Here is a 115,343-nt window from a genome sequence, read left to right as displayed (position 1 = left end):
TCCGTGTCGAAGAACTTGATCACTGAGGTGACCAGCATGAGGGCGTACACCGTGTTGATACGCGAGTACTGGGTCCGAGAGACGCCGTGTGCGCTGGGATGGCGACCGAAGGTACGCGGGATGGGGTCGCCGTTCTTGGCGTGGTACTTGGCGTGCGCGTACCAGACCGGGGCGAAGGTACAGGCGACCTTGAACTTGTGGTCCTCAAACTTGAACTTGACGCCCGTGGTCTTGAAGTCGTTCTTCGTGAGCTCGATGCGGAAGTCTTTGTCGAAATGGCGCTGGAGAAGGGAGTCGAGCAGGTTGGCGGCCAATGCCTGAGCCGCGCTGGTGTGGCCGGCTCGTAGGGCATGGACGACATCGAGGGCGAAGTCGCGGGCATCCTGCACGTCCGGGTGCGTGACCTCTTCGAGCACCGCCTCGCAGTCGTTGACGATGCCCGTCCAGCGTCGGCCGATGATTCGGCGCCGGGCGGCCGCATCCGGCGCATCCAGCAGGGCACGCACCGTCTGAGGCCTGGGCACCCACATAAGGGGGATGCCCTCTTCAACCAGGAGCTCTTCCAGGTCATCCAGATCGGGCCTGACCTCGCGCAAGTTCTCCGGGTAGAGCCTGTCGATGACGTCACCGAGGGAGGCGAAGACACTGTGCCACTGGGGTGGCCGGTAGGTCGCGGCCAGCGGCTCCAACGCCTTCCGGACCATGTCGTTGAAGCCCGTCAGGTCCGCCATCTGCCTGCCGAGGTTCTCCGTGAAGGCGGTCATCCGGATCAGCGAAGAATCAACCACGATCCGAGGAAGAACCGGGCGCATCCTCAGCGCAGGGGAATCAGCGATCATCTTGCTGATCCACGCGTTTTGGCTCTGAAAATAGCCGTGCAACGGCTTGAGCGCCGACGCATAAAAGCGCGAAAGATCAACCAGCTCCGCCTGGCCCGCGTCCTCGGGCTCGTCAGGCTCCTGGTCCTCCGCCTGATCCATGTCCTCGGGCTCGTCAGGCTCCTTATTTTCAGCCATGGCTACATGATCCCACGCTTCCATGCGCGCTCATCAGGCATTTTTGCCGTCCCCGGCTATGTCAGCCCCGCGTGGAGCGGTCGGTGACTACCGCCGACGCGGGATGGTGACCCGGACCTCCGCCAGGACGACGCCGGTCACCAGGTCGCGGTGCACGGGGACATACAAGCCCCAGTCCGCGTCACCGGCCGTGAGCCAGCCTCCGGCCCACGGGTCCGGGGTGGTCGACAACTCACGGCCACCGAGCGGGCCGCCCACGAGTCGGACGATCACAGCGGTACTCCCATCCGGCGGGATCCTCCCGCCTTCACCCCTTAGCGGGACTCGGCAGCAAAAGGACAGCACCGGAGCGCACGGTGGAAAGGATCGGCTGTGACCTGGACGCCGCCGGAACCCATGCTGACCATTCCCGTGTCCGTGCCCGAGCTGCGGCCTGGCTGGGCGGCAGAGCCCAAGTTATGGACAGGGTTTGGAGTTGTCCGTTGTCCACGCTCCCCGGTCACGTCCTACCGGTCGGCCACGGAGTGGTCGGTTGTGGTTGCGGTCCAGGAGGCGAGGAGGCGCAGGGCGTCGTGGGAGAGGGTGTCGGGTTCGGCGGTCCAGACGACGAGTTGCTGTTCGGGGTCGCCGGCGCAGGTCAGGGCATCCCAGTCGAGGGTGAGGTCGCCCGCGATCGGGTGGCGCAGCGATTTGCTTCCCCTGGTGCGGCTGGCGATGTGGTGGTCGCCCCACCAGCGGCGGAAGTCGTCGTCCGCCAGGGACAGTTCACCGACGAGATGCGCCATGCGCTGGTCCTGGGGATTGCGTCCGGCTTCCCTGCGGAGCATGGCCACGCAGGCAGGGCTTGATCAAGTTCCGGGAGTGTCGGGGTTGTTGGTGATGCCCAGGATGGCGAGTGCTCGTTCGGGTTCGTGGCGGATGGCGCGGGTGGTCTTGGCGATGTTGTCGGCTCCGAGGAGCTTCAGGGTGCCGATGGCGAGGTTGCGGAAGGTAGCCATGGCGCGGGGCGCGTTGCCGGCGTGGACGGTCGAGGCGTCCTCGGCGAAGGTGACATCTCGGATGTAGTGGGAGGAATTTTCGATTCCCCAGTGTTCGCGAATGGCGGCGGCGAGGTCGGCGGGGCTGGTCTGGTGGATGTCCAGGCTGGTGACGGCGTAGACGCTCTCGCGGCTCTCGGGCTTGCCGGTGGGCTTGCGGCGACGGTGGACGCGAATGGCGAGGCGGACGTGCGGGAAGCGATCCCGCCGAGGCTGTCGGCGATGGAACAGGTCTTGATCGACCGGGACTCGCGCCGTCCGTGGGCGGTGCGGGAGGCCGTGTGCTGGACGGTGATCGATGTCCAGGGCAGGGCGGCGAGCTGGGCGTACGCGGTGGGCTGGTTGGTCTTGATGACCGCGATGTAGTGGGCCTTCTTCGTCTCGACCAGCCAGGTGATGTTGGCCTTCACCGAGTGCAGGGCATCGAAGGTGACCACAGCGTCAGCGAGGTGGAGCGGTGCCAGCAGGGGCTTGAAGTGCCGCGTCTCGTTGGTCTTCGCGCCGACCTCGACCTGTGCGAGTGTGGCGACGGGGTGGTGCGTGACCGCCGCGAGCAGGTGCCGGCGCGGCGCATCGAGGCGGGCCGAGCCCTTCAGCGCCTTGCCGTCCACGGCGATGACCCGCCGCCGTCGGGCCGTCGGCGTATCCGCGCACGCGGACTTGCGGTGCTGGTCAGCGAGGTAGGCGCCCACGGCCTAGTCCAAGGCGTCACCGTCGAGCGCCATGAGGACGCGTCCGATGGTGACCGGCTTCGGGCTGCGCCGCCAGCCGAGCAGGTGACGGCGGATCCCGAGGGTTGCCAGCAGGGTGTTCGTGGCCCGCTCGGCGAACTCGGCGATCTCGTCAAGACTCTTCGCGCCGGACACGGCCGCGCAGGCACACACCAGCAGGACCGACACCAGTGAGTACCAGCGGCCCGGCGTGAACGCGGATCGGGCACCGATGCGAGGTAGGGGCGCAGGTCCGCATCCAGCGGACCCAGCACGGCAGGGACAGGGGAAGATGCAACGGCAGGCACGGGGCGTCCTCGTGATCATCTGGCTTAGAGGTCCTAACAAAGGCGTTGGACGTGGCGGTGGGTGATCAGGCAGGTGGCGAGGCCGAGGAACGCTTCGTGGATGTCGTCGCGTCGCTCCCATCGGATGCGCAGGCGGCGGAAGCCGTGCAGCCAGGCGATGGTGCGCTCGACCACGTAACGGAATACCCCGAGGCCGGAGCCGTGTGGCTGGCCTCGTTCGGCGATGACCGGGCGGATGCCGCGAGCCCAGAGCAGGCGGCGGTACTTGTCGTGGTCGTAGCCGCGGTCCGCGAGGAGCGCGTCAGGCCGGCGTCTGGGCCTGCCGACGAGTCCGGCCACGGCCGGAACCTTGTCCAGCAGGGGCAGGAGTTGGGTGACGTCGTTGCGGTTGCCGCCGGTCAGCGACACCGCGAGCGGGATGCCCTGGCCGTCGGTGAGGACGTGGTGCTTGCTGCCCGGCCGTGCGCGGTCGACCGGGCTGGGCCCGCTTTTGGGCCGCGCCGAGCGGCCCGTACGTGGGAGGAGTCGATCACCGCCCGCGACCAGTCCAGCTTCCCCGCGGTCCGCAGCTTCTTTAGCAGCACCAGGTGCAGTTCGTCCCACACTCCGGCCTCGTTCCACGCGGCCAGGCGCCGCCAGCACGTCATGCCGGAACCGAAGCCCAGCTCCTGGGGCAGGTACTCCCACTGGATGCCGGTATGCAGCACGAACAGGATCCCGCACATCGCCTGCCGGTCCGGGACCCGCGGGCGGCCCTCCACCAGCTTCGGACCCGGCCCGGGCAGTAACGGCTCGATGAGCGACCACAGTTCATCCGACACGATCCAAGGCCGCGACTGTCGTTTCCCCACGACCAGACCAACGAGCACCCAGACCGAAAGTCACATGATCAACAACTTCTGTTAGGACCTCTTAGTCACCACAATGATCACGAACCCCCGTGCCTGCACTGCTACCCGCCTCTACCGGCCCTGATCGTCAACCATCAGTGCATCCGGGGAACTTGACGGAGCCCTGGGCGCGGCGTCGCTGTTCCTACAGGGCATCTGCCCGGCGAGGACGTCACGGTTGCTGTTCCGGCCAGCAGGTCTGGCACGGGTGCTGCTGATGAACCAGGCCAAGCGGTTCGGGCATCGCGAGAGGATCAACACCCGCCAGGGCGGCAACCGCCCCAGCAGCCACGTCACCACCAGTGTGGCCGTCTTGAGGCGTCGGCAATCCCCGGGTCTCGGGAGAGCCGTGACGCCGCGCAACCCCAGCAGTCGGCGGCCCTGCAGTCCGGGCCGCCTCGCAGTCAGGAGCGCCCCACCCGGGACGCGTCCTCGAAGGCGAGTCGAATGGTGTCGGAGGAGATGGCCGGTGAGGCCTCGCCCGGCGGCAGCGCGGGCGCCAGCGCGCGGAAGACCGCGTCGACCGCGGCGGGCCCGTACTCCCAGATGTGCTCCGTCGCCCGCAGCAGCGCGCCGCCGCGGGCCAGCGGTTCCACGGCGAAGAAGGCGTCGGCGTCCCGGAGGCGGTCGATGCCGCCCAGCACCTCCACGACGCCCGGGGAGCAGACCGTGATCCACGCGTATCCGCGCAGCACCGAGTCCAGTTCCGCGAAGGTGTCGTCCTGGAAGAGACCGAGTGTGGCTTCCAGGGCGGTGCGGCCGGTGGTGAGTTCCGCGTCGTCCGCGACTCCGCCGAAGAGCACCGTCTCGTGGGCGTGCGCCTGTGACCTGAGGAACGCGATCCAGCGGGACTGAGCCTCGGCTCTGGTACCGGGATCGCCGAACTCCTCGGTGGTGCGGTCCGCGACGAGCGCGATCCAGTCCGGGGCGTCCCTCTCCCGTACGACGGAGACGTCCAGCCAGGGTTCACCCGGAAATCCGTCGGGTCCCACCACGGCCAGCTGCACCTTGGCCTCGGGCGGCATTTTCTCGACGTCCCGGAGGAAGGTCCGCCAATTCTTCGGCGACCAATAGGTCTCGACCTGACGCCCGGAGGCCCGGGTGACGAGCAGTGAGGCCCAGAAACTCCCGGGAGGTCCGTACGTGCTGTTTCCCCCGATAATGGTCGAGGCGCGGGCGGAGAGGTCCAGGTCGTACCCGAACTCCTCGCCCAGCGCCCCGGCGAGTTCGGCCAGGGCCGCGGTGAACCATGCCTCGGCCACCTCGCGATAGGCGGAGCCGTCCTCGGGGCAGGGCAGATCGATCTCAGCACGCAGACTCGAGTTCAGCCCGATCTCGCGCTCCACCGCCATGTCCCGCCCCTTCGCTCCTCCGGACGCACACCGGACCCCACTGACGTCAACCGCAGGCTACTGCACCACGATCGGCGGCCTGAGCAGCCGATCGTGGTGCGGGGCCGTCAAGCCGGGCTCAGGAACAGCGCGGTCAGGAAGGCCACCGTCGCGAGCGCCCCGCTGGTGCTGGTGTCCGGCGTCGTCACCGTCCCCCAGTCCCAGCCCCACTCGTTGTTGGTCTCCGCTCCCGGCAGCGGGGCGAGCTGCGTCGCGCCTGGTGCCGGCTGGTACGGATTCGCGGGCTGGGGCACCCTTTCCGGGACGGTCGTCGGATTCGGCTGCGGGAACGGCGACGGCGAGGGTTTGTCGATCTTCTTCACCTTCGTGTACGTGTACACCTCGATTCCCGCGGCTTTCGACGACGAGCGGACGGTGATGAGTTCATCGCCCTTGATGCTGGGAGCCGACTGCGCCAGCGGGAATGCGAAACCGGCGACGACCTGCCTCTTGTCCCCCTTCGCCCGCAGCTGTTTGGTCAGATACTTGATGTAGTTCTTGAGCTGCGCGGGCCCGGTGGATTCCGCCGACGGTCTCGACGACTTGTAGTTGGCCGATTGCTGGTGCTTGATCTCCCAGACGTAGACCTTCTTGTCCGTCCAGTAGATGAGGTCCGCGTACCCGGTCTTCTTCAGGGATTCTTTCTTGATGTTGATGCTGTTGTACGAGCCGTGCTTGATGGCATTCGCCTTGCGGCTCGTGGTCACGGCCCCGTGGCCGTTGCCGTGGGAGAGGTCGTAGAAGCGAACCGCCATGGCTCTCAGCATCACCGCCGCGTTGTGGCGGGAATTCCACAGCGTGCGCCAGAAGCTGCCGCCGAACAGGAGGTCGAAGAACAGTCCGGACGGGTCGCTGTACGCGATGGGGTTGTTGACGCTGTAGCTGTAGCCGTTGAGGCTCTGCGGCAGATACGGCGTCGCCAGTGGGTCGGGGGACAGGAAGCGGCCCAGACCCGGGTCGTAGAGCCTCGCCCCGAGGAGGGAGAGGCCGGTGGAGTCGTCCTCGGACTTGCCGAGGAAGCCCCGGTCGGTGGCCGAGGGCAGTGCGGTGGCGCCGCGCTGTTCGCCGAACGGCAGGTAACGCCGCCTGGTGACCGCGCCCGTCGCCTGCGCCACCATCAGCTGGGTGGAGCTCTGTGTGTCGGACATCAGCCAGATGAGCGTGCCGTTGGCGGTGCCGTCCGCCACGCGCACGGCCACCGCCGTCTTCTCCAGCGCGTAGTAGCGGCTGGCCTTGGTTCCGGCGGTGGTGGAATGCAGTTCCTGGCCGTCCAGGTACAGCACCTTCTCGTTCTTGGCGGTGCGCATGACGACGTTACCCTCGACGTCGTAGACGTACGTCGACACCTCGTCGCCGGTCTGCTTCTTCTGCGTGACCTTGGTCAGCCGTTGCTGCGGGTCCCAGTCCAGGGTGGAGCTCACTCCGCCGACGGTGCGCGTGGTCAGCTGGCCCTTGTCGTTGTAGCCGTAGATGTCCGTGCCCGACGGCGTGGTGACGGACGTGACCGCGTGCGGGTGCGCCTGGTCGGCCGTGTAGGTCGTCTCGTCGGCGCTGTAGCCCGGGTACTTGTAGTCCCTGACCGTCGTCTCCGTCGCCGTGGCCTTGGTGACGGACTGGATGTTGCCGAGCCGGTCGTAGGTGTACTGGTGCTGGTAGGCGTCGGGACCGGCGAAGTCCGACTGCGGTGTGGTGCCGCAGTTCGTGGCTGCCGTGGTCCAGGCCCCCTTCAGCCGCTGGAGGCCGTCGTAGGTGTAGCACTGCTGCTGGTTCGCGACGATCTCGCGCAGCGCGGTGACGGTTCCCGCGCTGTTGCGGGCGTAGGTGTCCTCCTGAACCTTGGTGGTGGTGCCCGAGGTGAGCGCGTTGGTGGTGACGTTCTTCAGCCAGCCGGTGCCGTTGGCGTCGTCGTAGGCGAAGGTGCGGGTCGCACTGGTGCCGGTGCCCGCTGTGCCGTACGAGCGGGAGATCGTACGGCCGAGGTCGTCGTACCCGACCCCGGACACATAGGTGGCCAGTGCGCTGGACAGCTTGGTCGGGTCGCCGTAGGCCGAGCGCTGGGTGGTGACGGACTCCGCGGGCAGTCCGCCGACCGCCGGGTAGTCGACCGAGGTCGTCTGGTCGTTGGCGTCGTAGTGGTAGCCGAAGGTGTAGCTGCCCTGGAAACCGCTGCCGTCGTTGGGGACGACCGTCGTCTTGGACGTGGCCCGGCCGCGCGCGTCATAGGCGCCCACCGTCGACACATAGCCGTAGCCGCCCGCGTACGAGGTGGTCGAGGCCAGCATTCCCTTGCCGTTGGTGGCGGTGTCCCACTTCCACTCGCTCAGCAACGTGGAACCCGAGGAGACCGACTTCTGGCGGTTCAACTGGTCATACGTGTGCGTGAGGACGGTGGTGCCGTCCGTGACGGTCTCGACGCTGCCGTTGGCGTCGTACGTGTTCGTGCTGACGCCACTGTCGAGATCCTCGGTCCTGAGACGATCTCCCGCCCAGTTGTAGGTGTAGTGGGTGGTGTTGCCCAACGCGTCGTGGACATACTTCAGACCACCGCTGCGCGTGTACTCGTACTCCGTGGTGTAGGACTCCGAGCCGTTGTGCTCGACCACCTTGACGGTCTGGCCGTCGACATCGGTATAGGTGTCCTTGGGCTCCCCCACCGGCGGGAAGACGGTAGTGAGGTCCGCGCCGCCGTAGCTGGTCACGGTCCTGTTCGCCGCCTGCGCGACGTTACCGACCAGGATCTGCGACAGCGTGGTGCGCCCGGCCCAGTCCACCTGCAGGTCGTTGTAGGCCGGGATGTCGGAGACGGCCGGATTGACCATGCCGGAGCCGGCCGCCTGGCTGTTGTAGAACTCCGCCGACGTGCCGGCGACATTGCCCGACGAGTCGTAGCGGGTCACGGTGACCGTGCGGCCCGTGCCCGACGGCGCGGGCATCTGTGTCTCCCGCGCCCGGCCGAGGCCGTCGACGTAGCCGACCGATTTCAGGAAGGTGGTGCCGGACTGGAGGATCTCGGTGGTCACCTTCGCCGGCGCGCCGGTCGCCACGTCGGGCACACCCGTGGAGGACGTGGCGACCGGGACCGCGTAGGAGAACTTCATCGACGGGGTGCCGTCGGGGTAGTTGGCGGACTCGGTCGGCTTGAAGACCTGGATGGTGCGGCCGAGCGCGTCGTAGACGACCCGGCTGATGTTGCCGTTGGCGTCGACGGTCTTCCACGGTTCCCCGAAGAACCGGGAGATGTACGTGGTCGAGGTGAGTGCCGTTCCCCCGCTCGGGGTCGGGGTCGTGGTGGTGATGCCGTTGATCGGCCAGGACGTGTTCGGGTTGTAGGTGGTGGTTGTCAGGTTCTGCTTGCCGTCCCAGGTCTTGGTCCGGCGCCCGGCGTCGTCGAAGTTGCCCTTGGTGGTGCGGTAGGTGGTGGCGTCGGTGTAGGTGCGGACCTCGGTGGCGTTGCCGTCGGTCAGCTTGGTGTCGTTCTCGGACTGGGTCGTGGCGCCGTCGAGGAGCGTGACGGTCCTCTGGTCCTGGTGCAGGGTGTCCTGCCCGGCCGCCTGGTCCTGGGCCTGGGTGGTGCAGGAGACGGAGTAGTGGCGTTCGTCGTCCTGGTACACCATCCACCGCTTGGTGCCGGTCGCGTCGAGCTGGTCGGTGTTGTAGGCCCGCCCGAACTCGGTGCACGTGTTGTCGGAGACGCCGGTCTCGCCCCAGTCGTCCACGCGCATCGGCAGGCCGAAGGTGGTGGAGGCCGTCTCACTGTCGTCGTACTCGTTCTCGACGATGTGCTCGCGCCAGGTCGACAGGTCCGTGTCGGTGGAGTCGTAGACCTTCTCCAGCGTGCGCGTCTTGCTCTCCCGCACCAAGCGGGCGTCCGGGAGGCCCGTGTACTGGGCGGTGTTGTGCATCCAGTACTCGTGCCACTCCCTCGCCTGCGACTTGTCCGCGCTGTCGCGCGTGGAGGTCTCCAGCGGCTTGCCCGCCAGCCACGCGGAGTCGGTCCACTGGGTGCCCTCGGAGTCGGTGACCTTCACCGTCCGGGTCTGCGAGGGGTCCGTCTTGGAGGTGCGGTCGCCGTCCAGGCCCCGGTACAGCCAGTTGTAGGTGGAGTGCCTGTTGGAGTTGGCGCCGGTGGTGACGAGCACCTTGCCGTAGCCGCGCCACTCCGACCAGGACTCGTCCTCGTCCTTGGCGATCGGGTCGGCCGTGAACCGCCAGCCCGGGGCGCCGTCGTACTCGTACGTCGTGGTCATCGCGGGATCGCCGTCCCCGAGATCGCCGGGGTCCACCACGATCTGCGTCACGACGAACTTCTTGAACCAGCCGGTCTGCTCGGTCGTCGTGCCCTCCGGCGTCCACTTCTGCCAGAAGCACTCGGAGTCGTTGGTCGACTGGGAGGGCAGGTCGGCGGCGTCGCACTGCCGGGAGACGTCACCGTCGGAGGCGTGCCCGTAGGTGACGGCCACACTGGAGCCCAGGTCGGTGAAGACCTTGTTGACCCGGCGGAAGTTCAGCAACGAGCCGCCGACCTGGTTGTCCAGGTACACACCGTTGAAGTTGATGGTCGGCAGGGTGACGTCGTCCCCCGCGTAGCCGCGACGCTGGATGTAGTCGAGCCAGAGCGTGCCGTCGATGGCCCCCTCGGGATTCATCAGCGCGTACTTCATCTGGTACTGCATGACCAGGTCCCAGCTCGCCGCGTCGTTGTCGCGGACGTACGTCTTGATGTCCCAGAGCATTCCGCGCTGGAAGAACGTGGGGTAGTAGGTCTTTCCCGCGCAGGACTCGCCGTCCTCCGGGCCGTCGCAGATGAGGTCGACCGGCACGTCCGGGTACGACGAGGGGGACCCGTCGATGGTCGGGCAGTCCGGTGGGGTGCTGTCCAGCGGGTCCTTTTCGTTCATCCGCTCGACACAGCGGTTGACGTGCTGGAACTCCACCTTGGCAGGAAGCTGGGCGCCCGCGGTCTGCGAGGACCAGCCGTACTCGATCCGGCTCAGGTACGCGCCCGCGTCGTAGGAGCGGGCCTTGTCGGCCGCGGCCACCGAACGGTAGTAGTTCTGCTCCTTGTCGTAGAAGTAGGAGTTCTCGACCTCGTTCGGTGTCACCACCCGGTCCAGGCTCCAACGCCAGGCCTGCTTGCAGGGGTTGGGGTACGAGCTGTTGCAGGGCTCGCCCGCGTCGTCACCGACGACGGGGACGGTCAGTACCGAGCTCGTCCTGGCGAGCGAGCGCTCGGAGCGGCCCCAGCCGAAGTAGTAGCGGGTGCCGTCCTGCTGGGTGATCACCCAGAACTCGTCGGTGTTGTCCGAGCCGTAGCCGCCGTTGAGCTTCTGCACCTTCCAGCCGGGATCGTCCTCCATGTGGAAGGAGCCGGTGCCGGTGTTGTCCTGGATGAGCTGCGTCGTCATCCCGTTGATGTTGATGACGTACACGGCGCCGTTCGGGTCCGCCGACGAGTTCGGCGAATCCCAGCACAGGTCGCCGAAGGCCGGGTGCCCGTCCTGGGTGCAGTTCTTGTAGCGGCGCTCGATGTAGCCGAGGTTCAGGTCCCAGCCCATCCCCACCCAAGAGGCCTGGTTGTTGGAGGCCGACGTACGGCCGTCCACCGACTGGGAGTTGTAGGTCAGCGCAAGGTCCGGGGCCTCACCCACCGGGGGTTCGGGCACCTCGATCGGCACCTGGTAGGTGAACGCGCCCGAGCCCATCGACACGTCCCACTTGCCCGTGGGCGACAGCGTGCTCGCCCGGTAGTCGCCCTTGTCGGACGATGAACCCGTGGTCAGCGCGTAGACGGAGGGCCCCGCGAGGGCCGCCATGCCGGAGTACGTCTCGGTCTGCGGCGTGGCCTCGACCGTCGCCGTCAGCTTCTGACCGTCCGTGTCGTTCTTCGCGGGTACGTAGCTGCCGCTTCGGCAGGCCTTCGCCTTCGGGTTGGTTGCCGCGCAGGCCGGCAGCCTGATCAGACGCAGCCGGGAGGCGAAGTCGCCGCCGTAGGCGTGGGCGAAGCCCGAGTAGTCGATGGAGAGTTCCACCGCCCCGGCCCCCCGCCCGCCGTCCCGGCGCGCGAGCCGCACCGCGAGTCCCAGACCGCCGGCGGCCTCGGCCTTCGCGCGCCCCAGCACCTCGACGTCGACCTTGGAGGGCGCGGGGCGCGCTGCCGCGCCCTTGGCCTTCGCGGAGTGCCGGGCCGTACGGACCGACACAACCGATCCCTTGGCCGCCTTGACCGGCGCGGATCCCAGCGCCACGGTGCCACGGCCCGCCTTGGGCCAGGTCACCTTCGCCGGTTTCGTCTGGGACGGCTCGGCCACCTGCGGCACCGGGCTGTCCATTTTTCCGCTCGGCACGCTCGGCTGGTCGCCACTCGGCAACGCCACCGCCGCCGTGGGCGCGAACGCCACGACCGACAAAAGCCCGGCCAGCAATGCCTTGCTGACCAGGGCAGCCACGCTTCGAGAACTCAGACGTCTCACGAAGCTCCCACCCCCCCCACGCGAAAGGAAGATCAATAAATGTTCGCCGAGGGTAGGAACTTCTCATCTGTCATGTCTAGTTCATCAAAAGGGACAAGTGTCATCTTATGGTCATCTCACGGCCAACTCACGCCCAACTCCCAGGCATTCTGCGGGTGTAACTGGTAGTCACACCCGCCTCTCTGTCAACATCCGTTCGACAGATATATGCTCGATCGGCCTCAGGGGGGTCTGGTGCGCTCAGCATCACGCCATGGTTCAAGCCGTCTCGCCGCGGCTCTCTTCTCGGTCTCGCTCGTCGCGGGCCTGCAACTCGGCCTGGCGGACAGCGCGTCCGCGGCCGTCACGGCGGGCCCGGTCTTCAACAAGCCGACCGGCACCGTGGCCGAGCAGCAGGCGATACGTACACAACTGCTCGACTACATCAACCAGTCACCGTCGGGCTCGTCCATCAAGGCCTCGGTCTACCACTTCTGGGACACGGAGCTGGCCCAGGCCATCGCGGACGCCCGCGCCCGCGGCGTCGACATCCAGCTGATGCTGGACGAGAGCGACGTCAGCGACAACGTCGACGACCCGACGTACCCGATCCTGACGGCCGCGCTCGGCACCGACCTCACGAAGAGCTCGTTCGTCGGACTGTGCCCCGTCAACAAGTCATGTCTGGGTGAGCCTTCACAGGGCGCCTCCATCAACCACAACAAGTTCTGGCTGTTCTCACAGCTCGACGGAGCGTACGACGTCGTGGTGCAGACCTCGTCGAACCTGACGCCGTCCAGCTACAGCCGGTTCTGGAACGACGCCTACGTCCTGCCGAACAACGTGACGATCTACACGGCGTACAGCAACTACTTCGGCAAACTCGTGGGCCAGGACTGGGCCAACTGGCAGTACAGCTCGACCACCAGCAGCCCCTACAAGGCCTACTTCTTCCCGCGTCCGGCGGACGATCCGTCACCGGGCGACACCATCACCGGCGTCCTCGACAACGTGACCTGCACCTACACCGAAAACGGCACCACCAAGCACACCAAGGTGCGGGTCGGGATGTTCAAGCTCACCCGGCTCCCGGTGGCGCAGAAGCTGGTCGCGCTCAAGACCGCCGGCTGCACGGTCGACATCGTCTATTCACAGACCGACAGCGGTTCCTCCAGCGGCACTTGGGAGACCCTGCACGCCTCGGGCGGCCCCACGCTGCGCTGCTACAACTGGGACGACGACAACGACCCGGCCACCGCCTCGCGCATCATCCACTCCAAGTACCTGCTGATCGAGGGCAAGTACGACGGCGCGACGGGGCAGAAGGTCCTGTGGACCGGCAGCCACAACTACACCGGCCCTGCCCTCACCAAGAACGACGAGGCGCTCCTCAAGGTCGACGTCGACGCCGACCACGACGCCTACGTCACGGACTTCAACGCGGTGAAGGCCGCCGCCGTGCCCGGCACCGCCGACAACACGAACGCCTGCAAGGGGATCATCAGCACGCCCGAGACCTGATCACAGGGTGGCCCGGTCAGGCCGCGATCAAAGTGCCGGACTGGGTGGCGCCGTCATCGGTGACTACGCTGAGCACGGGGGGCGTGCCTTCCCGACCCGCGCTGTGAACGCGGGCCTACTCGGAGACCTTCAAAGGATCATTCGGGAAGGTACGCCTTCACGTCCCCTCCCGGAACCGATCCACAAGTGCTGAGCATTCCGGCAGTTCTTCGTCGACTGGGAGGCCGCCGCCGTCGCCACCACCGCACTGCTGCGCGCGGAAGCCGGACGCGAACCCCAGGACCGGGCCCTGCGCGAACTCATCGGCGAGCTGTCCACGATCAGTCCCGAGTTCCGCGGCCAGTGGGCCGCGCACGACGTCCGCATCCGCCACGACGGCGCCAAGCGGCTGTGGCACTCCGAGGTCGGCGAGCTGGAGCTGACCTACCATTCCCTGGACTTGCCCGTGTCCCACCGGGCCATGCACGACCTGACCCTCTACACCGCCGAACCCGGCACCACATCCGAAGACCGGCTCAAACTCCTGGCCAGCCTGGCAGCAACCCGGCCTCAGGCAGCAGAGCCCGCTGACCAGCCGCGCCAAGCTGCGCCGTCCTCGCTCGCACCCCGATCCGGCACCGGCGAAAACCGCCCACCCACGCCCTGAAGCTCCCCCAGACCTGTCCACGAAAAAGCGATCACCAGAGGTCCAGGTCAGCGTCATCCACTCCGGCGATCGCCCACAGATCTATCAGCGCCTGCCAACGGCCTGCGGATCAGGGTCTGTCAAACGAGCGGTGTAACTGGGGTTGTTGGAGTTACTGACGGGCTGCCGAGAGGCGGCCGTCGAAGGTGATGTCGAAGGCGTTGAGTGCGGTCTTCCAGCGCATGGTCCAGCGGGCTTGTCCCTTGCCGGTGGGGTCCAGGGACATGATGGCCATGTAGACGCACTTCAATGCGGCCTGCTCGGTGGCGAAATGTCCGCGGGCTTTGACCGCCCGCCGGATCCTGGCGTTGACGGACTCGATCGCGTTGGTGGTGCAGACGATGCGCCGGATCTCGGTGTCGAAGCGGAGGAACGGGGTGAACTCCTCCCACGCGTTCTCCCAGAGCCGCACGATCGCCGGATACTTCCGGCCCCAGGCATCGGCGAACTCGGCGAACCGCTCGAGTGCGGCCTCCTCGGTCGCCGCGGTGTAGACGGGCTTGAGGACGCGGGCGATCTTGTCCCAGTCCTGGCGGGCGGCATAACGGAAGGAGTTCCGCAGCAGGTGCACCACGCAGGTCTGGACCGTGGTGCGGGGCCAGACGGCCTCGACCGCGTCAGGCAGGCCCTTGAGCCCGTCGCAGACCAGCATGAGGACGTCGTTCACACCGCGATTCTTGATCTCGGTGAGGATGTGCATCCAGTGCTTGGCGCCCTCGCCGCCGTCGCCCGCCCACAGCCCGAGGATGTCCCGCCGACCCTCGACAGTGACCGCCAGGGCCACGTAAATGGGCCTGTTGGCAACCGCCCCGTCACGGATCTTCACGTGGATGGCGTCAATGAAGATCACGGGATAGACGGCGTCGAGGGGCCGGTTCTGCCATTCGGCCATCCCGTCGAGAACCTTGTCGGTGATCGTTGAGATCGTCTGCCGGGACACCTCGGCCCCATAGACTTCGGCCAGGTGGGCCTGGACCTCACCGGTCGTCAGGCCCTTCGCCGCGAGCGAGATGACCATCTCGTCCACGCCGGACAGACGCTTCTGCCGCTTCTTGACGATCTTCGGCTCGAAGCTGCCTTCCCGGTCGCGGGGCACGGCTATCTCCACCGGGCCGACATCGGTCAACACGGTCTTGGCCCGGGTGCCGTTCCGTGAGTTGCCGCCGTTCTTCCCGGCCGGATCGTGTTTGTCATAGCCGAGATGGTCGGTGATCTCACCCTCGAGAGCGGACTCCAGGAGCCGCTTGGTCAGCTGCTGGAGCAGCCCGCCCTCGCCGGTCAGCTGAAGGCCCTCGGCCTGAGCCCGGCCCACCAGCTCGTCAATCAGTCGGTTGTCCACAGACTTCGCCGGCGCCTCAGACGGCTCGACGGCCTCGGGCTCAGTCACGTTGTTGCTGGTCATCGATGCATCTTCCATGATCGGGAGTTACACCGAACGTTTTACAGTCCCGCGGATCAGGATGGGGTTCGCGGGGTGGTCCGGCTCCGGGAGGGCAAGGGCAAGGGCACAACAGTAGCGCCGCTGCGAAGGGCGTCGTTTTCGGTTGCAAGCTGACGGATGACCTCCTCGTACAGAGCGAGAGTGCGGCGCAGGTCGGTGTTCTCCTTCCGTAGCCGGCTCAGGTTGGCTTCCGTATGTGCGTCGGATCCGGAGGGTTCCGTCGGCGTCGCAGGCCGGGCCGGCGCCGGGATACGGAGCCGGAAGTGCACGTCGGCCTTCGGGTTCAGGCGAACACGCGGGGTGAGTACCGAGCGGACCGCCCCTTCGGCAACCCTCCTTGGGACGGTGCTGGCATCGTATGAGTCATGAGAACAGCAGGAACGACACCGGAATCGGAGCCCTCAACGCGGAGCGGCCTCACGTCTCTGGGTGAGGTGGCGTGCCGATATCAGGCTGATGAGATCCGCCCGGAGGACCTGCCGATGATTGCTGCCGAGGCGCTCGCGGCCGGGCTGGACACCCCGACGTTGCGCGAGCTCGCCGGATTGCCCCGCAACGCGGATGCCCGCGATATCCGCGACGCGTTTGAGCAAGCACTCTCCGAGGCCGGACTCGAGTTGCCTGATCCGGGCCTGGCACGGCGCCACGCGCTGCGTCGGCTGGCGGCGAGGCTGATCAACGGGGAAATCACTCCCGCCGACCTGGCGACGGACGACTGGTGGGAGACGGAGGTCGAAACCGTTGAGGAACGATCATTCGTATCGCTGATCCCGCAATGCGGGTGCTGCATCGAGTACACGTTGGGGCTTGACCAGCGGACGTGGGCGGCCGAGCTGCGGATCGCCGCGCTCGCCTTGACATCGTCTCCACCGATCGGCCCCGGTTGCTGACTCTGCCCTGACGGCATGTTCCCCCCATCAAAGGCGTGTACCGGTCGAGCAGACTTCACCGAAATGGCTGTTCAGCGGCCTGATCCAGCAAGGCCCGTGCGGAGTCCGCGTAGCGGATGGCGGTCTTCTCGTCGATGCCGAAAACGAGGGCGAGGTGAAGGGGGTCGGCGCCGTGGGTCAGGGCTTCTTCGAGCTGGCGGTCGACACGGAGTCGCTCCAGGGTCGCGGTGAGGTTGCGGGTGGCCCGGGTGGTCCAGAGCTTGCCCGCCGGCCCGAGTTCGACGGCCGTCTTCTGGGTGATCAGCAGGTGTGGGTTGGCGGTGTTCGGCCAGCGGGTTCGGCGGTGGTCGAGCCAGTCCAGGACGGCCTGGCGGGTGAGGTCGTCGAGCGGGCGGACGTGACCGGCGACGGTGATTCGCCCGTTGCCGAGATCCACGTCGTACAACTGCATCGTTCGGATCATCTTCGGCCGTGCCGCGTGGACGGCGGCCAGGGCAGTGATCAGCTTGATGTCCGGGGTGGTCGCGCTGGCGACCGCCTGGTCGATGTCCGCTTGCCCCAGGGGCTGGGCGACGCCGCCAGCCTGCCGGTGGACACGGATCCGTTGGGTGGGGTTGCGGAAGATTTGGCCGTTCCTCTTCGCGTGACGGAACAACGACCGCAGTGCGACGACGCGGCTTTCCCGCTGCTTGCCGCTGGCGGCGTCCCGGGCGGCGACGATGTCCTCCCGGGTGACCTCCCGCAGATGGTCGTAGTGGCTGGACCACTCCAACAGAACCGATTGGATCTCGTTGAGGTAGGTCCAGGCGGTCTGCCGTGCGCGGGGCTCGGACCGCGGGCCGCCGTCGAGTAGGGTCCGGGCCCAGGAATCGACCTCGCCGCGGATGCCCGGGGCGACGGCGTCGAGCTTGCGGTCCAACCATCGGTCGATCGCTGGCGTGCGGTCGTCGGTGAACAGGCCCAGTTGATCGAGAACTTCGGCGGTCCGACCGACCGGGAGTCCCCGGCCTCGCAGGGCCGGGAAGATCTCGGTGTAGCGGATCGACTCGCCCTCGGCATGGCCGGACAGCACGATTACCAGGGCCCGGTCGACGTCGCTGGCGACCCAGCGGGTCCACCCGCGCGCCTCACCCAGAGCGCGCGCTGCCCGCCGGGCCCGGACCAGCCACGGGTTGGCCAGGTCGGCGTGCCGTTCCCGTTCGAAGGTGCGGTAGTCCCGGGTGGTGGTGACCAGAGGCGGCTGGATCCAGCCCGTCATCACGAGCTCAGGGGCTGGCCCTGGTGCCCGTTTTAGAAGCCATCTCATTTGGCTGGCTTGTTAGGCTCTTGGCTGTGGTGGGGATCGTTGAGCGGCTGGTGCCGGACGAGTTGTGGGCGCTGTTTCAGCGGGTGGTTCCGGAGGCGCCCTCACGGCCTCAGGGCGGTGGTCGGCGGCGGCACGGTGACCGTGAAGTGCTGGCTGCCATCGTGTTCGTGGCAACGTCCGGTTGCACCTGGCAGCAGTTGCCGGCCGCGTCCTTCGGGCCGTCCGGCGCGACGGCTCACCGCCGCTTCACCGAGTGGACGAAGGCCAGGGTCTGGGCGAAGCTCCACCGCCTTGTCCTTGACGAACTCGGCTCCCGCGGTGACCTGGACTGGTCTCGGTGTGCGATCGACTCAGTGAACATGCGCGCCCTGAAAAGGGGGACCTGACAGGTCCGAATCCTGTCGACCGGGGCAAGTACGGCTCAAAGATCCACTTGATCACGGAGCGGACCGGTCTGCCCCTGTCCGTGGGAATATCGGGTGCCAACGTCCATGACAGCCAGGCCCTGATCCCGCTCGTGAAGGGCATACCGCCGGTCCGCTCCCGCCGGGGACCCCGACGTCGCAAGCCCGACAAGCTTCATGCCGACAAGGGCTACGACTATGCCCACCTGCGGCGATGGTTAAGCAGCCGAGGCATCCGGCACCGTATCGCCCGCAAGGGAGTTGAGAGCTCCCAGCGGTTGGGACGTCACCGTTGGACGATCGAACGCACCATGTCCTGGCTCGCCGGCTGCCGCCGTCTCCACCGTCGTTATGAGCGCAAGGCCGAGCATTTCCTCGCTTTCACGAGCATCGCCTGCACCCTCATCTGTTACCGGCGGCTCGGCCGCTGATGTGGGTCCGCAGCAGTTTCACCGCCAGGTCGTGGCCGTAGTGCTTGGCGATGTCCATGGGGGTGCGACCGTCTGGATCGGCGAGCTCCGGGTCAGCCCCGAAGGCCAGCAGCACGGCAGTGGTGTGCACGGTCAACGGTTGGCCGCTCTGCAGGGAGCCGTCGCCCTCGGCGTCGATCGCGTGCGTCAGCAGCGTCATGTTGCTGAAGGCCTCATCAGGATCGGTACCGTGGGCCAGCAACCGGGCCAGGGTCTCGGCATCCTCGTGCTCGACCGCGTGATGCGCGGGTGTCCAGTAGTCGCTCACCAAGGCATTCAACCGCCACCACAGCACGTCTGCCAGCGACTATCTACACAGTCATCCACCAATTGAGATGACGTCTAAGGACGCGACGCCCCTGCTTGCCGACGGGCGGTCCGCCATTGCGAGGCCGCTGCAGGCCCGCGAAGAAGAGCTGTTGGTGCTTCACCCGCCGTAGGAAGATCGCCAGTGCGGCGGCCTCGCCGTTGACGCCCGCAGCCTTGACGGCCCAGCTGGCCTGGGCCCGGCAGAGCCGGCAGCGGCCGTCGTGGACGGGAACCTCGCGACGGCAGACAGTACATGTGCCAGGCGGGTTGAGCTGGCCGTAGGTGTAGCAGGCCCGGCAGAACCGGCCGGGCAGCTGCCCCCAGGCGAAGCAGCCCACGCAGGAGGCCGCAGGCTTGTTGTCGCGGATCTTGCTCACCGTGGCGGCGTCAGGCCGGCGGGAGGGATCGGCCATCCCGGCGCTTGGGGATCACTGCCGGTGTGGCAGTCCCCGCGCCGACTGCCGCTCGTTCCGTCTCCGCCTGCTCCGGGCGGCCGACCTTTTCCGGCTCGGGGATCAGCAGGTCGCTGATCTCGCAGCCGAGGACGACGCAGATGACGTCCAGGTCCTCCAGCTTGAGCGAGACGGGCTGCCCGGACCACAGGCCCGACATCTTCCCCGCCGAGATCACCAAGCCGTGCTCGGCCAGGTTCCGCTGGAGCTCGGAAGCCTTCCAGACCCCTTTGTTCGCGGCGGTCAGCCGCAGGTTCCACCTCATCAGACCAGTCCTTCCAACCGCTTCGCGGCCCGTTCCATCCCGGCGACCCAGGCGTCCTCGACCCGGGTCTGCTGGACGTGGATGTATCGCATCGTGGTGGCGATCCACGAGTGTCCCAAAACCTCCTGGATTGCGAGCAAGTCCAGTCCGCTTCCGTAGAGTTGGGACGCGCAGAAATGTCGCAGGACGTGCGGTGTCAGCTTCTCGCCCCACCCGGGCAGGTGCACTTTGGCCGCGTCCTTGAGCCCATTGCGCAGGGCATCGTCGCCCACCCGACGTGAGGAACCGTCGGCGTTCTTGCGCTCGGAGGGAAACAGCGGGGTGCCGGGGCGGGTGTGGTCGTCGTCGAACTGGCCCCAGACATCCTCGATGAACCACCGAAGGGTTCGGTCGGCGCCGTTGATCAGCGGGACCATCCGTTCGCGTGGGCCCGATCCGCGGGCGCCCTTGCCATGGCGGACGTGGAGTTTGCCGAAGCGGCCCAGGTCCCACTTGATGTCATCCAGGTCGAGCCCGCATGCCTCGCTCACTCGCAGGCCGACCTGGGACAGCAGCTTCGAGGCGGTGTAGTTCCTGGCGGTAGGGGCGAACTTGCGGCAGGTGGCCAGCTCACCGCCCCAGCCGGTGAAGAGCGCCCCGACCTCCGGCTCGCTCGGTGGAATCCGCAGTTGGGCGTCCTTCGCGCCGCGCGGCTTGTTCATCTCGTCGATCGGGCACTCGATGACCCGGCCGGTCATCCGGTGCAGTTCGACCTTGTGCCGCAGCTCCAGGAACATGAAGTACGTGCTCAGCGCCTGGGACCGGGCCAGCCGGGTGCCGCTCGGCGAGCCACGCAGCACCTTCCCGAAGTACGCGTCAGCGTCGGCCGGCTCCATATCCCACAGCGGTCGGCCGAACCAGGTTCTGATCTGGTCCAGGTGTCCGACATCCCCGCGGATCGTGCCGTCCGCCAGTCCTGCCGAGGCGCGTGCGAGGACAAACCCGGACAGCGCGTCGGTCTCGAATCTCTCTAGTTCCTCCGCCGACGCGGGCGCCCAGTGCTCGCGCAGGTCCCGTACAACTGCCAGCGCCCCCAACCCGAGCCCCCTCACCTTCGGCCCGACTGCGGATCGGTCGGACACGGTGAGAACGCTTCAAGAATCCCGAAGTTACGTCACGCGACCACAGAGCACTCGAAGGAGGAAGAACCCCCTGGCCACGGGGGCGGGGACTCAACGAGGCTCAGAGGAACTCACGGGATGTCGCACAGGAGGTCGTGGATGCCGTCGGTCGTGGGGTTGTTGGAACAGCGCGAGGTCGCCGCCCGCCGTCGCGTGGACGGGCTGAGGGAAGAGGCCGATCGCGTCCAGGCCGAGTTGGCCGTGGCCGAGCGGGAATGGCGGGAGTGGGCCATCGCCTGCTCGCGGGTCGGCGAGGTGCTGGCTCCCGTGGACGCCTCAAGCGTCACTGGGGGAGGTGACCAGTTACACGTCAGGGCCCGTACCGGCTACGTCCGATACGGGCACCAGTCAGTTCCCGGAGTCTGTAACTGCCGGACTCTGGGAGTCTGTCCTTTTGAAGTTCGGCCAGGGGCTGTCAGCGCCCATGACCTGCTGCAGGTTGCGCGGAACCTCCCTGCCCCCCGGCGGATTACGGGGGTAAAGGAACGAGCGTCAGCTGCAGGTCCGGTATCCGTAGCCGGCGATGCGCCAGATGTCGTCCCCGTCCCTGAAGGAGTACTTCCCCTCGCTGTTGCGCACCACGGAGAAGCTGTGAAGGTCTCCGTAGTACGTCATGTTGAGCTGCTCGCCCCTGGCCTCGCTGCCGCCCGTCACCTTGAGCTCGTCGTCGGCGCGGCCGAAGGTTCCGCCACCCACGACCCCGTCGACGCCTAGGTTCCAGTGATCCTGCAGATTCTCCGTTGCCCCACGGGTGTTCGGGCCGAACTGGCCGTCGACGTCAGAAGCATCGAAGTTCGAGCCGTCCGTTTCGTCCGCGCCCTCAGCCCAGAGGATCTTCTGCCACAGGCAGACGGCGTTGTTGTCGTCGTACCACGCGCCGGCGTCAAATTGCAGCTCTCCCTCGTCGCTCCAGTCGCCCTTGTAGGAATCGTAGCCGCGGACGTAGCCATCGGACTTGGCTGCCGAGGCTGGGGACGCGCTCAGGGCGAGGGCGCCGACGGCCAGGGTGGCGCCGAGGGCTGTGGCGATGCGCTTCCGTGTTGCGGTGATGGTCATGTGGGTTCCCCGTAGTCATCGTGGTTGAGTGTGGTGGCGCTGCCCCGGGATCAACCGGGTGCTGTGCATGCTCTTATTGCGAGGAGGACATGGTGCTGGTGGCCTCGGACCACCAGCACCACCGCTTCCCCCCTGCTCCAGATTGAGCTGTCGGTGGCCGGAGCCGCGACCTGATTCGGCCTAGACCGAACAACGCCACAGCGGAAAGATCATCAGGCCTGTGCCTCACAGCTTTGGGGGAGACCGTGGTCTTTCGTATTCACTTCACGGCTGAGGACTTGGCGCGCACGAAGGTGGCTGATTCGCCGATGCCGCTTGCGGAGCTGAAGGCGGCTGCACGAGCCTTGCAAGATCGCAATCAGCTGGCTCGACTGAGCGGCTGGCGTCGACACTCGCTCGCGCAACTGTCCCCTACGGCACGCCTGGCCCTGGACTTCATTCCCCGTGTGGGTTGGTCACCAACTTTCATTGGTGCGCCCAGGGCCGGCGCCCCGGAGGAACTCGTCGAGCAGGTACGTGCGACACCGGTCAGTCAGATTCGCACGGCGCTGACTACGATCCTCCCTCGACACAGTCCGTCCGCAGTCCCGCCTCTGACGCCCCGCCTCACCGACTCAGCCTTCCTTGGGGAGGTTTGTGATGGCCTCAGCGCCCTCTACGAGGTACTCCTCGCTCCTTACTGGTCAGAGATAGTTGACGCCTTCGTCGCCGATAGGTCGGTGCGAATGCGGCAGATGCTGCACGGGGGCGTGGAGTCATTACTCCGCCAGGTCAATCCGCAATATATGCGCTGGAAGGCTCCGATACTGGAGATACCCACGCCGAGGGACGACAACGAATACGACCTGCACCTGGGAGGCCGAGGTCTGCTGCTCATGCCCTCGGTGCTGCTGACAAGCCCTGTTATCCACTACGACGCTGAGCCCCAGCCCGCCGTCACCTACCCAGCCAGTTACGACCAGCCCTTGCGCCGGTTGACCTCCTTCACGCCCAAGGCCGCCCCCAGGCGAGTCACCGCCCCAGTCGCAGCGCTGCTCGGACACACACGAGCTGCTGTGCTTGCCGCCGTTGCCGAGCACCCAGGCTGCTCAACCAAGGAACTAGCTGCCTTCACGGGGCTGGCCGCATCCAGCGCCAGCGAACACGCCACCACCCTCCGCGAGGCTGGGCTAATCACCACCATCAGGCATCGGAACACGCGGCTGCACAGTCCAAGCCAGCTAGGACTCGGCCTTTTGAACCACACGTCAGACTGAGCGGGCACCGGCCTCCAGTCGGCCTGCTCGATCCCGGTCGCCCGTGGCCCGCTATGACGCCGTGCCACTCTCTCCGTGGCGACGGGCCTTGGGTTTCTCAGCCGGCCATCGCACCCGTTCACGCGCCATGCGGTACATGTACCCCTCGCCGCCGTCCGGTGCCTGGGCCTCCCCGATCCGGGTTTATCCACAGGCCGGAACGCGGTCGGCGGTTCCTCCGTACGCTGCTGCCCGAATCGACCACGGGGGTGTGCGGGATGCGGTACGGCGTGGTGGTGGAGGAACTCGCGGTGGAGGTCATGGCGCAGTTGCCGGACGACCCGGCCCGACGGGAGGTGATGGCGCTCGTGGAGGTCGCGCGGATGGATCCGCGGGCCTGGCCCGATGTACGCGACGTCGGCTCGGTGGAGGAGATCCGGGAGGCGGTCGGACGGCGGTGCTGGATGGCTTTGTCGATGACTTGGAACAGCGTGCGTCGATGAGTTCTGACAGCGGTTCCTGCTCCGTGGGTTCGATAATGTCGGTGAGTTTTGGGCTCTGGCAGCGATCACGGGGAGCCGTCACGGTCGGTGAAGGGGCTGTTCGATTCCGGACTGCACGCCGGGGCGCGCCTCAGCCCGAATCGCCATATGTGGCGCTCCATCAGGTGTGGTGAGTGCGAGCTGTTTCGTACCGTCCGGGGCGATGCCCAGGACATGGACCACGACGAGATCTCCTGGCAGGACGTGCTGTTCGAGGGCGTCGAGGTGCTGATCACCGCCGCAGTGCACGGGGTGAGTGGACTGATGGTGCGGCTGGCCGGCCGGAGTGGTGAAGGCGTGTGTCCGTCCTGCGGCCGGGCGTCGGCACGGGTGCACGACCGCTATGAGCGACAGCTGCAGGATCTTCCGCTGGCCGGGCACGCCGTACGGATCCTACTGTCCGTGCGACGCTTCGTGTGCGTCGATCCGGCTTGCTCCCAGCGCACATTCGCTGAGCAGATATCGGGGCTGACCAGCCCGTACGCGCGGTGCACTGACCGGCTCGGCGAGCTCCTGGACCGAGTCGCGCTCGCCTTGGCGGGCCGCGCCGGGTCCAGGATGGCTACTGCCCTGGGGCTGACCGCGGGGCGAATGGGGCTGCTGAACCGCGTCCGGGCGATGCCTGACCCGCTCCACGACACCCCGCGGGTCCTCGGTGTCGATGATTTCGCCACCCGCCGCGGTGTCCGGTACGCGACGGTGATTACCGATGGTGAGACGCACCAAGTCATCGACGTGCTCCCGGGCCGCGAGGCAGGACCGCTGGCCGACTGGCTCACCGCGCACCCGGGCGTGGAGGTCATCTGCCGGGACAGGGCTGGGGCTTACGCGGAGGGCTCCCGGCTCGGCGCCCCGGAAGCGGTCCAGGTCGCCGACCGCTTCCACCTCTGGCAGGGCCTCGGCCGGGCCGTGGAGAAGACCGTCGGCGCCCACCGCTCCTGCCTGCAAGAACCGGCCCCGATACCGGCGGACGGCACCGAGCCTGCGGTGGCGGCGGATCCCACCGGACCGCGCGCGGAACGCAAGCGGGCCGCTCACGCCCAGGTCCACGAGCTGATCGCGCAGGGACACAGCCTCCGCGCGATCGCCCGGCATCTTGGGTGGGGCCGGAAAACGGTGTTGAGGTACGCGCACGCCGCACGCTGGCAGGACATGATCGTCGGGATGCCACTGCGGCCGAGCAAGCTCGATCCCTACAAGCCCTACTTGCAACGCCGATGGTCACAAGGGTGCACGAACGCCATCGCCCTGCACCGCGAGATCACCGAACAGGGCTACCCCGACGGATACGCCTCCGTCCGCGACTACCTCGCGGCCTTCCGGCCCAAGGCCGGCACCCCGGCGCCCGCACCACCCAGCGTCCGGAGGGTCACCGGCTGGCTCACCCGCCACCCCACCACGCTCAGTGAAGAAGAACATCAGCACCTCAAGTCGATCCTGGCCCGATGCCCCGAACTGGAGGCCGCTCACCAGCACATCCGCGACTTCGGCGAGATCCTCACCTGTCACCTCGGAACCCTGCTCCCCGACTGGATCGACGCCGTCGTCCGGGACGACCTGCCCGGACTGACCGGCTACGCCCGCAGCATGAACAGCGACTTCGACGCCGTCACCGCCGGCCTCACCCTGTCCTGGAGCTCCGGCGGCACGGAAGGTGCCGTCAATCGCATCAAAAAAATCAAAAGGCAGCTATACGGGCGTGCCGAATTCGAACTACTCCGAAAGCTGATCCTGCTTCAGTAACCGACCGTGACGACTCCCCGCGACCACTGCCAGAATCTCCAACCTCCCCCAGTGCTGGGGTGATTGGTGAAGATCAGGTGTCTTGTTTTTGGCCCCGTGGGCCGTCCTGAATTGGGACCTTCGTGGTGGCGGAGCGCAATGTGGCGGTGGTTGGGGGCCAGCGGCAGCATGACGGCTCTGGTGGCGATGGCCAGCGGTGTGGACAATGACAAGATCGATGTGCCGGATCGGGCAAGGTTGGTGAGGAGCACGAAATGAGCGTCGATCGTCCAGAGCCGGCTTCCGACCGACCCGTCTGTGATCAGTTCCCGGAGATCCCCGAAGAACGTCGGATTGCCGTCGAGCGGTTTCTCACCATGAGGCCCGAGCTCGTGCCGTATGCCAGCAACCTCCTGCGCCGACCCGACATTGCGCCACTCGCGGTCGAAATGTTGCTGAAGTTTGCGGAATTCGAGGCGGAGGAGCGGACGCGACGCGAAACCGCCCCCAAGGCCCCTAGGTCTGCCGGCACCGGCAGAGGCAATGCATGGCTGGACTACGTTGCTGCTTTGTCAGGCGCTGACATCTGGCGCCTCGCCGTCGAGTTGGACAGCGAGAGCAGCCAGCACCGTGACATCGCTGAGGGAAGACGGAGCTGACGACGCGGGCTGTGGAGAAACGACTGGATGCGTATGCCACCGCTCTGATGGCCACGCTGGGCTGAACAACCCGCGGCGCGGGCCCGGCGGCCACATCCAGCAGCCGAGCCGACCGCACACCCGCACCGGGATACCCCGAGTACCGGCAGGCTCCCGGCCGACAGCCCTGCGACGCCTCCGAATCGAACGGCAACATCACTCGCCGTGACGGCTCCCCGTGATCGCTGCCAGAGCCGAGTTTTGACACCGCCTCGGGTTGCTCGGGCCTCCTTCCTTGATCGGTCTTCGAAAGAGCCTCGGCCCACAACTTGGGTCAAAAGTGCGTGGCGATCCCGAAGGTGCGGCGGAGCTGCGCCATGTCGTGCCGATCGCGTTCCGATGGTTCGTATCCCTGGTGGAAGTAGACCTGCTGCTCGGCGGACAAGCACGGGACGGGCGTCCCCTGGACGGTCCCCGTCACGAAGCATGCTGAGGGATAGACGAAAGGACGCTGCGGATCGGGTGACGCCTGCACCGCTGAGCCGTCGTCGGAGAAGACCAGCGGATGAAGGTCAATCTCTCGCCCGTCCGGGGCCGTCACGACGAATCGGATGGGCCTCCAGTCCAGGCTCTCCACGAAACCTTCCGCCGAGAGGGCCGCCAACGCAGCGGCTTCCTGGTCTTGCCGGTGCATCAAGTCCAGGTCGCGATGGTCCCGGGTCTGCTCACCGAGCAGAGCATCGATCCCCCATCCTCCACCGACCCAGACATCCACCTTCGCCCGCCGCAACAAGGCCAGGACGAACAACACGTCATCAGCTTTCATCACCCGATGCAGGCTAGAAGCGCCAGCCTCGGGCAGCGAATGATTTCCTTTGGGCCTGACAGGACAGGCTCCTGTCGAAGAGAGCCCGTTGTGATCGTCAGTCGGAGTGCTGCTCGGCCCTGGCTCGGGTCTGGGCAAGGCGGAAGGAGTCGGTGCCGGTCTCAATGATGTTCCCGCCGAAGGTGAGACGGTCGACAATGGCTGCGCAGAGCCGGGGGTCGGTAAACGTTTTTGTCCACCCTCCAAAACTTTCATTGGAGGCGATGGCGACGCTGTTCTTTTCCTCCCGTTCGGTGAGAACTTGGAACAGCAACTCGGCGCCCCGCTTGTCGAGTTCCATGTATCCGAGTTCGTCGATCGCGAGGAGATCGACGCGTCCGTAGCGGGCGATCGTCTTGGTCAGGACCTTCTCGTCGGCGGCCTCGACCAGCTCGTTGACCAGCTTGGTGGCCAGGACGTACTTCACCCGTTAGCCGGCCATCGCGGCCTCGGTTCCGAGCGCGATCAGCAGATGGGACTTCCCGGTGCCGGAGTCTCCTATGAGGCAGAGCGGCAGGCCCTTTTTCACCCATTCGCAGGATGCGAGGGTGTGGATGACGGCCGGGTCGATGTTCGGGTTGGCGTCGAAATCAAATTGCCGCAGAGACTTTTCCCGGGGAAAAGAGGCGGCCTTGATCCGGCGCTCAGAACGTCGGCGGGCCCGGTCGTCGCACTCGGCCAGCAGCAGTTCCGCGAGGAACCCGCGGTAGGTCATCTGGCCCTTGGCCGCGTCTTCGGCGATGTCGGCGAACTGGCCCCGGATCGTGGGCAGTCGCAGCGCCTTGCAGGATGCCTCGATGGCCGCGTCGGCGGCCTGCTCAGTCAGGCCACGGTGGCGTTTGACGGTCACGGCTCTTCTCCCTCGGGTCGGGGCCGGCCGCCCGGCCGGCGTCGTCGCAGTAACTGGTCGTAGACGGCCACCGAGGGCAGCGGCCGGGTGTCCGGCGGCAGGTGCGCCATTCTCCGCTCGGTCAGGGAGGTGACCTTCGGATGCCCGAACCGGTCGGACTCCGGCCCTTCCGGCAGCACCGCCGGAGCGGTGGTGTCGTCGGCCTCCGCTGCCTTGCGGGCCTCCAACGCGACCGCGTCCGAGGTCATCGCTCCCGCCCGCAGGGCCGCGGCGAGTCCGGCGACCAGGTGCTCGTGGGGCATGTGCCGGCCCAGCAGCAGGACCTCGATCAGTGCCCGGGTGCCGTCCCTATCGCCGTGGGCCTTGCAGGCCGCTGCCCACCAGGCGTCGTGGACCGGGGTGAACTTCCCCGCCGAGCGGGCCTGTTCCAGCGCGGTCGAGCCGGGCAGCGCTCCCGGTTTGCGGATCAGTGCCTCCAGATAGTGGTCCAGCACCAGTCGGGACCCAGCCTTGGTCATCAGCCGTTCGTGCCGGGCGACTTCGACGCCGTCGTCGTAGACCACCAGCTCGGAGGCGTGCAGCATCACGCGCACCCGTCTTCCGATCAGCCGCACCGGCACCGAGTAGTGGTTGGTGCGGACGCTGATCTGGCCGTAGCGGTCCACCCGCAGCGCGAACAGCCTGCCCGTCTCGAACGGCTCCGTCGGCAACGGCTTCAGCAACGGCTGTTCCGCGGCGAAGTACTCGCCGACCGTCCGCGGGCGGGAGCGGATCCGCCGGGCGTCGTCCTCCTCGTCCCAGCGGTCGACCATCGCGTTCAGTTCGGCCAGCGAGCCGACCACGGGAACGGGGACGAAGTGGTTGCGGCGGAAGTAGCCAATCTGCCCCTCCACCCCGCCCTTCTCGTGTGCTCCCTCGATGCCGGGACGGCAGTAGAAGACCTCGATGTCGAAGTGCGAGCGGAACGCGGTCCACCGTTCCGTCTCCACCCGGGCCCGGTTGAAGCCCAACACCTGGGCGACGGCCGAGTTGAGGTTGTCGTAGCGGACCTTGCCGGTCGGCACCCCGCCCAGCACGCTGAGAGCGTGGACATGCCCCTCGAAGAACGCCTCCTGGCCGCCGGAGGCGGACACCCGATGCACCGCCTTGCCGGAGTACGACAGACGGAAGGAGAACAGGCTGCACTTGACCTGCTCGCCGGCCAGACGGATCGTCACATCCCCGAAGTCGACCTCCGCCTCGGCTCCCGGCCGGTGGGACTGCGGCACGAACGCCTTCGCGATGCCCCGGCCCGCCGCGATCCGTATCTCCTCGCGACGTTCCGCGACGTAGGCGCGGACGATCCCGTAGGTGATGTCGGCCGCGCCATGCTCGGCAACCAGCCGGTCGAAGATCCGCTTGGCAGTGTGCTGCTGTTTGCGCGGCGCGGTGAGATCCGCCCGCAGCATCTCGTCGACCAGCCCCTTGTACGGGTCCAGCCGCGTCCTGCGCGGCGGAAGCTTCTTGCGCGGCTCCGGCCAGACCGAGGTCAGAGCCTTCTGCACCGTGCGGAAACCCACCCCGTACTTGTGCTGCAAAGCCCGGTTCGACAGACCGGCCCGAGAATCACGACGGATCGCCGCGTACAGATCAACTTTGGACTTCGGCGGCATCCATGCCCCCTCACCACGCGGTGCACTTCGATGGTCCCACCGCAAGCACCAGGGTGGTGGCAAAACTCAGCGATACCGCTCTCCGATGAGGCGGGGTGGTGTCGTCGCTGACCGACAGGCGGTGTCACTACTCACGCGCACAGCCACTACGCCGCCGCGCGCGGCGGCGTAGGTGAGCATCACCATGACCTGACAGTTGCGGACGTCACCGGTCGCCCCGCAGTGCTGGTGGGCGACCCCGACGGACTTGTCACCCTTCTTGATCACCTGGGTGTCGTCCAGCACCAGCGTCGCGCCCGGATCCCCCAACTCCCGTGCCACGTAAGCCTGCACCTCGGCCAGCAGTCCCTCCGCGCTCCAGGACGCCTCGCCCAGGAACTTCTGGATCCGGTGCGGGGTGGCATGTCCGGCCCTCCCCGCCATCGTCCAGCCGTTCTTTCGGCCCAGGTCCGACAACAGCCCCTCGATGAGATCGGCGAACACCTCCCGCGGCTCCGGCCGGGCGAACAGATACCCCAACCCACTTGTCAGGGCAGCCAGTTCCTCCGCCCACCCCTCAACGTGTTCCGCACTCACATCCGTCAGCATGACCGGACAACGATCAGCACCGATCACCAGTCACATGATCTGAGGCTGTAGTACTAGCTTGCTCAGTGCCCTTCGCGGCCAGTTAGGCGATCGTGTTCGTCGTCATTTTCGGCTAAACCTGGCGCCAGCGCTCTGGATCGCCAGGACACCGCCTGGTGGACAGGTTCCAACGACCGCGTCACGGCTGAGGAACCCGAAGGACACCGCCCGGGCCTCGCTCGTGCCGCCAACGCTTACCCGCCAACTAGAGATCTTCAATGGCTGAGGTTACGGCGGTTGGAAGTCGAGGCCGGTCTTGGCGATGAGGCCGTTGATGAGGTGGGGTCGGTACTGCATCCGTTTGAGCCGGGTCTTCACCAGCGTGGTGAGCTGGTCGAGGCTGTGTTTGGTGAGGTTGGCCAGGGACCGTTTCAGGTGCGACCACACGCCCTCGACCGGGTTGAACTCGGGTGCATACGGCGGCAACTGGTAGACGGTCAGCCATAATCAGGCGTCGATCAGCTGCCGCATGGTGCGGCTGACGTGCGTGTTCAGGTTGTCCCAGACCAGGACGATCGGGCCGCCGAGCTGCTGGTGTGCGGCATCCAGCAGACGGGCGTAGTCGGTCTCGGTGAAGCCCTTGCGCCGGCCTTTGGCGGGGCCGCGGTCGAGGTGGATGCGGTAGATCAGCCGGGACCGATGGCCGGACTTCGTGCAGATCAGTGCGGCCATGGAGACGCGTTTGGTGCCTGCGGCGGTGACCCGCACGACGGGTGTGTGGCCTCGGCGGCCCCAGGTTCGGCCTTTGGGCGGCCTCAGGCCCTGGCCGGCTTCGTCCTCGAAGCAGAGCCAGGCGCCCAGGTCCGCCGCCGTCTTTTTATGACGGGCCACTGCTCGTCCTTCCAGGCAGCGATCTTCTCCTCGTCGCGCTCGGTGGCCTTGCGGGAGGGAACCTGCACGCTCCAGCCGATGCGGTGCAGCAGCAGGTCCATCCCGGCCAGGGTGTACTCGACGCCGAACCGGCGGCGCACGACCTCGGCGATCCTCGCCAGGGTCCAGCACTGGTCGCTCCAGCCGGCAGCGGCCGGGCCGGCGTCCAACACCGCTTCCAGCCCGCGTAGTTGACCCGCATCGAGCTTGCAGCGGGCACCGCCGGGGCCCTTGGAGACCAGGGCCTGCCGACCGCCCGAAGCCAACGCCCGCCGCCATCGGTTCGCCGACATCCGGGTCACCCTGAACCGCCGGGCCACCTCCCCGTCACTGGCCCCGGCCTCGATCAGATCAGCCGCCGCCAACCGGACCCGCTCACGCCGGACCCGCTCCTCAGCCGTCAGCCCTCCGCTATCGGGATACCTCATCCCTCCGGCATAGCGCAGCCCACGACAACCGTCACGACCCCACGTAACCCACACCCTTAAAGATCTCTAGAGCGCTCAGTCACACTTGTTGAGTCGAAGCACGATAGTTGTCACAAGAGACGGGCGGGTGGGGACGCTGTTGCTGGCCGCGGGTGCCTTTCGGGTGGCTCCCCTGCAGGGTGAGATGACGCTGTCGTTCCTGGGGCGGATCGCGGACAGGTACGGCCTGACGGTGCGGAGTCTGCTGTCGTCGGTTACCGAAGTGGCTGGCCAGCAGGGCGTCGTCCGGGCTCTGCAGGGCGACAGCGAGGTGTTCTTGAACGCCGCGGCCCGGGACCGGGTCGCGGCGCTGTGTCGTGTGCCGCAGGTGGGCTTACGCCATGCGTTGCCGGCCTGGACGCGGGAGGAGCCGCTGGGCCCCTCGAAGGAGCGGCCGGCGGTGCGGCTCTACAACGGGGTGGAGACGGTTGCTGCCTGGGGTCCGGCGTGCCCGGGCTGTGTGGCTGCGCGGACCGGTCGCGTTGCACCAGCCCGGGTGTACCTGGCGGCGCACCAACGAGTCTGCCCACGCCACCGATGCTGGCTGATGAACGTGCCTGGCAGCGGGGGCCGTGTCGTGGGGTTGGCCGGATGCCCGGAGGTGGTCCAGGCGCAGGCGGATCACCGCAGGCTGCTGCACCGCTCCCCCGTCGCTGGTTCGGCGTTCGAGGTTGCGGAAGCGGTCACAGCCTGGTGGTGGGCGCAGGAGTGGCCCGAGGAACGTCTGTGGCCGATGCGGCTGGATGCGGCCATGCCCGCGGGCGAGGATCCGCAGCGGTGGCGGATCCTGGCGCGGGATCTGGTCACCTACCCCGAGACCGTCTCCCTCGCCACGCTTCTGGCAAGCCGGGCCTGGCGGCTCCGTGTCGCTGCTGACGGTGGTGGTCACCTCCCTTACCGGTTGGCTGATGTGCCCTGCGTGCCCGGCGAGCTGGGCCATCGCTTGCGGCGACCGTGGCTCACCGAGCGTCTGGCCGGCTGTACCCACGGAGCGCTGTTTGCCTGGACGTACCAGTGCATCCGTACCGAGGGCGGCAGTGGAGACGACGAACAGCGGCTGTGGCAGGTCCCCTTGGCGCTCCGGCCCCGGCCTCTCGCCGACGTTCTCGCGGGCTACCAGCGTCGGAAGACCGCGGGCACAGAGGGTCTGCCGGCTCAGAAACGGCTGCGGGGTCACAGCGTGCACGCCGAGGGCGCCTTCGCCGCCGGCCTGGCCCACGCGCGCACCTACGCCGCCCAGCACGGCCACCTCGCCACCCAACGCGACACCCGAGTCGGTTCCTTCGCCCTGGGGAAATGGGTGCACAACCAGCAGGCCCACGCCTTGGTCCTGCCTGAAGAAAAGGCCGCCGCCCTCAAGGAGGTGGATCTGTGGTGGAACATCCCCTGGTCGGTGAAGTGGCAGCGCTCCTACTACCGCGCCCGCGACCACGTCAGACGCCACGGCCCCCTCAACGCCGTCGACGGCTTCCCCGACACCCACATGCTGACCGGGGAATGGCTGTACCTGCAGTGCACCGACTACAGCTCACTCCACCCCCAACAACGCCGTCTGCTGGCCGACATCGGCCTCACGGCCCAGGCCGCCGGTAGTGCACGCCCGCGCCGAACGAGCCGGACAGCAGGCATCGATAAGGCTGTTGACTGTGCGCGCGCCTTCGCCGCCGAACACGGATGCCTGGCCCTGGCCACCAAGAACATCTCGTACCAAGGGTTTTTGCTCGGGAAGTGGCTCACTGCCCAGCGTTGCCTCACCCGCCGCCAGGACGAACCCGGCGCGCACCTCCAGGTACTCGACGCGATCGACGTGTGGTGGAACCCGCCGTGGTCCTTGACGTGGCAGCGCACCTGGCACCGGATCCGCGCTCATGCCCGAGACCGGCACCAAGGGGCCGCAGAAAGGAGCTGGCCGGACGGCAGTGACAGCTGGGCCACGTGGCTGTCCGTACAGTGCACCGGTTACAAGCAGTTGCATCCGCTGCAGCAGCGTCTGCTGGCGGAGATCGGCATCACCACCGAGACCGCCGCCGCTTGCCCCCACGAGATCATCGCCCAGCTCTGCGGTACGGGCCCCGGGCTGGCCCACGCGCGCACGTACGCCGCCGCACACGGCCACCTCGCCACGCCCCTGAAAGCTTGTCCTGAGGGGTTTCCGCTGGGCCGGTGGCTGAGCGAACAGCGCCACCAGGCGCGGGAGCACCATCGCAGTACAGGCGGGACATGGCCGGTCAGCACGCTCCTCGCAGCGCTCGACCCCTGGTGGAACCCGACCTGGTCCTTGGAGTGGCAACGCCATTGGACTCGCGTACGCGAGCGGTCAGAGTCCGCGTCCGCAGCCGACGGCGGTGGCACCGGCATTGCGGACCTTGAGAAGGAGCTGGCCGACTGGCTGAGGCGTCAGTGCACCGACTACGGCACACTCCACCCCGAGCAGCACCGCCTGCTGACCAAGATCGGTATCACCGCCGAGACAGCCCGAGCCGCCCAACCACCGGCTCTCCGCGTTGGGCCCGGTCTGCTGGACACCGCGCTCGCACAAGCCTGCACCTACGCGGCCGAATACGGCCATATCGCCGCACCCGTCAGCACCGTCCTCGACGGGTTCCCGCTGGGGAAGTGGCTGGCCTGGCAACGACGACGCGCCGGTCAGGGCCACCTCTCCCCCACCCGGGCCGAAGCCCTGACCCTGATCGATCCGTGGTGGAATCCGCCCTGGCCCCTGCAATGGCAGCAGGCCTACCACCGCCTCCGCACAGCAGCCACGGGTGCCGACGGCGTACCGGCCACGAACCTCCCACGAGGCCTTTGCCGCTGGATCCGTGTCCAGCAGGAGTCCTGGGAGCATCTCCACCCCGGCCAGCAGGACCTCCTGACCGCCCTCGGCATCACACCCGATGCTGTCGTAGGCGAACGACCCGCCCCGGCCACACGCTCCTACCCCGCCAGCCCCGGAATCGACCACGCACGCGCCTACGCCGCCCGACACGGCCACCTCACCCCGGACAAGCACACCCGACAAGACGGCTTCCCCCTCGGCAGATGGCTGGGCCAGCAACGCCGCAAAGCCCGCGCCGGCGTTCTCTCCACCACCACCATTGAGGCGCTCACCGCCCTGGACCCGTGGTGGAACCCACCCTGGCCCTACACCTGGCACCGCACCTGGCAGCAATACCGCCCCGATACCCCACGCGCCACACGATGGATCACCGCCCAGCGCCAGGCATGGCCGCTCCTGCACCCTGCCCAGCAGCAGCTACTGGCAGGTCTCGGCCTCAATCCCGACGGCCCCGGTCCAGCCGCCTCAGACTAGGCCGCGGCCTCAATCCCAGCACCGGGTTGGCCCGCTGTAGGTTCAGCCAGGCCGCTCCTGCTCGCTTTGGTAGGCACGGGCGAGGAGTCCGGCGAGGGCGGCAGCCCGCTCCACGCCATATCGTCCGCTTCCCATTTGGTGAAGCAGCGCACGGCCCACCTGCTCTGGAGGGAAGCCGTTCCTAGCCAGGCCTTGAACGATTTCCTCGAGAGTCGGGGGTCCGGGCCTGTGGGCACGCTCGCTCAAGGTTCCCCGCGCGGCCCCACGCTCCAGCCTGCCCTGGTCTGTTGTGACGGCTGAAGATGTTGGAGTGTCGAAAAGGAGTTGCTGGTCGGTTGGAGCGGCGTCCGCCGATTGCCGAGTCCGTGGTTGGCGGACGTCTCCCGGAAGCAGGTGTTCATCCAGCGGCCTGAGGTCCGGCCTGGCGCGCACCAGAACGCTCTGCCCAAACGGCAAGGTGCCCCATACATAGGTGGCTTGATTGCCTGGTGTTGGAGTTCCTACGGGGGTGAGGGTTCCTAGGCCGGACAAAGCCGGCCCGTTGGGTGTGTGGCCTACGAGGTCGAGTGTGGCTTTGGGAGGGCTCCAGCGCAGAAGGTCTGGGTAGGCGAACGTGGCGGTTTCGCGTCCTCGGGAGATATCCCACATGCGGCGGGCTTCAGAGTCGATGGCGTCGGCGTCTTGTACGGCACCGGGTGGAGGAGCTGCTGTGACAGCGCCGAGGAGAGCGCCGGCCATCGTGGCAATGGTGTCCGTGTCCGAGCCGAGGGTGTTGGCGGCTAGGAGCAGCGCAGCTTCTGGGGAGCTGGCGTAGGCGTATGCGAGCACCGCGGCAAGCACAGTAGTGACTGTGCCTGATCCGCGCGTGGCATCGTCGAAGCCGCCCAGCCGCTCTACCAGGGCCGTGTAGGTCTCCGGGGTAAGAGGTGTTGCGGAGTCAACGGCTTCGAAGGCTGTGCGGCATTCGTCCGCGACCGTGAGGGCAGCTGACCGGAAGTCGGTGCCAGCGGCGTCGGTCCAGGTGGGTAGCCAGAGGTAAGCGAGTTCGTCGTCTTTTGCGATGACGTCCGGTACCTGCTCGAGCCAGTCGATTGCGGGGCGCCATTGCTTGGGACCCGGGAGTTCGTTGGCGTCCAGGGTGTGGGCCAGCAGGACTGCGTGCAGGACGGCGCCGAGGATGCCTCGGGGGTGGCCGTGGGTGCTGACTGCGTTGCGTATGACGTCGCGGGTGATGTGGTCCCAGTTGGTGAGGTCCCGTGCGGACCAGACGTGGGGCTGGATACGCATGGCGGCGCCGTTGCCGCCGATGTCGACGTAGCGGGCGGCTTTGGTGGCGAAGATGTTCTGTGACCACTTGGCCTCGACCCGCATCAAGCCGGTTGCTGCTGCTTTGGTGCCGCGGCCGGCCCCGAGGGCGTATGCCTGCCAGGCGACGACTTCGATCTTCGCGAATGCCTCGGCGTCGAATTCTCCGTCTCCGCGGATGGCGCGGGAAGTGGCAAGACGGAGCTGGGTGTCATCGGAGTACGCGCCCGCTGGCAGGGGCATGTCGCGTCCGTAGCGTCCCCCGATGCGCCTTTTCCAGGGGACGGTGGTGGTGACTTCATCATGTCCGATGCGGCGTTGCACGCCTGCGGTGTCGGTCAGTTCGGTGATGAAGCCGAGTGCGTCTCCGTACGCCGCCCACTGGGCTGAGGCGCGTACTGCCTCCCATTGCATGGCGCTCACCGTAGTCCTTACCTGCCAAACGTGATCGGGTCGACGGAGATGTCGACCTCATCATGTCCGCTGGCGCTGACAATGGCCTCAGCGTTCGCTGCGTCCTCGTCGGTGAGGACGTAGATGTGCTGCAGGTGCTGAGTGGAGACGGCCTGCGGGTAGAGCACTTCGGCCTGGGGATTTGTCGGGAGTTGAGGCGCTCGGTCGTGGCGCAGCATCGTCTTGCTGAAGCCCTTGGGGACTCTGTCGGCGAAGAGGGCTTCGGCTCCGGGTAGGCCCTCCCCGGGGGTGATGCCGTCGTATCCCATGTTGCCTGGGGCGAACAGGACGCCGGGGTGCGTCATGATCACTGGGTCGAAGCTGAGGACTGCCCAGAACAGGTCCTCGTTCGCCCACCAGTCTTCACTGCTGATGCGCAGGAAGCGGTGGTTGGGTTCACTGATGCTGAGGTTCACATAAGACCAGTACTGCGGAGCTTCTCTGCGGATCTTGGTGTTCTGGTGGTAGATGCTTTCCAGGTACTGGTCTTCGGACAGCAGTGCCCGGGCCCTGCAGAGCCGCTGCACGAGGATGCCGAGCAGGCCACGGTTGGTGGTGAAGTGCACCAATTCGGTGATCTTACGTTCCTGGATGAGCGCGTGGATGCCCTCAGGGTGTCCTTCACTACCCGGTATGGCCGGGATCGGTTCTGCCGCGGTCATACGGTCTTCACCTCGTAGGTGTCCGGGTCCATGCAGGCGATGAGGTCGCTGGCCTCGGTGGGCTTGTAGGTGATGGTCAGCGTCTTACGGGCACGTCCGGCGGACATGGCCAACAGGCGCAGGTGGGCGTCTCGTTCGCTGTCACCGGGCTCCGTAGCGTGCGGCATGACTTCGCTGTTGAGTCCGACGATGATCACATGGTCGAACTCCAGGCCCTTAGCGGAGTGCATGGTCGACAGCGCCACGTTCACCGGGCCGGTGGGCCATTCCCCGTTACGCGTGAGCTCGACCCAGGCGAGGCCAGCGGCGGTCAGGCGGGTCTCGACGTAACTGAACCAGCCGCCGCCCTTTGCGTGCAGGATGGCAACGGACTCGTCGTTGTCCGGGCCGAGGTCGTTGAGGAACTGCACAACATGGTCCATCTGCTGGGTGAAGGTGCCCTGGACCAGCAGGGGCTTGTCGCCGTCCCCCTCGCACGAGGACAGATCCGGGATCGCAGCGTCGTCCGTGGTCTCCACGTCGCGCAGCAGCGGGGCCGCGAAGGCGGCGATCTGCCGGGTGTTGCGGAAGTTCTTCGACAGCAGCTTGCTGTTGTGCGACCCCACGCTCAGGCCGACCTCGGCCCAGGTGAATCGCTGGGGGTAGATGCGCTGAGCGGCATCGAGGACGAAGGTGAGCGTGTGCTCGTCGGTGACATGGTTGAGGACGGCACGGACCTGGTTTGCGGAGAAGTCCTGGGCCTCGTCGACGACGATCACGTGGTACGGGTCGTCGGCGCGCTTGGCGGCCATGGCGTTCGCCAGGTCAGCCCAGTCCCAGGCCTGCTGCTCCTTCTTCCATTCCTGGAACGGAACGATCACCTCGTCCAGCAGCCGACGGCGCATCGAGGTCGGCATGCGCGGGGAACGGCCACGGCCCTGACGCTCGCACTCGACATACTCGGCCAGGCGGTCCGGCATGAAGCGGCCCAGGAAGTAGTCCACTTCGGAGCGCACGAAGTCGTTGGACAGCGGCAGGGGCGCAGCCAGGTCGTTCAGTTTCCCGTTGCGCTCGGGCTCCCGGAGGATCCGCTCGTAGGGCACGCGGTCGGTGGCCCACTTGGCGAAGGTGGAGATCGTCAGCTCGACGTCGTTTCCTTTGATCTGTTCCTGGGTGAGTTCCTCAATGTAGCCGCGCAAAGTCTTGTTGTAGGTGAGGACCAGGACCCGGACGGGGCCCTCGATGAAGCCGTCGCGGCGTCGTCGCTGCCAGAAGCCGACGGTGAACTTCAGCCGGTACAGGGCCGTGGTGGTCTTGCCGCTGCCGGCGGCGCCCCGCACGACGAAGACTCCCGGCTTGTGGTTGTTGATCACCGTGAGCTGCTCGCTCGTCGGCTGCGTCGGTCTGAGAACCTTCATCCGCGCGGTCCCTCCCCAAGACTCGCCCCCTGAACCTGATGCCATGTTAGGAGTGGAGGTAGCCAGAAGTACCGAAGATCAGACAGACAGCCTGTCGCACTATTCCGGGCAGCGCCGTTCCGATCACCCATTTGAGTGACAGTCCCGGAACGGGACACCCTGCGATTGCCGGGCTAGCGCGGGCGTCTGCTGGCGCGCGTCACCGGTGCCGAAGCAGAGGCGGCGCTGCAGCCGGAAAGTGCAGGAGTTCGCACTGACACCGGTACATCCGGGTGGCATCCTGACCCGCGTGCGCCCCAACGGACTTATGGATAAACCCAGTTGGGGTTACCTACCGGTTCGCCTGCACGGCAGGACAGGTATGACGTTATGTGGAGTTTGTGATCATCGACAGCAGCCAGGACGGCGGGCAGGCCAGCTTGCCCGCCGTCGCGGGCCGCGCCTGCCGGGTGCCGGAACCGGGCGCGGTGGAGGCCGAGTTCGCCGGGGTGGACGGCACGCCGGTGCAGCGCCGCTGGGCTGAGGCCGCCGTCGCAGTCAGGTTCGAGCAGCTGGCGCCGGTGAAGGCAGGCCGCAGCGGGCGCGGGTGGTCCTGGAGGCGGCATGCGCGCGCGTGGGCTGGACGCACAGGCGGCTTGAGCCGCCTCCAGCGGTGGTGGCGAATCTGCAGTGGCTTGCCGGCTACCGCCACCCACGCAATCGGGGTTCGAAACGTCACGCGCCGCTCTTCAAGCGGGTGGAGCCAGGTGGCCAATATTGAGAGGCATTGAACGACGTCCGAGCCGAGAGGGAGGCCCACGGCCTGGGGAAGTAATGAGACGACGGGCCGAGGACCGGACGGCTGCTGCGAAAACGCCCGCCCGGATCGGCGAACACGAGACCGTGGTGGAGTGACCCAACATCCCGGCCTCCTGCGGACAGCTCCCCTGCAGGGGGAGACAACCTCGTCGCTGATCTGCCGCATCGCGAGCCGCTACGGGATGGAAGCGAAGGTGTTGCGGTCGTGCTGGCAGTGGCGCAACTACCCGCCCACGTACGACGGCGGGGGCGCGCGGGCCGACGCCGAGGTGCTGCTGAACGCGCCCGGACGGCAGCTCCTGGCAGGCCTGTGCCGCGTCGGGGAAGACGTCCTGGCGCGGGCGTTGCCGTCCTGGGGACAGGAGGACGCCAAGCTGTCGGCCGGAAAGAACGGGGTGCCGGCGGCGGCGTGGCGGACCGGGGGCGCGGTCGCCGGACCGGTCGCCTTCGGCTGCCGCCTGTGCGCGGCCCGGCGTACGGGGACGGCCGTGCGGGTGGTGCGGTACGTGCCGCGCTGGGAGCGGGTGTGCGTCCGGCACGGACGGTGGCTCCTGGACGCGGACGCCGACCAGCCCCTGGAGCACTTGGACGTACGCGGCCTGCCGGAGGTGGCCGCGGCGCAGCGGCGGTGGACGGGTGTGGCGCGGCGGGCAGCACGGGCTGGAGTAGAGCCGGAGAGGGTGTTCGCTCTGGCTTATGCGGTGGTAGCCCTGTGGTGGGAGCAGGCCCTCACCTGGGAGCGGGAGACCATCTGGCCGCGGCGGCTGCACCAGGTCGCGGGCGGCAACGCCGGGACGGAACTGGAGCGGTGGCGGATCGTGGGCCGGGACGCGGTCGTCTTCCCCGAGGTGGTGGCCGTCGCCGACGCACTGCTGGACCCGGCCATGGCGCAGCTGGTGTGGAGGGACAGCGGGGCCGGGCGGCCGCGGCCGCTGCCCGCCGACGGGGCGTTCTGCCGCCGACTGGGCGAGCGGGTCGGGCGGGGGTGGCTGGGGCCGCTGGCCGCCACCGACTACGGCGGCCCGCTGACCTCGTGGATGGGCGCCGTCATCCGTATCCGCCGCGGCGCGGGAGGGCCGCCCGGCTACGGCAACGACCCCTGGTGGCTGCGGCAGGAGCACCAGCCCGCCACCATGGCCGGACAGTTGCGCGTCCTGTCCAAGGAACGCAGCGCGCCCGGCTCGGGCACCACGTGGCGCTCTGTGGTGCCGGCCGAGCAACGGGCACTGATCACCAGCCTGGTCAACGACGCCGAAGAGCAGCTGACCCAGTTGCGCGGTGTCCAGTACGGCAAGACCGCCGACGCCGCGCAGCAGTTGCAGCCCTCGCGGCCGGGATGGCCCTGGAGGATCTTGCACGCTGGGCCCGCCTGCCGGCCGATGTCCTGGCCGAAGCACTCCCGGCCCACCGCAACGGGAGGCCAGGAAGGGAACGGTGAGTAAGCGTCAGGAGGCAGGGAAGCGTGTACGGACCGTGATCCGCAGGGCGTACCTCATCGCCCAGCACTCGTGATCAAAATCTGTGAAGCCGCCCGCCGCACCGGCAGGACGGGCTTGACTGGGCGCGTGGGCAGCAAGGACGCAACGGCCGCAGCGGGTGGCCGCTCACAGCGCATGCAGACGGATACCGGATCCGAGTGGGAGGCGGTCTTCGTCGACCCCCTCGGGCAGGTGGTGCAGCAGCGGTGGGCGGACGCGGTTCTCGCGGTGGCCTTCGAGGAGCTGGAGCCGGTGTCGGCGTTCCCGGTGGTGCCGGGGCGGCGGTGGGGGCCCGGTCAGTGGTGGTCGGCCACGACCGGCCGGCATGTGGCGTGCGGGTCGGCCGCGATGCGGGCGCAGCTGATGATGCTGGACCGCGACCCCGATGTGGTCGGCCTGGCCGGGCGGCCGGTCCGTCTGCTGTGGCGGGACGCGCGCGGCCAGGTCCGCTCGTGGGTGCCGCAGCTCTTCGCCCGCCAGCGCGACGGCACCGCCCTGCTGGCCGACTGCCCCAGCCACCCGGAGGCCGGCGGTGAGCGGGCGCAGCGGGCTGCGACGGTCCTGGAGGCGGCGTGCGTGCAGGCCGGCTGGAGCTACCGGCGCCTCGAGCCGCTGGAGATGACGCTTTCGGCGAACCTGAAATGGCTGGCCGGCTACCGCCACCCCCGCAACGCCGGCCGTCCCCCTCTCGCGGCCGCCGTACGCGAGGCATTCGCCCAGCCGCGGCCGCTGATCGAGGGCGCCGAAGCGGTGGGCGACCCGATCGAAGTCCTGCCCGCCGTCTTCCACGCCCTGTGGCACGAACACCTCACTACGCCCCTGGACGTACCGCTGAACGAGCGGGTCCTCGTCAGCACCGGCGCCGACGATGCGAACGGCCGCGGCGGCCCGGGCAGCGGGGATGGACGGTGAGCGTGCGGCGTGGCGGACGGCCGGTGCTGCAGGTCGGAGCGCACGTCCGCTTCCGCGAGAGCACCTGGCAGGTCATCGCTGTGGCGGGCCAGCAGGTCTACCTCGCCGGTGAGACGGGCGAAGACGAGACGGTCGTGGCCGGGCACCTGTTCGCCGACCCGTCCTTCACCATCGTGGGCGCCCAGATGCCCCAGGCCGTGACGCAGTGGGGTCTGTTCGAAACCGCGCCCGAGGACGCGCGGCGCAAGGCGCTGGCCTGGCAGCGGCACATCCGCGAGGTGGAGACCGGCCTGCCCGGCGGGATGGCGGACAGCGGCGGGGTGCCCCGGGCCGAGTACGACCCCGACCGATTCACGCTCGCGCAGCGCGAGGAGGCCAAGGCGGCGGAGCTGACCGCGATCGGTTTCGGACCTGTCTCCCGGACCACGGTGCAGCGCATGCGCCTGGCCTACCGCAAGCAGGGACTGTGGGGGCTGGTCGACCACCGCACCACCCGTCGGCCCGTGCCTACCGGGCGCACCGACGAACGCGTCATCGCTGCCGTCGAGGAAGCGCTGCGCCGCCAGCGCGACCGTTCCAAGGGCACCGTCAAGGGCCTGATGCCCCTGGTCACGCAGATCCTTACCGACCGGTACGGCCGCGGCACCGTGCCCGCCCCCTCCCAGGCCACCTTCTACCGGCTCGTCCACCAACTCGCCAATCCCGCCGAACACCCCCACCGCCCCGCCCGTACCCTTCCCTCCCCCACCGGCGGACGGGCGTTCACCCCGACCGTGGCGCTGCGGCCGGGCGAGCAGGTGCAGGTCGACACCACCCGGCTGGACGTCCTGGCCGTCTTCGACGACGGCACCACCGGCCGGCCCGAACTCACGATCGCCGTCGACGTCGCCACCCGCGCCATCCTCGCCGCCGTCCTGCGCCCCGGCGGCACCAAGGCCGTCGACGCCGCCCTGCTGCTCGCCGAGATGGCCGTCCCCCACCCCGCCCGCCCCGCCTGGCCCGACGCCCTGCGCCTCGCCCACACCCAACTCCCCCAGCTACAGCGGCTGATGGGCCTGGATGAACGCCTTCAGGGCGCAGCCGCCCGGCCGGTGATAGTGCCCGAGACGATCGTCGTGGACCGGGGCAAGATCTACCTGTCCACGGCGTTCAGCGCCGCCTGCGAGACCCTCGGCATCAGCGTCCAGCCCACCCCGCCCCACGCCCCCGCCGCCAAAGGCATCGTCGAGCGCACCTTCGGCACCATCAACGCACTCCTGTGCCAGCACCTGCCCGGCTACACCGGCTCCAACGTCACCCGCCGCGGACCGGACGCCGAAACCGAGGCCTGCTTCAGCGTCGCCCAGCTCCAGGACCTGCTGGACGAATGGCTGATCCACTACCACCACCGCCCCCACGAAGGCCTGCGCCACCCCACCCTGCCCAAGAAGGCCCTCACCCCGAACCAGATGTGGGCCGCGCTCATCGCCGTCGCCGGCCACGTACCCCTCCCGCTGAGCGGCAGCGATTACCTCGAACTGCTGCCGGTGCGCTGGCAGGCCATCACCGAACGCGGCATCCGCGTCGACCACCGCACCTACGACCACGATGTCCTCGCCCCCTACCGCGGCCAGCCCTCCCCGGTCACCGCGCGCGGCGGCAAATGGGAAGTCCACACCAACCCCCACGACGCCCGCCAGGTATGGATCCGCCTGCCCGACGGACACCTGACAGAGATCCCGTGGATCCACCGCGACCACATCCACCAGCCGTTCAACAGCGCCACCTGGCAGCACATCAAAACCGTCACCGCCCGCCACGGCGACCGCGACACCCACGAGGCCGACCTCGCCGACACCCTCGACCAGCTCATGCGCCGCGCCCACACCCGCACCGCCACCCCCGGCGAGCAACACCTCCTCACCCGCACCGCACCGCTGAAAACACCCCCGCCCACGGCCGCCACCCGCCCTCCGGACCCGCAGCAGGCCGACGGCTGGGACGACGACAGCCTCGACGACCTCCCCGACAACGCAGAGCAGACCGACGGCGCGGACGAACCCGGCGACGACACCGCCGACGCCCCCGACCCCGCCCCCTACACCGGCCTCGGTCTCTACGACCCCGCCCAGGAAGCCCTCAACTGGTGACCACCCGCCCGCACATCACCACCGACAGCCCGGCAAGCAAGCCTGCCCGCACACGCGCCGACGGCCCGTGGCCGGACGCCCCTGCCAACGAACCGGAGTGGCCGATCACCACCTGGCAGGGCTGGGAGGACTTCGCCACCACGCCGCCCCGCACCCCGCCCCAGCCCGGCGACGCCCCTCGCAGCACGGAAGAACGCCTCGCCTACCACTCCGCGTTCGTCACCGTCCGCACCCCCGCCATCAGCACCCTCGCCACCCAGGTCCGCACCCTGATGCTGCTCGGCCGCCACCAGCAGACCACCGCCCGGCCCTCACTGATCGTTACCGGCCCCGCCGCAGCCGGGAAAACGACCGCCCTTCTCGAAGTCGGCCGTACCTGCCACCTCGCCCACACCCGCAAACACCCCGCACCACCCGGACGCACCCACCAACAAATACCGGTCGCCTACCTGTTGGTGCCGCCCGGCGCCACCGCCAAGACCCTCGCCACCGAATTCGCCCGCTACCTCGGCATCCCCGTCACCGCCCGCATGACCCAGGCCCAGATCACCAGCGCCGTCTGCCACACCTACACCACCGCCGGCGTCCGCCTGGTCCTCATCGACGAGATCCACCGCCTCAACCCGCGCACGACCACCGGCGCGGAAGCCGCCGACCTGCTGAAAGACCTCACCGAACGCATCAGAGCGACCTTCGTCTACACCGGCATCGACGTCGCCTCAACCCCGCTGTTCGCCGGAGTCCGCGGCGCCCAACTCGCTGGCCGCGCCAGCCTCATCACCTGCGGCCCCCTCCCCGCCCGCCACGGCCAGACCCGGCCCTTCACCGACCTCATCACCGACATGGAGAACGCCCTCGACCTGAACCAGCACCCACCCGGCACACTCCCCCGCCACGCCTCCTACCTCCACCAGCGCACCGCCGGCCGCATCGGCAGCCTCGCCCGCCTCATCCGCCAAGCCGCCATCACCGCCATCTGCGACGGCACCGAACGCATCACCAAGAAAACACTCGACGCCATCCAGCTCGACCACCTCGCCGAAGAAGCCAGACGCCCCCGCACCCGCCAATCACCCACAACGGCATGATGCGGACATGAAGAAGACCACGGACACACCGGCCGGCGAGGAGTTCGCTGCCCTCTGCGGCCGGGTGTGGGACGCCCTGATCCCCGCCCGAACCGGCTACCTGGCCGCCGTCTCACCGCACTACGACGAGGTCTTCCACGACGTCGTACAGCGAACCGAGCACGCAGGCAGCCTCGGCAAGACGGACATCGCAGCCCTGGTGGTCTGGAAACGGCTCTCCGCACAGACCCGGTGGGTGACAGAACTGATGTCCCTGCCCAATATCCACGTGCGAGCGGTCACCGAGCGGGCCGTCACCGCCGTCCGCGACACCACTCTCCCGCGCGGCGAGGCCGCCCGCACAGGGCGCGGCATCATCTGGGAACTGCCCGGCTTCCGCACCGGCGACGCCCTCGCCTCAGCCATCCTCACCGCAGCAGCACCACAGCGGATGGCCGTCTACGACAGCCGCGTCCAACACGCCCTCGACACTCTCGGCCTCCCCCTCACCCCCACACCGGGACGCTACGGCCGCTACCTCCAACTCCTCGACGACCTCCTCCACCACGGCGCAACACGAGCCGACGGCTGGACCGCACGCGACATCGACACCGCCCTGTACTGGACCGGCGCCAACCCGGCACCAAGCCGCTGACCAGCGCAAACACGCACCAGACCTTTAGACACCGAGGACCATCACCAACACCACGCCACCGTTATCAACCAACCACGAATAACCCCAGACCAGAAGCCCCGTCACCACCCCGCCCAGTACCCAGAACGCGCCCTGACGCTTCTCAGGAAACCCCCAACACCCCAGCTCAAGCCGACCTTGCCACACCGACTATGAACCCCGGAATCACAACCCGACGAGCAGCAAGCGAGTCTGCGACTGTGGCTGGTGGAGAAGTCGGGGCACTCGACCAAACTGTTCGAGACACCCTGCGGTGGCCACGAGGGCAGTGAGGCGACGGCGGAGGTCCTCGTCGCCGATGACGCCTTCCATCTGCTGACGAACTGCACTACTGGTGACTTCCGGCCTGCGGACCAGCTCTTCGCCTCGCGTGATGGACGCAGGTGGAAGAAGGAGCCTTTGCCGGACAACGGCAACGAGTTCGACCATCTGGCGCGTAACGGCGACACCATGGTGCTGACCGGTGGCTTGGCCGACGACTCCGTCGAGCACACTACCGAGCCCCACACCTGGTATAGAGAGGGCAACTCCGGGTGGCACACCGGCGCGCCGCTCGACGTGGGGCGTCTGCCGGACGTCGGCGTCGTCCCCCGCAAGAACCAGGAAATGCTCGCCGTCGCACCCGCGGGCAGCGGCTTCGTCGCCATCGGGTCGGCCCGTGCGGCCGACAACTCCGCGGTGGGCGCCCTCTGGTTCTCCGCCGACGGGAAGAAGTGGGCCAAACAACCGACCCGGACCAACGGATTCGACACGTTGAGATCACTGGCCACACTCACCGTGTGGAAGAAGAAGGTCGTGGTTCTCGGTTCCCGCCGGGCCTGGGAAACCTCCGACCCGGCCAATGCCCGCATCTGGATAGGCGACCTCGCCCCCGGCCCCCGCAGCCCCTCCCCCACAGCAACGCCCCGGCCACTGGCACGGTTCGTCGGGACCTGGAGCTGGTCCGGCGCCAGCATCACCATCAAGGACGACGGCTCATTCGACTACCGCTACCTGACCATGGTGCAGTGCTCCGAGCACGCTCCTCCGTGTGACAAGGGCAGCGAAATGGGAGGCAGGGCCTCCGGGGTCCTTCACGAGGGCCGCACTGGTGACGAAGCGGTCGGCACAGTAGTCGAAGCACTCCCCAACACCCCGGCGGGATCATCCATCACGATCAGCCGTGAGCCGTACATGGCCATCGACATCACGATCAACAAGATGGGATACGGCCTGTTCTGTGAGCCAGGCGCGCACCGCTGCGCCGGCCATGTGGGCGGAGAGTGAAGGCTGCAGGAAGGCCTGTCCCGCTGCTCGGTCCGGCATTTTCAACTGCTTGGTTCTGACCGCTCCATGGACGAGGCCGGCCCGTCTGTCTCGTGGACAGTGCCCGAGGAAACGCCCCGGACAGTGGATCTCGTGTGCATCCGGGCCTGCCCGTCAGGGCGTGACACCGGTGGCTGCGTCCCTTCCACAAAAGAGGAGGCCACAAAGGCGGCGACAGGAAGGTACTGTCCCTGCGCCAGAGGCGGTTCGGCAGCCTACGGCCCCTCAGCGAACGAGCGTGATCTCGATCGGGCTATCCGGGCAGTTGCTCAGGATCTGCGAGAGCGCGGCCTTCTCGTCGGGGGCGACGGACAGCTGGTAGCGCGTGTTGTCAGCCACCCAGCCGCCGGCGTACCGGCAGTGATAGCCCTCGAAAGACGGCATCCAGGTCGCGGGGTCCTGGTCGGACTTGGAGCGGTTGGACGCTGCGGAGACGGCGATCAGCGCGCGGGGATCGTCGAGGTCGTTGGCGTAGGCCTCGCGCTCTTTCGCCGTCCACGCCGACCTATCACGACGCTCCGTCACCACCGAATGCGAGACAGGGCCGAACGTTTTACAGTCCCGAATCGGATCGTGCCTTCTGCGTCACGGATCGACTCAGCCGTCGGTCCGCCGGTACAGCGTCCCGTCGCTCCAGATCCGGGAGACCCGGCCCCAGCGCGCCGCGGAGGCCACGTCGGGGAAGAAACCGTGCCCGTTGAGGTTGGCACTGGTGTTGCAGAGCACCGGGACGCCGCTGAGCCGATGGTAGGCGGTCAGCACGGTGAAGAGCAGGTCGTCGTCGCCCGGGCCGACCGTCTGGAGCCGTGCGGTCCCGTCGAGGTGGACGACCGCGGGGATGCGTTCCAACCAGTCCGCCCGTACCTTGTGGTCGAAGAGCATGTGCGGGTCCCGGGTGCCGGGAGAGAAGATCGTCGGGGCCTCGGCCTCCAGGCAGATGGGGGCGACGGGCCGGTAGGGCTCGCGGTCCTTGACGCGGTTCAGCTCGTCCTTCATAGACGCCTTGACCGGGGCCGCCAGAATACTGCGGCCGCCGAGGGCGCGGGGGCCGAGTTCGGCGCGGCCGTGCAGGACCACCACGGGCTCCCCGGACTCGTGGAGGATCCGGGCGAGTTCCTCCGGAGTGCAGTTCCGGGTCGACCAGCCCGCGGGCACCTCGGGTGACGCCGTCAGCGCCGGGCCCAGCCGGGGGTTCCAGGAAAGCGGCCCCAGACCGGTGTGCTGCGCCCTGCCCAGCGCGGCGGCGCCGATGGCCGAACCCGCGTCGTTGGGGAACGGAGGCACCCACACATCGCGGAAGTCCGGCGCCTCGCGCAGCGCACTGTTCCACTTGATGTTCAGCGCGCAGCCGCCGGCGAAGCAGAGGTTCCACGGGCCGTCGCCCTTGGCGGCGCGCACCTTGACGGAGATCCGTTCGACGAGGAGGTCTTCGAGGAAGGCGTGCACGCTGGCCAGCACGTCCTCGTCGCTGGCCCCGTTCTCCTCCGCCCTGGCACGAACCGCTGAGTAGAACTCGTGCACCGGAGGCACGGACTGCTCGAAGAGGCTGCCGTACCCGCCGACGGTCGCGCGGTACTCGACGGCGGCCGGTTCCTCGCTCTCGAAGACGCGGTGGAACTCTTCGCGCAGAATGCTCAGTACACCCTCGTCCGCCTTGCCCAGCGCTATGTAGGCCATGAGTTTGCCGGCCACCGAGAGGTCGTCGACCGTGGGCGACTGGACGGCTTTGCGGAAGGGCCCGAAGTGGTGTCCCGCGATGGCGTACGCGTGCCCGATGAGAGGAAAGAGCTCTCCCAGGTTCTCCACGCCGCCCCGTGGGTCCGTCCAGTACAGACGGGGAAAGAGCCCGCCGTCCCAGACGAGGACGAAGGAGCCCTCATCTCGCTGGGCGAAGGGGCTGGAGACGTAGGCACTCGCCACGTGTCCCGCCGCGTGCGGGTAGCTGGTGTACGCATAGGTCTCGCCGTCCATCGGGTACGTGCCCGAGACGCTGGGCGCGTCGAGCGCCGGGCAGGCCCGCGACTCGCGGTACGGGCCGACCACGACCTCCGTCGGGCTCCCCCGGTCCAGCAGGGCCACCGTTCCGGACACGTCGCCGTCCCAGCCGTCGATGACCCACTCGTCCACGTCCTTCGGCTTGTAGCCGAAGTCGGCCAGAATCCCGGGGATCAAGCTGAAATCGGCAACGGTGCTGTAGCGCAGGCCGTTTCCCAGCTTCTCCATCTCCACGCTGAAAACCAGGCGGTCGTCCTCGATCAGGGCAACGGCGCCATCATGCGTGAGTTTCAACCCGCAGATTATCAACCGTGTCACTCCCTTGGTCAGCATGAGCGTGTACGCGGACATGCTTCAGTCTCTGGACTGCTCGGAGGTAAGTATCAACCGATATAGGCTCGATCTTCGGTCGGGTCGGAAGAGAGTGCGCCACTCGTCGCGGGCCTCGCTCACCGGGACGTTCGAGAACCCCAGCTTCCTGAACCATTCGCCGCCGTATCGGGTAAGGGCCAGCAAAGATTGATACCCCTCGCGCCTGCCGATATTCACGGCAACGCCGACCAAATGACGGCCGATTCCCCTGCCCTGCCAATCGGGCGCGATGCAGAGGTTGTAGACCACCAGACTCTTGTCGGTCGGGGTGTCGGTCGGGGCCATCCCCATGCAGCCGACCAGTCGGCCCTCTTGCCGGGCGACCACGAATTCATGCATCTTTTCGGCCAGTTCCACAAGAGGGCGGGCAATCAACAATCCGTCGTCGACGAAGGGGGCGGAGAGTAAGGAGATCTCCTCCACGTCCTCGGGGCGCGCGGGTCTCGCGACGAGACCGTCCAGCGCGTTCACGTACCGGGAGGCGGCCTGCACGGGCTCACGCGCCATCCGCACCTCCGGGCGAGGCAGGCGGGCTCCCGGCGAATCCGAGTCCGAAGTGCTGCTCGGACGGCATCAGTTCGATCATGTTGATGTTGACGCGGGCCGGCCGTGTCAGACACCAGGCCACGGTCTGCGCCACGTCGTCGGCGGTCAGCGGCTCAAGGCCCTCGTACAGCGCATCGGCGCGCTCCACGTCCCCGTCGTAACGCACCTTCGCGAACTCGGTCTTCGCCATCCCGGGCGCCACACAACTCACCCTGACCCCCGTGCCCTGGAGGTCCACACGCATATTCAGGGAGAGTTGGTGCACGAAGGCCTTGGTGGCGGCATAGACGTTGCCCCCCATGTAGGGGTAACTCGCCGCGATCGAGCCGATGTTCACCACGTGGCCGGATCCGCGGGACACGAGGCGCGGAAGCAGCAGTCCACTGACGTTCAGCAGACCGGAGATGTTCGTGTCGATCATTTCGCGCCAGGACGCGTCGCTGCCCGACTGCAGCGGGCCGAACCCCCGGGACAGGCCGGCGTTGTTGATGAGCACCGAGATGTCACGGAAATCGGGGGGCAGTTCATCGAAGGCCCGCGCCAGGCCCTCCCGGTCCCGGACATCGGCGACCACCGGCAGAATGGCCCCTGTGGCGTCCTGTTCCGCCAGGGCTTTCAGGCGGTCCACCCTACGGGCCAGAGCCACTACGGAGTAACCCTGCTGGGCCAATACCTGCGCAATTCTCTCGCCGAATCCCGATGATGCACCCGATATCACAGCTACGCCACGTTCGTCCTGTGTCATGCGCACATCCCCTCGGCCCCGTCACGCTGTATCACCATGAAGACTTCACGCGGTCATCCCGCACCCCGGTCGAGGGCGGGATTTGGACACCTGTTCAGCGGCATTGGCGTCTCCGTGCACGCTGGCCGAAAAGAGCCGCTCCTGCTTGCGTAGAGCAACTCGTCGGCAAGGCCCCAGGTCGACCTGACCTCTACCTGTAATTTCGTGGGTCAGTGAATCACGGGCCGATACGGCTCAACAGTATGACGTGCAACGCTGACCCTGGACGTACCCGCCAAGTCCCTGCCCGCCCTGGTCGAGTGGACGCTCCAGGAGGCCCGGCTCGGGACGGAGAAGCTGCACGGCTGCAGGACGACCCGCTGCTGGTGCTCACCAAGACCGCGTGCGAACGCTACGGCCTTCCGGCGGCGCTGTCGGATGATGAGGGGCTCGCCGGGCGGATCACGGACGGGCACAAGGTCATCAAGCAGCTAACCCGCGCGAATTGGCAGCTCACCAAGCGCGGGTTCGGGCCGTGAGCGCGGATCTACCGCCCCGCGCAGGGCAGTCGGCGCCAGTGCGTGCAGCTGTGCATCCCGTCGTGGCACACGCCCTTGATGACCTCGCCTGGAGCCACGCCGCCCAGCTCGAACCAGCCGAACTCGCCCGGGTGCTGGGCGTGTACGCGGCCCGGGTGATGGCGCCGGTCGGCTCCACCGCCGTCACCGGCCTGGAGCTGATGGCCGCACTCAACCCGCCGACCCGGGCGAGCGAGCCGGACGCGACCGGCAGGCGGCACTCCGAGCACCGGCCCGGCTCGCTGGGCGCGCAGCCGATGGACCCGGCGCCGTGCGAGGCGACTGACGGACACCCCGTCCTGGCCGACCTGCCCCGGTTCCACGTGCGCGGCCCCGAGGAGAAGCTGTTCGAGGAGGCCTACGACTGGGCACGGGACCTGACCGACACCGAGGCATGATGCGCTACCTGGTCGGCATCGACGTGAACCTGGCGTTCGGCGCGGCCGCGAACGGCGCCGCCGTCAGTCTCTCCAAGCCGCCGGTCCACGTCACCGACCCGGCCCACCAGGCCGGCGAGTCGCGCGGCGGCCCGGCCGCCGGGCAGATCCGGGTCTCTCCGGCGAGCGCCGGGCGGTAGGTACGGGTTCGTTGTGCGGTGTCATGCGATCCGGTCCAAGTGTGTGCTCCAGGCGATCTGCTCGTCCGGCGAGGGCGTCTCCGACGTCGGCGGGGCAGGCGGGCATGTACGGGGCGCTGAGAAGTACAGGGCCGTCCCCTCGTCATTTCTGTACGGGGCGGCCACCCGCGCGTTCGTCCAAGTGAGGATTCGGGTGCGGTTGGACACCCTGACAGCCACACTGACACCGGACGATTTCACCGCGGCACGGAACGCCGCGCATGGCGCCGGAATTTCTCTTCCGCGGAATGGTCCCGACCGGGAAGGGGCCGTCAATGGCACGGTCGCCCCCCCGTAGAGTGCGCGGTCGCGAAGTCGAATCGCCGACGAGCCCTGAAAGCAGCCGCGTAAACCGTGCTGCGGTACGCGCCATTCGCCGTCCACAACAGGTCTTCACTCGCCAGTACATAGCTCAGATGTGCTCCCAGAGAGGCTCGTTGATGCTGGCCGTGCAACCGGTGTCCACCATCGCCGCCCACCAGTTACTCGTCTTCCTCCTCCAGCTCGGATCGTTGCTCCTGCTCGCGTTTCTGCTCGGCAGGCTGGCGGCGAGATTCGGCCTGCCCACCATCGTCGGCGAGCTGTGCGCCGGCGTGCTGCTGGGCCCTTCGGTCCTGGAGCAGGTGGCGCCCGGCTTCAGCAACTGGCTGCTGCCGCGGGATCCCGAGCAGTTCCATCTGCTCGACGCGACGGGCCAGATCGGGGTGTTGCTGCTCGTCACGATCACCGGCGCCCACATGGACCTGTCCCTGGTTCGCCGACGCGGGTCGACGGCTCTCCGTATCAGTCTCGCCGGGATCGCCATCCCGCTCGCGCTGGGCGTGGCCCTCGGATTCCTGCTGCCCACCGCTCTCGTGCCGGGCGAACGCCCCGCGTTCGCGCTGTTCCTGGGCATCGCCATGGGGGTCAGTGCCCTCCCGGTCATCGCCAAGGCCCTGATGGACCTGCGGCTGCTGCACCGCAACATCGGCCAGCTCACCCTGTGCGCCGTCATGGTCGACGACATCGTCGGATGGCTGCTGCTCTCGATGGTCTCGGCCATGGCGACCACCGGGGTCCGCGCAGGCGACCTGGCCTTCTCGGTGGGCTGGCTGATCGTCGTGCTGATCTGCGCGATGCTGCTGCGGCCCGCCGTCGCGGCCGGTCTGCGTGCGGCGGCCCGGGCGCCCGGCAACGGGGCGACCGTGACCGTCGTGGTCGTCCTGGCGGTGCTGGCGTCGGCGGCCACCCACGCCATGGGTCTGGAAGCGGTGTTCGGCGCGTTCGTCGCCGGTGTCGTGATCCGCGCCTGCGGCGCGCTGGAACCACCTGCGCTCGCCCCGCTGCAGACCTTCGTGGCGGCCGTCCTGGCTCCCCTTTTCTTCGCCACGGTCGGGCTCCGCATGGACCTCACCATGCTCGCCGATCCGCCCGTTCTGCTCACCGGCCTGGGGGTGCTCACCATCGCTATCGTCGGCAAGTTCGCCGGGGCTTATCTCGGGGCACGGCTCAGTGGGCTCGGCCGCTGGGAAGGCTTGGCCCTGGGCGCCGGGATGAATGCCCGCGGCGTCATCGAGGTCATCGTCGCGATGGTCGGGCTGCGGCTCGGAGTACTCGGCACCGAGATGTACACGATCATCATCCTGGTCGCGATCGTCACCTCGCTGATGGCCCCGCCCATCCTGCGCGCCACGATGTCCAAGGTCGAGCAGACCGCGGAGGAGGACCTGCGGGAACGGGCCCTCGGTATTGATGGTCAGCGAACCGCGGAGGCATAGTGAAGCGCAGTCGTACCGCCCCCGCACACCATTCCTTTTCCTTCATCGAGAGAGGGCAACGCTGTGCCGAATCCCTTTGAGGACCCCGACGCCAACTATCTCGTTCTGGTCAATGACGAGGGTCAGCACTCACTCTGGCCTGTATTCGCCGATGTCCCCGACGGATGGGGAACAGTATTCGGAGAGGCCGGGCGCCAGGAATGCCTCGACTACATCGAGAAGAACTGGACCGATATGCGCCCGAAGAGCCTCATAGAGGCGATGGAAAACCAGCGCTGACACCATGACAGTCGACCTCACCGGATACCGGAACCTGGGCGAGGCCTTCGCCGCGCGCGTCGCCGCTCATCCCGAACGGACCGCACTGACCCTCTACCACGGCTCCACCGGAGTGGAACCCGAGAGCATCACCTACGGGGAACTGGCCCGCCGCTCCCAGGTGCGCGCGGAGGATCTGAGCCGAAGGCTGGCCCTCGGCGAACGGGTGCTCATCGCCCTGCCGACGGGCACCGATTTCGCGGAGGTCTACCTCGCCTGCCTGTCCGCCGGGCTGGTCGCCGTGCCCTCGCCGATGCCGGGTGGCTCGGCGAGCGCCGGCGAACGGATCGCCGCGATCGCGGCGGACTGCTCGCCCGGCCTGACCGTCACCACGGAAGCCGCACAGGCGGAGGTGACCGCGCACCTGCGCGGTCACGGGCTGGAACGGCTCAGGGTCGAGGCCGTACGGCCGGTCGGCACCGGACAGACCGCCGTACGGCAGGCGGCCGGCCGGGTCGTCGACCGCGGCGCGGACGCGATCCTCCAGTACAGCTCCGGGTCCACCGGGTCACCGAAAGGCGTGATCCTCACCCACGGTGCGGTCCTGGCCAACGTCGAGGCGGTGTGCACGTACCTGGGCCTCGGTCCGCAGGACCGGTTCGGCAGCTGGCTGCCGCTCCACCACGACATGGGCCTGTTCACTCAGCTCACGGCGGCGCTGCTGTGCGGGGCGCCTCTCACGCTGATGCAGCCGACCCTGTTCATCAGACGTCCGGTGGAGTGGTTTCGCATGCTGGACCGCTTCCGGATCACGTACACCTGCGCTCCCAATTTCGCGTACGACCTCTGCACGCGTCTCATCACCGACGAGATGACGGAGGAACTGGATCTGTCGGCCCTCCGCTACGCGTGCAACGGCGCCGAGCCGATCCACGCACCGACCGTGGAGGCGTTCGTCGAACGGTTCGCCCGGATCGGGCTCGGCTCCCTCGCCCACTCCCCCGGCTACGGCCTCGCGGAATCCACGGCGTACGTGACCTGCGTACCGGAAGACGCCCGGCCGACCGTGCTCACCGTGGACCCCCTGCGGCTGGAAGCGGGTGAGCGGCCGGAGTTGCGACCGGTGTCCGACGGCGCGGGCCGGCAGGTGACCGGTCTGGGCCGGCCACACGCCTTCGACCTCCGGATCGTCGACCCGCGGACGCGCGGCCCGCTGTCGGAAGGCAGGGTCGGCGAGATCTGGCTGCGCGGGGAGAGCATCGGCCGTGGTTACTGGGGCAAGCCGGAGCTGAGCGCCCGCGTCTTCGACGCCCGTGTGGCGGACGCCGACGAGGGGCCGGGCTGGCTGCGCACCGGTGATCTGGGCGCGCTCGTCGACGGCGAGCTGTTCGTCACCGGCCGTCTCAAGGAACTGCTGATCGTCCATGGCCGCAACATCTTCCCGCAGGACGTGGAGGTCGAGGCCCGTGCCGCGCACGAGGCGCTCGGCGGCCAGATCGGGGCCGCGTTCGTGATCGGCTCGCCGGACGAGCGCGTCGTGCTCGTCCACGAGGTGCACCCCAGGACCCCGAAGGCCGAGCTGTCGGAGGTCGCCACCGCGGTCACCCGCCGGCTCAGCCGGTCGTTCGGGCTCCCCATGCGCAACATCGTGCTGGTACGACGCGGCACCGTACGCCGCACCACCAGCGGCAAGATCAAACGCACCGCGATGCGTGAACGCTTCCTCGCGGGCGACATGAAGGTGCTGCACGCCGAGTTGGAGCCCGCGCTGCGTGCGGCACCGACGGGGCCGGAGCGGTGACGTCCGTCAGCGCCGGCACGGGCGTCGAGATGGAGGTCGCGCTCGACGCGGCCTTGGCGGATGCCGTCCCGTCCGGCGCCGGCCCGGGCGGGGGCGGGATCGGCCGTCTGGTCGCCGAGCTGGACGCCGCCGAGGAGTTCCCCGCGCCGCTCGTCGAACGGCTCGACGCGTTCGGCCTGCCCGCCTACTACGTGCCGGCCGAGTGGGGCGGTGTCGGCACCGACCACGAACTGCTGCTGCGGCTGTGGCGTACGGTGGCCCGTCGCGACCTGAGCGCCACCATCGCCCACGGCAAGACCTATCTCGGTGCCGCGCCGGTCTGGTGCGCCGGCGACGCCGAACAGGCCTCCACCACGGCGGCCGCGATCCTGGCGGGCGAACAGGTGGCCTGGGCGCTGTCCGAACCGGATCACGGCGCCGACCTGCTCAACGGGACGGTGACCGCGACCGCGCACGACGGCGGTTACCGGCTGGACGGCGTGAAGTGGCCCATCAACAACGCCACCCGGGCCCGATACCTGACCGTCCTGGCCCGCACCGGCGCGGCCGGCACCGGGCGCGGTCAGAGCCTCTTCCTCGTGGACAAGACGGCGCTCGCTCCCGGCACCTGGCGTGTGCTGCCCAAGGAATCCACGCACGGCATCCGCGGCATCGACATCTCCGGCATCGCGTTCGAGGGAGCGGCGCTGCACGCCGACGCGCTGCTCGGCCGCGAGGGCACCGGACTGGAGACCGTGCTGCACGCGTTGCAGCTCACCCGGACCATGTGCGCCGCGCTGTCCCTCGGTGCCGGTGAGCACGCGCTGCGGATCGCCGCGGCGTTCGCCGCCGAGCGGATCGTCCAGCGGCGCCCGCTGCTGGACCGCTCCCACCCGCGGGCGCTCCTCGGCAGGTGCGCGGCGCTGATGGCCGCCGCCGAGGCGTCGGCGCTGGTCGGCAGCCGCTCTCTCCACTCCCTCACGGGTGAGATGAGCGTGGTCTCCGCGGTGGTCAAGTCGGTCGCCCCGGAACTGACCGACGCGATGATGGGCGAGCTGGCCGAACTGCTCGGAGTACGGTCCTTCCTCACCGGCGTGTACGCGCACGGCTCGTTCCAGAAGATCTGGCGCGACCACCAGATCGTGTCCGTGTTCGACGGCAGCACCCCGGTGAATCGCGCCGCGCTCGTTCAGCAGTTCCCGCGCCTGGTACGGGAGTACACCGCGGGCAGCGTCGACGAGGAGGGACTGGCCGAGGCGGCGTCGGCGGGCGATCCGCCGAGGCCGCTGGATCGCGGCTCTCTCACCCTGCTGTCCCGGCGGGGCTGTTCGGTGGTGCAGTCCATCCCCGCGCTGTCCAGGTCCCTCGCCTCCCCGACGGCTCCGGCCGGGCTCGCAGCGCACGCCGTCGCCCTCGAAGCCGCCGCCGCCGAGGTCCATGCGCTGATGGCGGCCGTGACCCCGGCCGCCCACCCGCCCATGGCCGCCTACGAGATCGCCGCCGCCTACGAGCTCTGCTACGCGGCCGCGGCCTGCCTGCACGCGTGGTCGGCTGGACGGCACCGGCACGACGGCGAGCCGTTGTGGGAGGACGGCCTGTGGGTCAGGGCGGCGCTGCGCGCCCTACGGGCCAGGCTCGCCGTGGCGCTGCGGAGCCCGGCCCCGGTCGCGGCCCCGGGAGACGACCGGATCAACGACCTGCTCGCACAGCACGTGGCGCGGGCGGCGCGGACCGGGGCTCCCATGACCCCCTTCGGCGCACCGATGTCCCGGTCCGGGGAGGGCCGTTCATGAGCGCCGCGGAACTGGACGCGCTGCTCGGCGACGCCTGGGACGACCGGAACCCGGTGGGCCACACGGCCGTCCTGGCCGCCGACGAACGCCAGGACATGCTCGCCGAGGGCGAGCGGGCGCTGGACGAGTACCGTCTGAACGCCGAGTTCGTCCCGGTGGCGTACGGCGGCCGTCTGGAGCGCGCCGACCGGCTCGCCGAGGTGCTGCGGACAGTGTGGCGGCGGGACCCGAGCCTCGGTCTCGGGTACGGCTTCAGTTCCCTCATCGCCTCCGTCAACATCTGGACCACCGGCGACGAGGAACAACGGCGCCGGGCGGCGGGCCTCCTCCTGGCGAACGGCCGGATCGCCGCCGCGTTCCACGAGCTGGCGCACGGCAACGACTTCGCGCACGCCGAGTGCGCCGCCCACCCGGACGGCACCGGCTGGCGGCTGTCCGGCCGCAAGGAGATCGTGACGAACGTGCGGCGGGCGGAGGCCATGGTGCTGTTCGCCCGGACCGGTCCGGGCGCGGGAAGCCGCAGCCACAGCCAGTTCCTCCTCACGCGGGACGATCTGCCCGCCGGGGCGCTGCGGGACCTGTCACGCTTCCACAGCTCCGGTATGCGCGGCGTCCAGCTCGGCGGCGTGGAGTTCACCGACTGCCCCGTCCCGGGCGACGCACTGATCGGCTCCCCCGGCCAGGGCATCGAGGTGGCGCTGCGCTCGTACCAGATCACCCGCTCGGTGGGTCCGGCGGTGATCGTCGGCCCGCTGGACACCGCGCTGCGCCTCGCGGTCCGGTGCTCCCTGGACCGCCGTGTCTACGGCGGCGCGGTCGCCGATCTGCCGTACGTGCGCGCGGTCATCGCCCGCGCCTACGCGGATCTGCTGGCCATGGACGCGTTCTCGGCGGTGATCCTGCGGGCGCTGCACCTGGAGCCGGAGTCGATGGCGGTCTACGCCCCTGCGGCGAAGTACCTGACCGCGCGGATCCTGCTCGACGCGTTCGAGGATCTGCGGGCCGTCCTGGGCGCGAGGTCCTATCTGCGGCAGGGCCCGTACGCGATGTTCCAGAAGCTGGCCCGGGACGTCGCTCCCGCCACTTTCGCCCATGTGTCGCTCAGCGCCGCCCTGGTGACGCTGCTTCCACAGCTCCCCCGGCTGGCCCGCAGGTCCTGGCTGGCCGACCCCTCCGCCACGCCGTCGCTGTTCGACCCGGCCGGTGACCTGCCCGCGCTGTCCCTGGAGCGACTGAGCACGGGCATGCCCCGTCACGACGGTGTCATCGGCGCCCTCACCGAGCTCGCGGACGGCGTGCCGGCGGGCGACTCCGATCCGGTTCGCCGGTTCGCCGCGCGGTGCCGGGACGAGCTGCGGAAGTTGCGGGACGGGTGCGCGGCGCTCGGTCCGGCGGACCTCACGATCGATGCCTCGCCCGCGGCGTTCGCGCTCGCCGACCGGTACACGGCGGTCCTCGCCGCCGCTTCCGTGCTGGCCGTGTGGCAGGAGTGCGGCACCCGCTATCCCGAAGCCGCACTGCTGGGTGCCCTGGACCGGCTGACCGGGCGGATGGGCGGCCCGCCGGTGCTCACCTCGGCCGAACGCGAGGACATGGAGCGGCGGCTGTTCGACCTCGCCGTCGCGCGCTGCCTCGACGGCCGTCTCCTCGACCTGTCCGCGCGGAGCATCCCGCGGTGACAGGGAGTCACGGACGGCGCCGGCGAGCGCGCGGAGGGCCGGAGAACGAGAACCGGCCCAAAGCACGGCTCCGTCCAGGCTCTACCGTACTTTCGGCCGGTACGCGACGTGCCCCGGCTCTCTAGCCTGAGCTGCATGGATACAGGGGAGCGGCCGACAAGGCCGGGCGGAAAGATTGGCAACATCGTGTTAGGCGTCGTGTTCGCCCTGGGCATCGTCTTCACGGCGTTCATGTTCATGACCAGTTGGGGCGGCACCTCCTGGGTGTTCGGCTCCGCCGTCTCGATCGTCATGGGCGGCATCGCGCTGGTGCGCGAGCGGCACAAGTTGCTGACCGCGCTCGCGGGCCTGGTCGTGACGGCCGGCGCCATCGCGGTGTCCCTGAAGGTCGGTGACGATCTGCCGGAGGAGCCCGCGCCCATCACGGCGCTCGCTCTGTCGGTGCTCGTCGGCTCCGCGATCAGGACGCTGCCGGCCGCCCAGGGCGCCGTGATCGCCCTGGGCGGCCTCGTGGTGACCGCGGTTCCCTGGGTCGACGGGTTGAGCGGCGTGACGAGCCTGGCCACGATGGGGATGATCGCCGCCCTGGTGTTGGGGCCAGTGCTGCGCGCGCTCGACCACCGGGCGTTGACCGAGGCACCCCAGGGGTCCTGGGCCGGCCCGCCGCGGTCGTAGCGTGCCCGGAGACCTGAACGCGATGAGCGCCGGCCGTCCCTCCGCCCCTACCGCGGAGCCGCCCCAATCCCCGCCCGCGACCGCGCCGAACGGCGCGACTCGCGGGCGGGGATTCGGTAATCTGATCAACGTGACCATTCCGAACCCGTGGGCCAAAGTCGTCCTTACCGTCGGGCTCGGCGTCACGTTCCTCGCGGCGATCGCCATCCAAGCCGTCGCCCTCGCGGAGACCTGGGGGGCCTCGTCCTGGGTGCCCGGCGCCGCCGCCGCGGTGGTGGTGTGCGGGCTCGCCCTGATGCGTCATCTGAGGCAGACCTGGACGGCGGTCGCGGGCATGTTCGTCGCCGCGCTGGCGGTGCTCGTCCCGTTGCTGCCCGGCACCCAACTGCCCGCTGGTCTCGGCCCCTCCATGGCCCTGGGCCTGGCGGTGCTCATCGGATCCGCGGTCAGGGTGCTGCCGACGGTGCGGGCCGGGGCCATCGCCGGCACCGGGTTGCTGCTGGTCGTCGCCCAGTTCGCCGCGCGGCCGGCGACGGCCGTCTCGGCCATCGCCACAGCGTCCTGGCTGGCCGCCGTCGGGGTGGGGCTATCGCTGCGCAGGCTCGACGAGCGGGCGAAGGCCACCGCCCAACAGGTGCGCCGGGTCGAACGGCTGGACCTCGCCCGTGAACTGCACGACATCGTGGCCCACCACATCACGGGGATGCTGATCCAGGCGCAGGCCGCCCAGATCGTCGCGCAGCGGGACCCGCGGAACGTGTCGGACTCGCTGGTCGAGATCGAGACGTCCGGGTTCGAGGCCATGGCCGCGATGCGCCGTGTCGTCGGGCTGTTGCGCGACACCGACGACGCGGCTCCCGCCTCGCCCGGGTCGGAAGGGCTGAGCACGCTGGTCGAGCGCTTCAGCCGTCAGGGCCCGAAGGTACGACTGCACACGCCCGACGACGACACGGAGTGGCCGCCAGAGGTGACCAGCACCGTGTACCGCATCGTCCAGGAGTCACTGACGAACGTCCTGCGGCACGCGCGGCACGCCCGCTCCATCGACGTCACCGTCGGCCGCGACGCCGAGGCCGTCACCGTCGAGGTCGCCGACGACGCCCCGCCGAACTCCGCCCGGCCCCACCACCGCGGGGGGTACGGTTTGATCGGTATGCGCGAACGCGTCGAAACGCTCGGCGGCTCGCTGAGCGCCGGTCCCCGGCCCGGCGCCGGCTGGTCCGTGAGGGCGACCCTGCCCGTCCCCACCAGGGAGCCCGGATGACCGTCGAGGTCCTGCTCGCCGACGACCAGGCGATGATCCGCCGCGGACTGCGGCTGATCCTGGAGGACCAGCCCGACATCTCCGTCGTCGGGGAGGCCTCGGACGGCGCGGAGGCGATCTCGATGGCCAGGCGGCTGCGGCCGGACGTGTGCCTGGTGGACATCAGGATGCCCAAGCTTGACGGCATCGAGGTCACCCGCGCGCTGGCCGGCCCGGGGGTGACCGATCCACTACGGGTCATCGTGGTCACCACGTTCGACCTCGACGAGTACGTGTACGGGGCACTGCGCGGCGGCGCGGCGGGGTTCGTCCTCAAGGACGCCGGGCCCGCACTGCTCGTCGAAGCCGTCCGCGCCGCCCACAACGGCGAGGCGCTGGTCTCGCCGTCGGTCACCTTACGGCTGCTCAGCCACTTGAACGAGACCGGGGCGGCGCCCCGCGGCCGCGCCAAGCAGCCGCCTCAACTGTCCGGACGCGCGCTCGAGGTCGTGAAGGCCATCGCGCGCGGCCGCACCAACCAGGAGATCGCCGCCGAGCTGTTCATCTCCCTCAGCACGGTCAAGAGCCATCTGTCGGGCATCCAAACCAAGCTCGGGATGCGAAACCGCACCGAGATCGCCGTCTGGGCCTGGGAGAACCGGATCGTCGAGAGCACCTACGAGTAGGGCCGGTCACTCGCTCAGCACGGTCGCCAGTTCCCGCACGGTCGGGTTGGTGTAGAGCACACGCGGGTGCAGTGACGGAAGGCCCCGTTCGCGCATCATCGACGCCATTCGTACGGCGAGCAGCGAGTTGCCTCCCAGCTCCCAGAAGCTGTCGGACAGGCCCACGGTGAATCCGAACAGTTGCTCCCACACCGTCAGCAACTCCCCGGAGAGGGCGTCCTCGCCCTCCGCGGTGCCCTCGGCCTCTGTGGGGGCCACGGCCCCGCTCTGAGAGGGCGCCGTCGGCTCGGGCAGGGCGGCGGGGTCGACCTTCCCGTTCGCCGTCACCGGGAGCGCGGGCAGGGCCGTGATGGTGGAGGGCAGCATGTAGTCGGGGAGGACACGGGCGATGCGTTCCCGCACGCCCGCCGTGGAGCCCTCCGAGAGGACCACATACGCGTCGAGGCGGCCGGTCGCCGCGTCCCCTGGATCCACCTGACGCAGCATCACGACGGCGGCGCTCACACCGGGACATTCGGCCAGCACCGAACGGATCTCGTCCAGTTCGATACGGAAGCCCCGCAACTTGACCTGGTTGTCGAGCCGGCCCAGGTGCTCCAACGCGCCGTCAGGGCGGAGCCGCCCCCGGTCACCGGTCCGATACATCCGCCCGCCGCCGAAGGGGTCGGGCCGGAACCGCTCCTCCGTCAGCTCGGGGCGCCGCAGGTAGCCCAGCGCCACTCCGGCGCCGGCGACGTGGATCTCCCCGGCCACCCCTGGAGGCGCGAGCCGTCCCTCCGCGTCCAGGACGTACACCCGCCAGCCGGGCAGCGCCCTGCCCACGGACCGGGACCCGGCCAGGGCGAGCCGTCGTGTAACGGTCTCGGCGGTGACGTGCACGGTGGTCTCGGTGATCCCGAACATGTTCACCAGCCGGCAGCGGGATTCGGGGTGGCGGTCCAGCCACGGCAGCAGGCTCGGGGCGTCCAGCGGCTCGCCCCCGAAGATCACCAGCCGCACCGTGAGCCGCCCGGCCCCGGTGCGGTCGGCCTCCGCGAGTTGGGCGAAGGCGGACGGCGTCTGGCTCAGTACGGAGACCCCTCGGGCGGCGACCAGGTCGCGGAACTGCTCCGGCGACCGGGACACCCAGTACGGGACGACGACGAGGTGGCCGCCGGTCATCAGACAGCCCCAGATCTCCCAGACCGAGAAGTCGAACGCGACGGAGTGGAAGAACGTCCACACGTCGGCCGGGCCGAGCGCGAAGTCGTCGCGGGTAGCGTCCATCAGAGCGACGACGTTGGCGTGCGGGACGAGCACTCCCTTGGGCCTGCCGGTGGATCCCGAGGTGTAGATCACATACGCCGCCTGCTCCGGGCCGGTGCCGGTCACGGGCGGGCCTTCCGCGCGGTCGCCGCCCAACTCCAGTAGCTGTGCGGGCGTGAGCGTCCGCAGGCCAGGGGAACCGGGGAACTCGGCCGACCCGGTGATCACGACGTTCAAGCCGGAGTCCTCGACCGTGTACGCCAGACGTTCCGCCGGATACGCCGGGTCCAGCGGCACATAGGCCGCCCCGGCCTTGAGCACGGCGAGCAGGACCGCCACCAGCTCCGCCGAGCGCTCCAGGTAAACACCGACCAGGGCTCGGTCGCCCACCCCGGCCGCGCGCAGGCCGTGCGCGAGCCGGTTGGACCACCGGTCGAGTTCGCCGTACGTCACCTGGACGTCGTCGTCGGAGAGCGCGACGGCATCAGGCCGTTCGGCGACACGCTCGGCCACCACGTCGGGAATCCGTCGCGGCAAGCTCCGCAGGGGCCGCGTCGGCCGCCCGAGTTCCAGGATCCGTTCACGTTCCGCCGCGTCGAAGAGGTCGGACGGGCCGGTGAGCTGCCGGTGGGCCTCCACCAGGTGCCGCACGAACTGTTCCGCGATCGGCTCGCTGACACAGCCGAGCCGGTGGTCGCACCGCAGAGCGCCCTCGCCCACGGTGAGAGTCAGCGGGAAGACGGGCGCCAGGCACGGCACGTACTCCCCCTCGCCCCCCAGATCGAAGATCAGCCCGGCGCTCACGGCAGCGGCCGGCAGGAGGTCCGCCGGCTCGCCGGTGTCCAGTGCCGCGACCTCCGTCTCTCGCTCCGGCTCGTACCGGGTCAGCACGACGTCGAGCGCCTCCAGCCAGCCTGCCGGTTCACCGGACGTGCCGTCCGGCAGCGCTGTCCGGTGGCCGGCCGACGCGTCCCCGAGCCGCTTGTCGCCCAGCCCCCAGGCGGGCGCGTGGTCGAAGTCCGCCAGCGGGTCCCGTGTTCCGTCCGGCGGGGCGGCTCCCGCGCCGTCCCGCACCGCGGCCACCAGCCGACGTAACGCTCGCTGGTCGAACGCGGCCCGGTGGGCCACGACGACCAGGTCGGCCTGGCCGTCGGTGTATTCGATCAGCACGGCGCGCGAGCCGCGGCCGGCGTCGACCGGCCGGGCCAGCTCGCGCTCACGGTGCCGCGCGGCGCCCGGATCCTCGCTCGCGAACGGCACCCGTTCTACCCAGGGCACTTCCACCCGGGCTGGGGCTCCGAGGCGCACGCGCAGTGCGTGGCACTGCCGGGCGTCCTCGGTTGACTGGAAGGTGACCACGTCCCTCTCCCTGTGGCTCAGCGGGTCGTGAACCCGCCGTCTACGGTGATGACCGATCCCGTGACCTGCCGCGATCCGTCGGAGGCGAGCCAGACGGCGGCCGAGGCGACGTCGCCGGGCTCGATCAGGGCGTTCATGGGCTGCGACTGGACGAACGCCTCCTCGTGCTCGCCGACCGGCACCTGAAGCGACCTGGCGATCTCCGACAGCATCCGGCCCTCCACCGCCGCCTCGTCCCGGACCGACCCCGGGCACAGGGCGTTGACCCGGACCTTGGCCGGGGCGAAGTCGAGCGCCGTGGCCTTGGTGAGCCCGATGACGCCGTGTTTGGCCGCCACGTATCCCGCGAAGTTGCGGTAGCCGACCAGCCCTGCCGTGGACGCAACGTTTACGATGCTGCCGGCCCGCTGGGCGGTCATGATCTTGCCGACCGCTTTGGTCGCGCGCCACGCACCGGAGAGATCCACGTCGATCATGAGCTGCCACTCATCCTCGTCGATCTCGTCGGCAGGCTTGCCGGAGGGCGCGGCGATCCCAGCGTTGTTGAGCAGTACATCGATACGACCGAACCGGCCGTGGGCGTCGTCCACGGCGTGTCGCAGCGCGGCGAGGTCGCGGACATCGGCCTGCCTGGCCAGGACTGCGGCGCCGTGCTCGCGGCACACGTCGGCGGTGTGCGCGAGCTGGTCGGCGTTGCCGAGCGGGTACGGCACACCAGGCAGATCCGCGCAGAGGTCGAGGAGGACGAGATCGGCGCCCTCGCGGGCGAAGGCGACCGCGCAGGCCCGTCCCAGACCGCGCGCGGCCCCGGTGACGATCACGGTCTTGCCGACAAGCTGCACGGCCGCTCCTAGCGGGCGAGTGCGTCGTCGACCAGACGCAGCAGGCTTCCGGGATCCTCGGCGATGTACATGTGTCCGCCCTCCACTTCGGCCTGGGTGAACTCGGCGCTGGTCGCCTTGCCCCATTCTGCGGTCTGATCGGCTGTGACCAGGTCGTCTTCGGTGCCGCGCACGGCGGTGACGGGCACCGGCAGCGGCTGGTCCGTGGCGGGGACGTAGTTCTCGTGCATCTCGACGTCCGCCCGCAGAGTCGGCAGGATCAGCTCGCGCATGCCCGGATCGGACAGCGCCTCGTGGTCGTAGCCGGCGAACTCCTTGACGCGCAGCAGGAACTCCTCGTCGGGGAGGCCGGTAGCCCGCCTGGTCCGCCGCGTCCAGGGGCCCGGTGAGCCGCTCACGAAGAGCCGCGCCACATCGGCTCCGGTGCGGGCGACTAGCAGGTGGGCGAGCTCGTACGCCAGCACCGCGCCGAGGCTGTGGCCGAAGATCGCGACCCGGTCGCCCGAGCCGATCTCCTCGGTCACGGCGGGGAACAGCCCGGCCACGGCCTGCGCCACGTCCCGGTACGAGTCCTCGGAGAGCCGCCATTCCCGGCCCGGCAACTGAAGGGCCACGATCCGCGGGTCACCGTCCGTCAGCGCCGCCCACGGGTGGAAGAACGAGGCACCGGCACCCGCGAAGGGGACACACAGCAGAGATGTCCGTCGCATGTCTGTTCTCTCCGTTCCTTTCGTCATCGGGACTCCAGCCAGGCCGAGATCGCCTGCCACACCAGGCCCATCATGTCGGGGCGGACCATGTCCACGTGCCCGCACGGGATGGACACCTCCGTCATCTCGCCGGAGACATAAGGCGCCCACTTCGCGGTAAGGGGTCCGTCCTCCGGCGCGTTGTCCGCCGAGGTGAGGATCAGGGCGTCGCCCTCGAACCGGCCGGTGGCGTGCGCACCCCTGATCCGGGTGTTGTTCTCGAACGTCCGCGCGACGACCGCGATCTCCTCGTCGGAGAACCCGCCGAGCAGATGGCCGAACTCGGCCCGGATCGCGTCCTCCCACGACAGGTCCCCGTCGGCGGTCGCGCCGTCCTCGGCACCGGTGGTCGCGCGCTCGTCGTCGAGCGGGAACGAGTCCATGATGACCAGGGCTGCCACCTCCTCGCCTTGTTCCCACAGCTGGACGGCGATCTCATGCGCGGGAGCCGCACCGAAGGAGTAGCCGACGATGTGGTACGGACCGGTCGGCTGCACCTCGCGCATCTGCTCGATGTAGTCGGCCGCCATCTCCGCCAGCGAGGCCGCGAACGGAGCCTTGCCGTCGACGCCGCGGGCCTGGAGACCATAGACGGGCAGGTCCTCCGGCGTGTGCTGGGCGAAGGGCGTGTAGCACCAGCTCAGTCCGCCTGCTGGATGAACGCAGAACAGGGGCGGCCGATCACCGCCGTCGCGGATCGTCAGCAGCACACCGAGCGAGTCCCCCATCGACGACAGGCTGAGCGTGTTGCGCAGGGCGGTCACCGTCGGGGCGGCCATCACGTCCAGGACGGAGGTGGTGACGCCCCGGGCCTCCAGCCGGTGCACCAGCCTGACCGCCAGCAGTGAGTGCCCGCCGAGTGCGAAGAAGTCGTCGTCCGGCCCGACCTCGGGCAGCCCGAGCACTTCCGCGAACACCTCGCACATGGCCTGTTCCAGTGCCGCCAGCGGCCCGTGGGCCACCGCGCCGCCGACCCCGTGCGCGAGGTCGGGATCGGGTAGAGCTCTGCGGTCGAGCTTGCCGTTGACCGTCAGTGGCAGAGCGTCCAGCTCCACCAACGCCGACGGCAGCATGTACTGCGGCAGCCGCCCGAGGGCATACTCCCGGACCACACCCTCGAGAGCCGCACCCACCTCGTGCGGCACCAGATAGGCGACCAGGCGCTTGTCCCCGGGCACGTCCTCCCGCACCACGACAGCCGCCTGGGCCACCGCCGGATGGGCACCCAGGACGGCCTCCACCTCCCCCGGCTCCACCCGGAACCCACGGATCTTCACCTGCCCGTCGGCACGCCCGACGAACACCAACCGGCCTTCCGCATCCCAGCGCACCAAGTCACCCGTGCGGTACATCCGTTCACCGGCCACACCGAACGGGCAGGCCACGAACCGCTCACCGGTCAGCCCCGGCCGGCCGAGATAACCCCGCGCGACACCAACCCCGGCGACATACAGCTCCCCGGCCACACCCACCGGCACCGGACTGAGCCCGCCATCCAGGACATACGCCCGCATGTTGTCCAACGGCCGCCCGATCGGCAGCACCCCGTCCACCCGACCGGCATCCCCGACCCCGTACTGAGTGGCACACAAGGTCACCTCGGTCGGCCCGTACAACTGCCGCACCATCACACCAGGACTGGCCTCCAGCACCCGACGCACCGACTCCGCCGGCACCACATCCCCACCCGTCAACACCTCACCCACACCCGCAAAACAACCCGGATCCTGATCCGCCAGCACCCGCAGCAATCCGGCCGTCACATGCACATGCGACAGCTCGTGATCGGCGACCAGACGGCGCATCACCACCGCATCCACCCGCTCGTCCGGCGCGACGACAACCGTCGCGCCGGACAGCAGCGGGACCCACAACTCATACGACGAGGCATCAAAGGCATGCGGCGCGTGGAACAACACCCGCGACGGAGCACCCCAACAGCGATCCGTGGCCAGCGCCACGACATCCCGGTGCGTCACCACCACACCCTTCGGCACACCCGTCGAACCGGACGTGTACATCACATACGCGGCCGCATCAGGCTCCACAGTGGGCAGCGCCGCCTCCGCCGCCTGCGCAACCCCATCGACCCACACCACACCCAGGTCCGTCGTCCGGACGAACTCATGCCCAGCCGCATCCCCATGCGTGACAACCCACCGCACACCGGCGTCCTCGACCACCCCACGCATCCGCGCCACCGGCCAACCCACATCCAGCGGCAGATACACACCACCGGCCTTCAACACCGCCAACAACGCCACCACCAGGTCCACCGACCGCTCCATGACCACGGCGACGACCGACTCCTGCCCCACGCCCGACGCGACCAGCACCCGCGCCAACTCATCGGCCCGCACCTCCAGTTGGCCGTAACTCACCTCCGTGTCGCCGGACGCCAGCGCCACGGCGTCCGGATCGGCCGCCGCGCGCTCCGCGAACGCTTCCGGCAGCGAGACGTCCGCCACCGCGACCGAGGTGTCGTTGTGCCCCTCGACCAGCTGGGACCGTTCGGACTCGTCCAGCACGTCCACTGCCAGGAGCGGTGTGTCGGGGGCCTCTCCGAGGGCCGTGACCAAGTGGTCCAGGCAGGTGTGCAGCAGAGCGCAGACGTGGGCGGGATCGGCGGGAGCCACCGCGTCCACGGCGATGGTGAAGCCGTCACCGCCGACATCGACGGCCACGGCGAGCGGGTAGTCGGTGACGTCGCGGTCGGACAGCAGTTCCATGCCTGCCATGACATCGGAAGTCTCCTGCGGCACCTCCTGGTTGTGCCGGTAGTTGAAGAGCGAGGTGAACAGGGGACCACCGGGCAGCCCACTGGCCGCCTGGGCCAAGGCGAGGGGAGCGTGCTCATGGACCATCAGGTCGGCGAGCTGGTGCCGCAGACCGGTCAGCGCCTCCCCGACCGCCAGGCCGGCCATGCGCACCCGTACCGGCAGCGTGTTGATGAACAGGCCCGGCACACGGTCGGAGCCCGCCCCCGAGTTCATCCGGCCGAACACGATGGTCCCGAACACCACGTCGTCACGGCTCGACAGGGCGGCGAGCAGGCGTGCCCACGCCAGGTGGAAGACCGTTGCCGGGCTGACCCCCAGCGATCGGGCAACCCCCTTGAGCCGTCCGGTCAGGTCGCCGTCGACCCGGAGGGTGGCTTTCGCCACCGCCTTGCCGTCGCCATGCACCTCGACCAGCCCGTACGGGGTGGTCGGCTCGGTCACGTCGTCGAGGAGGTCGGTGAAGTAGCGCTGGTGCTCCTCCCTCGACACCCCTAGCCGTGCCTGCGCCACGAAGTCACGGAACGGCAGGGGCTGCGGCAGGTGTCCGGTCCTTCCGGCCAGGTACGCCCGCAGTTCGTCGAGCATCACCTGAAGGCCGGTGTGGTCCTGCAGCAGGTGGTGGACGCGGAGCAGGCACAGCCACCGGTCGCTGTGCGGGTCGGCGGCGATGTGTGTCGTCATCAACGGTGCCCGATCCAGGTCCATCCAGCCTCGGACGGCGGCCGCCAACTGCTCACCCGCGGCCTGGCCTTCGGGGTCGAGGACGACCTCGTCGACCGGCAGGTCGGCATGGCGCAGCACCACCTGGACGGGCTCCGGAAGACCGTCGGACACGAACGCCGTGCGGTAGACGCCGTGCCGGTCCACCACCCACTGCATCGCTTCGAGGAAGTCGTCCAGGCGTTGCCGCGAGTCGAACTCGATCACCGTGGGCGTCACGTACACGTCCGTGCCGTCCCGGTCGAGCATCAGATGGTGGAAGAAGATGCCTTCCTGCAGCGGGGCCAACGGGTACACGTCCTGCACGTTGGCCGCGCCGCCCGGCACCCGCGCCACCAGCCGCGCGACCTCGGCCTCACCCAGGTCGACCAGCGGCAGCATCTCCGGCGTGATGACGGTGGCACCGTCCGGGATCAGGTTCGGCGGTACCACCACCGTCTCCGGTCCCGCTGCCGCCGCCAGTCCGGCCGGTGTCGGCGTCATGAACAGCGCGCGCACCGACACCGACACCCCACGCTGTCGCAGCCACTCCACCAGCGACACCGCCAGCAGCGAGTGGCCGCCCAGGGCGAAGAAGTCGTCGTCCACGCCGACCGCCGGGAGGCCCAGCACCTCGGCGAACGCCTGGCACAGCAGCTCTTCCTCGATGGTGGCCGCGGCACGCCCGCCACCGGCGGTGTGGACCGGGGCCGGCAGTGCGCTGCGGTCGAGCTTCCCGTTCGCGGTCAACGGCAACGCGTCCACCGCCACCACGACCGAGGGCACCATGTACGACGGCAACCTCTCGGCCGCGTGGGCATGCGCCGCTTCCGCCACATCGCCGTCGTCCGGGTCGCCGGCCACGACGTACGCGACGAGCCGCTTGTCGCCCGGTACGTCCTCGCGCACCACGGCGGCGGCCCGACCGACCGCGGGGTGAGCGCTCAACACGGCCTCCACCTCGCCCAGCTCGATCCGAAATCCCCGGATCTTCACCTGGTCGTCCGCGCGGCCCAGGAACTCCAGCTCACCGTCCGTCCGCCACCGCACCACATCGCCGGTGCGGTACATGCGCTCTCCGGCTGATCCGAACGGGCAGGCCACGAAACGCTCCGCCGACAGCCCCCGGCGCTCCAAGTAGCCCCGAGCGAGCTGGGCTCCGGCCAGATACAGCTCGCCGGCCACGCCCGGTGGCACCAGCTGGAGCGTGCCGTCGAGCACATGGGCCCGCGTGTTGTCGACCGGGCGGCCGATCGGCACCTGGGGGGCACTCGTGCCCCGCGCGACCTCGGCGGCGGTCGCGTAGACCGTCACCTCGGTCGGACCGTACAGGTTGGTCGCCGTGGTTCCGACCGCCGTCATACGGTCGGCCAGGGATCGGGACAGCGCCTCGCCCGCGACGAGCAGTCGCAGGCCCCGCGCGGCCTCCTCGTGCGCTGTCAGCAGTGCGTGCCACAGCGACGGGGTCCCCTGCATCACGGTCACCCCGAACCGTGCGACGAGTTCGGCGACCGTCTCGGGATCCCGCACCTCCCCGTCCTGGGCGACCACGACCCCGGCGCCCGCGAGCAGCGGAACGTACAGCTCGAAGACGTGGATGTCGAAGGTCACCGTCGTCACGGCCAGCAGACGGTCCTCGGTGTCCATCGGGAACCGTCGGCCGATCCCCGCGACGAGGTTCGCCATGGCGCCGTGCGGAACGACGACTCCCTTGGGCCTGCCGGTGGACCCCGATGTGTAGATCACATAGGCCGGGTGGTCGGGGAGCAGTGGCGTGACACGTTCGCCGTCGGTGACTGCGGCGTCGTCCATGCCGACCAGCTTCGCGACCGTACGGGGATCGTCCAGGACGATCCGCTCCGGCCCGGACGCCCCGGCCTCGACCCCACGGTGGGTGAGCAGCAGCCCGGGCCGGGCCTCGTCGAGCATGAAGGCGATGCGCTCGGCCGGATGACCCGGGTCGATCGGGAGATACGCACCGCCGGCCTTCAGCACGGCCAGCAGGGCCACGAGCAGGTCGGCCGAGCGTTCCATGCACACCGCGACACGCGACTCCGGACCGATACCGCGCCGCACGAGCAGCCGGGCCAGCCGGTTCGCTCGCGCGTTCAGCTCGGCGTAGGTCAGCCGTGCTTCGCCGCACAGCACCGCCACCGCGTCGGGCGTCCTGAGCACCTGCGCCTCGAACATCGCGGGGACGGACAGGGTCGGCAGCGGGGTATCGGTGTCGTTCCACTCCTCGACGACCCGTCGCCGTTCGTCCGCGTCGAGCACGTCCACCGCGCTCAGACGCACGTCGGTGTCTGCGGCGACGGCTTCCAGGATGCGTACCAGGCAGCCCGCGATCCGCTCGGCCGTCTCCCGGTCGAACAGGTCGGCGGCGGCGATGAGCACGCCCTGCATACCCGCCGGAGCACCGGCGGCGTCGAGCATCTCGCCGACGGACAGATCGAGGTCGAACTTCGCCGCCGCACTTCCCATGGGCAGCGAGTCGGTGCGCAGCCCCGGCAGCTCCGCGGCGGGGTCGCCACCGGGCCCGCCCGTGTTCTGGAGGGTGAGCATGACCTGGAAGAGGGGGTGGCGGGCCAGTGAGCGGGTCGGGGCCAGCTCCTCGACCAGCCTCTCGAACGGCACGTCCTGGTTCTCGTACGCCGACAGGCTCACCGCCCGCACCCGCGCGAGCAGTTCACGGAAGGTCGGGTCACCGGACAGGTCGGTGCGGATCACGAGCGTGTTGACGAAGAAGCCGACCAGTTCGTTGAGGCCCTCATCCGTCCGCCCCGCGACCGACGCACCGATGGGGACGTCGCTGCCCGCGCCGAAGCGGTGCAGCAGCGTCGCGAGCGCGGCCTGGAGCACCATGAAGACCGTGACGCCCTCGGTGCGCACCACCTCCGACAGCCGCTGGTGGACCTCGGCGGGCACCAGCACGGGCACCTCGTACCCGCGGGTGGACACCTCGGCGGGACGCGGCCGGTCCGTGGGCAGCTCCAGTTCTTCCGGTGCCCCGGCGAGGGCGTCCCGCCAGTACTCCACCTGACGCGACAGAACACTGCCGGGGTCGTCCTCCTCGCCGAGCAGTTCTCGCTGCCAGAGCGCGTAGTCGACGTACTGCACCGGCAGCGGTGCCCAGCCCGGCTCGTGGTCCTCGCGGTGGGCGGCGTAGGCCTCCGCCATGTCGCGGGCCAGCGGCTCCATGGACCACGCGTCACCGGCGATGTGGTGGACCACCAGGACCAGCACATGCTCCTGAGGAGCCGTCGCGAACAACCACGCCCGCAGCGGGATCTCGGTGGAGAGGTCGAACGCGTACCCGGCCGCTCCGGCCACCGCCTCTTCGAGTCCGTCCGCGGCGACGTCCACGACCCGCAGTTCGAACCCGCAGTCGTCGACCAGCAACACCCGCTGGTACGGCTCCCCGTCCGCCATGGAGAACACCGTCCGCAGCACCTCGTGCCGCCCGATCACGTCGCGGAACGCCGCGGCCAGCGCCTCCCGGTCCAGCTCTCCGGTCAGCCGCAGGGTCAGGGGGATGTTGTACGTGGCGTTCGGTCCGTCCAACTGGCCGAGGAACCACAACCGCCGCTGTGCGAACGACAACGGTGCCCGCTCCGGCCGCTCCCGCGCCTCCAGCGCGGCACGTCCCGGCCCGGTCCGGACGAGCCTGCGCGCGAGGGCTGCCGGGGTCGGTGTCTCGAACAGTGCGCGGATCGGCAGCTCCGCGTCCAGCACCGCGCGCACCCGGCTCACCAGCCGCGTCGCCAGCAGCGAGTGCCCGCCGAGGGCGAAGAAGTCGTCGTCCACGCCGACGGCCGGCAGGCCGAGCACCTGGGCGAAGGCTCCGCACAGCAGTTCCTCGCGCGCGTCGGCCGCCGTCCTGCCCGCGCCGATCGTGTAGTCGGGGGCGGGGAGCGCCGTGCGGTCGAGCTTGCCGTTCGTCGTGAGCGGGAAGCCGTCCAGCTCCACGATCGCCGAGGGCACCATGTAGCCGGGCAGTTGCTCGGCGGCGTATGCGCGCACTGTCTGGGGCACGTCGCCGGCGTCCACGCCGCTCGCGGCGATCACATAGCCGGTGAGTCGTTTGTCTCCGGGCGTGTCCTCCCGCACGACCACCGCCACCTGGGCCACGGCCGGGTGCCCCGCCAGAACAGCCTCCACCTCACCCGGCTCGATACGGAACCCACGGATCTTCACCTGATCATCCGCACGCCCCACGAACACCAACTCACCGTCAGCGTCCCACCGCACCCGATCCCCGGTCCGATACATCCGCTCACCCGACACAAACGGACACGCCACAAACCGCTCACCCGTCAACACCGGCCGACGCAGATAACCACGCCCCACCTGCACCCCGGCCACATACAACTCACCCGCCACACCCACCGGCACCGGACACAGCCGGTCATCCAGCACGAACACCCGCATGTTCGCCACCGGACGCCCCACCGGCACCCCCGACCCCAAAGACCGGCCCCCCGCACGCCACACAGTCACATTCACCGTCGCCTCACTCGGCCCGTAACTGTTGAACAACGTGCGACCACCCGCCACCCAACGCTCCACCAGACCAGGCGGACACACCTCACCACCCACATCCAGCACGAACCCCGGATCCAGCACACCCTCATCCATCAACACCGCCACCCCCGGCGGCAACGTCGCATGCGTCACCCCCTCATCCAGCAGGAAACGCACCAACTCATCACCCAGCCGCGACTCCCCCGGCACCGTCACCAACGCCGCCCCCCGCAGCAACGCCAGCAACCACTCCTCACAGAACGCGTCAAAACCCACCGACGCGAACTGCGCCACCCGACTCCCCGGCCCCACCCCATACCGGTCATGACTCGCCACATAACTCACACACGCCTCATGCGAGACCATCACGCCCTTCGGCCGCCCCGTCGACCCAGACGTGAAGATCACATACGCCGGATGCGACGGCAGCAACGGAGCAAGCCGGTCCACGTCCGACACCGGACCCTCGTCATAACCGTCGACCTCCGCAAGGAACTCCGGACTGTCCACCACCAGCACCGGAGCCGCATCCTCCAACACGAAACGAATCCGCTCCGCAGGCTGCCCCGGATCAACCGCCACAAAGGCACCACCCGCCTTCAACACCGCCAGAACCGCCACCACCAACTCCGGCGACCGCTCCAACACCAAAGCCACCACCGACTCCGGACCCACCCCCGACACGACCAGCTTCCGCGCCAGACAATTCGCCCACGCATCCACCTCCGCATACGACAGCTCCACACCACCACCGGACAACGCCACCGCCTCCGGCAACCGCACCACCTGCGCCGCAAACAAGTCCGGCAGCGACACCTGCGGTACATCCGTGACGGGGCCGTTCCAGCCGTGGAGGACCTGGTGGTGCTCCTGCGAGTCCAGCACCTCCACCGCCGCGAGCCCGGTGTCCGGCGCGTCCTCGAGAACGGAGACCAGGTTGTCCAGGCAGGTGTGCAGCAGCCGGCAGACCTGGTCGGGGTCGGCCGGGGCGTGCGCGTCGGCGGTCAGCAGGAACCGCTCTCCGGCGTCGTCCACGGACATGGTCACCGGGTAGTTGCTCTGTTCCCGGTACCCGAGCAGGCCGATGCCGCCCACGCGGTCGGTCGGCTCGACGGGGCGTTCGGCCTCCGGCGCCGTGGTGAACCGGTAGTTGAACAGCGACGTGAACAGCGGGGTGCCGCCCGGCACGCCGCTGACCGACTGTGCCAGCGTGAGCGGTGCGTGCTCGTGGACCATCAGCTCGGCGAGTTGGGTCCGCATGTCCGACAGTGCGGCGTCGGACCCGGTGCCGTCGAGACGGACGCGCACGGGCAGCGTGTTCATGAACAGGCCCGGCACGCGGGCGGAGCCCGTCCCCGAGTTCATCCGGCCGAAGACGATCGTGCCGAAGGCCACGTCGTCGCGTCCCGACAGCGCGCCGAGCACCCGGGCCCACGCCAGGTGGAAGACGGTCGCCGGGCTGACTCCCCTCGACCGCGCCAGCGTGCGAACCCGTTCGGCCAGCGCGTCGTCGACCCAGTGCTGGGCACGCGCCTCCGGGCCGCCGTCACCGAGCACGTCCATCAGCCCGTACGGGGCGGTCGGCTCGGTCAGGTCGCCGAGCAGGCCGGAGAAGTAGGCCTCGTGCTCCTCGCGCGTGATCCCCAGCCGCGCCTGCGCCACGTACCCGCGGAACGGTACGGGGTCGGGCAGTTCGTCAGCATGGCCGGTCAGGATCGCGCGTACCTCGTCCAGGAGCACGTCCAGGGCGGTGTGGTCCTGCACCAGGTGGTGGATGAGCAGGAGTGCCACCCAGCGGTCGGTGCCCGGCTCTGCGGCGACCCTGACCCGCATCAGCGGTGCCCGGTCCAGTGCCTGCCATGCCCCCGCTTCGACCAGCAGTTGCTCGGCGGGATCCGCGTCGGCGTCGAGCACGACCTCGTCCACCGGCAGCTCGGCGGTACGCCACACGACCTGCACCGGCTCGCGCAGTCCTTCCCAGACGATCGCCGTCCGGTAGGTGTCGTGACGGTCGACGATCCGCTGCAGCGCCGCCAGGAACCCGTCGAGGACGTCACGCGAGTCGAAGCCGAGCACGGTCGGCAGCACGTACACGTCGCCGTTGTCACCGCCGGCCATCAAGTGGTGGAAGAACATTCCCTCCTGGAGCGGGGCCAGCGGGTAGATGTCCGCGACATTGGCCGCACCACCGGGCACCGTGTCGACCACCCGGGCGATCTCCGCCTCGGTCAGGTCGGTCAGGGTCAGCATGTCCGGCGTGATCGCGGTCGCGCCCGGCGGGATGAGGTTCGGCGGCACCGTCACGTGTTCCGGACCGGCTGCGGCGGCCAGCCCGGCGGGTGTGGCGTTCTGGAACAGCGCCCGCACGGACACCGACACCCCGCGCTCACGCAGATACTCGACGAGGGAGACGGCCAGCAGCGAGTGTCCGCCCAGGGCGAAGAAGTCGTCGTCCACTCCGACGCGTTCGAGGCCCAGCACCTGTGCGAAGGCCATGCACAGCAGTTCCTCGCGCGGCCCCGTCGGAGCACGGCCCGAGCCGGCGGCCGCCGCGAAGTCCGGTGCTGGCAGCACCTTGCGGTCGAGTTTCCCGTTCGCGGTCAGCGGCAGCGCGTCCAGCACCACCACAGCCGAGGGCACCATGTACGACGGCAGCCGCTCGGCCGCGTGGGCCCGCACCGCTTCGGCCAGTTGGTCCGCATCCAGGACGTCGGCCACCACATAAGCGATGAGGCGCTTGTCTCCCGGAGTCTGCTCGCGCACGACCGCGGCAGCCCGTTCGACCGTCGGGTGGCCGGCCAGCGCGGCCTCGACCTCACCGAGCTCGATCCGGAACCCGCGGATCTTGACCTGGTCGTCCGCACGGCTCAGGAACTCCAGTTGGCCATCGCCGCGCCATCGGACCACGTCACCGGTGCGGTACATCCGCTCGCCCGAGCCGAACGGGCAGGCCACGAAGCGTTCCGCCGACAGTCCCGGACGCCGCAGATACCCACGCGCCACCTGGACACCGGCCAGATACAGCTCACCCTGGGTACCCGGCGCCACCGGCCGCAGCGCGCCGTCGAGCACGTACGCCCGTGTGTTGGAGATCGGCCGCCCGATCGGCACCTGGGAAGCCGCGGCGTCTGTCTCGATGCCGGCAGCGGTCGCCCAGACCGTCACCTCGGTCGGGCCGTACAGGTTGGTGACGGTGCTGCCGAGGGCGGCCATACGGGCGGCCAGGGCACCCGGCAGCGCCTCGCCGCCCACCAGCAGGCGCAGCCCGCGCGCGGCCTCGGCGTGCTCGGTCAGCAACGCCTGCCACAGCGCCGGGGTCGCCTGCATCACGGTCACGCCGAACCGGTCGATGAGCGCGGCCACCTCCGCCGGATCCCGGACGGCCGCGTCCTGGGCGACCACGACCCCGGCGCCCGCGAGCAGCGGGACGTACAGCTCCAGGACATGGATGTCGAAGGACACGGTCGTCACGGCCAGCAGGCGGTCGGCGGCGTCCATCGGGAAGCGCGCCCTCATCGCCGTGACGAAGTTCGCCATCGCGCTGTGCGGGACGACGACCCCCTTGGGCCGGCCGGTGGAACCCGACGTGTGAATCACGTAGGCCGCGTGCCCGGGGAGGAGCGCGCCAAGGCGCTCGGAGGCCGTCAGATCTCCGGCGTCCAGCGCCCGAAGCTCCGCCGCCGTACCAGGATCGTCCACGACGATCCGCCCCGGCCCGGACAGCTCCGCGTCGGTCTCTCGGCTGGTGAGGAGCAGCCCGGGGCGGGTGTCGTCGAGTATGTGCCCGATGCGCTCGGCCGGGTGGTCGGGGTCGATCGGCAGATACGCGCCGCCGGCCTTCAGTACCGCCAGCAGAGCGACGAGCAGGTCGGCCGAACGTCGCATGCACACCGCGACGGTCCGCTCCGGACCGACGCCGTGCCGGACGAGCAGCCGGGCCAGCTGGTTGACCCGCGCGTTCAGCTCGGCGTAGGTCAGCCGGGTGTCACCGCTCAGCACCGCGACGGAGTCCGGCGTCCTCGCCACCTGCGCCTCGAACGCGTCGGGTACGCGCAGCGCCGGTACCGGGGCGTCGGTGTCGTTCCACTCCTCGACGACCCGTCGCCGCTCGCCCGCGTCGAGCACGTCCACCGCGCTCAGCCGCACATCGGTGTTCTCGGCGATCAGCCTCAGGACCCGCACCAGGCAGCCCGCGATCCGTTCGGCCGTCGTCTCGTCGAACAGGTCGGCGGCGGCGACGAGCATGCCCTGTATCCCCGTGGGGGCGCCCGCCGCGTCGAAGCTCTCGCCCATGGTGATGTCGAGGTCGAACTTGGCCGCCACACCGTCGGTGGCCAACGAGGCGGTCCGCAGGCCCGGCAGCGCTGCGGACGGGCTGCCGCCCGCCCCGCCCGCGTTCTGGAGGGTGAGCATGACCTGGAACAGGGGATGCCGGGCCAGCGACCGCGCCGGGGCCAGTTCCTCGACCAGCTTCTCGAAGGGCACGTCCTGGTGGGTGAATGCCGCGAGCGAGGTGTCGCGCACCCGGCGGAGGACGCCGGCGACCGTGGGGTCGTCGGACAGATCGGTCCGTATGACGAGGGTGTTGACGAAGAAGCCGATCAGGTCCTCCAGGGCCTGGTCGGTGCGCCCGGCGACCGCAGTGCCGATCGGGATGTCCGTACCGGCGCCCAGCCGGGACAGGGCCACGGCCAGCGCGGTCTGCACGGTCATGAACAAGGTCACGCCGTGCTCCCGCGCCACCTCTCGCAGGCGTTCGTGCAGGGCGGCGGGTATCTCGACGGGAGTCTGGTGTCCCTGGTAGGACGCCGTCGCCGGGCGCGGCCGGTCGGTCGGCAGGTCCAGTTCCTCCGGCGCGCCGTCGAGGGTGTCCCGCCAGAAGGCGACCTGCTGGGAGATCACGCTGTCGGGGTCGTCCTCGTCACCGAGAAGTTCCCGCTGCCACAGGGCGTAGTCGGCGTACTGCACGGGCAACGGCGTCCAGGCCGGTTCCTCGTCGTCGCACCGCGCCGCGTACGCCGCCGCGATGTCGCGTGCCAGAGGCACCATCGACCAGGCGTCCGCCGCGATGTGGTGCACCACCAGGACCAGAAGGTGTTCCTCCGGTGCCGCCGTGAACAACGCCGCCCGTACGGGGATCTCCGCGCCGAGGTCGAACGCGTGCTCCGCCGCCCGGGCCACCGCGTCCGCCACGTCACCGGAGGCCATCTCGATGACCGGCACCTCGAATCCGCTGGCGTCGAGGGGGAGGCTCCGCTGGTACGGCTCACCGCCCTCCATGGAGAAGACCGTGCGCAGGACCTCGTGACGGTCGATCACGTCGCGCAGCGCGGCGTCCAGCGCGACTCGGTCCAACAGGCCGGTGATCCGCGTCGCGAGCGGAATGTTGTACGTGGCGCTGGGACCCTCCAACTGCCCGAGGAACCACAGCCGCCGCTGCGCGAACGACAGCGGCACCCGCTCCGGCCGTTCGTACGCGGCCAGTTCGATCCGTCCGGGCCGGGCCTGGACGAGCCAGCGCGCGAGACTCGCCGGAGTCGGCATGTCGAACAACGCGACGATCGTCATCTCCACATGGAACGTAGCCCGGATCCTGCCGACGAGGACGGTGGCCAGCAGCGAGTGCCCGCCCAGGGCGAAGAAGTCGTCGTCCACTCCGAACTCGGGCAACCCGAGCACGTCGGCGAACGCCTGACACAGCAGTTCCTCGCGGGCGTCGGCCGGCGCCCGCCCAGCACCCCTCGCGTAGTCGGGAGCGGGCAGCGCGGCACGGTCCACCTTCCCGTTCGCCATCAACGGCAGGGCATCCAGCTCGACCAGGGCCGACGGCAGCATGTACTGCGGCAGCCGCTCGGTGGCGTATGCGCGGACGGTGACGCCGAGGACCTCGCCCCGTTCGGCGGGCACCAGATAGGCGACCAGGCGCTTGTCCCCGGGCACGTCCTCCCGCACCACGACAACCGCCTGGGCCACCGCCGGATGGGCACCCAGGACGGCCTCCACCTCCCCCGGCTCCACCCGGAACCCACGGATCTTCACCTGCCCGTCGGCACGCCCGACGAACACCAACCGGCCTTCCGCATCCCAGCGCACCAAGTCACCCGTGCGGTACATCCGTTCACCGGCCACACCGAACGGGCAGGCCACGAACCGCTCACCGGTCAGCCCCGGCCGGCCGAGATAACCCCGCGCGACACCAACCCCGGCGACATACAGCTCCCCGGCCACACCCACCGGCACCGGACTGAGCCCGCCATCCAGGACATACGCCCGCATGTTGTCCAACGGCCGCCCGATCGGCAGCACCCCGTCCACCCGACCGGCATCCCCGACCCCGTACTGAGTGGCACACAAGGTCACCTCGGTCGGCCCGTACAACTGCCGCACCATCACACCAGGACTGGCCTCCAGCACCCGACGCACCGACTCCGCCGGCACCACATCCCCACCCGTCAACACCTCACCCACACCCGCAAAACAACCCGGATCCTGATCCGCCAGCACCCGCAGCAATCCGGCCGTCACATGCACATGCGACAGCTCGTGATCGGCGACCAGACGGCGCATCACCACCGCATCCACCCGCTCGTCCGGCGCGACGACAACCGTCGCGCCGGACAGCAGCGGGACCCACAACTCATACGACGAGGCATCAAAGGCATGCGGCGCGTGGAACAACACCCGCGACGGAGCACCCCAACAGCGATCCGTGGCCAGCGCCACGACATCCCGGTGCGTCACCACCACACCCTTCGGCACACCCGTCGAACCGGACGTGTACATGATGTAGGCCGCCTGCTGGGGCGAGGACGGCCGGGGCAGTGCTCCTTCCTCTGCCTCCGCCTCTGCCTCTGCCTCCACCGAAAACGTCGGGAGGTCGAGGTCACGCAGGAATGCGTGTCCGGCCGTCGGCTCGTGGACCACCACGCATCGCGCGCCCGAGTCCTTCACGACAGTCCGCATCCGTGCGACCGGCCATCCCGCGTCCAGCGGCACGTACACGCCGCCGGCCTTCAGGACGGCCAGCAGCGTCACCACCAGATCGACCGACCGCTCCATCACGACCGCGACGGTCGACTCCGCGTCCACGCCCGCCGCGACCAACGCCCGCGCCAGCCTGTCCGAGCGGGCGTCCAGCTCGGCGTAACCGATCTCGACGTCGCCGGAGATCAGCGCCGTGGCCTGCGGGGCACGTGCCGCCTGTGCGGCGAACGCGACCGGAACGGTCACGTCGGGAACGTCCACGGCCGTGTCGTTCCACTCGACCCGTACCCGGTTCCCGGCCTGCGCGTCCAGGACGTCCACTCGGGCGAGCGGGGTGTCCGGAGCTTCCGTCAGGGCGGTGACCAGGTTGGTGAGGCAGGTGTGCATGAGTGCGCAGACCTGGTCGGGGTCGGCGGGCGCCATCGCGTTCACGGTGATGACGAAGCTGGGGCCGTCATTGTCGATGGACATGTGCAGCGGGTAGTTCGTGTGCTCTCGGGTGAAGATCGTCCGGATGCCTTCGATGCCCTCACCGGACTCCGGTTCGTCCCGGTTGTGCCGGTAGTTGAAGAGCGAGGTGAACAGCGGGCTGCCACCGGGCAGGCCGGCGGCGGCCTGGGCCAGCGACAGCGGCGCGTGCTCGTGGACCATGAGGTCGGCGAGTTGGTGGCGCAGTTCGGTCAGGGCCTCGGCCACGCTCTTCCGGGCCATACGTACGCGCACCGGCAAGGTGTTGAGGAACAGGCCCGGCGCCCGGTCGGCGCCCGCGCCTGCGTTCATGCGCCCGAACAGGAGCGTGCCGAACACCACGTCGTCGCTCTCAGACACCACGCCGAGGACGCGCGCCCACGCCAGATGGAACAGGGCTGCCGGGCTGACCCCGAGCGACCGCGCCACCCCGCGCATCCGCTCGGTCAGGGCGTCGTCCACGCGCAGGCGGGCATGTGCGGCCTCCTCGCCGTCACCGTGCACGTCCGTCAGGCCATAGGGAGCGGTGGTCTCGGTGACGTCGCCGAGCAGCCCGGTGAAGTACCGCTCGTGCTCCTCCCGCGAGGTCCCGAGCCGTGCCTGCGCGACGAAGTGACGGAACGGCACCGGAGGCGCCAGCCGGTCGGCCTCCCCGGCCAGGAACGCCCGTAGGTCTTCGAGCAGCACCTCCACGGAGGTGTGGTCCTGGACCAGATGGTGGATGCGCAGCAGCATCAGCCAGCCGCCGTCGGGGCCGGCGGCGATGTGCGCCCGCAGCAATGGCGCGCTGTCCAGCTCGATCCGGCCGCCCGCCGCCGCACGAAGCTGCTCGACCGCGTTCGGACCGTCGGGGTCGAGCTCCATCTCCTCGACCGGCAGTTCGGCGTGGCGCCACACGACCTGGACCGGTTCCGGCAGCCCTTCCCACACGATCGCGGTGCGGTAGATGTCGTGCCGGTCCATCACCCACTGCATCGCCGCGAGGAACTCGTCGAGCCTTTCACGGGAGTCGAAGTCGAGGACGGTCGGTGTCACATAGACGTCCGTGCCGTCCCGGTCGGCCACGAGATGGTGGAAGAAGATGCCTTCCTGCAGCGGGGCCAACGGGTACACGTCCTGCACGTTGGCCGCGCCGCCCGGCACCTGCCCCACGACCCGGGCGATCTCGGCCTCGGTCAGCTCGACCAGCGGCAGCATCTCCGGCGTGATCTCGGTGGCCCCCTCGGGGATGAGGCCGAGCGGCACCACCACCGACTCCGGAACCGCCACGGCGGCCAGCCCTGCCGGGGTCGAGGTCATGAACAGGGCCCGCACCGAGACGGACATACCGCGCTGTCGCAGCCACTCCACCAGGGACACCGCGAGCAGGGAGTGCCCGCCGAGGGCGAAGAAGTCGTCGTCGACCCCGACCACCGGCAGCCCCAGCACCTCGGCGAACGCCTGGCACAGCAGCTCTTCCTGAGCCGTGACCGGGGCGCGTCCGGCACCCGCGCCGGCGTGGTCCGGCTCCGGCAGCGCCCTGCGGTCCAGCTTGCCGTTGACCGTCAAGGGCAGGGTCTCGAGCTCCACGAACGCCGAGGGCACCATGTACGACGGCAACCGCTCCACCGCGAACCCGCGCACCGCGTCCAGGACACCGTCGCAGCCGTCGGCGGGCACGACGTAGCCGATCAACCGCGTTCCGCCCAGGGCGTCGTCGCGCGCGATCACCGCGGCCTGGACCACGTCCGGGTGCGCCGCCAGCACGGCCGACACCTCACCCGGCTCGATCCGGAACCCACGGATCTTCACCTGCTCATCCGCACGCCCCGCGAACACCAGCCGACCGTCCGCAGCCCACCGGGCCCGGTCACCCGACCGGTACATCCGGCCCCCCGCCACACCGAACGGACACCCGACGAACCGCTCACCGGTCAGCCCCGGGCGGCCCATGTAGCCCCGCGCGACCTGCGCCCCGGCCACATACAACTCACCGGTCACGCCCACCGGGACCGGCCGCAGCCACTCATCCAGCACATACACCGACAGCCCCGGCAGACCCCGCCCGATCACACTGCCGTCCGTGCTCTCGTCCGGCCCGAGATCGTGGTGCGTGACATGCACCGTGGTCTCGGTGATGCCGTACATGTTCACCAGCCGGGGCCCGGCCCCGCCCAACCGCTCCCACCAGCCGGCCAGCCGCGCCGGCTCCAGCGCCTCACCGCCGAACACCACCACCCGCAGGTCGTGCAGCGCACCGGCACGGTGCGACTGAGCCTCCATCAGCTGGTAGAACGCCGAAGGCGTCTGACTCAGCACCGTCACCCGCTCGCGCTCCAACAGCTCCGCGAACTCCCCCGGCGACCGCGACACCTCGAACGGCACCACCACCACCCGCCCGCCATGCAGCAACGCACCCCACAACTCCCAGACCGAGACGTCGAAGGCGAACGAGTGGAAGCCGCTCCACACGTCGTCGGCGCCGAAGTCGAAGACCTTCCGGGCAGCGGCGAACAACGCCACCACGTTCCGGTGCGGCACCAGCACACCCTTGGGCCGTCCGGTGGAGCCCGACGTGTAGATCACATACGCCGGGTGGGACGGCAGCAACGGAGCAAGCCGGTCCAAGCCGGTCGTCGACTCGATCTCCGCGCCGTCGACCACGACGGCCGTCACGCCCTCCGGCAGGCTCGACGCGTACTCCGCCGTCGTGACGACACACCTCGCACCCGCGTCCGCCAGCACGAACGCGACCCGCTCGGCCGGATAGTCCGGGTCCAGCGGCAGATACGCACCACCCGCCTTCCCCACCGCCACCATCGCCACCACCACATCGACCGACCGCGCCATGAACACACCGACGACCGACTCCGGGCCCACTCCCCGCCCGGCCAGACCACGCGCCAGCCGATCAGCACGGGCTTCCAACTCCGCATACGACAAGGCCACGTCACCCATCGAGACGGCGACCGCCTGCGGTGTCCTCGCCACCTGCGCCTCGAACAGCTCCGGCAGCGTCGCCTCCGGTGTCGGCAGCTCCGGGTCGTTCCATTCCTCGACGAGGACGGACAGTTCGGCCTCGTCCAGCACGTCGACGGCGCTGAGACGCAGGTCGGGGCGGCGGGTGAGCGTGTCGAGCACCCGGGTGAACCAGGTCCCGATCCGGTCGGCGGTGTCCTGGTCGAACAGGTCGGCAGCCGCGACGAGCGTGCCGTGCATCCCGGTCGGGGCGCCCTCCGCGTCGAAGGTCTCCGCGAAGGCCACGTCGAGGTCGAACTTGGCGGGCACCGCACCCGTCGGCAGCACCGAGGTCTCCAGGCCGGGCAGCTCGGCGGACGTGCCGCCACCGGCCCGAGCGGTGTTCTGCAGGGTCAGCATCACCTGGAACAGCGGATGCCGCGTCAGCGACCGCGCCGGGGCCAGGTCCTCCACCAGCCGCTCGAACGGCACGTCCTGGTGTGCCAGGGCGGTCAGCAGGTCGTCGCGCACCCGCTCCAGCACCCCGGCGAACGTCGGGTTGCCGGACAGGTCGGTGCGCAGGACCAGGGTGTTGACGAAGAATCCGGCCAGGTCGTCCAAGGCCTGGTCGGTGCGTCCGGCCACGGCGGTGCCGATCGGGAGGTCGGTGCCGGCGCCCAGTCGCGACAGTGTCACCGCCAGCGCGGCCTGGAGCACCATGAAGACCGTCACGCCCTCGGCCCGTGCCGTCTCCCGCAGCCGCCGGTGCAGTTCGGCCGGAAGCTCGACCTCGGCGAGATGACCGCGATAGGAGAACTCGGCGGGACGCGGCCGGTCGAACGGCAGCTCAAGCTCCTCCGGGGCTCCTGCGAGCGCGTCCCGCCAATGGCCCATCTGCCGCGCGATCAGGCTGTCCGGGTCGCCCTCGTCGCCCAGCAGCTCTCGTTGCCACATCGCGTAGTCGGCGTACTGCACGGGCAGCGGCGCCCACACCGGGGCCTCGCCCTCGCGGCGGGCCGCGTACGCCGCCGACACGTCGCGCGCCAGGGGCTCCATCGACCAGGCGTCGCCCGCGATGTGGTGCACCACCAGGACCAGCACGTGCTCGTCAGGTGCCACCGCGAACAGCGTCGCGCGCACCGGGTTCTCCACGGCCAGATCGAAGGCGTACGTCGCCGCTTCCGCGATCGCCTCGGTCAGATCGTCGGACGACACCTCCACGACCTCGGGCGTGAACGCCGTCTCCGCCACCGGGAGGACCCGCTGGTAGGGCTCGCCGTTCTCGGCCACCGCGAACACGGTGTGCAGCACCTCGTGGCGTTCGACCGTGTCGCGCAGGGCGGCCACGAACGCCTCCCGGTCCAGCGGCCCGGTCAGGCGCAGTGCCAGCGGAAGGTTGTACGTCGGACTCGGGCCCTCCAACTGCCCCAGGAACCAGAGGCGCTGCTGGGCGAAGGACAGGGGCGGCCGCTCCGGCCGCTCGCGCGCGGCCAAAGCCTTCCGTCCCGGCCCGGCGGCTTCGGCGAGCCGGGCAGCCAGACGGCCGGGCGTCGGCGCCTCGAACACGGTCCGGATCGACAGCTCCACGTCCAGGAGCGCGCGCACCCGACTCACCAGGCGGGTGACCAGCAGTGAATGTCCGCCGAGCGTGAAGAAGTCGTCGTCCACGCCGACCGTGGGCAGCCCCAGGATCTCGGCGAAGGCCTGGCACAGCAACTCCTCGCGGGCGTCGACCGGCAGCCGTCCGGCGCCCGGCAGGTACCGGGGGACGGGCAGCGCGGCCCGGTCGACCTTCCCGTTGACCGTCAGCGGGAAGGCGTCCAGCTCCACGAACGCCGCCGGCACCATGTACTCGGGCAGGCGTTCGGCCGCGTACGCACGCGCCGCTGCCGCGACCGGACTGCCCGCTTCCACGGGCACGAGATAGCCGATCAGCCGCTTGTTCCCGGGGGTGTCCTCCCGCACGACAACGGTCGCCTGAGCCACGGCCGGGTGCTCGGAGAGCACCGCCTCGACCTCGCCCGGCTCCACCCGGAAACCGCGGATCTTCACCTGGTCGTCGGCGCGCCCGGCGAAGACCAGCCGCCCGTCCGGGGTCCATCTGGCGAGGTCCCCGGTGCGGTACATCCGTTCGCCCGGTCCGAACGGACACGCCACGAAACGCTCCGCCGTCGTCTGCGCGCGGTTGACATAGCCGCGCGCGAGGCCGGCCCCGGCCACGTACAATTCTCCGGCCACGCCCACCGGCACCACGTTGAGCCCGTTGTCCAGGACGTAGACGCGCGTGTTGTCCAGCGGCCGCCCGATCGGCAGCACCGCGTCGACCTCGGCGGCGTCGGCGACCTCGTACTGGGTGGCGCACAACGTCACCTCGGTCGGCCCGTACATGTGCCGCACGACCACCCGCGGGTTGGCCTCCAGGATCCGGCGTACCGCTTCAGCGGGCACCACGTCCCCGCCCGTCAGCACTTCACGCACGCCAGTGAAGCAGCCCGGGTCGTCCTCGGCCAGCACCCGCAGCAGGCCCGCGGTGACATGGACGTGCGTCAGCTCGTGCTCGGCGGCCAGTCGCCGCATCAGCGACGCGTCAATGCGTTCCCGGGGTGCGATCACCACGGTGCCCCCCGACAGCAGCGGCACCCACAGCTCGTACGAGGAGGCGTCGAACGCGTGCGGGGCGTGGAACAGCACCCGTGGCGTCGAGCCCCAGCAGCGGTCCATGGCCAGCCGCACCACGTCCCGGTGCGTGGCCACCACGCCCTTCGGCAGCCCCGTCGAGCCCGATGTGTACATCACGTACGCGGCCCCGCCCGGCGGAACCGGCCCCGGCAGGTCCACCGCGGTCTCCGCCTCGGCGTCGACCGGCACCAGCGCGACCCCGACCTCCAGTCCGGCCGTCGCCTCGTGCACCAGCACCAGGGAGGCGTCCGCGTCCTCGACCACCGCGCGCGTGCGGGCCGTGGGCCATCCTGCGTCCAGCGGCACGAACACTCCACCGGCTTTGGACACGGCCAGCAACGCCACGACGAGATCGACGGACCGTTCCATCGCCACCGCGACGGCCGACTCCCGTCTCACTCCGGACGCCACCAGCGTCCGGGCCAACCGGTTCGAACGGGCGTCCAGTTCGCGGTAGGTGACCTCCGCTTCGCCGCACACCAGCGCGACCGCGTCCGGAGCGGCCGCCACCCGGGCCGCGAAGGCCTCGGACAACGATACGTCCGGCACGGGCGCCGCGGTGTCGTTCCACCCGTCCACCAGTGCGGACAGTTCGGTCCCATCCAGCACGTCCACCGTGAGAAGTGGGGTGGCCGGTTCCTCCGCCAGGGCAGACGTGAGGGAGTCCAGGCACGTGGTCAGCAGCGCGCCCACCTGTGCCGGATCGGCGGGTGCCACCGCGTCCACGGTGATGGTGAAGCCGGATTCGTCGGCGTCGACCGCCACAGCGAGCGGGTAGTTGGTGAGGTCGCGGGCGGACAGCACCTGCATCCCATTCAGCTCGGAGCGCGCTTCCCGCGGCCCGGAGGCGTGCCGGTAGTTCAGGATCGAGGTGAACAGCGGGCTGCCGCCAGGCAGGCCGCTTGCCGCCTGGGCGAGCGTCAGCGGCGCGTGCTCGTGCACGAGCAGGTCGGCGAGCGCACGCCGCATGCCGGTCAGCGCCTCCTCCACGTCCTGCTGGTCGAGTCGTACGCGCACGGGGAGCGTGTTGATGAACAGGCCCGGCACCCGGTCCGCGCCCTCGCCGGCGTTCATGCGCCCGAACAGGACCGTGCCGAACACCACGTCGTCGCGGCCCGAGACAGCGCCCAGCACACGCGCCCACGCCAGGTGGAACAGTGTCGCCGGGCTCGCTCCGAGTGAGCGCGCCACCTCACGGATGCGACCGGCCAGGGCGTCGTCGACCCTCAGCCGGGCCTCTTCCGATCCCGTGCCGTCACCGTGCACATCGACCAGGCCGTACGGAGCGGTCGTCTCGGTGACGTCCCCGAGCAACTCGGCGAAGAACCGCTCGTGTTCCTCCCGCGGGGTCCCGAGCCGTGCCTGGGCGACGAATTCGCGGAACGGCACCGGCGCCGGCAACTCGTCGGCCCGCCCGGACAGGAACGCCCGCAGATCGTCGAACAGCACGTCCTGGGTGGTGTGGTCCTGGAGCAGGTGGTGTATCCGGAGCAGGGCCAGCCACCGGTCGCCGCCCGGGTCGGCGGCGATGTGCGCGGACATCAGCGGCACCTGGTCCAGGTCCATCCGGCCGCCGGCCGCGGCCAGCATCTGCTGGACCGGATCCGGCCCGTCGGCGTCGAGGATCGTTTCCTCGACCGTCAGTTCGGCGTGGCGTACCACGACCTGCACCGGCTCCCGAAGCCCCTCGGAGATGACGGCGGTGCGGTAGATGTCGTGCCGGTCCACCATCCACTTCAGCGCGGCGAAGAAGTCGTCGAGACGGTCGCGCGAGTCGAACTCGATCACCGCGGGCGTGATGTAGACGTCCGTGCCGTCCCGGTCCGTCATCAGGTGGTGGAAGAGGAGACCTTCCTGGAGGGGGGCCAGCGGGTAGATGTCCGCGATGTTGGCGGCACCGCCCGGTACCGCCGCCGCCACCCGGGCGATCTCCTCCTGGGTCAGTTCGACCAGGGGCAGCATCTCCGGCGTGATCTCGCTCGCGCCCACCGGGATCAGGTTCGGCGGCACCTCCACCCGCTCCTGTGCGGACGCGGCCGCCAACGCTGCCGGGGTCGCGGACACGAACAGCGCCCGCACCGAGACCGCCAGCCCGTGCTGTCGCAGCCACTCCACCAGCGACACCGCCAGCAGCGAATGGCCGCCGAGGGCGAAGAAGTCGTCCTCCACCCCGACCGTGGGCCGGTCCAGGCCGAGAACCTCCGCGAACGCCTGACACACCAGCTCTTCCTGCGCGTTCACCGGCGCGCGTCCCGCACCCGCGCCCGCGTACTCAGGGACCGGCAGCGCCGTGCGGTCGAGCTTCCCGTTCGCCGTCAACGGGAGCGCGTCCAGCTCCACGAACGCCGACGGCACCATGTAGCCGGGCAGCCGCTCCGCCGCGTGTTCCGCGACCGCGGCGCTGATGGCCGTGCCCGGCTTCTGCGGCACGAGATAGCCGGTGAGTCGTTTGTCTCCGGGCGTGTCCTCCCGCACGACCACCGCCACCTGGGCCACGGCCGGGTGCCCCGCCAGAACAGCCTCCACCTCACCCGGCTCGATACGGAACCCACGGATCTTCACCTGATCATCCGCACGCCCCACGAACACCAACTCACCGTCAGCGTCCCACCGCACCCGATCCCCGGTCCGATACATCCGCTCACCCGACACAAACGGACACGCCACAAACCGCTCACCCGTCAACACCGGCCGACGCAGATAACCACGCCCCACCTGCACCCCGGCCACATACAACTCACCCGCCACACCCACCGGCACCGGACACAGCCGGTCATCCAGCACGAACACCCGCATGTTCGCCACCGGACGCCCCACCGGCACCCCCGACCCCAAAGACCGGCCCCCCGCACGCCACACAGTCACATTCACCGTCGCCTCACTCGGCCCGTAACTGTTGAACAACGTGCGACCACCCGCCACCCAACGCTCCACCAGACCAGGCGGACACACCTCACCACCCACATCCAGCACGAACCCCGGATCCAGCACACCCTCATCCATCAACACCGCCACCCCCGGCGGCAACGTCGCATGCGTCACCCCCTCATCCAGCAGGAAACGCACCAACTCATCACCCAGCCGCGACTCCCCCGGCACCGTCACCAACGCCGCCCCCCGCAGCAACGCCAGCAACCACTCCTCACAGAACGCGTCAAAACCCACCGACGCGAACTGCGCCACCCGACTCCCCGGCCCCACCCCATACCGGTCATGACTCGCCACATAACTCACACACGCCTCATGCGAGACCATCACGCCCTTCGGCCGCCCCGTCGACCCAGACGTGAAGATCACATACGCCGGATGCGACGGCAGCAACGGAGCAAGCCGGTCCACGTCCGACACCGGACCCTCGTCATAACCGTCGACCTCCGCAAGGAACTCCGGACTGTCCACCACCAGCACCGGAGCCGCATCCTCCAACACGAAACGAATCCGCTCCGCAGGCTGCCCCGGATCAACCGCCACAAAGGCACCACCCGCCTTCAACACCGCCAGAACCGCCACCACCAACTCCGGCGACCGCTCCAACACCAAAGCCACCACCGACTCCGGACCCACCCCCGACACGACCAGCTTCCGCGCCAGACAATTCGCCCACGCATCCACCTCCGCATACGACAGCTCCACACCACCACCGGACAACGCCACCGCCTCCGGCAACCGCACCACCTGCGCCGCAAACAAGTCCGGCAGCAGGGCAGCGGGGACCGGTTCCGCCGTGGCATTCCAGTCGTGGACGATCCGCCGGTACTCGGCCGGGCCGAGCACGTCCAGGGAGCGGACGGGGGCCGACGGGTCGGCTGCGGCCGCCTCCAGGACGCGTGCCACCATGTCCGCGATCCGCTGGACCGTTGCGGCATCGAACAGATCGGCCGCGCCGATGAGCGCGCCGTGCAGCCCCGCGGGCTGCCCGTCGTCGTCGACGGTCTCGCGCAGCACCAGGTCGAGGTCGAGTTCGCGCGCCTGCTCTTCGTCGGAGACCATCTCGACCCGCAGGCCGGGCAGTTCCAGGGCCGGGCCGCCGCGCCGGCCGGAGGACGTCATGTCCTCGCTCTCCACGGCTGCCATCACCTGGAAGAGGGGGTGCCGGGCCAGTGACCGGGTCGGCGCAAGTTCCTCGACCAGTTTCTCGAACGGCACGTCCTGGTGCTCGTAGGCATCCAGGGAAGCCTCACGCACCTGCCGCAGCACATCGGTGAAGGTCGGGTCGCCCGACAGGTCGGCGCGGATCACCAGGTTGTTGACGAAGAAGCCGACCAGGTCGTTGAGCCCCTCGTCGGTCCGTCCGGCGACCAGGCTGCCGATCGGGAGGTCATCGCCCGCCCCGATCCGGGACAGCAGCACAGCCAGCGCGGAATGCGCCACCATGAGCAGGGTCGCCCCGTGGTCGCCCGCTAGCTCCAGCAGCCGCTGGTGGACGTCGGCGGAGATCTCCAGTTCGGCCGTGTGACCACGGGACGTGGTCTGTGCCGGGCGTGGGCGGTCGGTGGGCAGTTCCAGTTCCTCCGGCGCGCCATCAAGGGCGCGCCGCCAGTACGCCACCTGCTCGGACAGGGCGCTCTCCGGGTCGTCATGCGCACCGAGGAGTTCCCGCTGCCACAGGGTGTAGTCCGCGTACTGCACGGGCAGCGGCTCCCACTGGGGCTCGTGGCCCGCCAGCCGTGCTGTGTAGGCGGTGGAGAGGTCGCGCGTCAGGGGTCCCATCGACCAGCCGTCGGCCGCGATGTGGTGCACCACCAGGACCAGTACGTGCTCGTCCGGGTTCACCACGAGCAGGTCGGCACGGACCGGGATCTCGCCGGCCAGGTCGAAGGCGTACGCACTCGCGCGCCGCACCTCGTCCGGCACGTCCTCCGGCGTCACCCGGACGACGTTCAGCTCGAAGCCCGCGTCCTCGGTCGGCAGTACCCGCTGGTACGGCTCACCGCCCGAGGACGGGAGAACGGTGCGCAGCACCTCGTGGCGGTCGATCACGTCGCTTAGGGCGGCGGCGAGCGCGTCGGTGTCCAGCTGTCCGGTCAGCCGCAGGGCCAGCGGAATGTTGAAAGTGTCGGCGGGTCCCCCCAACTGCCACAGGAACCACAGGCGGCGCTGCGCGAACGACAACGGAATCATCAGAACTCCTTCTCCTGCTTGCGCATCGGCCGCAGCGTCGGCCTGGTCTTCTTCCGTGAGCCCTGGTGCGTCGTCAGCCATTCGGCGACACCGGCGGGTGTGGGGTTCGCGAACAGCACGCGGAGCGGCACGTCCACGCCCGCCACCGCACGCACCCGGCTGAGCAGCCGGGTGGCCAGCAGGGAGTGCCCACCGAGCGCGAAGAAGTGGTCGTCGGCCCCGATCTCGGGCAGGCCGAGGATGTCGGCGAACGCCTGGCACACCAGTTCTTCCTGTGGGGTGGCGGGCACGCGGCCGGTCCCGGCCTTGGTGTAGTCCGGAGCGGGCAGCGCCCTGCGGTCCAGCTTGCCGTTGACCGTCAGCGGCACGGCGTCCAGCACCACCACGGCCGACGGCACCATGTACGACGGCAGCCGTTCCGCCGCGAATCCGCTTACCGCCTGAGGCAGTTCATCGGCGTCGACGCCGTCGCCGGGAACGACGTAGCCCACGAGCCGTGGCTCACCGGGCGTGTCCTCCCGTACGGTCACCGCGGTCCGAGCCACGTCAGGGTGGGCCGCGAGCACGGCCTCGACCTCGCCAGGCTCGATCCGGAACCCGCGGATCTTCACCTGGTCGTCCACACGGCCCGCGAAGACCAGCTGCCCGTCGGCGTTCCACTTCGCCCGGTCACCGCTGCGGTACATCCGCCGATCCGGCTCGAACGGGCAGGCCACGAAGCGCTCCCCCGTCAACCCGGGACGGCCCAGGTAGCCGCGTGCCAGACCCGTGCCCGCGAGGTACAGCTCACCCACCACGCCCGTCGGCACGGGCTTCAGCGCGGCGTCGAGCACGTACACGCGGGTGTTGGCGACGGGTCGGCCGATGGGCACGGCCTCGCCCGCATCCAGGCCGGGGCTGCACCGCCACACCGTGGCGACCACGGTCGCCTCCGTCGGCCCGTAGGCGTTGAACATCGTGCGGCCGTCCGCCGCCCAGCGTTCGACCAACTCGGGTGGGCATGCCTCGCCGCCGACGTCGAGCACGAACGCCGGGTCCAGCAGGCCGTCGGGGATCGTCTCCGCCACCGCGGGCGGCAGCGCCGCGTGCGTCACTCCGTGATCGACGAGGAACCGTCCGAGTTCGGCCCCCAGCCGCCGGTCCGCCGGCACGGTCACCAGCGCCGCGCCACGCAGCAGCGCCAGCAGCCACTCCTCGCAGAACATGTCGAAGCCTACGGACGCGAACTGCGCCACCCGGCTGCCGGCCTTCACGCCGTACCAGTCATGGCTCCCCGACAGGTCCGCGCATCCCTGGTGCGTGACGACCACGCCCTTCGGGCGTCCCGTCGACCCCGACGTGTAGATCACATACGCCGGGTGGGACGGCAGCAACGGAGCGAGCCGGTCCACGTCCGACACCGGACCCTCGTCATAACCGTCGACCTCCGCAAGGAACTCCGGACTGTCCACCACCAACACCGGCCCGGCATCCTCGATCACCGACCGGATCCGCTCAACCGGCTGCCCCGGATCGATCGGCAAGTACGCACCACCCGCCTTCAGCACCGCCAGAACCGCCACCACCAACTCCGGCGACCGCTCCAACACCAAAGCCACCACCGACTCCGGACCCACCCCCGACACGACCAGCTTCCGCGCCAGACAATTCGCCCACGCATCCACCTCCGCATACGACAGCTCCACACCACCACCGGACAACGCCACCGCCTCCGGCGACCGCACCACCTGCGCCGCGAACAGATCGGGCACCACACCGTCCGGCACCGGAGCAGCCGTGTCGTTCCAGTCCCGCACGATCCGCCGGTACTCCTCGGGGTCCAGCAACTCCACCGTGCTGAGGGGCACTTCGGCGGCAGCGGTGACCACGGTGAGCAACCGGACCAGGTGACCGGCGATCCGGTCGGCAGTGGCCCGGTCGAACAGGTCGGCGGCCGTCGTGAGCGTGCCGTACATCCCGTCCGGCGCACCCTGCTCATCGCGGCGCTCCGACAGGCTCAGCGCGAGGTCGTACCGGGCGACTCCGTGCGCCAGCGGCTCGCCGCTCACCTCGAGTCCTGGCAGCCGCAGCCCGGCCTCCGGGACGTTCTGCACATCAAGTGCCACCTGGAACAGCGGCTGCCGTGCCAGGGAGCGTTCGGGGACGAGCTTCTCCACCACGTGGTCGAAGGGCAGGTCCTGGTGTGCGTAGGCCGCCAGGTCGGTGTCGCGTACGCGCCGCAGCAGCTCGGCGAAGCTCGGGTCGCCCGACACGTCGGTGCGGAGCACGAGCATGTTGACGAAGAAGCCGATCAGATCGTCGAGGGCGTCGTCGGTGCGGCCGGCCAGTGCGGTGCCGATCGGGATGTCGGTGCCCGCGCCGAGCCTGCTCAGCAGTGCCGCGAGGCCTGCCTGGAGCACCATGAAGACGGTGACCTGCTCGGTGGCGGCCAGTTCTGTGATGCGCCGGTGCAGGTCCGCGGAGAGTTCCACCGGGGTCTCATCTCCCCGGCGCGTCGCCACCGCGGGACGCGCTCGGTCCGTCGGCAGGGTCGTCTCGTCGGGGGCGCCCGCCAGGGTCTCCCGCCAGAACGCCAGCTGTCGGGCCTGGACGCTGTCCGGGTCGCCCGCGTCGCCGAGGAGTTCCCGCTGCCACAGGGCGTAGTCGGCGTACTGCACCGGCAGCGGCGTCCAGTCCGGTGCCCGGCCCTCCAGGCGTGCCGTGTACGCGACCGACATGTCCTGTGCCAGCGACGCGATCGACCACCCGTCGGTCGCGATGTGGTGCACCGCCAGCACGAGGACATGCTCGTCCGGCGCCAGGGCGAGCAGCCATGCCCGGAGGGGGATCTCCGTGGCGAGGTCGAAGGCGTATCCCGCTACGCGGTCGATCTCGGCGGCGGCCTCCCCTGCCGCGACGTCGAGGGTAGTTAGCTCGAAGTCGACCTCGTCGGCCCGCAGGATCCGCTGGTAGGGCTCGCCGTCCTCGGCCGGGAGCACCGTCCGCAGCACCTCGTGGCGGCCGATCACGTCCCGGAGCGCCGCGCTCATCGCCTCCCGGTCCAGCGCCCCGCGCAGCCGGAGGGCGGTGGTATTGCTGTAGCTGGCGCTGGAGCCCTCGAGCTGCCCGATGAACCACAACCGGCGCTGTGCGAAGGACAGCGGTGGCCGCTCCGGGCGTTCCCGCGCGGTGAGGGCCACGCGGCCGGGGGCGACTGGGCGCAGTCGTGCGGCCAGACGGGCCGGGGTCAGCGTCTCGAACAGCGCCCGGATCGACACCTCCATGCCGAGCGCCGACCGCATCCGGCTGACCAGCCTGGTCGCCAGCAGGGAATTCCCGCCGAGCGCGAAGAAGTCGTCGTCGGGACCGACCCGTTCCCGGCCCAGCACGTGGGCGAACGCTTGGCGGAGCAGTTCCTCGTGGGCGGTGGCGGGAGCGCGACCGGAGCCCACCGTCCACGCCCCGCCCGCCTCCGGTACGAGCACGGCCCGCCCGCCGGCCGAGGAGGCGGCCCCGTCCACGTCGGGGATCCGATCCGCCGCGCCGGGCACGTCCACCGACGTCAGCGGGAGGTCGGAACCGTCCTCCAGCGCGGTGGCGAGGTTGGCGAGGGTCGTCTGCAGCAGCGCGGCGACTTCGTCGGCGTCCACCGGACACACGGCGTCGACGGTAATGCCGAACGTCTCGCCGTCGTCGTCGATCGAGACGCCCAGCGGGTAGTTGTTGCGTTCCTGCGTGAAGAGCGTCGTGACGTCCGCGAGCACGTCGTCCGGCTCGTGGACGACCGGCTTGCCGTGCCGGTAGTTGAACAGCGCGGTGAACAGGGGGGCACCGGCAGGCAGGCCGCTGGCGGCCTGAGCCAGTGTCAGCGGCGCGTGCTCGTGCGCCAGCAGGTCGGCGAGCTGGTCACGCAGGTCCGTCAGCGCCCGCCCCACCGTCTGCTCGGCCGAATCGACCCTGACGGGAAGGGTGTTCATGAACAGCCCCGGCACACGGTCGGCCCCGACGCTCGCCCGGCCCAGCAGCACCGTGCCGAACACGACGTCATCACGCCCGGACACCGCCGCCAGCATCCGGGCCCACGCCAGATGGAAGATCGTCGCGGGGCTGACCCCGCGCGAGCGTGCCAGAGCCTGAACCCGCCGCGTCAACTCGTCCTCCACCCGCAGCCTGGCCTGCGCCAGCTCCGTGCCGTCGCCGCGAACGTCGAGCAGTCCGTAGGGGGCGCTGGTCTCCGTCACATCACCCAGCAGTCCGGCGAAGTACTCCCGGTGCGCTTCCTCGGACACACCCAGCCGGGCCTGCGCCACGAAGTCACGGAACGGCACCGGCGCAGGCAGCGCATCGGCCCGCCCCGCCAGCAACAGCTTCACCTCTTCGAGGACCACTTCCAGGGCCGTGTGGTCCTGGACGAGGTGATGCATCCGCACGAGAGCGAGCCATCCGCCACCGCCCGGATCGGCCGCGATGTGCACCCTCAGCAACGGCGCCCGGTCCAACTCCATACGCCCACCGGCGGCCGCCAACAGCTGCCCGACCACGTCACCCGCGCCGGCACCAAGGACCACCTCCGTGACCGGCAACTCAGCCTGCCGCCACACCACCTGAACCGGCTCCGGCAACCCCTCCCACACGATCGCCGTGCGATACACGTCATGCCGGTCCAGCACCCGCTGCAACGCGGTCAGGAAGGAGTCCAAGCGGGCACGCGAGCCCATCCTCAAGACGAAGGGCATGACATAGACGTCGTCACCGTCCTGACCCGCCATCAAGTGATGAAAAAAGATGCCTTCCTGCAACGGCGCCAGCGGATACACGTCCTGCACATTGGCCGCACCCCCCGGCACAGCCGCCACCACCCGGGCGGCCTCCACCTCGGACAGCTCCACCAGCGTCAACATCTCCGGCCGGATCTCAACGGCACCCTCAGGAATGAGATTCGGCGGCACCTCCACCAAATCCAGCCCCGCCACCGCCGCGAGCGCGGCCGGCGTCGGCGTCACGAACAACGCCCGCACCGACACCGACACCCCACGCCGCCGCAACCACTCCACCAACGACACCGCCAACAGCGAATGCCCACCGAGAGCGAAGAAATCGTCGTCGACGCCGACCCTCTCCAGCCCCAGAACATCCGCGAAGGCCGCGCAAATGATCTCCTCGCGCACAGTGGCAGGCGCCCGACCCACGCCGATCGTGTAGTCGGGGGCGGGGAGCGCCTTGCGGTCGAGCTTGCCGTTCGTCGTGAGCGGGAAGCCGTCCAGCTCCACGATCGCCGAGGGAACCATGTACTGCGGCAGCCGCTCGGTGGCGTATGCGCGGACGGTGACGCCGAGGACCTCGCCCCGTTCGGCGGGCACCAGATAGGCGACCAGGCGCTTGTCCCCGGGCACGTCCTCCCGCACCACGACAACCGCCTGGGCCACCGCCGGATGGGCACCCAGGACGGCCTCCACCTCCCCCGGCTCCACCCGGAACCCACGGATCTTCACCTGCCCGTCGGCACGCCCGACGAACACCAACCGGCCTTCCGCATCCCAGCGCACCAAGTCACCCGTGCGGTACATCCGTTCACCGGCCACACCGAACGGGCAGGCCACGAACCGCTCACCGGTCAGCCCCGGCCGGCCGAGATAACCCCGCGCGACACCAACCCCGGCGACATACAGCTCCCCGGCCACACCCACCGGCACCGGACTGAGCCCGCCATCCAGGACATACGCCCGCATGTTGTCCAACGGCCGCCCGATCGGCAGCACCCCGTCCACCCGACCGGCATCCCCGACCCCGTACTGAGTGGCACACAAGGTCACCTCGGTCGGCCCGTACAACTGCCGCACCATCACACCAGGACTGGCCTCCAGCACCCGACGCACCGACTCCGCCGGCACCACATCCCCACCCGTCAACACCTCACCCACACCCGCAAAACAACCCGGATCCTGATCCGCCAGCACCCGCAGCAATCCGGCCGTCACATGCACATGCGACAGCTCGTGATCGGCGACCAGACGGCGCATCACCACCGCATCCACCCGCTCGTCCGGCGCGACGACAACCGTCGCGCCGGACAGCAGCGGGACCCACAACTCATACGACGAGGCATCAAAGGCATGCGGCGCGTGGAACAACACCCGCGACGGAGCACCCCAACAGCGATCCGTGGCCAGCGCCACGACATCCCGGTGCGTCACCACCACACCCTTCGGCACACCCGTCGAACCGGACGTGTACATCACATACGCGGCCGCATCAGGCTCCACAGTGGGCAGCGCCACCTCCGCCGCCTGCGCAACCCCATCGACCCACACCACACCCAGGTCCGTCGTCCGGACGAACTCATGCCCAGCCGCATCCCCATGCGTGACAACCCACCGCACACCGGCGTCCTCGACCACCCCACGCATCCGCGCCACCGGCCAACCCACATCCAGCGGCAGATACACACCACCGGCCTTCAACACGGCGAGCAGGGCCACCACCAGGTCCACCGACCGCTCCATGACCACGGCGACGACCGACTCCTGCCCCACGCCCGACGCGACCAGCACCCGCGCCAACTCATCGGCCCGCACCTCCAGTTCCGCATAGTCGAGCCGGACGCCATCGGACCGCACCGCGAGGGCACCGGGATCGGCCGCCGTCAGCCGGGCGAACGCCTCGGGCACGGAGATGTCCGGCAGGGGCACCGACGTGTCGTTCCACTCCGTGAGCAACCGTCGGCGTTCCTCCGGGCCGAGCACATCGACCTCGGTGATCCGGGTGGCGGGTTCTGCGCCCATCGTCCGCACTACCCGCACCAGTCGATCCGCCAGCCGTTCGGCGGTGTCCTGGTCGAACAGGTCGGCGGAGGCCATGAGCGAGCCGTTGATCCCCGCCGGATCGCCGGCCTCGTCGAAGGTCTCGGCGAGGCTCAGGTCGAGGTCGAACTCGAGCGCCGTGACGTCGGTGCCCAGTGCGCCGGTCCGCAGGCCGGGCAGGGCCACCTCCGGCGCTCCCGCGACCCGGCCGGTGTTCTGCAGGGTCATCATCACCTGGAACAGCGGATGACGTGCGAGGGACCGGGCCGGGGCCAGTTCCTCGACCAGTTTCTCGAACGGCACGTCCTGGTGTGTGAACGCCGCCAGGGACGTCTCGCGCACCCGCTCCAGCACCTCGGTGAGGCTGGGGTCACCGGAGAGGTCGGTGCGCATGACGAGGGTGTTCACGAAGAACCCGACCAGGTCCTCCAACGCGCGATCGGTACGGCCCGCCACCGCCACGCCGATGGGGATGTCCGTGCCGGCCCCCAGGCGCGACAACGTCACCGCCAGCGCGGCCTGGAGCACCATGAACACCGTCACACCCTCGGCCCGTGCCACCTCCAGCAGTCGCCGGTGCAGTTCGGCAGGGATCTCCACCCTGGCGAGCCGCCCGAGGCGTGAGGTCTCCGCAGGGCGGGGCCGGTCGACCGGCAGGTCCAGTTCTTCGGGTGCGCCCGCCAGGGTGTTCCGCCAGTGCGCGACCTGACGCGACAGCAGGCTCTCCGGATCCTCCTCGTCACCCAGCAGCTCTCGTTGCCACAACGCGTAGTCGGCGTACTGCACCGGCAGCGGAGCCCAGACCGGGGCCTCGCCCTCCAACCGCGCCGCGTACGCCGCCGACACGTCGTGCGCCAGCGGTTCCATCGACCAGCCGTCGGCCGCGATGTGGTGCACGACCAGCACCAGCACGTGCTCGTCCGGCGCCACCGCGAACAACGCCGCGCGCAGCGGGGCCTCGACGGCGAGATCGAACGCGTACCCGGCGGCCTGCGCCACCCGGTCGGCCACGTCCTCGGCGGACACCTGGACGACGTCCAGGGCGAACGCCGTCTCCTCCAGCGACAGCACCTGTTGGAACGGGTCTCCCTCGACCGTCCGGAACACGGTGCGCAACACCTCATGGCGCTGGATCACGTCGCGCAGTGCCGCCGTGAGGGCCTCTCGGTTCAGCGTCCCGGCCAGGCGCAGTGCCAGCGGGATGTTGTACGTCGGGCTGGGCCCCTCCAGTTGTCCCAGGAACCACAGGCGCTGCTGGGCGAACGACAGCGGAACCCGTTCCGGCCGTTCCCGAGCCGCCAGCGCCGCCCGGCCGGGCGCGGCCTGGACCGACCACGCCGCCAGTTCCGCCGGTGTGCGGGCCTCGAACAGCGCCCGCAGCGGCACTTCCAAACCCAGCACCGCACGGATCCGGCTCACCAACCGCATGGCCAGCAGCGAGTGCCCGCCGAGCAGGAAGAAGTCGTCGTCCACTCCGACCGTGGGCAGTCCCAGAGCCTCAGCGAACACTTGGCACAGCAGCTCTTCCCGGGCGTTCGCGGGCGTCCGACCCACGCCGGCGGTGTACTGCGGCACAGGCAGAGCTCTGCGGTCGAGCTTGCCGTTGACCGTCAGTGGCAGAGCGTCCAGCTCCACCAACGCCGACGGCAGCATGTACTGCGGCAGCCGCCCGAGGGCATACTCCCGGACCACACCCTCGAGAGCCGCACCCACCTCGTGCGGCACCAGATAGGCGACCAGGCGCTTGTCCCCGGGCACGTCCTCCCGCACCACGACAACCGCCTGGGCCACCGCCGGATGGGCACCCAGGACGGCCTCCACCTCCCCCGGCTCCACCCGGAACCCACGGATCTTCACCTGCCCGTCGGCACGCCCGACGAACACCAACCGGCCTTCCGCATCCCAGCGCACCAAGTCACCCGTGCGGTACATCCGTTCACCGGCCACACCGAACGGGCAGGCCACGAACCGCTCACCGGTCAGCCCCGGCCGGCCGAGATAACCCCGCGCGACACCAACCCCGGCGACATACAGCTCCCCGGCCACACCCACCGGCACCGGACTGAGCCCGCCATCCAGGACATACGCCCGCATGTTGTCCAACGGCCGCCCGATCGGCAGCACCCCGTCCACCCGACCGGCATCCCCGACCCCGTACTGAGTGGCACACAAGGTCACCTCGGTCGGCCCGTACAACTGCCGCACCATCACACCAGGACTGGCCTCCAGCACCCGACGCACCGACTCCGCCGGCACCACATCCCCACCCGTCAACACCTCACCCACACCCGCAAAACAACCCGGATCCTGATCCGCCAGCACCCGCAGCAATCCGGCCGTCACATGCACATGCGACAGCTCGTGATCGGCGACCAGACGGCGCATCACCACCGCATCCACCCGCTCGTCCGGCGCGACGACAACCGTCGCGCCGGACAGCAGCGGGACCCACAACTCATACGACGAGGCATCAAAGGCATGCGGCGCGTGGAACAACACCCGCGACGGAGCACCCCAACAGCGATCCGTGGCCAGCGCCACGACATCCCGGTGCGTCACCACCACACCCTTCGGCACACCCGTCGAACCGGACGTGTACATCACATACGCGGCCGCCGTTTGCGCCACGACCGGAAGGGGGCCCTCGTCCGATCCCTCATCCACAGACACCTCAGCGACACCGAGGCCGTGTCCGGCCGACGTCTCGCTCACCACGACCAGGTGGGCGCCCGCGTCCTCGATCACGGAACGCATCCGCGCCACCGGCCATGTCACATCCAGCGGCAGATAGGCGCCACCGGCCTTCAACACGGCGAGCAGGGCCACCACCAGGTCCACCGAGCGTTCCATCAGCACGGCGACGACCGACTCCTGCCCGACCCCGGAAGCCACCAGGGCGCGGGCCAGCCGGTCCGAACGCACGTCGAGATCCCGGTAGGTGAGTTCCACGCCGTCCCCCACGACGGCCACCGCGTCCGGATCCGCCGCCACGCGGGCGGCGAAGGCCTGGGGCACCGGCACTTCCGGCGCGGGTGCCGCCGTGTCGTTCCATCCCGCCAGGATCCGTGTGAGCTCGGCCGGGCCGAGCACGTCAATCGCTGTCAGGGGGGTGTCCGGAGCGTGTTCCAGGGCCGTCGACAGGCCCTCCAGACAGGTGAGCAGCAGCGTGCCCGCCCCCGAGGGATCGACCGGGGCGACGGCCTCCACTTCCACCTCGAAGTCTGTGCCGTCATCGTCGACGGACACGACCACCGGGTAGTTCGAGTACTCCCGGTGCATCACGACGCTCACGCCGTCGAGGCCGGCGCCGGGATGCCGCTCGGCGGGCAGGTTGTGCCGGTAGTTGAACAGCGAGGTGAACAGCGGGCTGGAGCCGGGCACCTCGCTGGCCCGCTGTGCCAGGGCGAGCGAGGCATGTTCGTGGACCATCAGCTGAGCGAGCTGGTGGCGCATGTCCGTGAGGACGTCGGCCGCGCTCTTGGCGGCCAGACGCAGCCGCACCGGCAGGGTGTTGATGAAGAGGCCCGGAGCACGGTCGGCGCCGGCGCCGGCGTTCATCCGTCCGAACAGGATCGTACCGAACACGACGTCGTCGCGGCCCGACAGTGTGCCGAGCACCCGTGCCCACGCCACGTGGAACAGCGTCGCCGGGCTCACGCCGAGCGACCGCGCCAGGTTCCGGACTCGCCGGGTCAGGGCCTCGTCCATCCGCAGCCGGACCTGTGCGGCATCCGTGCCGTCACCGTAGACGTCCATGAGGCCGTACGGGGCCGTGGTCTGGGTGACGTCGCCCAGCAGGTCGGTGAAGTAGCGCTCGTGCTCCTCCCGCGAAACCCCGAACCGTGCCCGGGCCACGAACTCGCGGAACGGCACTGGCGCGGGCAGCCGCTCCCCCTGCCCGTTCATGAACGCGCGGACCTCGTCGAGCACCACGTCGAAGGTGGTGTGGTCCTGGACCAGGTGGTGGATGCGCAGCAGCACCATCCATCCGCCGTCCGAGGCCGCCGTCACACGCACCCGCAGCAACGGCGCTCGTGTCACGTCGATGGCGGACTCGCCCGCCGACAGAAGCTGATCGGCGGCCTCGGGTCCGTCGGGGTCGAGGGCGATCTCCTCGACCGGCAGATCGGCATGGCGTACGACCACCTGCACCGGTTCGCGCAACCCTTCCCACAGGATCGCGGTGCGGTAGATGTCGTTCCGGTCCACCATCTGCTGCAGCGCCGCGAGGAAGTCCTCAAGTCTCTGCCGGGAGGCGATGGTGAGCATGATCGGTGTCGCGTAGACGTCCGTGCCGTCCCGGTCGGCCAACAGGTGGTGGAAGAAGATGCCTTCCTGCAGCGGCGCCAGCGGATACACGTCCTGGATGTTGGGCACGCCCCCCGGAACGGCCACCACCACGCGGGCCAGCTCCTCATCGGTCAGCTCGACGAGGGGGAGCATCTCCGGTGTGATCTCTGTGGCGTTGTCGGGGATCCGGCCGGGCGGCACCTCGACCCGGTCGGGCCCGGCCACCGCGGCCAGGCGGGCCGGGGTCGCGGACGCGAACAGGGCCCGCACCGAGACCGACACGCCGCGTTGCCGCAGCCACTCCACCAGGGACACCGCCAGGAGCGAGTGCCCGCCGAGGGCGAAGAAGTCGTCGTCGACCCCGACCACCGGCAGCCCCAGCACCTCGGCGAACGCCTGGCACAGCAGCTCTTCCTGAGCCGTGACCGGGGCGCGTCCGGCACCCGCGCCGGCGTGGTCCGGCTCCGGCAGCGCCCTGCGGTCCAGCTTGCCGTTGACCGTCAAGGGCAGGGTCTCGAGCTCCACGAACGCCGAGGGCACCATGTACGACGGCAACCGCTCCACCGCGAACCCGCGCACCGCGTCCAGGACACCGTCGCAGCCGTCGGCGGGCACGACGTAGCCGATCAACCGCGTTCCGCCCAGGGCGTCGTCGCGCGCGATCACCGCGGCCTGGACCACGTCCGGGTGCGCCGCCAGCACGGCCGACACCTCACCCGGCTCGATCCGGAACCCACGGATCTTCACCTGCTCATCCGCACGCCCCGCGAACACCAGCCGACCGTCCGCAGCCCACCGGGCCCGGTCACCCGACCGGTACATCCGGCCCCCCGCCACACCGAACGGACACCCGACGAACCGCTCACCGGTCAGCCCCGGGCGGCCCATGTAGCCCCGCGCGACCTGCGCCCCGGCCACATACAACTCACCGGTCACGCCCACCGGGACCGGCCGCAGCCACTCATCCAGCACATACACCGACAGCCCCGGCAGACCCCGCCCGATCACACTGCCGTCCGTGCTCTCGTCCGGCCCGAGATCGTGGTGCGTGACATGCACCGTGGTCTCGGTGATGCCGTACATGTTCACCAGCCGGGGCCCGGCCCCGCCCAACCGCTCCCACCAGCCGGCCAGCCGCGCCGGCTCCAGCGCCTCACCGCCGAACACCACCACCCGCAGGTCGTGCAGCGCACCGGCACGGTGCGACTGAGCCTCCATCAGCTGGTAGAACGCCGAAGGCGTCTGACTCAGCACCGTCACCCGCTCGCGCTCCAACAGCTCCGCGAACTCCCCCGGCGACCGCGACACCTCGAACGGCACCACCACCACCCGCCCGCCATGCAGCAACGCACCCCACAACTCCCAAACGGAGAAGTCGAAAGCCAGCGAGTGGAACCAGCTCCACACATCACCCGCACCGAAGTCCAGCACCTCCCGGGCAGCGGCGAACAACGCCACCACGTTCCGGTGCGGCACCAGCACACCCTTGGGCCGTCCGGTGGAGCCCGACGTGTAGATCACATACGCCGGGTGGGACGGCAGCAACGGAGCAAGCCGGTCCACGTCCGACACCGGACCCTCGTCATAACCGTCGACCTCCGCAAGGAACTCCGGACTGTCCACCACCAACACCGACCCGGCATCCTCGATCACCGACCGGATCCGCTCAACCGGCTGCCCCGGATCGATCGGCAAGTACGCACCACCCGCCTTCAGCACCGCCAGAACCGCCACCACCAACTCCGGCGACCGCTCCAACACCAAAGCCACCACCGACTCCGGACCCACCCCCGACACGACCAGCTTCCGCGCCAGACGATTCGCCCACGCATCCACCTCGCCGTAACTCAGCCGGCTGTCAGTGCCCACCAACGCGATCGCGTCCGGCGTCCGTAACGCCTGGGCCGCGAACAGATCCGGCACCACTCCGTCCGGCACCGGGGCGGCCATGTCGCCGCTCCGGGACAGCAGTTCGGCGTACTCGGCGTCCAGGACGTCGATCGCGTGGAGGGGGGCGTCCGGGGAGTCCGCCAGCGCCTCGACCAGGTTCCCCAGGCAGGTGTGCAGCAGCCCGCACACCTCCGTCGGATCGACCTGCGCCACAGCCTCGACGACCAGTTCGAAGCCGGTCGCGCTCTGGTCCACCGAAACGGTGAGGGGGTAGTTGGTGTGATCGTGAACGGAAAGTACCTCTACTCCGTCCAGCTCCGCCTGGCCGGCGTCCGAGGCCTTGACGTGCCGATAGTTGAAGAGCGAGGTGAACAGCGGTCCGCCATCGGACAGGCCGGCGGCCCTCTGCGCCAGCGCCAGTGACGCGTGTTCGTGCACGAGCAGTTCCGCGAGCTGGCCGCGCAGTCCGGTCAGCGCCTCGCCCACACTGTGTTCGGCCAGGTTCACGCGCACCGGAAGGGTGTTGATGAACAGACCCGTCACCCGGTCCGCGGCCTCGCCGGAGTTCATCCGTCCGAACATCACCGTGCCGAACACGACGTCTCCACGGCCGGAGAGGGTTCCGAGCACGCGCGCCCATGCCAGGTGAAACACCGTCGCCGGGCTGACGCCCAGCGAACGCGCCACCTCCCACACGCGGCGGGCCAGGTCGCCGTCGACGGGCAGCCGGCCCGCCTGTGCCGCACCGCCGTCGCCGAGCACGTCCATGAGGCCGTAGGGCGCGGTGGACTCGGTGACGTCTCCGAGGAGTTCGGCGAAGTACCGCTCGTGTTCCTCGCGCGGCATCCCCAGCCGTGCCTGTGCCACGAACTCACGGAACGGCACCGGCACGGGCAGCCGGTCGGCCTGCCCGGTCATGAACACCCGCACCTCGTCGAGCAACACGTCCGATGCCGTGTGATCCTGCACCAGGTGGTGGATGCGCACGAGCGCCAGCCACCGTTCGGTGTCCGGCTCGGCCGCGACGCACACGTCCATCAGCGGAGCACGGCCGATGTCCATCCAGCCACCACCCGCCCCGAGCAGCCGCTCCGCCGAGTCCTCGGTGACCGGCAGCTCCGCGTGGCGTACCACCACCTGGACAGGCTGCGGCAGTCCCTCCCACACGATCGCCGTGCGGTACACGTCGTTGCGGTCCACGACCTGCCGCAGCGCGAGGAGGAACGCGTCGAGGCGGCTGCGCGAGTCGAACCGCAGCGTCGTCGGCGTCACATAGACGTCGGTGCCGTCGCGGTCCGCCATCAGGTGATGGAAGAAGATGCCCTCCTGGAGGGGCGCGAGCGGATACACGTCCTGGATGTTGGGCATGCCTCCGGGCACCGCCGCCGCCACGCGTTCGATCTCGGCCTCGGTCAGCTGGACCAGCGGCAGCATCTCCGGCGTGATCTCTTGCGCGTCCCGCGGAATCAGGTGGGGTGGCACCACCACCGACTCCGGCGTCGCGGCCGACGCCAGTCCTGCGGGCGTCGGGGTCGCGAACAACGCCCGCACCGAGACCGATACCCCCCGCTGCCGCAGCCGCTCCACCAGGGAGACGACGAGCAGCGAGTGCCCGCCCAGGGCGAAGAAGTCGTCATCGACCCCGACCCGATCCAGGCCCAGGACGTCCGCGAACGCGGCACAGATGGTCTCCTCGCGTACGTCGGCCGGGGCCCGGCCCGTGCCGGCGGACGTCGTGTACGCCGGCACGGGCAGCGCCTTGCGGTCCAGCTTGGCGTTCGGCGTCAGCGGGAACGCGTCGAGCACCACCACCGCCGACGGCACCATGTGCGACGGCAGGCGCTGCGCCGCTAGCCCACGCACCCCATCAGGCAGCTCGGCGGCGTTCACGCCTTCGGCAGGGATCACATAGCCGATCAGCCGGAGGTCTCCGGGTACGTCCTCCCGCACGACGACCGCGGCCTGCTCCACGCCCGGATGGGCCGCCAGCACGGCCTCGATCTCACCCGGCTCGATCCGGAACCCGCGGATCTTCACCTGATCATCCGCACGCCCGGCGAACACCAGCTCCCCGTCGGCGTTCCACCGCACCCTGTCGCCGGTGCGGTACATCCGCCGCCCCGGCTCGAACGGGCATGCCACGAACCGTTCGGCGGTCAGGCCCGCGCGTCCCAGGTAACCGCGTGCCAAGCCCGTACCCGTCACGTACAACTCGCCCAGCACACCCATCGGAACGGGCCGCAACGCGTCGTCGAGCACATGGACGCGGGTGTTGGCGATGGGACGGCCGATGGGCACCGCAGCGGCCGTTTCCAGATCGGGACGGCACCGCCACACGGCTGCGTTCACCGTTGTCTCGGTCGGCCCGTAGCTGTTGAACATCGTCCTTCCGGCCGCCCATCGGGCGACCACCTCGGCCGGAAGCGCCTCCCCGCCCACGTCCAGGACGAAGTCGTCGTCGAGGGCGCCCTCCGGGATCGTGGCCACCACAGCGGGGAGCAACGTCGCGTGCGTGACCCCGGAGTCCGCCAGGAACTCCGCGAACTCGACGCCGAGCCTCCGGTCGGCCGGAACGATCACCAGGGCCGCCCCCGACAGCAGCGCGAGCAGCCACTCCTCGCAGAACATGTCGAACCCGATCGCCGCGAACTGCGCCACCCGGCTCCCCGGCCCCACCCCGAAGCGGTCATGGCTCACCGAGAGATTCACGAATCCCTCGTGCGAGAGGACGACACCCTTCGGCCGTCCCGTCGAGCCCGACGTGTAGATCACGTACGCCGGATGGCCGGGCAACAACGGAGCGATCCGGTCGGCGTCGGACACCGCCGAGTCCGCGTACCCGTCCACGGCCACCCGCATCGCGGCCTCATCCAGCACCAGGACCGGTGCGGCATCCTCGATCATGAACGCCACCCGCTCGGCCGGCTGTTCCGGATCGATCGGCAGATACGCGCCACCGGCCTTCAATACCGCGAGAATCCCCACCAGCAGATCCGGTGAACGCTCCAGCACGAGTGCGACCACCGACTCCGGGCCCACCCCCGAGGCGATCAGATGCCTGGCCCACCGGTTCGAGCGTGCCTCGACCTCGCCGTAGCTCAGCTCCACGCCGGACCCCACCAGCGCCACCGCCTCGGCCACACGCGTGGCCTGCGCGGTGAACAGCGCGGGCACGAGACCGTCCGGTGCGGGCGCGGCCGTGTCGTTGACGTGCCGCAGCAACTCCGTGTACTCGGGGTCGAGGACGTCCACCGCCCCGAGCCGCAGGTCCGGGGTGTCCTCCAACGCCGTGACCAGGTTCGCCACCGAGGTGTGCAGGAGCGTGCACACCCCCATCGGGTCGACCGGTGCCGTCGCCTCCACGATGAACTCGAAGCCGGAGGCGCTCTGGTTGAGAGAAACGTCGAGGGGGTAGTTCGTCGGATCCCTTGTGAGCACGGCATCGATGCCTTCGATCCCGGTGCCTGATCGTTCGACGTCCACCTGAAGGTGACGGTAGTTGAAGATCGAGGTGAACAGGGGACTACCGCCGGGCAGGCCGCTGGCGGCCTGAGCCAGTGTCAGCGGCGCGTGCTCGTGGATCTGCAGCTCGGCGAGCTGTTCGCGCATGTCGGCCAGGGCCTGCCGCACGGTCCGGTCGGCCGAATCGACCCTGACGGGAAGGGTGTTCATGAACAGCCCCGGCACACGGTCGGCCCCGACGCTCGCCCGGCCCAGCAGCACCGTGCCGAACACGACGTCATCACGCCCGGACACCGCCGCCAGAACTCGACCCCACGCGAGGTGGAACACCGTCGCAGGGCTCACCGCGAGCGACCGTGCCACCTTCCGCACACGCACGGCCAGGCCGCTCTCCACGGCCAACCGGCCCTGGGTGACCCCCGTGCCGTCGCCGCGAACGTCGAGCAGTCCGTAGGGGGCGCTGGTCTCCGTCACATCACCCAGCAGTCCGGCGAAGTACTCCCGGTGCGCTTCCTCGGACACACCCAGCCGGGCCTGCGCCACGAAGTCACGGAACGGCACCGGCGCAGGCAGCGCATCGGCCCGCCCCGCCAGCAACAGCTTCACCTCTTCGAGGACCACTTCCAGGGCCGTGTGGTCCTGGACGAGGTGATGCATCCGCACGAGAGCGAGCCATCCGCCACCGCCCGGATCGGCCGCGATGTGCACCCTCAGCAACGGCGCCCGGTCCAACTCCATACGCCCACCGGCGGCCGCCAACAGCTGCCCGACCACGTCACCCGCGCCGGCACCAAGGACCACCTCCGTGACCGGCAACTCAGCCTGCCGCCACACCACCTGAACCGGCTCCGGCAACCCCTCCCACACGATCGCCGTGCGATACACGTCATGCCGGTCCAGCACCCGCTGCAACGCGGTCAGGAAGGAGTCCAAGCGGGCACGCGAGCCCATCCTCAAGACGAAGGGCATGACATAGACGTCGTCACCGTCCTGACCCGCCATCAAGTGATGAAAAAAGATGCCTTCCTGCAACGGCGCCAGCGGATACACGTCCTGCACATTGGCCGCACCCCCCGGCACAGCCGCCACCACCCGGGCGGCCTCCACCTCGGACAGCTCCACCAGCGTCAACATCTCCGGCCGGATCTCAACGGCACCCTCAGGAATGAGATTCGGCGGCACCTCCACCAAATCCAGCCCCGCCACCGCCGCGAGCGCGGCCGGCGTCGGCGTCACGAACAACGCCCGCACCGACACCGACACCCCACGCCGCCGCAACCACTCCACCAACGACACCGCCAACAGCGAATGCCCACCGAGAGCGAAGAAATCGTCGTCGACGCCGACCCTCTCCAGCCCCAGAACATCCGCGAAGGCCGCGCAAATGATCTCCTCGCGCACAGTGGCAGGCGCCCGACCCACGCCGATCGTGTAGTCGGGGGCGGGGAGCGCCTTGCGGTCGAGCTTGCCGTTCGTCGTGAGCGGGAAGCCGTCCAGCTCCACGATCGCCGAGGGAACCATGTACTGCGGCAGCCGCTCGGTGGCGTATGCGCGGACGGTGACGCCGAGGACCTCGCCCCGTTCGGCGGGCACCAGATAGGCGACCAGGCGCTTGTCCCCGGGCACGTCCTCCCGCACCACGACAACCGCCTGGGCCACCGCCGGATGGGCACCCAGGACGGCCTCCACCTCCCCCGGCTCCACCCGGAACCCACGGATCTTCACCTGCCCGTCGGCACGCCCGACGAACACCAACCGGCCTTCCGCATCCCAGCGCACCAAGTCACCCGTGCGGTACATCCGTTCACCGGCCACACCGAACGGGCAGGCCACGAACCGCTCACCGGTCAGCCCCGGCCGGCCGAGATAACCCCGCGCGACACCAACCCCGGCGACATACAGCTCCCCGGCCACACCCACCGGCACCGGACTGAGCCCGCCATCCAGGACATACGCCCGCATGTTGTCCAACGGCCGCCCGATCGGCAGCACCCCGTCCACCCGACCGGCATCCCCGACCCCGTACTGAGTGGCACACAAGGTCACCTCGGTCGGCCCGTACAACTGCCGCACCATCACACCAGGACTGGCCTCCAGCACCCGACGCACCGACTCCGCCGGCACCACATCCCCACCCGTCAACACCTCACCCACACCCGCAAAACAACCCGGATCCTGATCCGCCAGCACCCGCAGCAATCCGGCCGTCACATGCACATGCGACAGCTCGTGATCGGCGACCAGACGGCGCATCACCACCGCATCCACCCGCTCGTCCGGCGCGACGACAACCGTCGCGCCGGACAGCAGCGGGACCCACAACTCATACGACGAGGCATCAAAGGCATGCGGCGCGTGGAACAACACCCGCGACGGAGCACCCCAACAGCGATCCGTGGCCAGCGCCACGACATCCCGGTGCGTCACCACCACACCCTTCGGCACACCCGTCGAACCGGACGTGTACATCACATACGCGGCCGCCGTTTGCGCCACGACCGGAAGGGGGCCCTCGTCCGATCCCTCATCCACAGACACCTCAGCGACACCGAGGCCGTGTCCGGCCGACGTCTCGCTCACCACGACCAGGTGGGCGCCCGCGTCCTCGATCACGGAACGCATCCGCGCCACCGGCCATGTCACATCCAGCGGCAGATAGGCGCCACCGGCCTTCAACACGGCGAGCAGGGCCACCACCAGGTCCACCGAGCGTTCCATCAGCACGGCGACGACCGACTCCTGCCCGACCCCGGAAGCCACCAGGGCGCGGGCCAGCCGGTCCGAACGCACGTCGAGTTCGGCGTACGACATCTCGACTCCGCCGCACACCAGGGCCGACGCGTCCGGATCGGCAGCCACCCGTTCCGCGAACATGTCCGGCAGCGACGCGTCCCGCACCGGCACCGCCGTGTTGTTGAACCCCTCCACCAGCCGGAACAGCTCGTCCGCGCCCAGCACCTCGACCGAGCTGACGCGCATGTCCGGGTCGGCTGCCATCGCCGTCAGGACGCGCACCAGACACCCCGCGATCCACTCGACCGTGCTCGCGTCGAACAGATCTGCCGCACCCGTGACCACGCCGCGTATCCCCGCCGGTGCACCAGCCTCGTCGAAGCCCTCGCCCAGCATCGCCTCCAGGTCGAACTTGGCCGAGGCACGGCCGATCGAGAGCACGTCGCCGCGCAGGCCGTGGACGTCGAGCGTGGTGGTGTCGTCGAGCGGGGCGAGGGCGACCTGGAACAGGGGATGGCGGGCGAGAGAGCGAGCCGGGGCCAGCACCTCGACCAGCCGCTCGAACGGCACGTCCTGATGGCCGAGGGCGCGCACGGCCGTGGTGCGCACACGGTCGATCACCTCGGCGAACGTGGGGTCCCCGGTGAGATCCGCCCGGATCACCAGGGTGTTGACGAAGAATCCGATCAGGTCGTGCAGCGCCTCGTCGGATCGCCCCGCGGTCGGCGTCCCGATCGGGATGTCGTCACCGGCGCCGAGCCGCGACAGCGTCACCGCCAGGCCAGCCTGGAACAGCATCGGCAGAGTGGCGTGGTGGCGGCGGGCCACCGCGGCCAGCGTGGCGTGGGTCCGGGCGGGCATGCCGATCGCGACCGTGTGCCCGCGGTGGGAAGGTTCCGCGGGGCGGGAGCGGTCCGTCGGCAGGGTCAGCTCCTCGGGGGCTCCCTCCAGGGCATCCCGCCAGTAGGCGATCTGACGAGAGAGGACGCTGCCGGGATCGTCCCGGTCGCCGAGGAGTTCTCGCTGCCACAGGGTGTAGTCGGCGTACTGCACCGGCAGCGGGGCCCAGTCCGGGGCCTGCCCCCGGCTGCGGGCGGTGTACGCGGTCGACAGGTCGCGGGTGAACGCGGCGATCGACCAGCCATCGGTCGCGATGTGGTGGACGACTGTCACGAGCACGTGCTCGTCGGGAGCGACGGCGAACAGCCACGCCCGTATCGGGATCTCCGTGGACAGGTCGAACCCGTAGGCGGCCGCACGCGCGACCGCGCCGGGCAGGTCCCCCGCGTCGATCCGGTCCGCCGGCAGGTCGCCGGTTGCCTCGGCGGTCGGCAGGTCCAGGACCGGTTCGTCCCAGCGCAGTTCGTCGAGGGTGTACAGCCCCTGGTGCGCCGGACGGTCGTCGCCGGTCACCTCGACCACGGGCAGTTCCCAGTCCAGGTCCACGACGGGGACGATCTGCTGGTGGGGCTCGCCGTCCGTCTCGGGGAAGACGGTGCGCAGCGCTTCGTGCCGGGTGATGACGTCACGCAGCGCGGAGTCGAGTGCCCGCCGGTCCAGTTGTCCGGTCAGCCGCAGAATCGTGGGACTGTTGTAGGTGGCGCTGGGCCCCTCGATCCGCCACTGCAGCCACAGCCGTCGCTGAGCGAACGACGCGGGAATCATGTGAACCCCTTTCCTTCAGCGCATCGGGCGCAGCGCCGGCCTGGTGCTCCTGGTTCGGCCGCCGTGCTCGGCGAGCCAGGCCGCGAGTGCGGCCGGTGTAGGAGTCGCGAACAGTTCCTCGATCGGCAGTTCTTCACGCAGTGAGGCACGGATGCGGGCGATGAGCCGGGTCGCGAGCAGGGAGTGCCCGCCGAGGGCGAAGAAGTCGTCGTCGACCCCGACCACCGGCAGCCCCAGCACCTCGGCGAACGCCTGGCACAGCAGCTCTTCCTGAGCCGTGACCGGGGCGCGTCCGGCACCCGCGCCGGCGTGGTCCGGCTCCGGCAGCGCCCTGCGGTCCAGCTTGCCGTTGACCGTCAAGGGCAGGGTCTCGAGCTCCACGAACGCCGAGGGCACCATGTACGACGGCAACCGCTCCACCGCGAACCCGCGCACCGCGTCCAGGACACCGTCGCAGCCGTCGGCGGGCACGACGTAGCCGATCAACCGCGTTCCGCCCAGGGCGTCGTCGCGCGCGATCACCGCGGCCTGGACCACGTCCGGGTGCGCCGCCAGCACGGCCGACACCTCACCCGGCTCGATCCGGAACCCACGGATCTTCACCTGCTCATCCGCACGCCCCGCGAACACCAGCCGACCGTCCGCAGCCCACCGGGCCCGGTCACCCGACCGGTACATCCGGCCCCCCGCCACACCGAACGGACACCCGACGAACCGCTCACCGGTCAGCCCCGGGCGGCCCATGTAGCCCCGCGCGACCTGCGCCCCGGCCACATACAACTCACCGGTCACGCCCACCGGGACCGGCCGCAGCCACTCATCCAGCACATACACCGACAGCCCCGGCAGACCCCGCCCGATCACACTGCCGTCCGTGCTCTCGTCCGGCCCGAGATCGTGGTGCGTGACATGCACCGTGGTCTCGGTGATGCCGTACATGTTCACCAGCCGGGGCCCGGCCCCGCCCAACCGCTCCCACCAGCCGGCCAGCCGCGCCGGCTCCAGCGCCTCACCGCCGAACACCACCACCCGCAGGTCGTGCAGCGCACCGGCACGGTGCGACTGAGCCTCCATCAGCTGGTAGAACGCCGAAGGCGTCTGACTCAGCACCGTCACCCGCTCGCGCTCCAACAGCTCCGCGAACTCCCCCGGCGACCGCGACACCTCGAACGGCACCACCACCACCCGCCCGCCATGCAGCAACGCACCCCACAACTCCCAAACGGAGAAGTCGAAAGCCAGCGAGTGGAACCAGCTCCACACATCACCCGCACCGAAGTCCAGCACCTCCCGGGCAGCGGCGAACAACGCCACCACGTTCCGGTGCGGCACCAGCACACCCTTGGGCCGTCCGGTGGAGCCCGACGTGTAGATCACATACGCCGGGTGGGACGGCAGCAACGGAGCAAGCCGGTCCAAGCCGGTCGTCGACTCGATCTCCGCGCCGTCGACCACGACGGCCGTCACGCCCTCCGGCAGGCTCGACGCGTACTCCGCCGTCGTGACGACACACCTCGCACCCGCGTCCGCCAGCACGAACGCGACCCGCTCGGCCGGATAGTCCGGGTCCAGCGGCAGATACGCACCACCCGCCTTCCCCACCGCCACCATCGCCACCACCACATCGACCGACCGCGCCATGAACACACCGACGACCGACTCCGGGCCCACTCCCCGCCCGGCCAGACCACGCGCCAGCCGATCAGCACGGGCTTCCAACTCCGCATACGACAAGGCCACGTCACCCATCGAGACGGCGACCGCCTGCGGTGTCCTCGCCACCTGCGCCTCGAACAGCTCCGGCAGCGTCGCTTCGGGTATCTCGGCGGCAGGGGTGTCGACTTGGGCCGACAACCGGTGCCGCTCGTCGGCGGTCAGCAGATCCAGGTCGTTCAGGTGCCGGCCGGGGTCGTCGGCCACCTGCTCCAGCAGGCGGACGAGCCGGTCCAGGAGGGTCTGGACCGTACCGGCGTCCAAGAGGTCTGTCGCGTACTCGACCATTCCTTCCACGCCGGCCGGTGCCCCGCTCGGGGAGTGGCTGTCGGTGAGGTTGATCATCAGATCGAAGCGGGCGGTGCCGGTGCCGACCGGCTCCAGCCGGGTGTCGAGGCCGGGGAGTTCGAAGGCCCGGGGTGAGACGTTCTGAAGGCTGAGGCTGACCTGGAACAGGGGGTGGTGTGCCGGGGAGCGTTCGGGGTTGATCACCTCCACCAGGTGTTCGAAGGGAACGTCCTGGTGCTCGTAGGCGGCCAGGTCGGTCCCGCGGACCTGCTGGAGGAGGTCGGTGAAGGCCGGGTTCCCGGAGGTGTCGGCCCGCAGGACCAGCGTGTTGACGAAGCAGCCGGCGAGGTCGTCGAGGGCCTCGTCGGTGCGCCCGGCGATCGGGGCGCCCAGCGGGATGTCGGTGCCGGCGCCCAGCCGGGTCAGCAGTGCCGCAACGGCGGCGTGCAACACCATGAACAGGGTGGCCCCCCGCTCCTGGGCGAGTCGCGTCAGCGCCTGGTGCAGGGACGGCTCCAGACGGAACGGCAGCAGGGCGCCGTGGTGGGACGCCACCGCCGGACGCGGCCGGTCGGCCGGCAGCTCCAGCCGTACCGGCAGATCGGCCAGCTGATCCTGCCAGTAGCGGATCTGGCGTCCGAGCAGGCTGTCCGGGTCGCTCTCCTCTCCCAGCAGCCGACGCTGCCACAGGGTGTAGTC

55 protein-coding genes and 6 pseudogenes (2 of these 61 only partly in view) are annotated in these 115,343 nt (G+C 69.5%); 25 read left to right on the top strand and 36 right to left on the bottom strand.

The features are described 5' to 3' along the window. From OG734_RS47445 to OG734_RS47400, 10 genes and pseudogenes are all read right to left on the bottom strand, one after another. Positions 1-1,016, bottom strand: the 5' portion of a protein-coding gene (locus OG734_RS47445; protein ID WP_330285386.1) for a hypothetical protein. Its footprint begins 10 nt before the window's first position; 1,016 of the gene's 1,026 nt are visible here — the first part of the coding sequence; it begins with the start codon at positions 1,014-1,016; its stop codon lies beyond the left edge, outside the window. An 87-nt stretch (positions 1,017-1,103) separates the two neighbouring features. Then, positions 1,104-1,289, bottom strand: coding sequence for a hypothetical protein (locus OG734_RS47440; RefSeq protein WP_330285387.1), 186 nt, complete (start codon positions 1,287-1,289; stop codon positions 1,104-1,106). Between the two features lie 233 nt (positions 1,290-1,522). Next, entirely contained in the window at positions 1,523-1,843 is a 321-nt protein-coding gene (locus tag OG734_RS47435; RefSeq protein ID WP_330285388.1) for an MmyB family transcriptional regulator, read from the bottom strand. A gap of 21 nt (positions 1,844-1,864) precedes the next feature. After that, complete coding sequence (locus OG734_RS47430) at positions 1,865-2,014, bottom strand: hypothetical protein (protein ID WP_330285389.1); 150 nt, start codon at positions 2,012-2,014, stop codon at positions 1,865-1,867. 30 nt (positions 2,015-2,044) lie between these two features. After that, positions 2,045-2,230, bottom strand: a pseudogene (locus OG734_RS47425) (ISAs1 family transposase); the annotation flags it as partial. Between the two features lie 98 nt (positions 2,231-2,328). Next, a pseudogene (locus tag OG734_RS47420) lies at positions 2,329-2,664 on the bottom strand (ISAs1 family transposase); the annotation flags it as partial. 84 nt (positions 2,665-2,748) lie between these two features. Beyond that, entirely contained in the window at positions 2,749-2,952 is a 204-nt protein-coding gene (locus OG734_RS47415) for a transposase family protein (RefSeq protein WP_330285390.1), read from the bottom strand. Between the two features lie 152 nt (positions 2,953-3,104). Beyond that, positions 3,105-3,922 (bottom strand): IS5 family transposase gene (locus tag OG734_RS47410; RefSeq protein ID WP_443065050.1). Its coding sequence is split into 2 segments (ribosomal slippage): positions 3,105-3,565 and positions 3,565-3,922, totalling 819 coding nucleotides; the frame shifts between segments, so codons are not numbered across the junction. 443 nt (positions 3,923-4,365) lie between these two features. Then, complete coding sequence (locus OG734_RS47405) at positions 4,366-5,313, bottom strand: hypothetical protein (protein WP_330285391.1); 948 nt, start codon at positions 5,311-5,313, stop codon at positions 4,366-4,368. A gap of 107 nt (positions 5,314-5,420) precedes the next feature. Further along, a complete protein-coding gene (locus tag OG734_RS47400) occupies positions 5,421-11,798 on the bottom strand; it encodes an RHS repeat-associated core domain-containing protein (protein WP_330285392.1) in 6,378 nt (2,125 codons plus the stop codon). 258 nt (positions 11,799-12,056) lie between these two features. Between OG734_RS47400 and OG734_RS47395 the strand changes: the two genes are divergently transcribed. After that, the gene (locus OG734_RS47395; protein WP_330285393.1) at positions 12,057-13,322 is read left to right on the top strand and encodes a phospholipase D-like domain-containing protein; all 1,266 of its coding nucleotides are present in this window, start codon (positions 12,057-12,059) and stop codon (positions 13,320-13,322) included. Between the two features lie 247 nt (positions 13,323-13,569). Then, the gene (locus OG734_RS47390) at positions 13,570-13,968 is read left to right on the top strand and encodes an MmyB family transcriptional regulator (RefSeq protein WP_330294031.1); all 399 of its coding nucleotides are present in this window, start codon (positions 13,570-13,572) and stop codon (positions 13,966-13,968) included. Between the two features lie 151 nt (positions 13,969-14,119). Here the strand turns inward: OG734_RS47390 and OG734_RS47385 are convergent, their stop codons facing one another. Next, positions 14,120-15,409, bottom strand: a complete 1,290-nt coding sequence (locus tag OG734_RS47385; RefSeq protein WP_330285394.1) for an IS256 family transposase — start codon at positions 15,407-15,409, stop codon at positions 14,120-14,122. A gap of 521 nt (positions 15,410-15,930) precedes the next feature. Between OG734_RS47385 and OG734_RS47380 the strand changes: the two genes are divergently transcribed. Next, a complete protein-coding gene (locus tag OG734_RS47380; protein ID WP_330285395.1) occupies positions 15,931-16,338 on the top strand; it encodes a hypothetical protein in 408 nt (135 codons plus the stop codon). 55 nt (positions 16,339-16,393) lie between these two features. Here the strand turns inward: OG734_RS47380 and OG734_RS47375 are convergent, their stop codons facing one another. Beyond that, positions 16,394-17,596 carry a hypothetical protein gene (locus OG734_RS47375; protein ID WP_330285396.1) on the bottom strand — a complete coding sequence of 401 codons (1,203 nt, stop codon included), beginning with the start codon at positions 17,594-17,596 and terminating at the stop codon, positions 16,394-16,396. A gap of 83 nt (positions 17,597-17,679) precedes the next feature. Between OG734_RS47375 and OG734_RS47370 the strand changes: the two genes are divergently transcribed. Beyond that, a protein-coding gene (locus tag OG734_RS47370) for an IS5 family transposase (RefSeq protein ID WP_199820873.1) occupies positions 17,680-18,479 on the top strand; the annotation gives its coding sequence in 2 pieces (ribosomal slippage) (positions 17,680-18,019 and positions 18,019-18,479; 801 coding nt in all). Here the strand turns inward: OG734_RS47370 and OG734_RS47365 are convergent. From OG734_RS47365 to OG734_RS47340, 6 genes are all read right to left on the bottom strand, one after another. After that, positions 18,451-18,786, bottom strand: a complete 336-nt coding sequence (locus tag OG734_RS47365; RefSeq protein ID WP_330285397.1) for an ankyrin repeat domain-containing protein — start codon at positions 18,784-18,786, stop codon at positions 18,451-18,453. The two genes, OG734_RS47370 and OG734_RS47365, sit on opposite strands and share 29 nt — an antisense overlap. 43 nt (positions 18,787-18,829) lie before the next feature. Then, the gene (locus OG734_RS47360) at positions 18,830-19,204 is read right to left on the bottom strand and encodes a hypothetical protein (protein ID WP_330285398.1); all 375 of its coding nucleotides are present in this window, start codon (positions 19,202-19,204) and stop codon (positions 18,830-18,832) included. Between the two features lie 10 nt (positions 19,205-19,214). Then, positions 19,215-19,544, bottom strand: coding sequence for a helix-turn-helix domain-containing protein (locus tag OG734_RS47355; RefSeq protein ID WP_330285399.1), 330 nt, complete (start codon positions 19,542-19,544; stop codon positions 19,215-19,217). Next, complete coding sequence (locus OG734_RS47350) at positions 19,544-20,665, bottom strand: tyrosine-type recombinase/integrase (RefSeq protein ID WP_330285400.1); 1,122 nt, start codon at positions 20,663-20,665, stop codon at positions 19,544-19,546. The genes OG734_RS47355 and OG734_RS47350 overlap by 1 nt, the downstream gene beginning before the upstream one ends. 110 nt (positions 20,666-20,775) lie before the next feature. After that, entirely contained in the window at positions 20,776-20,991 is a 216-nt protein-coding gene (locus OG734_RS47345) for a hypothetical protein (RefSeq protein WP_330294032.1), read from the bottom strand. A 205-nt stretch (positions 20,992-21,196) separates the two neighbouring features. Continuing rightward, complete coding sequence (locus OG734_RS47340) at positions 21,197-21,760, bottom strand: peptidoglycan-binding protein (RefSeq protein ID WP_330285401.1); 564 nt, start codon at positions 21,758-21,760, stop codon at positions 21,197-21,199. Positions 21,761-22,005: 245 nt separating this feature from the next. Between OG734_RS47340 and OG734_RS47335 the strand changes: the two genes are divergently transcribed. The 4 genes from OG734_RS47335 (at position 22,006) to OG734_RS47320 (ending at position 25,918) form a co-directional block, all read left to right on the top strand. Continuing rightward, the gene (locus OG734_RS47335) at positions 22,006-23,016 is read left to right on the top strand and encodes a winged helix-turn-helix domain-containing protein (protein WP_330285402.1); all 1,011 of its coding nucleotides are present in this window, start codon (positions 22,006-22,008) and stop codon (positions 23,014-23,016) included. Positions 23,017-23,273: 257 nt separating this feature from the next. Beyond that, complete coding sequence (locus OG734_RS47330; protein ID WP_330285403.1) at positions 23,274-23,498, top strand: hypothetical protein; 225 nt, start codon at positions 23,274-23,276, stop codon at positions 23,496-23,498. 213 nt (positions 23,499-23,711) lie between these two features. Continuing rightward, positions 23,712-25,280 carry an ISL3 family transposase gene (locus OG734_RS47325; protein ID WP_330285404.1) on the top strand — a complete coding sequence of 523 codons (1,569 nt, stop codon included), beginning with the start codon at positions 23,712-23,714 and terminating at the stop codon, positions 25,278-25,280. A 254-nt stretch (positions 25,281-25,534) separates the two neighbouring features. After that, the gene (locus OG734_RS47320; protein WP_330285405.1) at positions 25,535-25,918 is read left to right on the top strand and encodes a hypothetical protein; all 384 of its coding nucleotides are present in this window, start codon (positions 25,535-25,537) and stop codon (positions 25,916-25,918) included. A 313-nt stretch (positions 25,919-26,231) separates the two neighbouring features. Here OG734_RS47320 and OG734_RS47315 read toward each other — a convergent pair whose 3' ends face one another. The 5 genes and pseudogenes from OG734_RS47315 to OG734_RS48295 form a co-directional block, all read right to left on the bottom strand. After that, on the bottom strand, positions 26,232-26,723 hold the full coding sequence (locus tag OG734_RS47315; RefSeq protein ID WP_330285406.1) for a nucleotidyltransferase domain-containing protein: 492 nt from the start codon (positions 26,721-26,723) through the stop codon (positions 26,232-26,234). A gap of 97 nt (positions 26,724-26,820) precedes the next feature. Beyond that, positions 26,821-27,612: pseudogene (gene istB, locus OG734_RS47310) on the bottom strand (IS21-like element helper ATPase IstB). Further along, positions 27,609-29,264, bottom strand: a complete 1,656-nt coding sequence (istA, locus tag OG734_RS47305; RefSeq protein WP_330285407.1) for an IS21 family transposase — start codon at positions 29,262-29,264, stop codon at positions 27,609-27,611. Before istA ends, istB begins: the two are co-directional and overlap by 4 nt. Positions 29,265-29,330: 66 nt before the next feature. Further along, positions 29,331-29,840 carry a transposase gene (locus tag OG734_RS47300; RefSeq protein ID WP_330285408.1) on the bottom strand — a complete coding sequence of 170 codons (510 nt, stop codon included), beginning with the start codon at positions 29,838-29,840 and terminating at the stop codon, positions 29,331-29,333. Positions 29,841-30,119: 279 nt separating this feature from the next. Beyond that, positions 30,120-31,189 (bottom strand): annotated as a pseudogene (locus tag OG734_RS48295) (IS630 family transposase). A gap of 127 nt (positions 31,190-31,316) precedes the next feature. Here OG734_RS48295 and OG734_RS48290 point away from each other — a divergent pair. Both OG734_RS48290 and OG734_RS47280 read left to right on the top strand, forming a co-directional pair. Beyond that, positions 31,317-31,763 (top strand): annotated as a pseudogene (locus OG734_RS48290) (TniQ family protein); the annotation flags it as partial. Positions 31,764-31,805: 42 nt separating this feature from the next. Continuing rightward, positions 31,806-34,538 carry a helicase associated domain-containing protein gene (locus tag OG734_RS47280; RefSeq protein ID WP_330285412.1) on the top strand — a complete coding sequence of 911 codons (2,733 nt, stop codon included), beginning with the start codon at positions 31,806-31,808 and terminating at the stop codon, positions 34,536-34,538. Positions 34,539-34,580: 42 nt separating this feature from the next. Here OG734_RS47280 and OG734_RS47275 read toward each other — a convergent pair whose 3' ends face one another. Genes OG734_RS47275 through OG734_RS47265 form a run of 3 tightly spaced genes read right to left on the bottom strand, consistent with a single transcriptional unit; the run spans position 34,581 to position 38,355 of the window. Beyond that, entirely contained in the window at positions 34,581-36,257 is a 1,677-nt protein-coding gene (locus OG734_RS47275) for an ADP-ribosylglycohydrolase family protein (RefSeq protein WP_330293514.1), read from the bottom strand. 17 nt (positions 36,258-36,274) lie between these two features. Further along, positions 36,275-36,958, bottom strand: coding sequence for a DarT ssDNA thymidine ADP-ribosyltransferase family protein (locus OG734_RS47270; RefSeq protein ID WP_330285413.1), 684 nt, complete (start codon positions 36,956-36,958; stop codon positions 36,275-36,277). Further along, positions 36,955-38,355 (bottom strand): 3'-5' exonuclease, encoded by a 1,401-nt coding sequence (locus OG734_RS47265; RefSeq protein ID WP_330285414.1) that lies wholly within the window; start codon positions 38,353-38,355, stop codon positions 36,955-36,957. The genes OG734_RS47270 and OG734_RS47265 overlap by 4 nt, the downstream gene beginning before the upstream one ends. A gap of 890 nt (positions 38,356-39,245) precedes the next feature. Between OG734_RS47265 and OG734_RS47260 the strand changes: the two genes are divergently transcribed. From OG734_RS47260 to OG734_RS47235, 6 genes are all read left to right on the top strand, one after another. Then, entirely contained in the window at positions 39,246-40,595 is a 1,350-nt protein-coding gene (locus tag OG734_RS47260) for a DNA-binding protein (RefSeq protein WP_330285415.1), read from the top strand. Between the two features lie 171 nt (positions 40,596-40,766). Beyond that, complete coding sequence (locus OG734_RS47255) at positions 40,767-41,543, top strand: TnsA-like heteromeric transposase endonuclease subunit (protein ID WP_330293515.1); 777 nt, start codon at positions 40,767-40,769, stop codon at positions 41,541-41,543. Next, on the top strand, positions 41,540-43,672 hold the full coding sequence (locus OG734_RS47250; protein WP_330285416.1) for a Mu transposase C-terminal domain-containing protein: 2,133 nt from the start codon (positions 41,540-41,542) through the stop codon (positions 43,670-43,672). The genes OG734_RS47255 and OG734_RS47250 overlap by 4 nt, the downstream gene beginning before the upstream one ends. 104 nt (positions 43,673-43,776) lie before the next feature. Then, the gene (locus tag OG734_RS47245) at positions 43,777-44,760 is read left to right on the top strand and encodes a TniB family NTP-binding protein (protein WP_330293516.1); all 984 of its coding nucleotides are present in this window, start codon (positions 43,777-43,779) and stop codon (positions 44,758-44,760) included. Between the two features lie 7 nt (positions 44,761-44,767). Continuing rightward, positions 44,768-45,394 (top strand): hypothetical protein, encoded by a 627-nt coding sequence (locus OG734_RS47240; protein WP_330285417.1) that lies wholly within the window; start codon positions 44,768-44,770, stop codon positions 45,392-45,394. Between the two features lie 246 nt (positions 45,395-45,640). Next, complete coding sequence (locus OG734_RS47235; RefSeq protein WP_330285418.1) at positions 45,641-46,699, top strand: hypothetical protein; 1,059 nt, start codon at positions 45,641-45,643, stop codon at positions 46,697-46,699. A gap of 264 nt (positions 46,700-46,963) precedes the next feature. Here OG734_RS47235 and OG734_RS47230 read toward each other — a convergent pair whose 3' ends face one another. The 4 genes from OG734_RS47230 to OG734_RS47215 all read right to left on the bottom strand — a co-directional run bounded on the left by OG734_RS47230 (position 46,964) and on the right by OG734_RS47215 (position 50,396). Further along, positions 46,964-47,263 (bottom strand): hypothetical protein, encoded by a 300-nt coding sequence (locus tag OG734_RS47230; protein ID WP_330285419.1) that lies wholly within the window; start codon positions 47,261-47,263, stop codon positions 46,964-46,966. Between the two features lie 72 nt (positions 47,264-47,335). After that, a complete protein-coding gene (locus OG734_RS47225; RefSeq protein WP_330285420.1) occupies positions 47,336-49,084 on the bottom strand; it encodes a carbamoyltransferase N-terminal domain-containing protein in 1,749 nt (582 codons plus the stop codon). A 3-nt stretch (positions 49,085-49,087) separates the two neighbouring features. Beyond that, positions 49,088-49,612: a GNAT family N-acetyltransferase gene (locus OG734_RS47220; protein ID WP_330285421.1), complete on the bottom strand. Its 525-nt coding sequence runs from the start codon at positions 49,610-49,612 to the stop codon at positions 49,088-49,090. After that, positions 49,602-50,396 (bottom strand): SDR family NAD(P)-dependent oxidoreductase, encoded by a 795-nt coding sequence (locus OG734_RS47215; RefSeq protein ID WP_330285422.1) that lies wholly within the window; start codon positions 50,394-50,396, stop codon positions 49,602-49,604. Before OG734_RS47215 ends, OG734_RS47220 begins: the two co-directional genes overlap by 11 nt. Before the next feature lie 255 nt (positions 50,397-50,651). Here OG734_RS47215 and OG734_RS47210 point away from each other — a divergent pair. From OG734_RS47210 to OG734_RS47170, 9 genes and pseudogenes are all read left to right on the top strand, one after another. Then, positions 50,652-51,455: pseudogene (locus OG734_RS47210) on the top strand (telomere-associated protein Tap); the annotation flags it as partial. A gap of 530 nt (positions 51,456-51,985) precedes the next feature. Further along, the gene (locus OG734_RS47205; protein ID WP_330285423.1) at positions 51,986-53,326 is read left to right on the top strand and encodes a cation:proton antiporter; all 1,341 of its coding nucleotides are present in this window, start codon (positions 51,986-51,988) and stop codon (positions 53,324-53,326) included. A gap of 63 nt (positions 53,327-53,389) precedes the next feature. Beyond that, the gene (locus OG734_RS47200) at positions 53,390-53,605 is read left to right on the top strand and encodes an MbtH family protein (protein ID WP_330285424.1); all 216 of its coding nucleotides are present in this window, start codon (positions 53,390-53,392) and stop codon (positions 53,603-53,605) included. Between the two features lie 4 nt (positions 53,606-53,609). Next, positions 53,610-55,385: a fatty acyl-AMP ligase gene (locus OG734_RS47195; protein ID WP_330285425.1), complete on the top strand. Its 1,776-nt coding sequence runs from the start codon at positions 53,610-53,612 to the stop codon at positions 55,383-55,385. After that, positions 55,382-57,157 carry an acyl-CoA dehydrogenase family protein gene (locus tag OG734_RS47190; protein ID WP_330285426.1) on the top strand — a complete coding sequence of 592 codons (1,776 nt, stop codon included), beginning with the start codon at positions 55,382-55,384 and terminating at the stop codon, positions 57,155-57,157. Before OG734_RS47195 ends, OG734_RS47190 begins: the two co-directional genes overlap by 4 nt. Then, positions 57,154-58,836, top strand: a complete 1,683-nt coding sequence (locus OG734_RS47185) for an acyl-CoA dehydrogenase (RefSeq protein WP_330285427.1) — start codon at positions 57,154-57,156, stop codon at positions 58,834-58,836. The genes OG734_RS47190 and OG734_RS47185 overlap by 4 nt, the downstream gene beginning before the upstream one ends. A gap of 186 nt (positions 58,837-59,022) precedes the next feature. Next, positions 59,023-59,511 (top strand): metal transporter, encoded by a 489-nt coding sequence (locus OG734_RS47180; RefSeq protein ID WP_330285428.1) that lies wholly within the window; start codon positions 59,023-59,025, stop codon positions 59,509-59,511. 130 nt (positions 59,512-59,641) lie between these two features. After that, complete coding sequence (locus tag OG734_RS47175) at positions 59,642-60,775, top strand: sensor histidine kinase (protein WP_330285429.1); 1,134 nt, start codon at positions 59,642-59,644, stop codon at positions 60,773-60,775. Then, positions 60,772-61,440, top strand: a complete 669-nt coding sequence (locus tag OG734_RS47170; protein ID WP_330285430.1) for a response regulator transcription factor — start codon at positions 60,772-60,774, stop codon at positions 61,438-61,440. Before OG734_RS47175 ends, OG734_RS47170 begins: the two co-directional genes overlap by 4 nt. A gap of 6 nt (positions 61,441-61,446) precedes the next feature. Here the strand turns inward: OG734_RS47170 and OG734_RS47165 are convergent, their stop codons facing one another. The 6 genes in view from OG734_RS47165 to OG734_RS47140 are tightly spaced (at most 23 nt apart) and all read right to left on the bottom strand, a layout consistent with a single transcriptional unit that may run on beyond the window. After that, positions 61,447-64,044, bottom strand: coding sequence for an amino acid adenylation domain-containing protein (locus OG734_RS47165; RefSeq protein WP_330285431.1), 2,598 nt, complete (start codon positions 64,042-64,044; stop codon positions 61,447-61,449). A 17-nt stretch (positions 64,045-64,061) separates the two neighbouring features. Next, positions 64,062-64,886, bottom strand: coding sequence for an SDR family oxidoreductase (locus tag OG734_RS47160; protein ID WP_330285432.1), 825 nt, complete (start codon positions 64,884-64,886; stop codon positions 64,062-64,064). Positions 64,887-64,894: 8 nt separating this feature from the next. Further along, on the bottom strand, positions 64,895-65,596 hold the full coding sequence (locus tag OG734_RS47155) for a thioesterase II family protein (RefSeq protein ID WP_330285433.1): 702 nt from the start codon (positions 65,594-65,596) through the stop codon (positions 64,895-64,897). A 23-nt stretch (positions 65,597-65,619) separates the two neighbouring features. Then, a complete protein-coding gene (locus tag OG734_RS47150) occupies positions 65,620-91,824 on the bottom strand; it encodes a non-ribosomal peptide synthetase (RefSeq protein WP_330285434.1) in 26,205 nt (8,734 codons plus the stop codon). Next, on the bottom strand, positions 91,824-112,643 hold the full coding sequence (locus OG734_RS47145) for a non-ribosomal peptide synthase/polyketide synthase (protein ID WP_330285435.1): 20,820 nt from the start codon (positions 112,641-112,643) through the stop codon (positions 91,824-91,826). The genes OG734_RS47150 and OG734_RS47145 overlap by 1 nt, the downstream gene beginning before the upstream one ends. A gap of 15 nt (positions 112,644-112,658) precedes the next feature. Next, positions 112,659-115,343: the final stretch of an amino acid adenylation domain-containing protein gene (locus tag OG734_RS47140; RefSeq protein ID WP_330285436.1), read on the bottom strand. It continues 3,651 nt past the right edge of the window; only the last 2,685 of its 6,336 coding nucleotides appear in the window; its start codon lies off the right edge, out of view — the gene reads right to left on this strand; it ends in the stop codon at positions 112,659-112,661.

Origin of the sequence: Streptomyces sp. NBC_00576, assembly GCF_036345175.1 — a bacterium.
GTDB lineage: Bacteria > Actinomycetota > Actinomycetes > Streptomycetales > Streptomycetaceae > Streptomyces.
The sequence above is the reverse complement of the archived record's forward strand: the minus strand, read 5'-3'. Positions and strand labels throughout refer to the sequence as shown.

Bases quoted from the DNA above. Each gene is read 5' to 3' on its own strand.
- OG734_RS47435 (WP_330285388.1), bottom strand. From the start codon at position 1,843: ATGCTCCGCAGGGAAGCCGGACGCAATCCCCAGGACCAGCGCATGGCG.
- OG734_RS47430 (WP_330285389.1), bottom strand. From the start codon at position 2,014: ATGGCTACCTTCCGCAACCTCGCCATCGGCACCCTGAAGCTCCTCGGA.
- OG734_RS47405 (WP_330285391.1), bottom strand. From the start codon at position 5,313: ATGGCGGTGGAGCGCGAGATCGGGCTGAACTCGAGTCTGCGTGCTGAG.
- OG734_RS47385 (WP_330285394.1), bottom strand. From the start codon at position 15,409: ATGACCAGCAACAACGTGACTGAGCCCGAGGCCGTCGAGCCGTCTGAG.
- OG734_RS47380 (WP_330285395.1), top strand. From the start codon at position 15,931: ATGATTGCTGCCGAGGCGCTCGCGGCCGGGCTGGACACCCCGACGTTG.
- OG734_RS47375 (WP_330285396.1), bottom strand. From the start codon at position 17,596: ATGACGGGCTGGATCCAGCCGCCTCTGGTCACCACCACCCGGGACTAC.
- OG734_RS47355 (WP_330285399.1), bottom strand. From the start codon at position 19,544: ATGAGGTGGAACCTGCGGCTGACCGCCGCGAACAAAGGGGTCTGGAAG.
- OG734_RS47340 (WP_330285401.1), bottom strand. From the start codon at position 21,760: ATGACCATCACCGCAACACGGAAGCGCATCGCCACAGCCCTCGGCGCC.
- OG734_RS47330 (WP_330285403.1), top strand. From the start codon at position 23,274: ATGCGGTACGGCGTGGTGGTGGAGGAACTCGCGGTGGAGGTCATGGCG.
- OG734_RS47325 (WP_330285404.1), top strand. From the start codon at position 23,712: ATGGACCACGACGAGATCTCCTGGCAGGACGTGCTGTTCGAGGGCGTC.
- OG734_RS47320 (WP_330285405.1), top strand. From the start codon at position 25,535: ATGAGCGTCGATCGTCCAGAGCCGGCTTCCGACCGACCCGTCTGTGAT.
- OG734_RS47315 (WP_330285406.1), bottom strand. From the start codon at position 26,723: ATGAAAGCTGATGACGTGTTGTTCGTCCTGGCCTTGTTGCGGCGGGCG.
- istA (WP_330285407.1), bottom strand. From the start codon at position 29,264: ATGCCGCCGAAGTCCAAAGTTGATCTGTACGCGGCGATCCGTCGTGAT.
- OG734_RS47275 (WP_330293514.1), bottom strand. From the start codon at position 36,257: ATGCAATGGGAGGCAGTACGCGCCTCAGCCCAGTGGGCGGCGTACGGA.
- OG734_RS47270 (WP_330285413.1), bottom strand. From the start codon at position 36,958: ATGACCGCGGCAGAACCGATCCCGGCCATACCGGGTAGTGAAGGACAC.
- OG734_RS47265 (WP_330285414.1), bottom strand. From the start codon at position 38,355: ATGAAGGTTCTCAGACCGACGCAGCCGACGAGCGAGCAGCTCACGGTG.
- OG734_RS47255 (WP_330293515.1), top strand. From the start codon at position 40,767: ATGCAGACGGATACCGGATCCGAGTGGGAGGCGGTCTTCGTCGACCCC.
- OG734_RS47240 (WP_330285417.1), top strand. From the start codon at position 44,768: ATGAAGAAGACCACGGACACACCGGCCGGCGAGGAGTTCGCTGCCCTC.
- OG734_RS47225 (WP_330285420.1), bottom strand. From the start codon at position 49,084: ATGTCCGCGTACACGCTCATGCTGACCAAGGGAGTGACACGGTTGATA.
- OG734_RS47220 (WP_330285421.1), bottom strand. From the start codon at position 49,612: ATGGCGCGTGAGCCCGTGCAGGCCGCCTCCCGGTACGTGAACGCGCTG.
- OG734_RS47215 (WP_330285422.1), bottom strand. From the start codon at position 50,396: ATGACACAGGACGAACGTGGCGTAGCTGTGATATCGGGTGCATCATCG.
- OG734_RS47205 (WP_330285423.1), top strand. From the start codon at position 51,986: ATGTGCTCCCAGAGAGGCTCGTTGATGCTGGCCGTGCAACCGGTGTCC.
- OG734_RS47195 (WP_330285425.1), top strand. From the start codon at position 53,610: ATGACAGTCGACCTCACCGGATACCGGAACCTGGGCGAGGCCTTCGCC.
- OG734_RS47185 (WP_330285427.1), top strand. From the start codon at position 57,154: ATGAGCGCCGCGGAACTGGACGCGCTGCTCGGCGACGCCTGGGACGAC.
- OG734_RS47170 (WP_330285430.1), top strand. From the start codon at position 60,772: ATGACCGTCGAGGTCCTGCTCGCCGACGACCAGGCGATGATCCGCCGC.
- OG734_RS47155 (WP_330285433.1), bottom strand. From the start codon at position 65,596: ATGCGACGGACATCTCTGCTGTGTGTCCCCTTCGCGGGTGCCGGTGCC.
- OG734_RS47150 (WP_330285434.1), bottom strand. From the start codon at position 91,824: ATGATTCCGTTGTCGTTCGCGCAGCGCCGCCTGTGGTTCCTGTGGCAG.
- OG734_RS47145 (WP_330285435.1), bottom strand. From the start codon at position 112,643: ATGATTCCCGCGTCGTTCGCTCAGCGACGGCTGTGGCTGCAGTGGCGG.